This window comes from Chryseobacterium sp. MYb7, assembly GCF_002979455.1.
GTDB lineage: Bacteria > Bacteroidota > Bacteroidia > Flavobacteriales > Weeksellaceae > Chryseobacterium.
The window spans coordinates 1-115343 of the sequence record NZ_PCOU01000003.1 but is presented as its reverse complement, the minus strand read 5'-3'; the positions used below and the strand labels follow the sequence as shown (position 1 = coordinate 115343).

Below are 115343 nucleotides of genomic sequence, written 5' to 3'. Positions count from 1 at the left end.
AGACTCCTTTGATTTAATTACATTGGTAACGGAACTTGATGAGGCTTTTGCAATTTCAATAGATGGTACAGATATTTTACCAGAGAATTTCGAGTCTGTAGATGCTATAGAGACATTGCTTAAAAAGAACGGTGCACAATAATGAAAATTAATTTTTCAAATAAAAAAATTACAGGTATACTGAGTATCTTGCCTTCAAACGAAGTTATGTTTGAAGATGAGATGCAGAATTATAGCTTTTCTGAAGCCAAATCTTTAAAACTAAAAGCTGCAATGGGCTTTAAATCCAAAAGAGTTGTAGCTGAAGAATCTACTACAAGTTTTGATTTGGTAGCGGCAGGCTTAGATTATTTATTCGATAATCATTTATTAGATAAAAATTCTATTGATGCTTTACTTTTTGTAAGCCAAAGTCCAGAATTTATTATGCCGCCAACAAGTAATTTACTGCATGGTAAATATGAGCTGGATGAACGTGTATTCTGTCTGGATATCAATCAGGGGTGTGCTGGTTTTGTTGTAGGATTACAGCAAGCTTTTATGTTGCTTAATAATGAAGGCGTTAACAAAGTTGTTTTGTGTAATGCAGATGTTTTAAGTCCGAAAGTTTCAAAATTCGACAGGAATAGCAATCCATTAATTGGAGATGCTGCAGCAATCACAATTATTGAAAATACGGATGAAAATACGTCTATAGTTGGCGAAATAAGAATGGATGGAAGTGGGGCAATGGCACTTAATATTCCTGCTGGCGGTGCAAGAATGCCAATTACTGAAGAAACTGCCGAACTTTATGAAGATACTTTTGGGAATAAAAGAAGTAAGAATCATTTGGTAATGCAGGGAGATAATGTATTTAATTTTGTTCAGACAAGGGTTCCGGAACAAATAAAAAATATTGTGGAAAACTCTAATGATAGTGTAGAAGCTATTGATTATTTCTTATTTCATCAGCCTAACAGGTTTATGCTACAAAAATTAGCCGATAAAATTGGAGTAAGCAGAGAAAAGTTACCATCCAATGTAGTAGAAAATTTTGGAAACTCCAGTGGTGTAACTATTCCGGTGGTTACTACTTATAATTTAGGAGAACAATTAGAAAACTCAGAATTAAAAGTATGTTTTTCTGGTTTCGGAGTAGGACTTACATGGGGAACTATTATTATGAAATTGGGAAATTTAGACTTTTGCAAACTTATTTATAAATAAAAAATAAAATATATAATTATGGAAGATTTCTTAGAACAAATGACAGAAATAATGGAGGTGGATAGTGTAAATCCTTCTGATGAACTTACTTCTTTTGAAGCTTGGGATTCTTTAACTACACTATCAATTATTGCTTTGGCAGATGATGAGTATCAAGTTTCATTAACCAATGCAGAGATTGCAGATGCTAAAACAATTGAAGGCTTACATCAATTAATTCTAAGCAGACAAAATGCATAAAAATTTTTTAGACTTTTCTGAAAAATCAATCCTTATCACAGGAGCAGGTTCCGGAATTGGAAAAGCAACAGCTTTGTATTTATCTTCATTAAATGCAAAGCTTCTTTTATTGGATATCAATGAAGCTTCGTTGAAAGAAACTTTGAAAGACTGTAATGAGAAATGTGATTATCTTGCTATAGATTTATCAGACATTCATGGAATTAAAAATACTGTAGGTGATAAGATAAAATCTTTTGGTGCTTTGGACGGGATGGTACACATTGCCGGAATTCCTTATGTTTCACCATTAAAGACTTTAAATACAGATACTGTTGAGAAAGTGTTGAAAATAAATACAGTTGCTGCTCTAGAATTATCGAAAGTATTTACAAAGCATAAAAACTATAAATTGGAAAATCCATCTGTAGTCTTTATTTCATCAGTTTATGGATTAGTAGGCTCTGCTGCAAATGTAGCCTATGCAATGTCCAAATCAGCTTTGCACGGTATTACCAAGTCATTGGCAATAGAACTGGCACCAAAACATATTCGTGTGAATTGTGTAGCTCCCGGGTTTATCAAAACCGAGATGTTAGATAATGTTTCCGGGTCTTTTGATAATGAGTATAATGATAGATTAAACCAACTTCATCCTTTGGGATTGGGCGAGGCAGAAGATATTGCTTATGGAATTACCTATTTATTATCAGATATGAGCAAATGGGTAACCGGAAGTATTTTATCGGTAGATGGTGGTTTTACAGCACAATAATTTTATATGAAAGAAACACTTTTTTTAACAGGAGCTACAGCAGGAATTGGGGAGGCGTTAGCAATAACATTGTCCCAGCAATATGACATTATTCTCAGCGGAAGAAATACAGAGAAATTAGAAGCTTTAAAATCAAAATGTTCAACGGAAAATTCAGTATATATTTTGCCTTTGGATCTTTCTGATATTGATAATTTAGAGAAAAATATTTTGCATTTCCTTTCTGAGAATCAATTGGCAGTTCAGAAATTTGTACATTGTGCAGGTTTTATGAAAATGGTTCCACTAAAGTTGGTTAGTCAGGATTTGATGTTGGAAACTTTCAAAACCAATGTATTTTCAGCCAATATCATTATAAAGCTGCTGACAAATAAGAAAGCAAATAATTCAGCATTGAATAATGTAGTTTTAATTTCTAGCAATATTAGTAATCGTGGTGCAAAAGCAATGAGTACTTACGGCTCTTCTAAAGCAGCGTTGGATGGATTAATGAGAAGCTTAGCTGTTGAGTTAGCTCCTAAAGTTAGAATAAATTCTGTTTTACCAGGTGCTGTAATTACAGAAATGACAAAGTCAATTTTTGAAAATGAAGAAGTAAGTCAGCGTATGTCTGCACAATACCCTTTAGGGATTGGCTTACCAAATGATATTGCAGAAGCTGTTAGCTTTTTACTTTCAGAACAATCAAGATGGATTACGGGGCAGCAATTAACTGTTGATGGAGGAAGAAGTATTAATATTACAGGATAATGCTGACTATTCAATTATTTGAAAATTCACCTATTGATTCAATATCCTATATTTTAGCTAATCCTCAAAATCAAGAGGCTTTAATTATTGATCCTGGTACTGAAAATGACAAGAGAATTACAGATTATTTATATGATAATAATTTGGATTTAAAGTTTATTTTCCTCACTCATGAACATTTTGACCATATTTTAGGAGTGAACTTTTTAAGAGAAAATTTTCCAAATGTTAAGGTAATTTCATCTCATAAAACATCAGAAAGATTGCCAAATCCTAAAAAAAATCTGGCGATATTTCATAATCAAAACAAGTTAGTAGTAGATAAATCTGAGATTATTGTTGAGGAAGGTTACTTTAAAATGATTGATTATGAGTTTGAAATATATAATACACCTGGGCATACAGACTCCTCAATAAGTCTGAAAATTGGAGATTTCTTTTTTTCTGGAGATTTTCTTTTACAAGGGACAAGAATTGTTACCAATTTACCTACAGGTTCCAAAAAGACATATCAGCAAAGTATAGAAAAACATAAAAACATGCTTCAAGGGGTTACTATTTTTCCAGGACATGGTGAAAAGTATATTTTTGAAGATAATAAGACAATATGAAACCAATAATTTTTATAGGAAGTGGAGCTGTAGCTTCAGAAGTAATTTCTTATTTGGAAGATATCCAAAATCAAAATCCTTCTAATGCATTTGAAATCTATGGTTTTCTAAATGATAATGAAGATGATTTTAAGATAAAATCTGAAAAGTATGGTTTTGAAGGCCGCTTTTTAGGTCCAATTGCGAAGCATGAATTTTCAGAGCAATATTCTTATATTTTTGGATTTGCGAATCCTTCAGGTAAAGAAAGTATTGTAGAAAAATTAGATTTGGGAAAATTAGATTTCCCAACAATTATCCACCCGTCAGTTGTTATTTCAAAATCGGCTAAACTTGGAAAAGGAAATATAATATATCCAAATTCGGTTATTGGTCCCAATTGTAAAATAGGTGATTTTAATTTAGTTACTTCATATAGCTTTATTAGTCATGATTGCGAAATAGGTGACTATAATTTTTTATCTACTGCAGGCTTAGCAGGCAATGTAAAAATAGGGAACAAAAATTTTTTTGGAATTAGAAGTACAGTTATTCCTTCAATAACAATTGGTTCTGAGAATACCATTCAGGCAGGAATGGTTATTGATAAAAATGTTTCTGATAATGAAACTGTTTTTTACCGGTTTAAAGAAAAAGTAACTATCATAAGATCATAATAATATGTCAAATAAAATCTGGTTATCCTCACCGCATATGGGAGGTAACGAACAAAAATATATCAATGAAGCTTTTGATGAAAATTGGATCGCTCCATTAGGCCCGAACGTTAACGGTTTTGAAGAAGACTTAGAAAAATTCTTAAATAAAGACGTAAAGGTTGCTGCTTTATCAGCAGGAACAGCAGCTCTTCATCTTGCTTTAATTGAAGCTGGTGTTCAGCACGGAGATGAAGTAATTTGTCAGTCTATGACATTTTCAGCCTCTGCCAACCCAATAGCGTATTGCGGTGCCGATCCTGTTTTTGTAGACAGCGAAAATGATACATGGAACATGTGTCCTAAAGCCTTAAGAGAAGCTGTTGAAGACAGAATTCAAAAAGGGAAAAAGCCAAAAGCTATCATTGTTGTTCATTTATACGGAATGCCGGCAAAAATGGACGAAATTATGGCTGTTGCAAAAGAATTTGAAATAGATTTAATTGAAGATGCTGCAGAAGCTTTGGGATCCACTTATAAAGGACAGGCATGTGGAACATTCGGACGTTTCGGAGTGCTAAGCTTTAATGGAAATAAAATTATCACGACTTCAGGTGGTGGTGCATTAGTATGCCATACCAAAGAAGATAAAGATAAAATCGTTTTCTTATCCACTCAAGCAAGGGACAATGCTCCTCATTATCAGCATTCACATATTGGATTCAACTACAGAATGAGTAATATTGTGGCGGGAATAGGAAGAGGACAAATGGAAGTACTTAAAGACAGAGTTGCTGCCCGCAGAGCAATGCACGATTTTTATGTTGATCTTTTCAAAAATATTGAAGGTGTAACAGTATTTACAGAACCAAATAGTGATTTTTATTCAAATCATTGGCTGTCTGCAATAATTATTGATCCTGAAACTACAGGAAAGAACAGGGAAGATTTAAGACATGCATTTTTAGAAGATAATATCGAATCAAGACCACTATGGAAGCCAATGCATCTGCAGCCAGTTTTTGAGTCTGCTCCTTACTATGGAGGAAATATCTCAGAAAAACTTTTTGATAACGGATTATGTCTTCCATCAGGCTCTAATTTGTCCGATGATGACAGAGAAAGAATAACAAAAGTAATTCATACTTACTTTAAAGTTTAATAGCATTACATTGAATGAATCAGTATAAAAATTGGAAAATAATTTTTGATTTTATTTTAGCAGTAATAGTTATATTGCTGCTTTTGCCAATACTGATCATTTTGTTTATAATTGCAAGCCTGGATACATCTTCTAATGGTATTTTTCTCCAAACACGGATTGGGCAGTACGGAAAACCTTTTACCATTTTTAAGTTTAAAACAATTCATGAAAGAAAGAGAACATGCTCCAGAACAGGGCAGACTCTTAGGAAGCTTAAATTTGATGAACTTCCACAATTGTTTAATGTCTTGAAAGGAGAAATGAGTTTTGTGGGTCCCAGGCCTGATATTGAAGGATATTATGATAAACTTACAGGAGAAGATAGAAAAGTACTGGAGTTGAAACCAGGATTAACTTGTGAAGCAAGCATAAAATACAGAAATGAAGAAGAACTTCTGAAAAACCAGAAGGATCCCTTAGCATATAATGATGAAATACTTTTCCCAAATAAAGTAAAAATGAATCTTGATTATTTTGAAACAATGTCTTTCAAAAATGATATCATGATTCTGTTTAAAACAGTGAAAACCATATTGAAATAGAATTTATTACTATTATGAAAATTAAAGAAACCCCGCTTAAAGATTGTTATATCATAGAGCCTACCGTATTTGAAGATGACAGAGGCTACTTCTTTGAAAAATACAACGAAAAAAGATTCGAAGAACTTACAGGAATGAACGGGCACTTTGTACAGGATAATATTTCCAAATCTTCTTATGGAGTACTTAGAGGGCTGCACCTTCAGAAAGGCGAACATGCACAGGCAAAACTGGTATCTTGTCTTGAAGGCAGCGTATGGGATGTAGCGGTAGATCTTAGAGAAGATTCTCCTACATTCGGAAAGTGGTTCGGAATTGAGCTTACTGCAGAAAATAAACTTCAGCTATATGTACCAAGAGGTTTTGGACATGGATTTTCTGTACTGAGTACTAACGCTGTGTTTTCCTATAAATGTGACAACTTTTATAATAAAGAATCAGAAGGCAGTGTAAAATTCAATGATCCGGATCTTGGTATAGACTGGAAAGTTGATGAGAAAGATGCCATTCTTTCTGAAAAAGACGAGAATGCACCTTTGTTTAAAGAAAAAAACTTTTAAAGTATATCCCTGAAAACCACTTTTCTAAAGTGGTTTTTATTTTTTAATTCCTAACTCTTCAATATTTCGTATCTTTGCAGACTCAAAATCAAAAAGATGCGTACAAAATCTGTAGGGAAGAAGAAAATCAATGTAGTCACTCTTGGATGTTCCAAGAATGTATACGATTCTGAAGTATTAATGAGCCAGCTGAAAGCCAATGGCAAAGAAGTGGTTCACGAAGACCGTGGTGACATTGTAGTAATCAATACCTGCGGATTTATTGATAATGCTAAAGAAGAATCCATCAACACTATTCTGGATTATGTAGAGGCGAAAAATAGAGGTGAGGTTGAAAAAGTATTCGTTACAGGATGTTTATCAGAAAGATACAAGCCGGATTTGATAAAAGAAATTCCGGATGTTGACCAGTATTTCGGAACAAGAGATCTTCCGATGCTGCTAAAACATCTTGGAGCAGATTATAAACATGAATTGGTAGGTGAAAGACTGACAACTACTCCAAAGCATTATGCATACCTTAAAATTTCAGAAGGCTGTGACAGACCGTGTTCTTTCTGTGCGATCCCATTGATGAGAGGAGGGCACATTTCAACCCCTATCGAAAAATTAGTTTCTGAAGCTCAGAAACTGGCGAAAAAAGGAACAAAAGAATTAATTCTTATTGCACAGGATCTTACTTATTATGGTCTTGATCTTTATAAAAAAAGAGCATTAGGTGACCTCTTAAAAGAGTTGGTGAAAGTAGAAGGTGTAGAATGGATCCGTCTTCATTATGCTTTTCCAAGTGGTTTCCCGGAAGATGTTCTTGATATTATCCGTGAAGAACCTAAAGTTTGTAATTATATAGATATCCCGCTTCAGCATATCAATTCCGATTTGTTGAAATCAATGAAGAGAGGTACTACCCACGAAAAAACAGATGCTCTTTTAGGAAAATTCAGAGAAAAAGTTCCTGATATGGCAATCAGAACAACACTTATTGTTGGATATCCTGGTGAAACAGAAGAAAGATTCCAGGAGCTTAAAGACTGGGTAAGAGAACAGAAATTTGACAGACTAGGCTGCTTTACCTATTCTCACGAAGAGAATACTACAGCATATGTATTGGAAGATGATATTCCACAGGAAGTAAAAGAGGCTAGAGTAGAAGAAATTATGGAACTGCAGTCTCAAATTTCATGGGAAAAGAACCAGGAAAAAGTAGGGAAAATATTCAAATGTGTTTTTGATCGTAAAGAAGGGAATTATTTTATCGGAAGGACAGAATATGACTCACCTGATGTAGACAATACCGTGTTGGTTTCTGAAGATACTTATATTTCTATAGGTGAATTTGCAGAGGTTAAAATTACTTCAGCAGAAGAATTTGACTTATATGGAGAATTGGTATAGCTAATCCCTTATTAATCAGTTAAAAATAAGGTTTATAAAATTAATGTATTGATAAATTTTAACATAGAATTTTCTCTGCTTCTTATTCTTATTTATTTGATAATCAAATTGTTAGTGTTTTGTAAAATTAAGATTTTTTAATTTTCTTTTTTTATTTATATAAATTCAAAAATTATGTCTTAAATTTGCGCAATAAGCAATATTTTTAAATAATATGCTTTCAATGAGTTAATCATTAAAATGAAACTAAAACTTAATTGAAATAGTTATTTTATAGTTTTAGTTTCAATATAATATTCACAAGTTGGGATGCATTTTCCTTTTTTGGAAATATTGATGAAAAAAAATGTAATTAAAAATCTTTAAAAACTTATGAAAAAAATTTTATTAACAGCAATTATGCTTGTTGGCCTTTCGGCTTTTTCTAAGGCTCAGACTAATGCGGGAGTTGGGATAAACACAACCACACCTGCAGCAACTCTAGATGTAGTAGCAAATACTACTGACAACACTAAGCCTGATGCCTTGTTAGTCCCTCGTATGACAAGATCTCAGTTGTATGCAAAAGATGCGGCTTATGTTGCTGCTCAAAATGGTGCTTTAGCTTTTGTTACCGCTATTGATGGTACTGCTACAGCTAAAACTACTAATGTAACAGCTGTAGGATTTTACTATTATGATTCAGCATCTTCTACTTGGAAAACTTTAGGCGGAGGTGCTGTTGCAACTCCATTCAGATTAAACTTGGCTCAGGCAGCCTCTACAGCTTATGACTGGTCTAATTCTAATTTTGATTATTGGGAATTTACTACAGGAACCCTCTTAACTTTACCAACACCTGCAGCTTATAATGGAAGAACAATTCGTATCAGAAACCAAACTGGGGGTAACCTTACTTTTAGTGGAACTGATGGTATAGCTACTCCTAAAGGTATGTCAACTCTTACACCTATTTCTGCAGTTGAAATTTACAGTAATGGAACTACATGGTATATAATTGCAGGTAGAAACTAATAAAAACATAAATACAATGAAAAATAAATTTTTAAATATTTTTGGAGGGATTTTACTATTTGCTGGAATTTCTACCAATGCACAGATTTTGACAAATTCAAATGTTGTTACAGCCTTGACCGGTTCAAACTATTTTTTAGATGCAAGTAACTTTGAAGGTTTGGCTAATCAGAATTACGGACGAGGACTTGGGTTTCCTAGAACAAACCTGACAACATTCCAATTTGATACAGCACCTATGGATAATGATGTAACTTTATCTAATTTTGATGGAATGGTTGTATATAATACTACAGCAGGTAATACTCTTACTGGTCAGGGAGTTATAACTGCAGTTACTCCAGGTTTTTATTACTTCTCAAATCCGGGTAATCCAGGTAATATTACTAATGGAAAATGGGTTCCAATAGCAGGTGCTAATGCTGGTGTAAAAGAAAACATTCTTACTACAGAAACTGTAACGAACAGATTAATAAATAACGCTCAGATCTATGCTATTAAATCATCTTTTACAGTAAATGGATCAACAGCTCCTAATACTTATACTAATCCAGTAATTATTCCTTCTACTGGAAGCTTATATAGAATTACTATTTATCAGGCAGGAACAAATAATGTTTATGCAAACAGTGTTTATTCTTATGATAAAACTAATGGAAACTTCATTACAGGTTCTCCAAGTATGTCTGTAGTATATCCGAATGGTAACTATGACTATGTTGTAGAATATACTAAATAATACTCTATTTAAGTACAGATAATAAAACCAATGAGAAATCATTGGTTTTTACTTTTTAAAAAGACTTGTGTTCATTTAATTTTTTGGGTAGTACATCATCATAAATTTATTTTTTGAGCTATTAAAATCTAATATTAGGTCAATAGATAAATCAGCATTTAAATTTTAACAAAATAAAAGGTGTTAAAAATCAGTCTGTAAATCTTATTTTATGTGGTGAAACTTCTTCTGTAAGAAAGTTTATCCAGTATCCGGTTTTTAAGACTTTAAATATTGAAAATAAATTTTGTGGTTTTTATTTTAACTTTATGAATTTTGTAAATTGTTGATTTTCAATTGTTTTTATATTTTGTAAATTTAAATTATGCACGGGTTAGTTAATTATATTAACTTTTTGATGGTTTTTTTAACGCTTTTTAACAGTGTTATTTAAAAGCCCTATTCATAGGGGGTTGCAGACTTAGTTAACATTTTATTAATGTTTTATTAACTGTTTTTAACATATTGAATAGGGTTTTATAAAGATTCCTGATACATTTGCTCCGTCAAAACCAATAAAAGTTCAACATGATGAAAAGATTCATTCTCGTAATCATAATGATGATTTCAACCCTGGGTATTTATTCTTTTACGAGTAATGCCTTAGATGCGAAAAAAACAAGTTATGCATCGTACTACCACGATAAATTTAACGGTAGAAAAACTGCTAGCGGAGAAATCTTTGATAACTCAAAGTTTACAGCAGCAAACAGAACGCTTCCATTTGGAACAAACGTTAAGGTTACGAACCTTAAGAATGGTAAAGAGGTAATAGTGAGGATTAATGATAGAGGGCCTTTCCATTCATCAAGATCTTTAGACATGTCTAAAGCTGCGTTCGATGAGATCGGAGATATCAATCATGGTACAATTCCGGTCGAATATGAAATTGTCGATTAATTTTATGATTTAAATTAAAAAAAGCCAGCTGATTCAGCTGGCTTTTTGTATGCATCAATATCTTGGTGATTATACATTCAATTCCAATAAAGCAGGGCAATGGTCAGAATGCACAGCTTCCTTTAAAATAGCAGCCCTTGAGAGCTTATCCTTTAAGCTGTAAGAAGTGAAGTTATAATCCAGCCTCCATCCCTTGTTTCTCGCTCTGGAATTTTGTCTGTAGCTCCACCAGGTATAATTATCAGGATCACCATTGAAAAACCTGAAGCTGTCTATCAGTTCACATTCATTCATAAAATTGGTCATCCATTCTCTTTCCATAGGAAGAAATCCTGAAACATTCTTTAAGCCCTCCGGATTGTGGATATCGATTGCTTCATGGCAAATATTAAAGTCGCCGGATATAATAAGATTGGGAATTTCTTTCTTTAAATTTTTGATATACTCCAGAAAGTCATGACAGAACTGCATTTTGAAATCCAGTCTTTCAATATTGGAAGCGGAAGGAACATATACAGAAATAGCTGAAAATCCGTCAAAATCCGCACGAATGATTCTTCCTTCATTATCATAGCTTTCGATACCACAGCCATACTCTACATGATTAGGTTTGATTTTGGAGGCAATTCCGACTCCGCTATAGCCTTTTTTAACGGCTGAGTGCCAATAACTGTGATAACCTAATTTTTCAAGACTTTCGATGTCTATCTGATCGTTTCCGGCTTTACTCTCCTGAATACAGATGATATCCGGGTCAGCAGCCTTCAGCCAGCCGAGGAAATCTTTTGTGAAAGCAGCTCTGATTCCGTTGACATTATAAGTGATTAATTTCATAAACAAGAATAATTTTTTTCAAATGTAGGGAAATAAAAAAGCCGGTTTTGAATTTCAAAGCCGACTTTTTATATTTTTAGAAAGAGATTTTATTTTTTAAAAACCGTTTTACCGTCTTTTGTTAGTTCTATTTCCTCACCTTTTCCTCTCAATTCATAATGATCATTCTTATACCAGATCCCTGATGCAGGTTTTTGTCCCTGTAATTCAATGGTTTCTTTGTTGAATACTACTGTAGCTGTATTTTTAGTATTGTTGAAAGTCATGTCTAAAGTTTTTCCGCTTTTGTCTTTCGAAGTACTTTTTACAATTTCATCCTGAGTTCCAGCAACGGCTGCTGAATCAGATGGTTTTGATGCAATACTATCTGCAGTAGCAGAAGTTGAATCTGTTGTTTTCTTTTCTTTATTACATGAAGTTAAAAATAATGCGGCAGATGCTGCTGCAATAAAAATGTGTTTTTTCATAAATGTATATTATTAATGTGTGTGTCTTTTTGTATGCAAAATGAATGCCTTAAAGAAAAAAGCGGAAAAAATCATTCGATTTTTTCCGCTTTTAACCCAAAATTAAATAAACTATGAAAAAAACTACTTGGGTTCTAGAACGCTGATAGGAATAATACACTCTTCAAGTGAAATTCCTCCATGCTGGTATGTTTCTTTATAGTAATTAACAAAATGATTGTAATTCTTAGGATAAGCCAGGAATATATTATTTTTAGCAAAAATATATTTCGAACTTAAGTTTCCTTTGGGAAGGAAAAGTTTCTCCGGATTCGTAATCGCCCATACATCACTGTCATCATACGTTAAACTTTTACCTGTTTTGTATCTGATATTGGTGGATGTTTCTCTATCTCCAACCACTTTACTCGGCTTTTTAACATACACCGTTCCGTGGTCTGTAGTAATAACCAATTTATAACCGTTTTCTGCAGCTGTTTTGATGATCTTCAGTAAAGAAGAGTTTTCAAACCAGTTGTAGGTAAGAGAACGGAAAGTTTTATCATCACGGATCAACTGATCTACGATATGGTTATCTGTCTTCGCATGGGAAAGGATATCAATAAAGTTGTATACGATTACCAGTAGATCATTGTTTTTATGCTGGTTAAAATCATCGTAGATCTTTCTTTCAAAATCTGCGTTCAATACTTTAAGGTATTTCATAGACTTTGATCCGAGACCAATCCTTTTCATCTGATCTTCCAGGAAATCACGCTCAAATTCATTTTTGTTTCCTTCTTCATTATCATTAAACCATTTATCCGGGAAACGTTTCTCAATCTCAGACGGCATTAATCCTGCAAAGAAAGAGTTTCTTGCATATTGTGTAGCAGTAGGAAGGATACTGTAGTAGTAATCTTCCGAGACTTTATTATAATATTTTGTAAACAAAGGTTCAATCACTTTCCACTGGTCGTAACGAAGATTGTCTACCATTAATAAAAGAACTTTCTCTTTTTCCACTTCAGGCTTTACTTTTTCTTTGAAAAGCGTGTGGCTCATTAAAGGTTTGTCTGAGTCAATAAGCCAGTCTGCATAATTTTTCTCAATGAACTTAGCAAACTGAATATTGGCTTCTTCTTTCTGAGATTGCAAAAGATCAGCAAATTCATTATCTGCCACTTTATCAAATTTGATTTCCCAGCTAAGGATTTTTTTATAATATTCTGCCCATTCCTGATACGTTCTCAGGTAGGAAAGTTCCATAGAAAGGTTTCTGAACTCCTGTTGGTATTGTAAAATTGTTTTTTGTTCTACCAAGTTATCTTCCTGAAGATTTTTTTTGAGGGAAAGTAATATCTGATTAGGATTTACAGGCTTTAAGATATAATCGGCAATTTGAGACCCGATGGCCTCTTCCATAATATGCTCCTCTTCACTTTTAGTTACCATTACAATTTTTAAGGAGTTATCTTTTTCCTTAATCATGGGAATGGCTTCCAAACCGGAAATACCGGGCATATTTTCGTCAATTAACGTTAAAGCAAATTTCTCTGAATCCATAAGTTCCAAAGCCTCATTCACATTGTTAACAGGAGTTACCTGGTAACCCTTCTTTTCTAAGAATACGATATGAGGTTTAAGTAAATCTATTTCATCATCTATCCATAATATCTTTTCTGACATAATTTATTTTTTACATGGTTATTGTATCAAAATGTTGACCAATTCTTTTTAAAATCTCACAAATTAGAGAAATTAAAAGTTAAATATTAGTTAAATGAAAATACCGTTTGATATTTCGCATTTTTATTTCCTTAATCAGTGGTTTTTATATATTCCAAAGCTTTTTCCAGGACTTCATCTTTTCCGTTTTTAAACCCTTCTATGCTGGGTTTTACAAGGATATCCGGAATGATGCCTATTCTCTGCGTTTCTCTTCCGTCCGGGTAATAAGCTCCAAGACCTGTGAACCGCGTATCAAGATCAGCAATTTTAAACATAATAACATCTCCGTTGGCTCCTGAAGTATTGCTTCCGATAATTTTTGCTTTCGGATGCTGCTTGAACATCATTGTTGTTGTTTCTGCCTGGCTTTGGGTATTCTCATCTACTAGAACGATTACATTTCCTTTATAGTATTCGGGATTCTTTCTGCCGGTAACATTTTTTCTGCTGTAAAATTTGCCCGGGTAGCTGGTGTCAGGAAAAGTAAACAGATAATAGATCGAAGGCTCAGGAAGCAGGAGATAGCTTAAAGGAATAATGGTTTGTTTCGGATAATTCCTAAGATCGAAAATAATAGATTTTGCAGAATTCAAATCTCCATACATTTCGTCCAAATCTTCCTTTTCTATGATTCCCATATTGACATAACCGATTTTCTTTTCCTCATCTATAAATTTCCACTTTCGGGGAGCCTGAATTTTTTCATGAATAATATCTCTGATAAGATAAGTTCTGGTTTTTATTTCCAGATTTTGTCCATCTCTTTCAACCTTTAAAGAAATAGAATCATTGTTGCTAAAGAGAAGCTTATCCTTTATTTTGCTGACTTTACCCCATGAGTTGGATGCAGGTACATATTTTCCTAAGATATTAATCATTTGAGGAATCGTTTTTCCTTCAATATCATAAATGACATCTCCTGTATGTAAAGGACTGTTGTTTTTGGGGCGGGTGTCTTTTATTTTTGTAATCACTAATTTTCCTTCAGTGTAGGAATATTCTACAGGGACTTTACGTTTGCCATATTGGCTAAGCTGAATTTCTTTTGACGAAAGATATGCATGTGAGTCATCTGTTTTGGTGACCAGCTCAGCCAGTGCCAAGTGATAATTTTCATCATTATCAATCAAAAGAAACTTGGAGATCATTTCGGTAAGAACGTAATTCCAGTTTTGATCAGTTTCATATTTATAAGGAAAAAAATACTCTACATAATTCCAATATCTGAATAACTCCAGTAAGCTGATTGTTTTGGATGTGAATTTTGAACCGTATGATTTTTCATTTCTGAAATATATTTTTCTTCCGCCTTTTCCCAAATAATGATTATCCTCAAGATTTCGGTTATTTTCAATGTAATGGAGTTTCTGAGATACTTCATTAGAGAAAATTTGAGCATTGTCAATCCAGCTCAAATCAAAATTTTTAAGAAAATACATTTTATTATCCTTTACTGAACATTCTTTGCAGGGTGGAACTTCACCAAGGCTGCCAATCCATTCAGAATAGAAATTATTCAGTGATTGTTTATCATTAATATTTTCAAGTTCATCTATTTTGTGAAAAAGCTGCTTGTCCCAGTTCAGATTTCCTTTGGCTACATGAGGATGATAATATTTTAAAAATCCCCATACTCTGCAGAGAGATTCCAGTTTCTGGGTCTCGGTTATAATTTGTGCAGAAAAATGTAAACTTAAAAATAATAAAAGGAAAAGAGAGTACTTTCTCATTAAAAATTACTGTGTTTTCTCTCTCAAAGATAGTCTTAAAATACAATAGTGGCAAACGCTTTTTAAGGAATAAACCAAGAACAGAGACAGGTTTTCTTTTAACATGAAATTAACCAGTTCTCAATTTTAAAATGCCTAACTTTGTTCCTAATATTGACGTTTCAATGCAGAATAAGCTAAAAATTATCAACGATCCTGTTCACGGATTTATCAAAATTCCACACGAAATTTTATTTGATATCATTGAGCACCCTTACTTTCAGAGATTGAGGAGAATAGGGCAGACAGGACTTTTGAACCTGATCTTTCCGGGAGCTACTCATACAAGATTTCATCATGCATTGGGGGCTATGCACCTGATGTTTACTGCGTTGGAAACATTGAAGCAGAAAGGAGTGAAAATTTCTGAGGAAGAAGAAAAAGGAGCGATGCTGGCTATTCTGATGCATGATATTGGTCATGGTCCGTTTTCTCATGCATTGGAAAGTATGCTGATGGATGACTGGCACCATGAAAATCTTTCTTTATTATTGATGAATAAACTGAATGAAGAATTTGAAGGCCAGCTTTCAATGGCTATTGAAATGTTTCAGGGAAAATATCATAGAAAATTTTTCAATCAGCTGATCTCTTCACAGTTGGATGTTGATCGTCTGGATTATTTGAAAAGAGACAGCTTTTTTACAGGAGTATCTGAAGGAAATATTAATACACAGAGAATTATTTCCATGATGAATGTATGTGAAGAAGGGGAGCTGGTGATTGATGCAAAAGGAATTTATTCTATTGAAAATTTTCTGACCGCCAGGATGTTTATGTACTGGCAGGTGTATTATCATAAAACTTCAGCTTTGGCAGAATTTCTTTTAGTCAAAATCCTTGAAAGAGCAAAATATCTGATTTCCCAAGGCACAGCGCTTCCTGCAACCGATAATCTGAAATATTTTTTATACCGTGAAAAGAGCGGTGCTACAGACGAAGATGTAGAAAGATTCACCAAGCTTGATGATAATGATGTGATCCAGGCGATGAAAGAATGGCAGAATTCGGATGACTTTGTTCTTTCATATTGGTGTAAATGCGTAATTCAGAGAAATTTACCTAAAACAATTATTTCATCACATCCTTTTGGAAAGGAAATAATTGATGAAAAAGTAAAAATTAGTAATGAATTTTTCGGAATCAATAATGGAAAAGAACTGGTTCACGAAATAAAGCGAAAACTTTTGCCGTATCATGCGGAGAAACAACCAATTTATTTATTGCATAAAAATGGTAAGAGAACAAGGCTTCATGAGTCAGAAGATCAGCTTTTATCAGGGTTAATTGTAAATAAAACAACCCGCTATATCCTTATGTTTCCAAGAGATATCTCCGGACTAGACTCTTAAATAATATTAAAATTTACGATCTGAAACCAAAAAATGTTTGCAAATTCTAGAATTTCTTATCTTTGCAGAATATGGAATTTACAGCTTCGCAAATTGCAAGTTTTATTGACGGAAAAATAATAGGTGACGAGAATGCACTTATTACAGGGGTTTCACCAATTGAAAATGGTGAATCAGGACATCTTTCTTTTATAGCACAAGATAGATTTTCTCATTTTTTGGATACCTCAAACTGCTCTGTTATTATAGTTTCGGAACAACTTCTGGATAAAAATAGTTATAACCCTACCTTAATCGTTGTAAAAGATGCCTATCTTTCTTTTCAGATTCTGATGAATTTATATCAGGAAATGCAGGGAAGAAAAGAAGGTGTTGAGGATGGTTCATCCATCCACGATACAGCTGTCATAGGAGATAAAGCCTATATCGGAGCATTTACGTATGTTTCTGAGAAAGCCAAAATCGGGGAAGGGTCACAGATCTATCCACATGTATATATAGGCAAAGGAGTAAAAATTGGTAAAAACTGTAAAATAGACAGTGGTGCCAGAATTTATGACTACTGTATTATTGGGGATAATTGTGTGATTCATTCCAATACGGTAATTGGAGGTGACGGTTTTGGTTTCCAGCCAACAGCCGAAGGCTTCAAAAAAATACCACAGCTTGGAAATGTAATCATTGAAGACGATGTAGAAATTGGTTCAAACTGTAGTATCGACAGAGCTACAATTGGTTCTACCATTATAGGAAAAGGTACTAAAATTGATAACCTGATTCAGATTGCCCACAATGTGAAAATTGGTCAGAATAATGTAATTGCTGCACAAGCGGGGATTGCTGGTTCTACCACTATTGGTGACTGGAACCAGATTGGTGGTCAGGTAGGAGTTGTAGGACATATCAAAATAGGAAATCAGGTGAAAATTCAGGCCCAGAGTGGCGTGAATTCCAGCGTTAATGATAGAGAAACATTGTATGGTTCACCAGCAATCAGCTACAATGACTATTTGAGAAGCTATGTTCATTTCAGGAACTTGCCTGGAATCGTAAACAGAATAAATAATCTTGAGAATAACTCAAAAGATAATACTAATGAGTGATATGCAAAAAACACTTCAGCAAGAGGTTACTCTTTCTGGAATTGGTCTTCACACTGGTAAAGAAGTAAAACTTACCATTAAACCTGCTAAAGAAAATACAGGTTTTGTATTTGTAAGAACAGACTTGGAGGGACATCCTCAGGTAGAAGCAGATGTAAATTATGTTGTAGCAACAGAAAGAGGAACTACATTAGAAAAATTAGGGGTAAAAATTACTACTTGCGAACACCTTTTAGCAGCTCTTGTTGGTTGTGATATTGATAACGCAGTTTTAGAAATGGACGCCTCAGAACCTCCTATTCTGGACGGATCTTCAAAGTACTTTGTGGAAGCTATCGAAAGTGTTGGAGTAGCAGAACAGAGCGTAGCAAGAGAATATCTTGTCGTAAAAGAAGTTCTTACTTACAGTGATCCGGCTACTGGTTCAGAAATCACAATCATTCCTTCAGATACTTACGAAGTAACAACAATGGTAGATTTTGGGACTAAAGTTTTAGGAACTCAGAATGCTACTCTTAAAAATATTTCAGAATTTAAAGACGAAATCTCATCAGCTAGAACATTTAGCTTCCTGCATGAATTGGAAATGCTTTTAGATCATGGTTTGATCAAAGGTGGAGATATTTCCAATGCTATTGTATATGTAGATAAAGATCTTACTCCTGAAACTACAGAAAAATTAAAGAAAGCCTTTGGAAAAGATAATGTATCCATCAGACCAAACGGTATTCTAGATAATCTTAATTTAAATTATCCTAACGAAGCAGCAAGACACAAATTACTGGATGTAATCGGTGACCTTGCTTTGGCAGGAGTAAAAATAAAAGGTAAAGTTATAGCCAACAAACCGGGACACTATGTGAATACTCAGTTTGCGAAAAAACTTAACCGCCAGTGGAAATTGCAAAAAAAGAAAAACGTTCCGGATTTTGACCTGACAAAAGAACCAGTATTCGATATCAACGGAATTATGAAGCTTATGCCTCACAGACCTCCGTTCTTATTGATTGATAAAGTTCTTGAACTTTCAGACTCTCACGTAGTAGGTTTGAAAAATGTTACCATGAACGAACCATTCTTTGTGGGACACTTCCCGAAAGAACCTGTAATGCCTGGAGTACTTCAGGTAGAAGCATTGGCTCAGACAGGAGGTATTCTTGTACTGGCAAGCGTTCCGGATCCTGAAAACTACTCTACTTATTTCATCAAAATTGATAAAGTGAAATTCAAGAGAAAAGTAATTCCGGGAGACACACTAATATTCAAAATTGAATTGATAGAGCCTATCAGAAGAGGAATTGTTCATATGCAGGGGTATGGATATGTAGGAGATGCAGTAGCAGTAGAAGCAGAGCTTATGGCTCAAGTTGCAAAAAATAAAGTTGATTAAATGATTCATCAATTAGCAGCCGTAGATAAACGTGCGAAAATCAGCAAAAATGTAATCGTAGAACCTTTTACTACAATTGCAGGGGATGTAGAAATTGGAGAAGGAACCTGGATTGGTCCTAATGTAACCATCATGGATGGTGCAAGAATAGGGAAGAACTGCAGGATATTTCCCGGGACTGTAATCTCTGCAATTCCCCAGGATCTGAAGTTTGATGGTGAAGATACTCAGGTAATTATAGGTGACGAAACCACAATCAGAGAGTGTGTTACGGTAAACAGAGGGACAAAAGCCCTGGGATTTACTAAAATAGGTGCTCACTGCCTTATTATGGCCACTTCGCACATTGCCCATGACTGCGTTATCGGAGATCACGTTATCATTGTAAACGGTTGTGGTATTGCAGGACACGTGGAAATTGGAGATTATACCGTAATGGGAGGTTTATCAGCTGTACATCAATTTGGTAAAATCGGGAAACATGTGATGATTTCAGGAGGAACCTTGGTAAGAAAAGATATTCCGCCTTACGTAAAAGTAGCGAGAGAGCCCATGTCTTATGCAGGGATCAATTCTGTTGGTTTAAGAAGAAGAGGATTTACCAATGAGAAAATCTTTGAAATTCAGAAAATCTACAGAGCGATCTTTCAAATGAAGATGAACGTTTCTCAGGCTATTTCTCATATTGAAAAAGAAATGCTTCCAACGGCTGAAAGAGATGAAATCTTACAGTTTATTCAAAACTCACCAAGAGGTATTGTAAAAGGATACGGAACCGGAAAGGATAGGGAATAATTTTAATAACAAATACTATCAGACTATGAAAAGTTTAATTGTACTTACGGCACTTTCTGCAACATCTTTTTTGTTTGGACAGCAAACAGAAAAGTCTGAAACCGGGAAAAAGGAAAAACCTTTTACCATAGAAAGAAAAATTTCTGAAGTACCTAATGATAGTATTGCAAAGAATAACTTAAATAGTATTCTGAAACAGAAAAATACCGGAAGTTCAATTTTAGGAACAACCGATCAGTATAAATCTGATCTTCAGATGAATGTAAACAGATTGAATAATAATGTGAATACGTTCAATAATAATACATTTAACAGAATGATGCCGCAAGGGCAGGGAATACAGTTTAATAAAAGAAAATAAATATCTACAAAATTAATGGCAACAAGTAACGATATCAGAAAAGGTCTTTGCATCGAATATAGCAATGATATTTTTAAAGTAATCGAATTTCTTCACGTAAAACCAGGAAAAGGACCTGCTTTCGTAAGAACAAAATTAAAATCAGTGACCAACGGAAAAGTAATTGATAACACTTTCTCTGCAGGACACAAAATTGATGAAGTAAAAGTAATCACAAGAAAGTTCCAGTATCTTTATGATGATGAGAACGGATTCCACTTCATGAACAATGATGACTTCTCTCAATTATACATCAACAAAGAAATGATCGAAAACGCTCAGTTTATGAAAGCTGGTGAAGAAGTAACAATCATTTTGAAAGAAGCTGATGAAACTCCACTTTCTGCTGAACTTCCACAGTCAGTATATCTGGATGTGATCGAAGCTGATCCGGGTGTAAAAGGAAACACTGCAACAAACGCTCTTAAAAACGCAATCGTTGAAACAGGAGCAAGAGTTATGGTTCCTTTGTTCATCGAACCGGGAGACAGAATTAAAGTAAGCACTGAAGACGGTAGCTACTTAGAAAGAGTAAAAGAATAAATAAAATTTACATAAATTCGGTTTGCATCAGCAGTCCGAATTTTGTTTTATAAGAAAATCTATTGTTATGAGATTCCATTCTCCGCAAAAGCTTAAAACGATTGCAGATTTAATAGGTTCAGCATTTGTTGGGCCTGAAGACTTTGAAGTATTGGGAACTAATGAAATTCACATGGTAAAACCTGGGGATATCGTTTTTGTGAACCATCCTAAATATTATGACAAAGCCTTAAACTCTGCAGCGACTATTATTTTGATTGATAAAGAAGTTGATTGCCCGGAAGGCAAGGCACTTTTAGTTTCCGATGACCCTTTCAGAGACTTTAATAAAATCAATACTCATTTTACCAGAATATATAATTTCACAGAAGAACTTCACGATGTTGAAATAGGAGAAGGTACAAAGATTCACTCTTCAGCAGTGATTGGAAACAATGTGAAAATCGGAAAAAATACCCTTATCTTCCCTAATGTTGTCATTGGTGACCGTACAGAAATCGGAGATAATGTCATTATCCAGTCCAATACAGTTTTAGGAGGTGATGCGTTTTATTACAGAAAATTAAACGGAAATTTTGACCGTCTGATTTCGGTAGGAAATGTGATCATCGAAAACAATGTAGAGATAGGAAATGGCTGTACCATTGACAGAGGTGTTACAGACTCTACCATTATTGGAGAGGGCTCTGTTTTGGATAACCAGATTCAAATCGGACACGATACCGTTATCGGAAAAAAGTGTCTGATTGCCTCTCAGGTAGGAATTGCAGGATGTTGTATCATAGGAGATGAGGTGACATTATGGGGGCAGGTAGGAATTGCTTCCGGGAACAAAATTGAGTCAGGATCTGTGCTTTTAGGGAAAACCGGAGTGAACAGAGACCTTGAAAAAGGAACCTATATCGGAATGTTTGCAGAAGATTTTAAAACTTATCTTAAAAAAGAAGTAAAGCTGAGAAATCTCAAATAAACAATTCCAAAGGTTTTATCCAAAATCAAAGAAATTTAAGTAAATTTGTGAGCATTAATAAAATAATAAATAAATTAAAACAACAATAAAATGTCAATTTTAGTAAACAAAGATTCTAAAGTAATTGTACAAGGATTTACAGGGAACGAAGGAACTTTCCACGCTGGTCAGATGATTGAATACGGAACAAACGTAGTAGGTGGTGTTACTCCAGGAAAAGGAGGCAGCGAGCACTTAGGAAAACCGGTATTTAATACAGTTGCTGACGCTGTTGAAAAAGCAGGAGCAAATGTAAGTATCATTTTCGTACCACCGGCATTCGCAGCAGACGCTATCATGGAAGCTGCTGAAGCAGGAATCAAAGTGATTGTATGTATTACTGAAGGTATTCCTGTAGCTGATATGGTAAAAGTAAAATCTTACATCGCAGACAGAGACTGCAGATTAATCGGACCAAACTGCCCTGGAATTATTACTTCTGAAGAAGCTAAAATTGGTATTATGCCAGGTTTCGTTTTCAAAAAAGGTAAAGTAGGTATCGTTTCAAAATCAGGTACTCTTACTTACGAAGCTGCTGATCAGGTAGTAAGAGCAGGTTACGGTATCTCTACTGCTATTGGTATTGGTGGTGACCCAATTATCGGAACTACTACAAGAGAAGCATTAGAGCTATTTATCAACGATCCTGAAACTGAAGCGGTTGTAATGATCGGTGAAATTGGTGGAGGTCTTGAAGCTGAAGCTGCAAGATGGTATAAAGCAAGCGGATCTAATAAGCCGGTTGTAGGATTCATCGCTGGACAAACTGCTCCAAAAGGAAGAACTATGGGGCACGCAGGTGCTATCGTAGGTGGTGCTGAAGATACAGCTCAGGCAAAAATGGAAATCATGAGAGAAAACGGTATCAACGTTGTTGACTCTCCTGCTGATATCGGTGCTACTGTAGCAAAAATCCTAGGATAAAATATAAAACCAAAACATATGAAAAAACTTTTATTAGCCTCAGCACTTACTCTTTCTGCTTTATCTTTTGCACAAGTGCAATGGGGAAGTACAAGATTTGGTGTTACAGGCGGCCTAAACTACTCCAGAGTATCAAATGCCCATAACCCTTCGGGCCCAAGATATACTTTTCAAGCTGGAGCTTTGGCATTGATCCCCGTAGGGAAGACAAACCAATTCTTTATTCAACCGGAAGTTCTGTATTATGGTGCAGGAGAAACAGGGAAAGATAAAGATGCTAAAGGGGTAAGCGGTTACGATGCTGTATATGCAAATAACTACCTAAGTGTACCTCTGTATTTCAAAGGATATTTTTCAGAAGCTGAATCAGAATTCTTTGGATTATTAGGACCTAGATTTAACTTTTTACTAAACCAAAATGTTAAAGATGTTCCTGTAAGCAGACCTTACTATGATCCGAACGTTACTGATCCTAACCAGCCGGCAGGTGTAAACGGAAAAGCAAAAAGCTTTAACTGGGGATTAGGTTTAGGAATAGGATATAGCTACAAAAGACAACTTGAAGTTGCTATAAAATATGACTTAGGTCTTGGTGATACTTACCCAGGTCTTAAGAAAGAAACAAAAGGTACTGATAAGAAAAAATCAGAACAGGTATTGGCTCTTACCTTAAGCTACATATTCCAATAGAATATTATTTCAAAATAAAAAATCCCGGAAACGTTAGTTTCCGGGATTTTTTTGTTTATATGTTTTTATATTAAATTATCCTTTTATCCACTTCCAAAGCTCTTTCATGGTAGCTTTATTTCCATACATCAGAATACCTACACGATAGATCTTTCCCGCCAGGAAGATCATAAAAATAGTAGTTGCCAGTAACAATACAATAGATAATACAATCTGCCATATAGGAACTCCAAACGGAATTCTGGCAATCATTGCAACGGGTGATGTAAACGGAATGATCGACAGCCAGAAACCTAATGGTCCGTCCGGATTGTTCATTAATGTGAAACTTCCATACATCCCTAATGTTAATGGTAAAATTGCAAATAAAGTGAATTGCTGTGTTTCTGTTTCATTATCCACAGCAGAACCAATTGCGGCATAAATAGAACTGTAAAAAATATATCCTAAAAGGAAGTAAACGATGAATACAAAGATAATCAGTGGGAAATTCAGTTCCAGTAAACTATGAGAAATCTGGGTAGCAAGCTGTCCCATATCCAGTTTACCCGCAAGTTCCTCGCTTCCTCCCGGAATATTCTTCTGAAGAGGAGAGAAGCCTGTATTTAAAACCAATGCTCCTATTACAGACATCGTGATCCAGATCAGAAACTGTGTCAGGGCAACCATTGTTACTCCCAGAATCTTACCCATCATCAGTTCAAAAGGCTTTACAGAAGAAATGATGATCTCTACAACACGGTTGTTTTTTTCTTCAAGCACACTTCGCATTACCCTTACCCCATAAATAATGATAAACATAAAAGTAACATACATCAATACCATGCTCAGCCCGGATTTCACACCAAAAGCAAGATCAGAATCTTCTTTATTATTATCGGTAACATTGATGGTTTTTAATGTGAAGCCTTTGTCAAGATCATTCAGCTGGGTCTCCTGGATACCCAGTTGCTTGATTTTTTCTTTTTTAAGAATATCGCTGATGTCAGAAACGATTTTCTGCTTTGTATCAAATCCTATTTTACTGTTGATCACTAATCTTGTGTCCTTTTCAAGGGCATCAAAATTTTGATTTTTAAGCTCAGGAAGAATCAAAATACCATCCAGAGATTCATTTCCTTTTAAGTTGTTGATCTTAGATTTTTCATCTGCAGCAGAAACAAAAACGTAATTTAATTTATCATTAGACTTCAGCTGATTGGTAAACAATCCGCTTTTATCAACTACTTCTATGATGCTATGAGACTCATTCGCTTTAAACATCAATCCGATCACCGCTCCAAAAGCAATAATCATTACTGGTGCAAGCAGCGTCAATATAATGAAAGATTTTTTCTTAACCTGTGTAAGAAACTCTCTTTTGGTAATTAAAAAAATATTATTCATAAAATTAAGAATGGTTACTTACAGCGTTAATAAACACCTCATTCATACTAGGAATTCTTTCGTCGAATGACCTCACTTTACCTACCTGCACAAGATCAAGAAGAACATTATTCTGGCTTTCTTCATTTTTCAGGTCAAAAGAAACAAGGTTATTTTCATTGGATAAATTAAAAATATCATACTTGCTTTTGAAACTGTCAAACTGATCGTTGCTTACTTCAGAAAGGGTAACTCCAAAAATATTTTTTTTGAATTTTTCTCTTACGTCAAAAACCCTTCCGTCAATAATCTTTTTAGAATTGTTGATCAAAGCAACATAATCACACATTTCTTCCACACTTTCCATTCTATGGGTAGAAAGAATAATAGTTGTTCCGTTATTTTTAAGATCAATGATCTGATCTTTGATTAAATTAGCATTTACAGGGTCAAAACCTGAAAAAGGTTCATCAAGAATTAAAAGATGAGGTCTGTGAAGAACGGTAACTACAAACTGAATCTTCTGTGCCATTCCTTTAGACAGTTCGGAAAGCTTTTTCTTCCACCATTGATCAATGTGCAGCTTTTCAAACCATTTTTTAGCTTCATTCTGAGCATCACTTTTACTCATCCCTTTCAGTTCTCCAAAATATAGAATCTGGTCACCAACACTCATGTTTTTGTACAATCCTCTTTCTTCGGGCATATAACCAATGTCTTTGATGTGAGTGGGATTCAGTTTTTCTCCATTGATGAAGATATCTCCTGAGTCGGCCTGAGTAATTTGGTTGATGATACGGATAAAAGAAGTTTTTCCGGCTCCGTTGGGACCTAAAAGACCATAAATACTGCCTTTCGGGACATGGATGCTGAAATCATCCAGTGCGACCTTTTTACCGGCATTATAGGTCTTTTTAATATGTTCAGCTTTTAACATTAAAATTGTTCTTTTTACTATTAGTATTAAAAAGTCCCGAAAGTTACGGAAATATTAAAACAGAATTAATGTAAAAAGAAAAAATCCTGATGATTATCAGGATTTTAATTTATTGTTTTACGATTTGAGTAACTTTCTGCGTGTTGTCACTTAAAATATAGCGTATCATATATTTTCCGGGCTTTAATTTTTCAATATTAATCTCACCGGAATTCATGTTTACTGTATAACTGGCAACCTGCATACCCAAAATTGAATAAAAAGTTACACTCTTGATCTTTAAAGAAGGATCTTTTGCCTTAACGATAAGGAAATCCTTTGCAGGATTTGGATAGGCAAGCAACACCCCATCATCTGCCTTTTGAGTGATGGAACCCGGCTCTCTAAGCTGAGCTTTTAAATTGTTGGAAAATCCAACAAAAGTGCCTACAAATAGAAATAAAAGTAAAAGTTTTTTCATCAAATTTATAATTTCTCGAATATATATAACAAATATAATAAATTCTACAATTTCATACAATAGTTTTTTGTAGAACTTATATTAAATTTGTAGAAACTTATTCAAAAAGTATTCCAAAATGATACATTCAAGAAATAGAAGACTTAGAGTTAATGAATCTATCAGAAGTTTGGTAAGAGAAAATGTGCTTACAACTGATGATTTTGTAATGCCGATCTTCGTAATGGAGGGCGAAAACAAGCAGGAGGCAATCCCGTCTATGCCGGGAATTTTTAGGCGGAGTATAGATTTAACAGTGAAGGAATGTAAGGAATTATTTTCTTTGGGTGTAAAAGCTGTCAATTTGTACATGAAGGTGTCAGAACATCTGAAAGACAATACAGGAAAAGAAGCATGGAACAAAGACGGATTAATGCAGAACACCATCAAAGCCATCAAAGATGCCGTTCCGGGCATGATCGTAATGCCGGATGTAGCGTTGGATCCTTATTCAATTTACGGGCACGATGGAATCATTGAAAACGGAAAAGTTTTAAATGATGCTACCAATGACGCACTGGCAAGAATGTCAGTATCTCATGCAGAAGCAGGAGCAGATCTTGTAGCTCCAAGTGATATGATGGACGGAAGAGTGCAGATCATTCGTGAAGCATTGGAAGAAAGCGGTTTTACAGATGTAGGAATTGTAAGCTATGCTGCCAAATATGCAAGTTCTTTCTATGGACCTTTCAGAAGCGCTCTAGACAGTGCTCCGAAAGATGATATGGAAATTCCAAAAGATAAAAAGACTTATCAGATGGACTTCCATAATACCCGTGAAGCATTAAATGAAGTTTTCAAAGATATTCATGAAGGAGCAGATGTGATCATGATCAAACCAGGTCTTCCTTACCTGGATATCGTTTCCAAAGTACGTGAAGCTATTGATCTTCCGATTGCAGTTTATAACGTAAGTGGAGAATATGCCATGGTAAAAGCGGCTGCCCAAAACGGATGGCTTGATAATGACAAAACGATCATCGAGAGCTTAACATGTTTCAAAAGAGCAGGAGCAGATATGATCTTTACTTATTTTGCAAAGGAAGCGGCTATCTTGTTGAATAAATAAGACTTATAGAATCGTTGAACAGGATATAAACGTTAATGTTAAGTTAATAGTCTCCATCAGGAACTTTCACGTAGATAAAACTGCTATTTTTGAGTTAAACTAATTTCGAGAAACGAAATAATTAAAACATCAAAAAAATTATTTATGAGAAATCTTAAAAAAATTGAGAGAAATCAATTGAAAGAAATCAAAGGAGGAGAAGTGATTATTGATAATCCAAATTGTGGAACATGGTGCAAAGATATCTGGTATCCATGTGTTATGGAGCATTTAGCTTGTCCGGATTAAACGCATTCAATAAAGAAAAATAGATAGGCTGTTCCGATAAGAACAGCCTATTTTTTATTTTAAACGGATTGATAGCTGATGATTTTATAGCCACCCTTTTTTCCCGTATACATAAGTGTCATCAAATTGCTTGTCACTCATAAAGAGATATAAAATACCTTCAATAAAAGGAATAATAGAAGCCGCTCCTAAGGTAACAACATTCAGAACCAACTGAATGATTCCTTCTTTCGTATAGCCAAGATAAAATTTATTTAAAGCCAGCCATCCTACAAGAATTCCCAATATAGCAGCAGGGATTTTCTTCTCCGAACGGTAAGGTATATTGCTTTGCTGGTTTTGCGCATTTTCTGTTTTTGTATAACCGTAATTTTCCATTTCTTAGTATTTGTGATTGATATGTTTTATGATAAGTAGCTTAAAATGATGAAAAGTTACAAGAAGCAAATGATGAAAAGAGGAAAAGATTAATTTTTTTATGACAATTTTATGATTTTACCTTTTCTCTTTTTTACTTTTTCGGCTCTCTGCGAGTTTATATTTTTGATATATTTGCCCTATGATTTTACGAGGAGAAAACTTAATCAAGGAATACGGTCCTAAAAAAGTTGTAAAAGGCGTTTCTGTACAAGTTCAACAGGGAGAAATTGTTGGTTTGCTGGGTCCAAACGGAGCAGGAAAAACTACATCGTTTTATATGATTGTAGGGTTGGTTAAGCCTACTTCAGGAAAAATTTTTCTGGACAAACAGGAGATTACTACAGATGCTATGTACCGCAGAGCCCAAAAGGGAATCGGGTATCTTGCGCAGGAAGCTTCGGTTTTCAGAAAGCTGTCTGTGGAGGAAAACATCATGGGAGTATTACAGTTGACGAAACTTTCAAAGCGTGAACAGCAGATCAAATGTGATGAACTGATTGAAGAGTTTTCTTTACAGCATGTCCGTAAAAACAGAGGAGATCTTCTTTCCGGAGGAGAAAGACGTAGAACCGAAATTGCCCGTTGTCTTGCTACAAGCCCAAACTTTATCCTTCTGGATGAGCCTTTTGCCGGGGTAGACCCGATTGCAGTAGAAGATATCCAGAAAATTGTAAGAAGTCTTGTTGATAAGAACATTGGAATTCTGATTACCGACCACAACGTACAGCAAACTCTTGCCATTACCAATAAAACCTATATCATGTTCGAAGGAAAGATCCTGAAAGAAGGACTTCCCGAAGATTTAGCAAATGATCCGCAGGTAAGAGAAGCCTATCTGGGTGAAAACTTCGTTTATCAGAGTATTTTGGATAAACCTAAAAAGAAGAAATACGCTTATAACATCTGGGCAGGTAATTTTGATTCAAAAGTACAATTGCAGGGATTTGTGGATGAAAATTTCAAACAGTTTGATGATCTGAGACTGATGTACGGTTTTGAGGATATTGGCTTTGCCACATTAGCTAATTCTGAAATTGAACATATCTTTAATGATGTCGTAGATAAGAATGCCAACAACTCATTTGTTTTCCAGAAAAAGGAAATTAATTCTCAATACTCTCTGGAACAGGCAGAAGCTGAGTCTAAAGAAGCTAGCAGAAAAGAGCTGCACTACCTTACAACTTATCTATTTGAAGGATAGATGGATGATCTTTATAGATATGAAGATTTTCAAGTAGGAACCAAAGTTTTTTTGGATCATGAATACGGTATTATAGTGAATGTAAAGTTTCATGAAAATTCAACTGTAGTCCGTTGGGATACATCTCTTGAAAATGATTTTGAAGATTGGTCAGGAATGTGGGGGTCTTTTGTACAAATAGGAGGACATATAATTGATCCAAACTATCGATTCAAATACATCAATGACGATGGTACATTGAAAGACTTTTAAATAAATCCTACATGAACAGTTTAATAATAATTCGTACCTTTTTCTTTTGAAAGCGGTACGTTTTTCATTTTAAAATGATTTCTATCTATGGCAAAACCCTTTAACAGAACTGTTACCCTATTCGGCATCTATAAGCAGCTTGTTCCTTTTATCAGACCCTATCGTCCCATGATTTATGGTACCTTATTTCTTACTTTTCTGGGAGCTCTGGCAGCACAGGTCAACCCGATTGTTTTGAAATATACGGTGGATGAGGTGACCAAGCTTACTCATCTTCCGCATCCGATGTCAGAAGGAATTCATATTCTCATCATTATTTCTATTATTTTATTGGGAAAAGAACTTCTAAATATTTTTATCAACTTCGGGCAGAAATTTTATGGAGAAAAAATCAGGATTAATGTAAGTTCCGTATTGGCACAATCGGCGATTGATAAAATTCTGACCTATAGAGTTGCTTATTTCAACGATGAAAACCATGAGTCCGGGAAATTACAGATCAGGATAGACCGCGGAATAGAAAGTTTGACAAAGCTGGTTCAGAATTTCTTTATTGATATTCTGCCTCTTTTTTCCAATGCCATCATTGCGCTGATCATTATGTATATGCAGAATGTGTATGTAGGACTTGTTTCTACGATTATTGTTCCGATTTATTTTTATATCAGTTCGCTACAGGCAAAGAAACTGAACGGAGTTCGCCGCCAGCTTAGAAATCAAAGAGAAAAAAAGACATCCGGATTGTTGAACCTGATCAATTCCATTATGGTGATTAAAAGTTTTGTCCGGGAAAAATTTGAAGGAAAAAAACAATACGATCTTCAGATGGAGTTAATGGAAAGTCAGATGATCACAAGGAAAACCAACTTTATTTATGATGGATTAAAAACTTTTATAGAGCAGTTCGGAGTAGTTCTGATTATCCTTTTAACCGTTTATTTGGTGTTGGATCAGCAGATGACTATCGGGGCAATCATGCTTCATATTATGCTTTTTAACAACGTTTCTGCTCCCATTCGCCAGCTTCACAGGATTTATGATGACATGAACGATGCCATGATCTATGCTGAAGGTTATTTTGATATTCTGAATGCAGATAATGAAACAGAATCCAACGGTAATTTTGTAGAAAAAGAAATCAAAGGAACTTTTGAACTCAAAAATGTTGATTTTACCTATCCCAATGGTACAAAAGCATTGCATGATGTTTCCATGAAAATTGAAAACGGAAAAACGACCGCTTTGGTAGGATTAAGCGGAGCAGGAAAGTCAACGGTCATTAATCTTTTATGTAAATTCTATCTTCCGGATTCCGGGGAAATTCTTTTGGATGGAGTCAATCTTAATGAATTTGACAATACTTTTCTGAGAAGTGATCTGGGGCTGGTACTTCAGAGAAATCATATCTTTCAGGGAAGTATAGAAGATAATATCCGATACGGAGATATGAATGCCAGTTTTGAAGAAATTGAAGAAGCTGCAAAAAAAGCGTATCTGCATGAACAGATTATGGATCTCCCTGACAAATACCAGCATGATGCAACCCAGCTTTCCGGGGGACAGCAGCAGAGAATTGCGATTGCAAGATTGTTTCTTAAAAACCCTCCAATCATCTTTTTGGATGAACCAACAGCCAGCTTAGATGCTATTGCTACCGAACAGATTAAAAACTCTCTGGATGCTATAAAAGAAGGAAGAACAGTGATCATCATTTCTCACTCGCTGTCACAGATTCTTGATTCTGATATCATTTATGTCATGAAAAAAGGAAGAGTAGTTGAAAATGGAACCCATGATGAATTGTACAATAAAGAAGGAACCTATCGTGAGATTTTTGATGCTTCAGCCCGAAGTTTAAACCTCGATAAACTGGTGAATACATATAAAGAAAACTAAATAAAAAACTCAGCAACCATGCTGAGTTTTTACATTGTTGTGATAAAATTTAATGTACTTTTTCCGGAACCTGATAAGTTCCTACATCTGCTCCGAAAGCGATATTAATTCTGTTGTAACTGTTGATGGCAATTACAGCCATTGTTAAATCTACCATTTCAGTTTCAGAGAAGTAATGACTTACTTTCGTATAGATTTCATTACTCACTTCTTTACCATTCAGAGTCGTTAAAGTTTCAGCCCAAAGCAATCCAGCTTTTTCCTTATCCGTATAAAATGAGCATTCTCGCCAGGCGCTTACCAGAAAAATTCTCTGTTCTGTTTCTCCTTTTGCCATTAATTCTTTAGAATGCATATCGAGGCAGAAAGCACATCCGTTCATCTGTGAAACCCGGAAGTACATCAGTTCCAGAAATGAATTGTCCAGTGAGGAATTTTGTACCTGAAATCCCATAGTATGAAGTGCATTTACAGCCTTGTTCCCGATTGCAAATGCGTTGATTCTTTGTGACATAATATTTGTTTTTGTGATTAATTATGTGACAAATGTAGAAGGTAATTTCCCTGATTTTTTTTACAAATGATAAATTTTATAAGGAAAGATTTTAAATGCTGGATGATGGGAGCTGGATGATGGAAGTTACTATTAGGTAAATGATATATATTCAACCTTCAATAACTTCCCTCTTTCAGCCTCCAGCAAACATTCCCCTAAAGCTTCTGTGCTCTGATTCTGCTTAACGAAACCTGAGTAATACCAATATAATCTGCCATATCTCCAAGGCTGATACGCTGAATAAGATCTGGTCTCTGTTTCAGGAAATTATGATAGCGTTTTTTTCCATCGTCTTCCAGCATCTCACTGATTCTCCCCATCATATTCACCGGAGCTTTGGAATAAAGCTTACTGAAAAGTGTTTCTGCAGTATGGTATTTTTTGCATAATCTTTCAATGACGTCCCTGTTTATACGGAGAACTTCGGTAGGTTCCAGAGCAACGATCATATATTTTGAAGGTTGTCCGGTAAGAAAACCACTTAGTTCTGCAAAAAAAGCATTTTCAGCAAAAAAGGTCATGATAAAATCTTTATCGCCATTATCAAAGAATAGTTTTACCAATCCTTTTTCTATAAAATAAAAATATTTGCAGGTTTCATCAGCTTTTAACAGAAAATCTCCCTTTCTGTAAGTTTTGGATTCCAGGCTGGAAACAAGCCCGTCTATCACTGCCTGTTCTGGTTTTAAAATTTTTTCAATAAACTGAACAAAATGAGTATGAAGCATAAAGAAGAGACTGTTTGATGAAAAATAAAATTAATAAAAAAGCCGTTCCATTTCTCAAAAAAGAGTTTTAGCTTTGTTACATAATGAACGATCACTATCTAAAAAAACTCGATCGGGTAACTGCCATTCTTACCCAGTTACAGTCTAAGCCTATTGTGCGGGCACAGGATCTGGCTGAAAAGTTCGATGTAAGTATCAGAACCATTTATCGTGATGTGAAAACCCTGGAAAATGCGGGAATTCCTATTGTAGGGGAAGCAGGTAACGGCTATTCTTTAATGGACGGTTACAAACTTCCTCCCATTATGTTTACGAAAGAAGAGGTTTTAAGTTTTATTACTGCTGAAAAACTGATGCAAAAATTTTCTCACCAAAGTTTGGGTAGTCATTATCAGGAGGCCATGGAAAAGGTACGCTCGGTATTGCGGAATTCTGATAAAAATCTGATTCAGAATATTGAAAAGCAGATTGATGTTTTCAGTTTTCATACAGATTCCGGAGACTCCCTTAAAAATGTAATTCCTATTATTCTTGAAAGTATCGCAGAGAAAACCCAGCTCAATATAAGATATAAAACCGTAGACGGAAGGGTAGATAACAGAACTATCGAAACGGTTGGGATGTTTTTTGAATTTAATATTTGGTACATCATGGCATACTGTACATTGAGAAAAGATTTCAGACAGTTTCGAATCGATAGGATTTTAGAAATTTCAAAAACACAGAATCCTTTCTTACAGGAATACGGACAGGTAAATGATTACCGTAAAAAATCAAACGGAAATAAAGTTAAAGCCAAACTTCTGGTTGACAAAAAGATAATGAATCACCTGGTAAATTCTAAAAAATACTATGGACTGACAGAAGAAGTGGAAACCGAAAATGGAGTAGAGCTTACTTTCGAAACAGAATGGATCAATGACGGATTTCCCCGCTGGCTTATCACTTTTGCAGACTATGCCACTGTTCTGGAACCGGAAAGTCTTCGTACACGATTGAATGAACTGCTGGCGAAAATGATTGGAAGACATCAATAATAAACCCCAACAAGACAGCTGTTGAGGTTTAAAGACTTCATTGAGGCAAATAAATGAAATGGTTAATAAGCTAAGGGCAAAATTGCAAAAAAGCTAAATTTGTTTTGTCGCAAAAATGATATGAGTTGTTGAGTTTAAAGAAAAGTTATTATTTATAAATGACATCGTAATTATAATTCTTCTTATAGTTTCCGTCTTTTTGCAATTTTACCTTTTCGTTTTTTATTAAAATCTTTCCCAGAAGAAAGGAGGTTCAATTCCTAAAGCTCTCAGATAAACATATCCTTGTCCACGGTGGTGAACTTCGTTGTCTACAAAATAAAGAATGTTCTGATATACCGGGAATTCATACTCTCCAAACAGATTGAAAGTTTCCTGGAAACGCTCCTCAGAAATCAGGTTAAAATAATGGTTAATCACACTTGTTTCTTCATCCCACTTTTTTAAAAGTTCTTCTTTTGTTTTTGGATTGAATGCTTCTTCGTTATAAGCTTCCATAGTTCCTTCCACAATTCCCTTTAAAGCGGGTCCACCAATACCGATCAGTTCTACTGCAAGTTTAGCAAACGGTCTCATTCCGCCTACTGAAAATTCGAATAATTCTTTTTCAGGAAAAGATTCAATCACTCTTCTTGTAAGATTTCTGTGTCCCTGCCAGTCATTTAATAGCTGTTCAGAAGTCATGAATTGTTTAGTGGCTGTTGCTGTAGTTGTCATAATGTTATTTATTTTGTTTGTTGTTGATACAAAGGTAAGAGAGGATTATGACAACAGTTTGTCAGTAGGATTTTTGATTTTGAAAAAATATTTTTTTTATCTTCAAATATTGGCTCCACTTTTGCGTTAGAAGAGTAGTGTATTACTAAAAAAAATCGCAATTAATAGAATTATGAAGAAGTATATCTTGCCTGTTGTCACTGCTTTTTTAGTAGTATCATGCAATAAGATAGAGGAAAAAATTGACCAGACTGTTCAGAAAACAACAGAAACTGTGCAGCAGAAAGCACAGCAGGCTGTAGAAGAAACGGTAAAGAAAACAGTCAATGAATCTATAAATTCTCTAACCAATTCTGAGGATGTTAAATTGAATACCGTTTTCCCTGGTGCAGGAGCTTCTATTGTTTCTGAAGAAAAAGGGAAGAAAATTAAAATTCCCGGAAGATCTGAAGGGTATATTTTTAAATACAAAGCAGATATTGCGGTATTACTCCCGTTTCTGGAAGGCCAGCCAACTTCCGATGAAAATAAATCTGATAAAACTGCCCGTAAGATTGATGGGCAGAATATCATAGATAAAATAAGTTTTCTATCAAAATTCCTTCCTGATAATACCTTTGATGCCAGTATTCTGGAAGATATTAAATCCGATAAAAACATTCAGTATTATAAACTGAAAAGATTTCCCAACAGTAGTACAATTATCTACAACCCAAAAAATCAGACCATCATACAATACGTAGAGGTAAATAAATAATTTGGATATGGCCGGTTTCTCCCGGCCATTTTTTATTCCTATTCATTGCAAGTTATAAGCGAAGCAATCTCAACCCATTGAAAACTACTTATCAAAACGAATAAAGTCATGTTTATTTCTGATGTTAGCTAATTGATTTTTTTACACAAATGTGATGTTGTTGATTTATTTTTTTTCATGTTATTAATAAATTACCTTATGTTTTGTGGATTAATTTTTGTTTTTACGAAATGGTACAATTTTGGCAAATATGAAATTGAATTATTATTGTATATTTTGTTTTTGTATTTAATATTAATTTTTTCACTAGATTTATTGAATAATTAACAATTGAAATGAAGAATAATTTATTTAATGGAAAAATCTATGCATTAGTATTAAGCGGAGCTGGTGCAATGGGATATGCTCAGGACAGCATAAAACAAAATAAAATAGATGAAGTGGTGGTTACCACGGGTAGAACGAAGCCCAGAACCATCATTACCTCAGCAATTCCTATTGATAATATTTCGGCAGTACAATTAAAATCCACAGGCCAGGTAACTTTTGATAAAGCTCTAACCTATGCCGTTCCCTCTTTTAATTCATCACAGCAAACTGTTTCTGATGCAACGGCTCATTTTGATCCTGCAGATTTAAGAGGATTAGGGCCATCCAGAACATTAGTTTTGGTTAATGGTAAAAGAAAAAATCAAAGTGCTTTAATTTATGTAAATGATACACCGGGAAAAGGTGAGGTAGGTACGGATCTGAAAAGTATTCCATCTGCTGCCTTACAGAATGTAGAGGTGTTGAGAGATGGTGCATCTGCACAATACGGTTCTGATGCTATTGCAGGAGTGATCAATATTATTCTTAAAAACAGCGTTGGAAAAAGTACAGTCAATCTTTTTTCAGGAATTACTTCGAAAGGAGACGGCTTTAATATCGGAGCAGATTTTAATACAGGAATCCGGGTTGCTAAAAACGGAAGTCTGAATCTTACATTGGGATATTCTTCCCAAAATAAAACAAACCGCGCGGGTACAGTTACAAAAGATGAACTTTTTGGTGTAGATAATGCCTGGACGCAGGCTAACCCTGGTCTAGGGATGATCATAGGACAGCCGGAGACTAAAGTGGGCAATATGTTTGTCAATTTTGAGTTGCCAACAAGTGAAACAGGCAAATTTTATGCTTTTGGGGGTACAACTTACAGAAGTGGGACCAGTTTTGCTTTGTATAGAACTCCCTATTGGGTAACTTCAGATTTTGGTTTATTAACTCCACAAGGCCAACCTTACAATGGATTTCAACCGCAATTTAAAACAGATGTTTACGATTATAATTTAACCTCCGGGTGGAAAGGTATGTTTGGAAAATGGAATTTTGATGGGAGTGCAACCTTTGGCTCTAATGCCGTAGATTATGCTGTAGCAAATACCATTAATACATCTTTGGGAGTCAATTCACCAACCCGTTTTAGAGCAGGAGGTCATCAGTTTAGTAATATTATAGGAAACATAGACATCAACCGAAGTTTTGGTACGTTTGTGTTAGGAGCTGGTGTTGAAGTTCGTAATGAAAACTATAAAGCAAGAGCAGGAGAGGAAGCCTCTTATATAGGAACTGGTGCAGAATCATTTCCAGGGCTGCAGCCTCAAAATGAAGTCAATAAAAACCGTCAGAATATCGGAGCTTATTTGAATGCTGAATGGGATGTTACGAAAAACCTGCTAATTGGAGGAACGGTGAGATATGAAAACTTCAGTGATTTTGGAAATAATGTTTCATGGAAAGGAAATGCAAGATATAAATTGTTAGATGATAAATTGGTTTTCCGTGGATCTGTTTCTACAGGATTCCGTGCACCTTCATTACACCAGATTTATTATTCCAATGTTCAAACCAAAATTACAGGGAATACGGTAGCTAATCAGGGTACTTTTAATAATGACTCTCAAATTGTAAGATCAGATCTGGGCGTACCAAAATTAAATGCTGAGAAAGCTTTTAATATTACCGGAGGATTTGCGATAAAACCTTTTAAAAACCTGACGATCACAGCAGATTATTATAGAATAAAAATTAAAGACAGAGTACTTTTCTCAGGAGATATTGGGTACAAAACCGGAGCTCCGGGGAGTCCGGATCTAACAAACCCTGTGGAAGTAATATTAGACAATAACAAAATAACCTCCTTGAAGTTTTTCACCAATGCTGTAAATACAGTTACTCAAGGGGTAGATTTTGTAGCTAATTATAATACTTCTGCTATTGGCAAAGGAAGATTGGGAATTATTGCTGCTTTCAATTATAACGAAACAAAAATAGTAGATAATATTGCGGTTCCTCCTATTTTGGCTCAAAATGGTTACTCAGAAAACTTTTTTGACAGAAAAGAACAGTCCAGAATTATGACTGCAAGACCAAAAACAAAAACTATTCTTAGCCTTTCGTATGATATTTCAAAGTTTAATTTTAACTTTAATAATACTTATTTTGGTTCTGTTACATGGCAGCACGCCACTGATCCTGCCAAAGATCAGACATTCTCTGGTAAGGTAATTACAGATTTAGTTTTAACCTATAAAATCACAAAAGACCTTAAAGTTTCCGGAGTTGTAAATAATTTATTTAATATTTATCCGGATGTAATAGACAGCAAAGGAGATGTTGTAACAGATCTTGGAGGAAGGTTCAAATATCCTTGGGAAGTCAATCAGTTTGGATTTAACGGAACAACTTTTCAGCTGAATGTTAATTATACTTTTTAATCTATAAATAAAGGATTTGGAATTTGCTTTGTCATGCTTAACAAAGTGAAAGCAATTTCAAAAGATATAAAACCAACTTATGCAAACATTCCCTGACATTATTCTTAATGTCAGGGAATGTTTTTTCAAATAGAATAATAAGCTATTACTGCATTTTACTTTTTACATTGTACAAAAAAAGGTATTTTAGTAGTATGAAAATTTATACGAAAACAGGAGATAAAGGTCAGACTGCATTATATGGGGGAACAAGAGTTTCCAAAGCCAGTGCAAGAGTAGACAGTTATGGAAATATAGACGAGCTGAATTCATTCATCGGGATTGCAAAAAGTCATATCGAAGATGAAGAAGTATTGAGACAGCTGAAAAAAATACAGTTTGATTTATTTACGGTAGGTTCAGAAGCGGCTACACCTGTGGATAAGCTGATGCTGGCTAACGGAAAATCACGTCTTCCGATCATTATTTCAGAAACAGAAATTGAAGAGCTGGAACAATGGATGGATGCTTTTGAGGAGAAACTGGAACCGCTTCAGTATTTTATTCTGCCTGGTGGTGGAAAATCTGCGACTTTTTTACACGCGGCAAGAACCATCTGTAGAAGAGCAGAACGTTCATTGGTGTTTTTGAATGAATCAGAGGAAGTACGTCCTGAATTGATTAAATATTTAAACAGGCTTTCAGATTATCTTTTTGTATTGGCCAGATATATTTCAAAACTGAACAACGAACCGGAAGAATACTGGAACCCTAATGAGAGATAAAGCATTACTTTTCATCAACGGAGATGCTCCAAAATCATTACCTAATCCGAAAAATTATGGTTTAATTGCCTGTACAGACGGTGCTTTCCATTATTTAAAAAGAATGGGTTTTCCACTGGATAAGCTGGATTTTATTTCTGGTGATTTTGATTCACACTCCGGATCAGATGAAAATATGTATGAGGGAAAATTTATCCTTACGTTAGATCAGGAAAAAACAGATTTTCATAAAGCGTTGGAAATTATTCAGGAAAGAGGTTTTTCAGACATTGATGTTTTCGGAGGAAGCGGAGGTGAACAGGATCATTTTCTTGGAAATCTTACCGTTGCGTATGCATTCAAAGATCAGATGAAAATAAAATTTTATGATGAGTTTTCAGAATATTATTTTATTCCCAATCATTTTACCTTGAAAGGAATGAAAAATAAAATGATTTCTCTGTATCCGTTTCCATCAGTGAATAATATTACAACCAAAGGACTCAACTGGCCTTTGACTAACGAAATTCTAAGCATTACCTCCAGAATTGGAACCCGGAATTTTGCTGTTAAAGATGAAATTTCCATAGAATACGAATCAGGAGATCTTTTATTATTTGTAGGCATCAGAGCAATAGAGTACCCTGCAATTTATTAGAATGATTATTATCAATAGAAACGGGCTTCAGCCCGTTTAATAAAAATACACGAATCCATTGGCTTTAGCCAAAACTTATTAAAAACAATTGAATAAACTAATCAAAATATCAGTTTTCACTATTTCATTATGCTGTTTTTTCTCATGCAAAACACAGTATTTTGAAATACCCGAATATGGAAAAAATGAAACTGAAAAAGTGATTCAAATAAAGAAAGTAACGAATTTCCGCACTGTCGGAAATATCAAAAATGTAGATGGGAGAACCTTAAAAGAAGGGAAGTTGTACCGAAGTGCTCATCTTCATAAGTTTAAAAAGAAATCTTTTGACGAATTTGAAAAACAGGGGATCAAAGAAATTATTGATCTTAGAAATTCAAAAGAAATTGCTGAGAAACCTGATCAGCTGCCTTCAGAAATGGTTTATAAAAAATATTCAGCGTTTGAAGATGAAGGTGATCAGTTGGCTCAAGCCAGAAAACTGGTTCTTAAAGGCAAAGTAAATGCTTCCGATGCCGATAAAAGAATGATCGATTTCTACCGTGAATATGTTACAGAAAATCCGGAAATGATAAAAAGGATTGTTACAGAAATTCTGGAATCCAAAGATCCGATTCTCTATCACTGTACAGCCGGAAAAGACAGAACAGGAATTACAACAGCATTAATTCTTACAATTCTTAAATTTGATAAAGAAACTATTTACAACGAATATCTTCTATCCAATAACTACAGAAAAGACCTTGTTCAGAAGAGACTCCGTTTGGCCAATAACCTGCATTTCCTTTATCCAAAGATGGATTTGAAGGTGCTGGAAAAGCTGAGCTGGGTAGAAAAAAGATACCTGGATGCTGCTTTTGAGGAGATCAACAAAAAGTATGGGTCTGCAGATGCTTACATTCAGCAGGTATTAGGGATTTCAGACACCAAAAGAAGCGAGTATATTCAAAAGTTTACCTATTGATTATCAGAGGTAAATTTTTGTGAGATTTAATATTGAGTTTTAAATTAAAATTATAATAATTTTAACACCTAAAAATCAAACTTTTTTAGCAATTTTGCATTTCTTAATTCACTTGTTTAGAAATGAAAATAAAGTACTCGGAACTTATTGATCAGACATTGTATTTCCCTACAGAGGAATTTAATGTTTCTGAGAACAATTTGTTGTTTCACGATGTTCCATTGATGGACGTTGTAGAGCAATTTGGCACTCCGCTAAAGATTAGCTATCTGCCGAGAATTTCTCAAAATATTCAGAAAGCCAAAAGCTGGTTTAAAGAAGCTTTTGAAAAAATTGAATATAAAAAGAATTATACCTACTGCTACTGTACAAAATCCAGTCATTTCAATTTCGTATTGGAAGAAGCTTTGAAGAATGATATTTCGATAGAGACATCGTCAGCTTATGATATGGATATCGTAAAATCTCTTTATGAAAAAGAGAAGGTAGATAAAAGCATTGAGGTAATCTGTAATGGATTCAAAACTGATGATTATCTGACAAAGATTTCAGATATGATCAACAGTGGTTTTGAAAATATTACTCCGATTCTGGATAACTACAGAGAATTGGATAAACTTACAGAAAGCATAGATTCTACATTTAATATCGGAATCAGAATTGCATCAGAGGAAGAACCGAAGTTCGAATTCTATACCTCAAGATTAGGAATCGGATATAAAGATATTATTCCTTACTACAGCCAGAAGATCGCTGAACACCCGAATGCAAGATTGAAAATGCTTCACTTCTTCATTAATACCGGGATTAAAGATACTTCTTACTACTGGAATGAATTGTACAAATGTCTTCGTGTATATGCACGTTTGAAGAAAATTGCTCCTGAAGTAGATTCACTGAACATCGGAGGTGGTTTCCCAATCAAAACTTCTTTGAACTTTGATTATGACTATCAGTATATGGTGGAAGAGATTGTTTCTCAGATCAAAAAATTCTGTGAAGAAGAAGGAGTGGAAGAACCTAATATTTACACTGAGTTCGGAAGCTTTACCGTAGGAGAAAGTGGAGCGAATCTTTACAAAATCATTTCTCAGAAACGTCAGAACGACAGAGAAAAATGGAATATGATTGATTCTTCTTTCATGACCACTCTTCCTGATACGTGGGCTATTTCAAGACACTTTATCATGCTTCCGCTTAACCGTTGGGAAGATACTTATGAAAGAGTTTTCCTTGGAGGATTAACTTGCGATTCAGATGATTATTATAACTCGGAACAACATACCAACGCAATTTATTTGCCTGTTTTCAGTGATACCAAACCTTTGTATATCGGGTTTTTCCACACTGGAGCGTATCAGGAAACAATCGGAGGTTACGGTGGAGTACACCACTGCCTGATGCCTCAACCAAGACACGTCCTGATCCAGAAAGATGAAAACGGTGAATTGCAATATGAAATCTTCCGTGAAAAACAGGAACCAGAAGATATCCTTAAAATTCTTGGTTATAAATAAAAGTCATTGCGAGGAACGAATGTGACGAAGCAATCTAACCTTAATAATCTTAATCACTCAATGAATCTTAATGTTTTAAAATTTAACCATTAAGTTTTTGATTAAGAGTTAAGTCAAGTTAAGAATCTTCACTTCATTCAGATGATAAAAACAAATACAAAACAAAAGCTCTCAGATTTCTGAGAGCTTTTTTATTTAAAAATATGTTGAAATTTTATCCAGTTCCAATTCCTCATAATCAGAAACTACTGTATCTGCCAATGTATAATCCTGATTCTTGGAATGTGGGCTTCTGTACGCTGCACAAAAGATTTTTGCTCTGTGGGCTGCCAGAATTCCGTTGGTAGAATCTTCAATAACCATGCAATTTTCAACAGGTTCTCCTGCCATCTCTGCAGCCAGTAAAAAAACTTCAGGATGAGGTTTTGATTCTTTTAAATCTGCACCGCTGATCTTTCCACTGAAATATTTATCCAGTCCAAACTTTTCAAAAACCATATTAATCGTTACCATCGTAGCAGAAGAAGCGAGGATAAGCTTTATTCCGTTTTCGTGATAATGCTCAATCAGTTGTCTTACTCCCGGAATCAAATCAAATTCAGCATCATTATAAAAATAGTCTTTGAAATGAGACCTTTTGATTCCTGCGATGGCTTCATAAGTCTGATTCAAATTAAATTCTTTAATTAACGTCTCAGAAACTCTTTTGGTGGAAGCTCCGGTAAATGAGGTGTACAGGTCTTCGGAAACAGCAATTTCCAGTTCATCAAACGTTTTGAAATAAGCTTTTCTATGCAGTGGCTCTGTATCTACAATCACACCATCCATATCGAAAAGAACAGCTTTTAAAGGCATATAATGAGTTTTGTACAAAAATAGCTATTTGAGTTGAGAGTGGAAAGAGAAGAGGTAACAGATGATAGGTTTTAGGTAGCAGATAATACACGACAAGTGGTAAAGCTTAGTACTCATAAACTCTCCAACACTCTTACGCTCCAACTCGTAAACTCTTCGTATCTTTGTGGTCAATATTTCAATTTTAAAACATTAAAATTTTTAAATAAAGCATGAGAACATACGCAGGAATTCCCGAGGAAAACGCAACGTTAGAGAATTCGAAAGTAATGTTGGTAACCGTTCCTTACGATGGAACTTCAACATGGGGTAAAGGAGCTGATAAAGGCCCGGAATTATTCTTAAACGCTTCTGAAAACATGGAGCTTTATGATATTGAAACTCAAACAGAACCTTATCTACAGGGAGTTTACTTAGCTGGCGAAGTTTCTGAAAATTCTACTCCTGAAGCAATGACAGAAGCCGTTTATCAGAAAACAAAAGAACTTTTGAACAATGATGGTAAATTATTCACTCTTTTTGGTGGAGAACATTCTGTTTCTATCGGTTCTATCCGTGCAGTAGGAGAGAAATTTGAAAACCTTACCGTTCTTCAGTTTGATGCTCACACAGATTTACGTCCTGATTTCCACGGTTCTACTTCCAACCATGCGTGTGCAGTTTTTGAAGCTAATCAGAAGCATAACTTAGTACAGGTGGGAATCCGTTCTATGGATGTTGAAGAAGTTGAATACTTACCTGAAGGAAGAGTATTCTTTGCTCATGAAATCGCAAACAATGAAAACTGGATCAATGATGTATTGGAGAAAGTATCAGGAAATGTGTATATCACGATTGATTTAGATGCTTTTGATCCTTCTATTGCTCCTTCTACAGGAACGCCTGAGCCAGGTGGATTACAATGGTATCCAACGTTGGAATTATTAAGAAAAGTATTTGAAAAATGTAACGTAGTAGCATTTGATATTGTAGAATTAATGGATTCTCCAATGGCGAAGCCAACAGCTTTCTTATCTGCTAAGCTATATTACAAAATGCTAGCTTATTACGATATTTATAACAACAACTAATATTCCGCAAGAATCGGATTTTTTCTGCCGTATATTCTTTGGAAATTTGTGAGGTAAAATAATAGTACAATGTCCACACAAAGTCAGATAGATTATAACAGAATTGCTAAGGCGATAGAGTATATCCAGAGCAATTTCAGGCTTCAGCCAAGTTTGGAGGAAGTGGCAGAGAATATTCACTTGAGTCCAGCCCATTTTCAGAAAATCTTTACAGATTGGGCAGGAACAAGTCCGAAAAAGTTTTTACAGTTCATCAGCCTTGAACATGCTAAAAATTTATTAAAGGAAGAAAAAGCAAGTTTGTTTGATACTGCATACGAGACAGGATTTTCAAGCACTAGCAGGCTTCATGACCTTTTTGTAAAGATTGAAGGAATGTCTCCGGCAGAATATAAAAACGGCGGAAAAAGCCTCAATATTCATTACAGTTTTTCCGAAAGTCCTTTCGGGAATCTGTTAGTAGCTTCTACAGAAAAAGGAATCTGCTATATGGCTTTTGAAGACGATAAAGAAAAAGCATTCGGGGAACTGAAACAAAAGTTCCCTAATGCTTCTTTTATTGAGCAGCAAGACACGCTGCAAAAGAACGCCTTGTCCATATTCGATAAAGACTGGACAAAACTCAATACCATAAAATTACATTTAAAAGGAACCGATTTTCAATTGAAAGTATGGGAAAGCCTATTGACTATTCCGATGGGAAAACTGTCTACCTATGGCAGCCTGGCCGAAAAAATTGGAAATCCTAAAGCATCCAGAGCAGTCGGAACAGCTATTGGAAGTAATCCTGTGGCATTTCTTATTCCATGTCACCGTGTGATTCAGTCTACCGGACATTTGGGTGGCTACAGATGGGGAAGTGAAAGAAAACAGCTCATTGTGGGCTGGGAAGGGTCACATATTTACTCGTAATCTATTTTTACCGCAAAAGGCACAAAAGATTTTATAACAGATGATTTTAAAAATTATCTGCTAAAATTAAGTTTTGGCTTAAGCCAATGGATTATTGAAGCACTTTATTAAACAGGCTTCCTTCGTCTAAGCTCAGGATAATTATCCGTTTCTATTGATGTAAAAATTCGTGTTATTTGTGAAAAATATTGGTGTAATTTGTGTTTAAATATAAAAGCATTTAATTAAAAAACTATGATGAGTCTCTTCGAAGAAATATCCGATTATCCTCTCAATATCCTTCCACATGACGGAACCGTTCATTACTACGGAAAAGTTTTCTCCAAAGAAAAATCTGATTTTTATTATGATTATCTGCTCAACCAGATTCCTTGGGAGAATGATGAAGCAATAATCTTTGGGAAACTGATTTTAACCAAAAGAAAAGTAGCCTGGTTTGGAGAAAAAGCTTTTGAATATACCTATTCGAAAAGAACAAAGTATGCCAAATTCTGGACGCCTGAATTATTGGAACTGAAGAAGAAATGTGAAGAAGTCTCAGGGGAAACCTATAATTCTTGTCTATTGAATCTATATCACGATGGAAGCGAAGGAATGGCTTACCACAGTGATGGTGAAACAGATCTGAAGAAACACGGAGCTATTGCTTCTCTAACCTTTGGAGCGGAAAGAAAGTTTTTATTCAAACATAAAACAACCAAAGAAAAGGCAGAAGTATTCCTGGAAAACGGGAGCTTATTGATTATGAAAGGAACCACCCAGGACAACTGGCTCCATAGACTTCCTCCCACTACAAAAGTGAAAACTCCCAGAGTAAACCTTACCTTCAGAACCATTGAGGAATAAAGAAATCTAGAATATTAGGCCATTTATATAGTCTTTATTCCAATCATCTGTGAAAATCTGTGGGATCAGTGTGAGATGAATTTTCTTTAACCTAATCATCTCCATCAATAGAAGTGGGCTTTAGCCCACTTGAACAAAAGAACAAAATCATCTGGCTTTAGCCAAAACTTAAATAAAATAAACTTCAAGCTCTCAAAAACAAAAAGCTGTTCAAACGAACAGCTTTTTCAATTTATTTTAAAACTTCAGCTTCGATTGAGCTGTCATCATATACTTTAATAAATGCTTTGGTGTAATCCTCTTTGTTGGCAAAATTCGGATTATCCATAAACTTCTGTGGGTTGATCGCGAAAAGCGGGAACCACGTACTGCTGATCTGAATCTGGATTTTATGTCCTTTTTTGAAAGTATGAACCACATCCTGAAGTCTGAAATTAACAGCTGTTTTCTGGTTAGGAATCAAAGCTTCTCCTTTTTCTCTCGTATTTCTGAATCTTGCAGGCATGATCTCACTTCTTACCATCTGGTGGTAATTTCCATAGATAACACCATCTTTCTTTTCTGCAGGTTTGAAATCTTCAGGGTAAACGTCAATTAATTTTACGGCAAAATCGGCATCTGTAGAAGTGGAAGCAATATTCAGTTTGGCCATGATCTCTCCGGCAAACGTGATGTCATCAGTCAGTACATCTGTAGTGAAGGTTAACACATCAGGTCTTCCTACTGCAAATCTCTGGTCTTCCGACATATAGTTTTTGGGAGTAAAACCGTTGAAATCTTTTAAATGATCTGAGCTTAAAACAGGATTGTTAGGATCACTGTAATATTCAGAATAGCCTTGTCCTGATGATTTTTTTAAGGTTTTATCAGCCAGATAGAAATTCACTTTCTGAGCATTTTTAGGCGGATAAGATGCAAATTCTTTCCACTCTTTAGCCCCGGTGTCATACATCAAAGCTTCAGGAAGCCCTGCATCTTCTTTCGTGTTGCCTTTCAGATAATGGTTGAAGAATCTTGTTTCAATATTTTTCTGATAATACGTTGCAATGCTGTCACCAAAATAGGTTTCACTGTGGAAATGCTTTCCTTGTTCCTGAGACCAGCCGCCATGAGAGAATGGTCCCATTACAATGGTGTTTTTAGCCTTAGGACTTGTTTTTTCAATGGTTTTATAAATATTTAAAGGTCCTGAAAGATCTTCTGCATCAAACCATCCGCCAACAGTCATTACTGCATGATTGATATTCTTCAAATATGGAAGAAGACCTCTTTTATGCCAGAATTCATCATAGTTTGGATGATTCATAATTTCCGTCATGAAGAAATTATTCTTGTAATATTTTTCATATCCATCTTTCAGAGTGCCCATATCTCTGTAGAATTTCAAACCGTCTTCAGAAGTCTGCTTAATGAAAGAATCCATATACCACGCCTGTTTTTCAGGCTGTGTTTTCTGAACCCCGAAAACAGGAAATGTTCTGAAATAACCCAGCATGAATCTTCCGTTGTGAAGGAAATCATCATTCCAGAAATCAGAAATCGGTGCCTGAGGTGAAGATGCTACCAAAGCAGGGTGCTGTGACAACGTTCCTACTGCAGTATAGAATCCAGGGTAAGATGTACCGAACTGACCTGCTTTACCATTATTGTCCTTGATATTTTTCAAAAGCCATTCGATGGTATCATAGGTATCTGTACTTTCATCAACATCTTTTTTGGTTTTACGCTCTACCTGCGGAGTCATATTGGTAAATGTACCTTCACTCATATATCTTCCGCGCACATCCTGATACACGAAAATATACTTGTCTTTCATAAGATAGATGTTGGGACCTACCTTTGTTTTATATTCATTCTCTCCGTAAGGGGCGATGCTGTAACAGGTTCTCTGCATCAGGAACGGATATTTGTTTTTGTTGGATATATCTTTCGGGATATACACTGCTGTAAAAAGCTTCACTCCATCACGCATGGGAATATAAAATTCTTTCTTGGTGAAATTGTCTTTAACGAAAGTATCTTTCTGTTCCGTCTTCTGAGCCTTTCCAAGAATGAAAAAAAGGACACATAATATTGAAATATGGATTTTCATAAAAAAAAATTTACCGCTAATTTAAAAATAAAAACAGGTTTATGGATAAATCTTGTTTAAAAGGTTAGTGTTATTAGTATTTATTGGATGAGCATGATAATATTTTATGGGGAACCAACCCGTCAAAAATTCTTCGAATTTTCGCCACCCCTCCGAAGGAGGGGAATTTTTCGTCTTCAGTTGTAATGGCGTTCAGGATTGAAACACAGTTTATTCATAAAAATAGCCGGAAAGATCCGGCCATTATCAAAAATATATATATAAAAGTGTGGTGTTGCTTTATTGCGCTTTTTTGCCTGCAAATTTATTCAGTTTCATGCTGATGGAAAACATGATGTATCTTTTCAGGATCAGATCTTCACGGTCTTCAAAATAAGAATCTGTGATGGTTCTTCTTACGCTTTGATTTTGGTTTAATACATCATAGATTTTCACTTTTGCCGTAAACTGTTTTTTATAGAATGAATATCCAAGGCTGGTATTCCAGAAATAAAAATCCTTTTTAAAGCCCGGAGCAATATTGGAGTTGGTATTATACTCAAAATCATTTCCAAATACAAACCTGCCTTTAAACAGATAATTGGTGAGTTCAAGTTTTAATGACTGATTGGCTGTATTAACATTGGTTACACTATAATTGGTGTAATTGGAGAAGCTGTATCCAAGTCTGTAAGAAGGCCTGATAGTCATTTTATCCTTGATTTCATACGTCAGGTTAATACCCGGATTAAGAGTATATGAATTGCTGGTAAATGCCTGCCCATCAATAAAACCATTGTTGTAAGCATAATTCATGTTGAATCTCGGGCTGATGGTCAGTTTATTGTTTTTCCATTTCAGAACTTTGCTTAATCCTGCTCCGGTGTTGATGCTTTTATTTCCACTTACGTTATCGTAAGTGACGATTTGCTTTCCTGCATTATCATATTTTGTAAAATTGATGATATCATTGTTTCTGTAAGTAAAGCCAACATTGATGTAATAGCTGAGATCTTTTACTTTATTATAATTGCTGAAATACACAGAAAGGTTGTTTGACCATGTATTTTTCAAATCAGGATTTCCCTGATACGTGGCCAAAGGATTAGATTCATCCTTATACGGTGTAAGTTGTTCAGCAGTAGGGATAGTGAAGTTGGCGTAGTTGTAAATACTCAGGTTTTTTCCTTCACTAAGCTGATAGTAAAGATTTACATTATATTCTGGCAGGGCAAAGTTTTTCTGCAGATCATACTGCTGCCCATTAAAGATAGAATTTACTTTCATATCCGAAATATCAAGCTTTACAGAAGCCCAGAAATTCAACTTATTTTTGTTGATCTGATAGGTAAGTTCAGGCGAAATCTGATTGATTCTCTGCCTCATATTGTTGGATAAAAGCTGGTTGTATTTGGTATAATCACCTGTCGTATTATCAAAATCATTTACATTCCTTAGATCTCTGGCAGATCTTGTTTCATATTTTACTTCAAAACTGACGCTGGATGAATCGGAAATAGGTTCCGTATATCCGGCATTGAAATTAAACGTATTATTTTGATTTTTATTTTTAGCTAGCTGATCCCTGTTGTCAAAAGTAGTACCGCTTTCCTGATAGAAGGTGTTCTGGGACTGGTTCAGATTATCTCTTTTAGATTCTGAAATTGAGCTTGTTATATTAGCTGAAACTGAACGTCCTTTTTTCTTAAATTTTCTTGAAAAATATAGGTAGGGATTAAATGAATTGCTTTCCGAATCATTGCTTGAGTAAGAATTACTTTCATTCAGAAGGCTGCCATTTCTTAAAGAAGAAGATTTAGAGTTATTAAAGCTAAAGCTGCTGCTTTTAGAGAATCTTGGAGAAAGATAAATGCTTGTCATAGAATCCAGCTTTATTTTGACCGAAGTATCAACATTGTATTGTTTGGATTCATTTTCTCCATTGCTTTCAGAATTGGTCTGAAGCGTATAATCCGGTAGAAGGGTAGATCTTGAAACTTTGGATCTGGATTCTGTATTAGAATCGGTATGCATCAGACTGAAAGAGTCCAGGTCAGCATCTTTTCCCAGCTTATCACTATAGTTTAAACCAATTGTTGTAGACCTTTGGATTCCCTTTGTTCCGCCTCCCTGGCTGTAGTACGTCACATTCCCAACCGTTGAGACAGATCCTCCCTGCATCATCCAGGCATTTCGGCCGTTCCCCATGCTGTCAAAAACCTCATCCCGTGAGAACCCCTGTGAATTGATATTATTGGAAGAAGCCAAAAGACTAATTTTTGTATCCCTTTTAAAATAACTGGCTAATCCGCTTGTTTCATATCGTTTGTCTGAACCGTAGCCTACCGTAAGCCTTGTCAGTAATCCTTTATTTTTCTTTTCATCAATATTAAAGTTGATGGTCGTATTTTGGGATTTCGCTGCTTTTCCACTGAGCTCTTCCTCCTTTGTTTTGGTGGTGGTGAACTGAATATTCTTGATGATATCCGCTGGTAAATTCTGAAGGGCTATTTTTCCGTCTTTGTCAAAGAAAGGTTTTCCGTTGATCATAATCTGATCCACTTCTTTTCCGTTGACCGTAATTTTTCCATCATTATTGATCTCTACCCCAGGGATCTGCTTCAGAAGTTCCTCAATTTTACTGTCGGGACGTACTTTTATTGAAGCTGCGTTGAATTCAATAGTATCTTTTTTAATTTTTACTGGAGATGCTTTGATTTTTACCTCATCAATATTGTTGACGATATTCTGTTTCTCAAGCTGAATATCTCCTAACGATAAAGATTGATCAATTTTCTCAAATTTTTTAGAATAGGAAGATAATTTATCAGCATCAATTTTCAGGATGGAAGGTTCTTTCATATCATCAATCTTCAGTGAGAATTTCCCTTCCTTATTGGTTGCTGTATAATTGATAATGGATGAATCTTTTTGTTTCAAAAGATAAACGGTAGCATTTTCTATTGCTTTCTTTTCAGGACCCGATATTTTTCCGTCGATGTGTAATTTTTGTGCATGCAGTATAATGGCAGAGAATATCAAAGCCAATAGCAACATAGTTTTCTTCATTAGTTTTTTTTTCAGAGCCGTAAAAATATAAAAACATCCCAAGGTTGGGATGTTTCTATGCTTTTTTTGTGAAAATTTATTATTATTTAATAAAAATTATGCTCTTAAATATCTTGAGTAAGCATATCCTTCCTGACCGTCATCAGTTTTCACTTTCCACCAGTCATCAGAAGTTTGTTCAATTAAAGTTACAGAAGAACCTTTTGCAGCTTTACCTACAACAGCAGCTTCAGTAGAAGGCTCCTGTCTGATATTCAGGTTAGAATCTTCAGTAGCAACCGTTAAAGAAGCACCTGAAGTAAGACCTGCAACCTGTACATCGATATTGATATCTGAAGCAGAATAAGTAGAATCAATAGCTCCTAAAGCATTCCATACAGCATCTTTAGCCGCAGTATTGGAAGCACTTCCGGTAACATAAAGAATACCGTCCTGCTCCTGAACCTGAAGATTAGAGATTCCTGCAGACTGAGCCGCTGAAACTACGCTTGAATATTTATCTTGTAATTCGCTCATCTTAAATTATTTTACGATTAGGTTGTTGTTATACTTTCCGATTTTCAAAGCATCTACAGATTCTTTGATTTTTCTAGCCTGTAAACCAGAAACATTACCTGTAAGAGTAAGCTGTCCGTTTACAACTTCTACTTTTACAGAAGGGAAATCCTTCACCGCATCCTGAACTTTTTTCTGAACAGCAGGATCTACAGCAGAAGCCGTTTCAACAGGTGCTGCAGTTGGAGCAGCCGCTATTGTAGACATATCCATTACGTCTTTTACTCCGCTGATCGCTTTTAATTTTGCAATCATCGCATCTTTCGACTGCTGATCTGCAAAAGTTCCGCTTAAGTGAGCTACACCTTCTTTTACTTCTACGGAAGCATTGGGATTAGAGGTTACTACGGTTGTAGCCTGAGTCTGAAGATCGGCGTCAGAAACTTTCTTTTTACAAGAAATAGCACCGAAAGATACAGCTACAGCTAATGCAGCCATTGCAATAGTTTTTTTCATTTTGTATATTTATTTTAATGTTGTTATACACTCAAATGTAATAATAAAATTTGTACCAAAAGAATAAAAATTCAATAAATGTTTTTATTTTTTTTTACAAGATTTTCTAAATCAAGGTTTTAATTTTTAAATATTAAAAACTTAATACCCATAATGTGAAATTTATCAACATTTTTAAAATATACTACCAATTCTAAAACTATTATATTTGCGCAAATTGAAACTTATATATGAAAGGACAGAATAAACTTTTTATAGCAATTATCATTGCCCTGGTTGTGGGTGTAGGGATTGGAGGTGTTGTGCATGTGAGTTATCCGGAAAGTGCAGAACCTTTTTCCAAAAACATAAAACTGTTAGGGACAGTCTTTATCAGATTGGTACAGATGATTATTGCGCCTTTGGTTTTTACAACTTTGGTAGTAGGGATTGCCAAAATGAGTGATATTAAGATGATTGGAAGGGTAGGAACAAAAGCAATGCTTTGGTTTATTTCTGCTTCTCTGGTTTCTCTTTTTATCGGGTTAATCCTTGTGAACTGGCTTGAGCCGGGACATGTTACCAAATTACCGATTCAGGATGTTTCCTCTGCTGATGAGCTTCTTAAGAACAGTAAAAGCTTTTCTATGGAAGATTTCGTAAAGCATATGATTCCTAAAAGTTTATTTGAAGCCTTTGCGACGAATGAAGTATTGCAGATTGTTGTATTTGCCGTAATGTTTGGAGTTGCACTTGCTAATTTGGGCGAGGAATATGCAAAACCAGTAGTCAAGTTATTTGATATTATTGCTCATGCCATTCTTAAAATGGTAGGGTATATCATGTGGTTTGCACCACTTGGGGTACTGGGTGCTATTGCAGCAGTAGTGGCAACCAATGGTTTTGAAATCTTTAAAGTATATGCTATTTACTTAAGAGACTTCTTCTTTGCCATAGGTGTTCTTTGGCTGGTTCTTTTATTAGTAGGGTATTTCATTTTAGGAAACCGTCTTTTTGATTTATTAAAAAGAATTAAAGAGCCCTTACTGATTGCTTTCTCTACAACGAGTTCAGAAGCTGTATTCCCGAAACTGGTGGAAGAGCTTGAAAAATTCGGTTGTAACAGCAGAGTAGTATCTTTTATTTTACCTTTAGGATACTCGTTTAACCTGGATGGAAGTATGATGTATATGACATTTGCCTCAATCTTTATTGCACAGATCTACGGTATTGAAATGACTATCGGCCAGCAGATTACCATGCTTTTGGTATTAATGCTTACTTCAAAAGGAATTGCAGGGGTTCCGAGAGCTTCGCTTGTAATTATCGTAGCAACGTGTTCAATGTTCGGTATTCCTCCGGAAGGAATTGCTTTAATTTTACCAATTGACCATTTCTGCGATATGGGTAGAAGTATGACTAACGTACTTGGAAACACACTGGCAACTACAGCCGTATCAAAATGGGAGGGGCAGCTGACTGAACCCATAGACAAAATTTAAATATCAATGAGTTTACATAACTTAGAAAATCATAAAAGCCATATTGAAGAATATGGCTTTGCTGTTATCAATAAGGTTTTTTCGCAGGAAGAACTTGAAGATATCAACCTTGCTCTGCAAAATATAGATACCTCAAAAGAGAATTTCAGAAAGTCTGAAGATCTTTTTGCCATAAGACAATTTTTAAAAGAAGTTCCGGAAATCAAAGATCTGGTGTTTAATGACAATATTAGAAAAGTGATAAAGGAGATCTTCGGAGAGAAATATTTTGTGGTGAAAAGCATTTATTTTGATAAGCCTGAAACTTCCAATTGGTATGTAGCTTATCACCAGGATCTGACTATTTCTGTGGATAAAAAACTGGAGCTTGCTAATTTTGGTCCATGGACCACCAAACAAAATCAGTTTGCAGTACAGCCTCCACTGAATATTTTGGAAAATATCTATACCATCAGAATCCATCTGGATGATACTGATGAAAATAACGGAGCGCTGAAAGTAGTTCCCAAATCCCATGCAAAAGGCATTTACAGACCAGAAACAATAGACTGGACTATAGAAACAGAAGAAATTTGCAACGTAGAAAAAGGCGGAATTATGATCATGAAACCTTTAACGCTTCATGGTTCCAACCGAACCACCAACGGAAAGAAAAGAAGAGTAATCCACATAGAATTTTCTGATATAGAACTTCCGGAAGTCCTTCAATGGTCCGAAAGAATGAACTGATAAAAAACGGGCCCTTCGAATTTTCGAAGATGCGTTTTTTATTGTTGGAAGCTGGATGCTGGAGGAAGGAAGTTTTGAAAAGTCTAAAGATTAATCTATGTTTATTTTATTAGCTTTTCTTCAAGTCAACTTCAAGAACTAATCCGGCAAAAAAGAACCTCCATCTTCCTTCTCCCATCTTCCTTATTTCACAGCAATCTCATCAATAAAGATATAAGCGTCACCGCCTGCTCCCTGGTGCCATTCTGGTAGTTTTCCGAAGAAGTAAGCCTTTACTTTGATGTATCGGGCTTCGGTGGGAAGAATCTCTGTAGAAAAATCTTTGATCTGTACTTTCTCATCTTTAGGATCAATATCATTGTCAACGGTTTTCAGAAGGATAAAATCTTTTCCGTTCATAGAAGCGTAATATTCTACTTTTTTAGGCATGAGAATCCATGCTCTGCTGTCCTGAAGATAGGTAGAAGATAATGACTTAATATGTTGAGGTGATTTGAAATCAATAATGGCTTCAAAATTTTGTCCTTGATAACCCTGCCATTCGCCTTTTCTCCAGTTTACATCCCCTCTGATTCCGTCAATAAGAGCCAGTTTTCCGGTAGCACTGTATTGCGGAGTCACTTTTGACAGAATATTGATGTCCCAATAATTAGGTCTTCTGTTGAAATTAGCGGTGGTTACAGAACTTTTTTCTCCGTTTCTTTCAGCGTAAGCCATTATCTGAGTCGTTTTGATGATAGAGAACGGAGCTTTATAAGTAGAGAAAGTCTTTCTTTTATTGCTGTCGCTGTCATCCATTGTCATGTAATATACTTTATCATTTGGATTCAGTGGAGTGATCTCAACTTTGGTAGAAAAATCAAAGATTCTGTCTGCTGAAATTACAGGGGAAGCCGTTTGTTCTGCATATTTAAAATCTTTAACAGGTTTTACATTTTCGAAGCCTAGTTTTTTAAGTTCTGCTCTACCGGTATTTTTGGTAATGGTTCTTGTAGTTCCGTTTTCAAGATGAATTTTAATTTCATCAAAATAAGGCGTTGTTGTTTCCCATTCCGGTAATCCCGGAGTTACAGAATAAATTCCCATGGAGCTTAAAACATACCATGCGCTCATCTGGCCACAGTCTTCATTTCCGATTAGCCCGTCAGGCGTATTTTTATAGAAGTTATCAAGGATGTATTTGATTTTGGCATCTGTTTTTTCTGGCTTATCTACAAAATTGTACAGGTAAGCAATGTGATGACTTGGCTCATTTCCTTGTGCATACTGTCCCATCAATCCTGTGATATCCACTTGTTCCCTTCCTGTTGTTTTATCAGGAGCGGTAAAAATAGCATCAATGAACTGTTCAAATTTTTCTTTTCCGCCATGCGCTGCAATAAGCCCCGGAATATCCTGTTGTACAGAATAAGAATAATGCCATGAATTTCCTTCTGTATAATTGTTGTTAACTTCTCTTGGGTCAAAAGGTTCATACCAGTTTCCGTTTTTTCTTGGCTGCATAAAACCTGTTTTAGGATTGTAAAGATTTTTCCAGTTCTGAGAACGTTTCATGAAATACTGATAATCTTCTTTTTTGCCTAAAATTTTTGCCATTTGAGCAATACACCAGTCGTCATAGGCATATTCTACTGTTTTGGAAACACTTTCATGTTCGTCATCGATACTGATGTAATTATTCTGTTTATAAGCATTCAATCCGAAAATATACTGCATTGCCGAACCCTTAGCAGCCTGAAATGCCTTTTCATAATCAAATCCCTGAATGCCTTTAGCCATAGCATCCGCAATTACTGAAACGGAGTGGTAGCCAATCATACATTCTGTTTCATTGGAAGCCAGTTCCCATACCGGAAGTTTCCCTCCCTGTTCATATTGTTTGATGAAAGTATTGATAAAATCTCCGGTTCTTTTTCTGTCGATTAAAGTCATTAGCGGATGTGCACCTCTGAAAGTATCCCAAAGTGAGAAAACCGTATAATAATCAAAACCATTGGCATTATACAGTTTGTTATCTCTGCCTCTGTATTTTCCATCCACATCCATATTGATGTTCGGCTGGGTGAAAACATGGTAAAGAGCGGTATAAAAAACGGCTAATTTATTTTTATCATCAGATTTTACTTCAATTTTTGAAAGCTCTTTATCCCAATCGGTTTGTGCCTGTTTTCTTACGGTTTCAAAATCTTTTGCTTGCCCTTCTGCCAGCATATTTTTTCCAGCTCCTTCATATCCGGTAGGAGAAATAGAGACTTTTATATTGATCTTTTCTCCTTTTTTAACATTGGCTGAAAATGCCAGCGCAAGTTTCGTTCCGGTTAAAAGATGGGTTTCCTGTTTTCCGTTAACCTCTTTTTTTGAAATTTTCATAGGTTTTGAAAACTCAATTCTTGAGTAGATATATTGGTTGGTGGCCCACGCTTCACTTCGTCTGAATACCTCAATGGTTTTATCATCAATAATCTTCAATTCACCTTCCAGAAGCTTATCCCTATGGTTGAGGTCTAAGATGATATTGGCATTCCCTGCATTGTTGAAGGTGTATTCATGATAACCAACTCTTTTGGTGGTTGTCAGACGTACGTCAATATTATTCTTATCTAATTTGACTGCATAAAATCCGGCTGTTGCTTTTTCATTTTTATGAGAAAATTTTGACGAATAATCCTTACTGTTCAAACTTGGATTTCCCATGGTAGGCATCAGCATGATATCTCCATAATCCGAAACTCCTGTACCGTTCAGGTGGGTATGTGAAAAACCATAGATCACAGAATCCGAATAATGATATCCGCTGCATCCGTCCCAGCTTCCGTCAATTCTTGTGTCGGGGGAAAGCTGTACCATTCCGAAAGGAACGATAGCCCCGGGAAAAGTGTGTCCATGGCCTCCGGTCCCTATAAATGGATTAACATATTGGGAATAATTCTGTGCGGAAATAATCTGAGTAATAAATATAGAAAATGCAATAAGCCTTTTTTTCATGTTCTGATTTTATAAAAGCGAAGATATTGAAAAACAGTAAGACAGATGTAATAAAAGACGATTGCAGTTTGTCTTATTAAAAACGATATAATTCATGAAGAAGATATTAATTGCTGTGATCATGCTGTTGCCGGTAGTTGCATTTGCCCAAAGTATAACAGGGAAGATCACCCAAACCGGAAATGCTGTTCCTTATGTTGAGGTGGTTGCCGTAAAAGATCAGAAAAAGCAGACCGCCATTTCAGATGAAAAAGGAAATTATTCCCTGAAACTTTCAGAAAATGGAAACTATACCATTAAGCTTATACAGGATGGCTTAGAAATATCCAGTAAAGATATTATCATCAACGGAGAGGTGAAGCAGGATTTTTCTGTTGAAAAAAGAAAAGAAAAACAGATCGAAGGTGTTACGTTAACTGCCAGAAAAAAGCTGATTGAAAGAAAAGCAGACAGGCTGGTCTTCAATGTTTCCAATTCTGTGGCTTCTCAGGGAATGGATGGAGCAGATGCGCTTGCAACAACTCCTTTGGTAAAAGTAGATGATAACACCGGAGTTTCTATTGTAGGGAAAAGTGGAGTAGCAGTAATGATTAACGATAGAATTCTGAATTTATCAGATGCAGAGCTGGTTACTTACCTGAAAAGTCTCAGATCTGAAAATATTGAAAAAATTGAAGTTATTACTTCTCCTCCTGCCAAGTACGAAGCACAGGGAAACAGCGGATTGATCAATATTGTTTTAAAGAAAAATCAGAATCTTGCGTGGAGCGGAAGCTTAACTTCCAGTCTTCAGCAGCAGACGTATACCGGAAATTCCAACAGTGTAACGGTCAATTATCAGAATGAAAAGCTACGTACTTCACTAAAACTAAGACAGAATAAAAATGAAAAACATTCTTACGAAAACTATTGGATAGAAGGAGCCGACGGTCTTAAAAGTAATGATAACAGAAGGGATTTTGGAGACGGGCTGGGTGCCAATCTGAGTCTGGATTATCAGTTGGGTAAGAAATCTAATGTCGGGTTTATTTATGATGTCGGATTTGGTCACTCCAATATGGATATCACGAATACTTCAAACTATTTCCAGAATGGAAATTACACGAATACACTTCTTACTGATGCAGAACATAGAGCTACAAGCAGACAACATACTGCGAGTGCTTATTATGACCTGAAATTCGGGAAGCAGGACAACAAATTAAGCATTACAGGGAATTATTTTTCCAATACTCCGGACACTACTATTGATTTTACTACCACAGAAAATTCCGGTGATAGGTTTGTTGTAAAATCACCTTCTATGGTAGATTATAAAATTTATTCCGGACAGGCGGATCTTATGTTGCCTTATCAGTTTGCAAAGACAGAAACAGGAGTAAAGTTCACCAATTTTGATAATAACTCCAGCATATTTTATCAGAACTTAACGAACGGAGAATATATTACAGATCCTGTGAAAAGCAATGAATTTGAGTATAACGAAAAAAATTACGCGGCTTATATCAGTTTTGAAAAATCATTTAATGAGAAATGGTCGGCAAAGGCAGGTTTACGTTATGAATATTCTGTGGTGAACGGAAATTCTTTGACTTCCGGACAGCAGACCGAGAATTCATACGGGAAGTTTTTTCCTACAGCCTACGTTACTTATAAAATTAACGAAAATCATACTTTCAATCTGAATTATTCCAAAAGAATCAACAGACCAGGATTCCGTGCTATCAATCCGTATCGCTGGTACATCAACATCAATTCTTATTTTACCGGAAATCCTTTCCTGAAGCCGTCTATCAATCATAATTTTGAGCTTTCTTATGTTTATAAAGGAAAATTGTCGGCCTCAGCGTATTTTCAGAGAACAGTAGATGCATTTGGTCAGCTGGCTAATCTAAAAGGAGAAAACAGGGTGAGCACTTTTGAAAATTATTACAACCAGAATAGTATGGGAGTTTCTCTTAATTATTCGGATACTTTTTTCAAAAAATGGGAAGCCAATTACTCAGCTAATTATTCTTATATGAATACCAATGTTTTTGCTACCGATGCTCTTTCCAGAAAAGGAAACAGCTATGATTTCGATTTTCAGAATAATATATCACTCAACCAGAGTAAAACAGTACAGTTGATTTTGAACTACTGGTTCCGTCTGCCTTCCAATTCCGGAAATTCCTATATGAAGTTTGCCGGAAATCTTACCTCAGGTCTGAAGCTGAATCTTATGGAAAAGAGCCTTCAGCTAAACCTATTTGTTTCCGATATTTTGAAGCAGGGTAAAAGTCAGGGTGAAATCTATTATACCACAGGAACGCATTCTTATAATAATTATTACGATGCCCGAAGACTTACCGTATCTGCAACCTATACTTTCGGAAACAAAAAAGTAAAAGGAATGGATCGTAATGTAAAGTTTGAGGAAAAAAACAGAGCTAATTAAAATTAAACCTCTCCCTCAAAGAAATCATTGAGATATTTCTCTTTGTCTTTTTCTTCCCGTCCGGAGCCCAGATATTTTTTCCAGGATTGGGATTCATGATATACAATGCCCATTTCCCATACACAATAAGTCGGGAGGTGGGTTTTGTTTCTGTCCCATATTTCAAACTTGCCAGAACCATCATAATAGACACTTTCCCACAACTCATTGTCACTTCGCCAGGTGCAGACTAATAGAAGGTAGTTTTCCCCACATCGATGCATAATGACAAATCCGAGGTCATCAATATTCTGGAAGTTTTCCTCTGCATTTTCAATACATATTTGAGCCTTAAGAATATCCTGTGAAGAGATTTCTGCAGGATCTGAAGCTAAATCATACCATTTGAATTTTGTTTTTCCAACGGTGAAAAATCCTTTAGGTAATGCATATTTTGAAGGGTAGGTATTGGTTGTCATAATCGTTGTTTGTGATGATAAAAGTGTTAATAAATCTAATTATTTTATTTTAAATATATGATCATAAATATTTTTATTCATCAATAAAATACCACAAAAGTGTTATTTGAACCGAATTTCAAATTTCGTAAATTTGATAATAAACTAATAATTTCCTGTTCTGCATATTAAAGAAACTTTTTAATATAAAAAGCAGGGAAAACGAAGACAAACTCAATCAATAACACGATGGAAATACTGTTTTTTTACCTTCTGCTGCTCGTTGCAGCTGCATTTTTGATATTTTACTTTAAAGACAGTCTGTATTCTGCTAAAAAAGTGAAAATATTCAAAGATATTTATGAGAAATATCCCTATTACTTTATTCCTCAAAAACCTGTGAAATGGTTTGATTTTACCGGGTTGATGAATAGTTTCAGAATGGTTTCTCTTTCGGCGGATATTCTTTCCATTATTGATAAAAGAGAAATGCAGACCGCTTTGGGAAAAGATACAGGAAGGGAGCTGATAGAGAATAATTGTGATGAATCAGAAGAAGAATTCTGGTTTGACTTCATTGCAGATACAGGAGATGGTTTTGATGCTACTACCTCTGTTTTTTATCATTTAACAAGAGACAGCTATACCTATTCTTTTAGAAATGAATTTGACAGGGATGTGGAGAACGAGTCTGAAATTAAACTGAAAAGAGGATCTGTTCTGGTTGTAGGAGGAGATCTTGTATATCCTGTAGGTTCTGAAATCAATTACAGAGACCGTTTCAAAGGACCTTTAAGACTCGTAGCTCCGGATACAAGAGAATTGGGACCTATCCTCATTGCAACACCGGGAAACCATGACTGGTATGACGGGTTAAGTGCTTTTTTCAGGCTTATGTGCCAGAGAAGTAAAATCAGTGATTACAGAACGGTGCAGAACAGAAGCTATTTTGCCTATTCATTGAGGAAAAATGTACACTTAATGGGGATTGACAATCAGCTGCTGGGTGATATTGATATTCCTCAAATGACTTTTTTTACGGAATATGTAGAAAAAATATCGAAAGGAAATGATGTCAACCACATGATACTGCTCATTGCAGAACCCTACTGGTACAATTATGACATAAAAGACAGACATAAGAGAAGACAGCGCATGGACAGCCTGGAATACATCATCAGAACAATGAAAGAAGCTGTCAGAAAACTGGAGGACAGCAATATAAAATCAGAAATTATTTTTGATGTAGTGCTTACTGGAGATATTCATCACTATTCCCATTATAAATTGGATGAAAAAGTGAAAGGTTATGATAAAGAAATCAAGCATTATATTACTTCAGGCGGGGGAGGAGCTTTCGGTCATATTACCCATTTTTTGAAAGATGAAATTAAGCTTCCCATCTTACAAAATACAACCACTACAGAATTGAAATATGAACTGGACGGCAAATACCCGTCTAAAGAAAAATCCGGCAAGAAAACATTCTGGAATCTTATTTTCTTTATCATTAATTACGAATTCACAGTATTGCTGCTTTTCCTTTCATCAATCGTGGCCTGTATCTTTTGTTACTCAGATTCTCTCTTGAAATGGCTGGTATTATTACTGATTCCTATCGTATTTTGTTTTATCATCACCAAAGTCACCAGTACAGAATGTTCAGACGAAGAACAATGGAAGAGTAAAATGATGCGGATAGCTTTGTTCTTGTTGTCGTTTGGTATTCAATTATGGGTATTTGCAATATTACCTGAATATGATGAAATTACTTTTTTGCAGGATAGCCATTTGTTTTTTGTTGAGAACTTAAAAAACTTTTTTAAAGTTCCGGCCAGAAATGATTACATGATTGCGCAGGTTATTATTTCTGCACTTTTACAATCTATACTTTTCGGATGGTATATTCTTTTAGGGTACTACCTTTTCAAATTTTATATCACTGAAATCTCTTCAGGAAAAATAAATACAGGCAATAAAAACTTTCTGAAGTTTAAAATAACCGATAAAGAAATTGTCATCTATGTAGTGGCTATCCGGAAAACATACCAATGGATGAGTCTGTTAAAAAAGAAACAGGCTTTCCATTTACAGCGAGAGATGCTTAAGGAAGATCCGAAGAAATTTATCAAAGATAATTTTAAACTGGATCCGGACAAGAATGTAAAAATTATTGATAAAATAACAATTCCATTATAATTTCAGTTTCAAAACAACAATAACCTCAAAAATCAAACTCATGGAAACTCATTTAAAAAAAACAGCTCAAGATGATCATAGCGGAGTTCTGATCTCCTATTATCAATTGCGAATGTTTATCGGACTGCTAGGATTTCTCCTTTCATTTCTTCTTATTTTGACCACTTATTTTCTGAAGGATGAACATCCGTTCAAAGTAAGTATCAGCCATTATTACTACAGTTTCGGACATGTAATATTTGTTGGTACTTTATGTATTCTGGGTGGATTATTTGCTACCTACAGAGGGAAAGACAAATATGAAAACATGCTTTCCAATTTTGCCGGAGTAATGGCCGTTTTGGTAGCTGTATTTCCCACAAGATTTAAAGGGTATGGAGGAAATATTTACATCAATATCGATCAAGCAAACTATCAGAACTGGTTCACTTGGGTACACTATATCAGTGCGGGATTGCTTTTCCTTTCTTTTGCTGTGTTTTGTCTTTATTTCTTTCAAAAAAGTGATAAAAAACAGGATGGGGAAACTATTTCCGAAGAAGAAGCACTCAAGAAAGGTCGTAGAAATCTGTATTATAAAATCTGTGGATGGGGAATACTGATCAGTCTTGCCTGTATTGGGCTTATTGCTCTTTTAGGAGCCGATTCGGATTCTGATAATCAGTTCCTCATCTATTCTACCCTTATTTTTGAAACCACATCCCTGTTTTTCTTTTCTACCTCGTGGCTGTTAAAATCCAGTGAATTCTGGAACAAAAATATCCCGTTGGTAACCTATTTCAGATGATAATCTGTCGGTATATAAAGAGCTGAAGGTCTGTGTTTACAAAAGAATTTATCTATGATTGTGTTTACTTATTCTAAATAGGTGAAAAATGCGTAAATTTGTAAACAATTTATATTTATATGTTGACGAAAGAAAAGGTTCAGGATTTCCTTAAAGAAATAGAAGTAGACGACTTGGTGAGTAATTTTCAAATTATGGGTAATGATGTTTATATTGACATGACTGCTCATTCACCTGCAATGCACGAAAAGAAAAAACTGGAGGCTGCCATGAAACAGGCTTTTGCCAGTGAGTTTGGAGAAGACGTTCATTTAAAACTTAAGATCGTTTCTCCGGAGCCTAGTGAAATTCAGCAAAGTCAGATCAAAGGAAAACAAATTCCGGGAATTCAAAATATTATCGCTATTGCTTCCGGTAAAGGAGGAGTAGGAAAATCTACAGTGGCTGCAAATATGGCAGTAACATTGGCTAAAATGGGCTTTAAAGTTGGACTTTTAGATGCTGATATCTATGGACCATCTGTTCCTACCATGTTTGATACAGAAGGTGAAAAACCAATTTCTGTAGAAGTGAATGGGAAAAGCTTGATGAAACCCGTTGAAAATTATGGAGTAAAAATGCTTTCAATAGGATATTTCTCAGGAGCTAATCAGGCGGTAGTATGGAGAGGTCCTATGGCTTCAAAAGCATTAAACCAGATGATCAGAGATGCTGCATGGGGAGAATTGGATTTCTTATTAATAGATCTTCCTCCGGGAACGGGAGACATTCACTTGTCTATTATTCAGGAAGTGCCGGTAACAGGAGCAGTGATTGTAAGTACACCTCAGCATGTTGCATTGGCAGACGTAAGAAAAGGGATTGCAATGTTCCAGATGGAAAGTATCAATATTCCGGTTCTTGGATTAATCGAAAATATGGCGTATTTTACACCGGAAGAACTTCCTGACAATAAATATTATATCTTTGGAAACCAGGGAGCACAATATTTAGCTGAAGATCTTGGAATTCCTGTATTAGGAGAAATTCCGTTGATCCAAAGCATTAGAGAAGCAGGAGATGTAGGAAGACCGGCTGCGCTTCAGGAAGGATCTAAAATTGCAGAGATCTACACAGAAACTGCCAGAAAAATGGTAGAAAGCTTAGTGGAAAGAAACAAAAGTCTTCCTCCTACTGAAGCAGTGAAGATTTCAACAATGGCAGGATGCTCTCCAAAAGCAAAATAATAATAACTTTCAATAAAATTTGAAAAAAACCGAATCGAACTGAAAAATATGGAAACAAACATAACACACGAAGATACAGTAACAAGGGTAATGGAAGCTCTCGAAAGCATCAGACCATTTTTGAATAAAGATGGAGGTGATATTGAGCTTATTGATGTGAAAGATAATCAGGTGTTTGTGAAACTTTTGGGTAACTGTTCCGGTTGTTCACTGAATTTTTCAACCTTAAAATTAGGGGTTGAAAATACCATCAAACAACATGCACCGGAAATCGAAAAGGTAATCAACGTAGAGTAAAATTATATCTGAGATATTTTTAAAAAGACAGGCTTTTTTAAGGCCTGTCTTTTTTATATTAAACCTCACAGGTTTTCAAAACCTGTGAGATTTCTAATGATAAATTTAATTCAATAGAACCTTTATATTGTAATCTTCAAAGATCTCTACAATTTCTATAAACTTTGTTTTAAGTATTGCTTTACTCCTTTTATGATTGAGCCAATTGATTTCTGAGATGGATTTTACTCCAAAATCTCTACGCAGACAATCATACAAAGAATATATATTGCGTCCGAAGTATCCTGAGATCCCATGTATTTCCTCTCCCAGTGTACAGAAAAAACCATCTAAGCTGTGAAATTCATTTCCATCAATTTGAATGTTAATATTTTCTCTGATTATTTCAGGTTTACAAGAATGTAAAGCATACACAAGCCATCCTTGAAGTTCGTCTTTTCTAAAATTTTTCCAGATATTTTTTTCAATCATTTCATTATTGAGTTTCATATCCATGGCTTTTTGATACCCTTTAGGACTGGTCCATGCAAAACCAGTTAGAATGATATTATTTTTGGATTTGCTTATTTTTATACTACTGATAAAAGTACCCGATATGATGTTATTTTCCTGATCAAGGTTATAAATGAAACCATTGTTTTCATAAATTTTAGAGGCGTTTTCTATAGCAGAAATAAGACTGGGTACGTTATGAACATTCACCAGCCTTATTTTTTTATAAGCAATAGGATTAGCTCCTTCAATATTCTTTACCTGGTCTATGAAAGTGATAATTTCAGGATCATTTCCTGTATCTAATGCAAATCCAAACATGCAATTAGTCTTTTTTAAATATTTTTATTGTTTTACCACTTTATTTCCTACTCCCGTAATGGAAACATCAGGTTTTCCTGACTTTGTTCCGGAAGTTCGGTAGTAGACTACATTGTCGCCACCTTCCATGGAGATTTTGTCCACTTTGTCAACATAAACTTTATTACCTGTTCCGGAGACCTCAATCTTTTTTGCACTTCCTTTGACCGTTAATGTGTTATCACCACCTTCTACCTCAACTGTCCCTCCATTGAGAGCATAGTTGAGTGTATGGCCCACACCTTCTACATGTACCATCTTATTACCCTCTGTTTTTTCTACACCTTTTTGGGATTCTACTTTTCTGGATTGTGAGAATGCGGTTCCTGTTCCTAGTAAAAGGAGAATCAAAATTCCTCCTGTTTTCATATTTTTCATTGTGAATTGGGTTTTTGTTGAAGGTAAATATAGATATAAAATGATTTTTTCAAGAATTTTAAAAGTTAAATCATCTTAAATTTCTCCATAACAAAAAAGCCCCGGAAGATCCGAAGCCTTTTCAATCAACTAAATAGTATATTTTACTTTACAATAACTCTTTTGATCTGTCCTTCCGAGGTTTTTACAAGATAAACTCCTGTAGAAAGGGTAGAAGTGTTTATTGTTAAAGCATTCTTTTCTTTTCCGATTAACTTTCCGGACATATCATATAATTCGTAATCCTGTTTTCTGTTAAAGTAAAGGGTATTTCCTTTGTTGACAGGATTTGGGAATACATTGAAGGTTGCTTGCTCAGTTTTTATTTCACCTGTTCCAAGTGTTGCTGGCATTGCTACTTCATACATGGACAGAGTTCCGCTGATTTCATTGGCTACAATCACATAACCTTTATTCGTAGTTGTATTTTCAGGAGCGATGTAGATGATTCCTTCAGGACCATTATCACCTCCGTATGCTGAGGTAGAACGTGAATGTTTATAATCTGTGAAAGTAGGATTATTAGGATCTGTGATATTATAAACCATAACTCCTCCGGTTCTTTCTAGTGTGATGAAAGCATAAGTCTGCCCGTTTATCTTTCCTAGTGCTACACCTTCCGGTTCAGGACCTTTGGCACGGCTTCTGTTTTTAGCACCATTGGATTCATTATCTGCATTGAAAATTGATGGATGATTAGCGGCAATATACCGTTCAAACTGATCTCCACTGTCGTAGACAATCTGTTTAGTATCTGCATTGAAAATGGAGAAAGAACGGGCTCCTAAAGCGGCCATTTCTTCAAACTCTGCATCTCCGTCTGTATTTCCTGTAGCAGAAGAAACCCTGAATCTTCCAAGGTTATAGGAAGCCTTTAAAATATTGGAATTCGGGAACAATACAGGATCTAAAATATAATTGTTCGCTCCAACGGTAGTTCTTTCGCTGAATCCTGAAAGATCTTTTTCGTCACCTTCATTGGCTGTTACAATATAGTTGGTGTTTCCTACCTTATAATTTTGTACCGCATCCGGAACGTAATAGGCTTTCACTGGCCAGTTGGCAATTAAAACCTCACCATTATTGTCTGAAGCGTCAAATCCGTTACCAGGAAGGCTCATGTCTTTTTTGCCTAATCCCCAGACTCCTGTAACGGTTTTGGTAGCCAGATTAATCTCAGCAATGGCATTGTTTTCTTGAAGCGTTACCCATGCTTTCTGACTGTCAGTACTGATGGTTACATATTCAGGTTCCAGATCCTGAGAAAGGGTATTATTTGTTCTTACTTTTCTTAAGCCAGTAGCGGTTAATGCTGCTACCTGAGAATCAAAGCTATTGAAATTAAGAGTGGTTACATTAGTTTGGGTAAGGTTTCCGATACCTCCGGAAATATCAATGATACTGATGGTTCCTTCAGGATCTACCGTATAAGCATCATTAGGTTCTCCTTCATTGGCAGTAATCACTTTTGTTCCATCCGGTGAAAACGTTACCATGTCAGGTAGAGCTCCTACAGTTACCTGCTTCAGGAAGTTTCCATTGATATCAAAGAATACTACAGAACCGTTTTGCTGAGGATCGGTGTTAGGAGATGCGGCTGCAATGATTCCGTTTTTTACAGCAATACTTGTGATTCCTCCATAAAGAGCCATATTCACTGTTTTTATTACTGATGGTGTTGCAGGAGTACTGAAATCAATAATATCAAAAACATCCGTAATGGAGCTGATGGTGAATAAACGTTGTGTGGATGGATCATGAACTACAATTTCTGTAGAACTGTTATTGCTTCCTGAAGGATCAAAACTTAGGAGATAATTCAGCTGAATCTGATTGGAAGGAACCGGAGCCGGTTTATCATTATCTACAATATAAACAGTTGCAGAATTGTCTCCTGAAATAGTAGCTCCAACCGGATTTTCAAGGCTTACAACAAAATATTCTGACTGTTGTTCTGCCAAGGTGTCATCAATAATTGGAATATTAACCGTATAACTCGTTGTAGACGGAGTAATATTGATTGTTTGATTGGTTAAAGTAAAATCATTACTATCAGCTGTACTGAATGGCGCTGGTTTTACAACAAGATTTACCGTAGAGTTTGATGGATTGGTAATATTGATTTTAAATGCAAGATTTCCTGCATTTTCATTCACTTTGATGAAATTCTTTTCTAAAGAGATGGTTGTTCCGACAGTTGTAAAAGTGCTGGAAGCAACAGTAGTAACTCCATTATCACTGAAGTCTTCTACCGTATTAGGTTTAAGCGCTACATAATAAGTCTGTCCCAGCGCGAGGCCGGAAGTTGGGATTACAGTGATGGTATTGTTGCTGAAAGTTGTAGTGAAGGGAACTTGGGTACCTGCAGCATTTCCAAGACGGAAATCGATGAGGTTTTGTACATTAGAATCGTTGATCGCGGAATTATCGGTTAATCTTACATTTTCATTAAAAGATAAAGTAGGATTTACAGTAGTGGGAATGTTATTCGTATTATTAGCGGGAAGATAAGTGACTGAAGGTGGGGTAGTATCAACGCTTCCTATCGGGGCTGCGTCTACTGTAAAGTTATCAAAACGATTGTTTCCTCCTGTTCCGCCTCCCGTTGCAGAAAATTCTACCTTTAATTTAAAGTTAGGATTGTTATTGGCTGCCTGTATTGCCGAAAAATCCAGGGTCACCAGCTGTGGATCGGCATCCTGAGGACTCACAATCTGGAATGGTACAAAAGTAGTTCCGTTGGTAGAATAAGACCAGGTTTGAGTTCCTGCTCCCTGTGCAGACCTTCTTGTAGTGAACTTAGCAATAACATTGTTATATCCCGTTGTGGGAAGGTTAAACTGTAAAGCCCCACCAATCGGATTATTGAATCTTAAATGGGTTCCGGATGCATCACCATTTCTGGCATTTAAATTTTGAGAACTAAAATTCTGTCCGGTACCGCCTGCAAAGTCGATTATACTTGTTCCTCCTGCTACAGCTGCCAGAGAGCCGTTCACCAATGTAGATGAAGATGCAGTGATTGTAGCCGCAGAAGAGTTATCGTTAAAATTCCAGTAATGAATCAGTGTCTGCCCGAAAAGACCGCTCTGGAAAAAGAATGCAGCTATCACAGACCCTTTTAATAGGTAGTTGTTGATCATTTTTTACTTCAATTAGATAAATGCAAAAATGAACTTTATGTTTCGCAACTATTTTAATGGAATTTTAAGAAATGTTTAAAAAATAGGTTTATTTCCGATAAAAGATAAAATTATGCTTGAGTGAGAAACTTTAGAATGAAATTATTTCCCGGATTTTCCGGAAAAGTTTAAAATTGTTCCTGATTTATTTCCTTCTAAAGGATGCTTCTGCATATAAAAATATCCTGAAACAGCAGTCACAAGCAAGAGTACAAAAATTACCAGAACAATTCTTTTTAACATGTCTCTCATATCGCTAAATTTTTAATGTCTCTAATTTCTAAAGTAGATGTAGGGTATCCATTTTGTGTTACCTTCATCATTGCTCTACCCACTTCGTGTAAAGTTAATGATTTTGATTGAAAAAAAACAGGAAAAATCCAAATAATAGGTTTAAAAAACCATTTTACATTCAATTGACCTTCAACAGGTTTCATGAATCCGGGACGGAAATTATAAGCTCCTTTGAAATTCATTTTTTTCAGATCATTTTCTGTTTTGCCTTTTACGCGTGCCCACATCAGTTTTCCACTCTCTGTGCTGTCTGTGCTTGCTCCGGAAACATAGCTGAATACCATGTCCGGATTTTGGTTCAAAACAGCTTTCGCAAAGTGAATGGTTGTATCGTAAGTGATTTTGGTATAGTCTTCTTCATTCATCCCCACACTACTGATTCCTGCGCAGAAAAAACAGGCATCATAACCTTTCAGTTTTTCATCATGAAGGTTTATGGATAAAAAATCGGAGATAAGATATTCTTTTAGCTTGGGATGTGTTTTTCCGGAGGGTTTTCTGCTTATGCTCAGGATCTCGGAAACATTCGGATTTTCAAGACATTCCATTAAAACACCTTCGCCTACCATTCCTGTTGCTCCTGTAATGATTATTTTGATTGGGTTCATTGCTTTGCTATTGATATGGGTATGACGGATGAGGATGAGGTTTTACTTTAAATTTTTTTAATAAAAAGTAAAAGATAAAAGGTAAAAGGTAAAAGGTGTTGTCTTAAATATCTGGATCCAATAATTCAATAGGGGGTGGTCTTTAGCCCGCCTTAAAAAATGAGCCACCTTCCATTGGCTTTAGCTAAAATCTAATAAAAATTGTAAAAAACCATCTGAGAGCATATAGATTGCTTCGTCGCGTTGCTCCTCGCAATGACAAAATAAAAGCCAGCTCAAAAATGGCTGGCTTTCAATACTATTGTTTGCTGTTATTTTTTATGTTGCAGCTGACTGTAAATATTATGAATTAATCCGTCTGCTACTGAAATTTTTGGAACAAAGATTCTGCTGATATCAGACCATGACATTACATTGTTGAAGATACTCAGGGCATGTACTAACACGTCTGCACGGTCTTCTCTCAAGTTGTAATTCGTCATTCTTTCTTCCACGGAAAGTTCATTGAATTCTTTGTAAACCTTTTTCAAATGAGATAAAGACATTGGTTTCCCGTCTTTGGTTTTGCTCATAGAGAACACTTTGTTGATGTTTCCTCCTGATCCGATGGCAACAATCGGTTTTTTGCTGACAATATTGTCTTTGATTTCATCCTTCATTTCTTTCCAGTTTTCCATGGTAACCAGATTATTAAGAAGACGGATGGTTCCGATATTGAAAGATTTTTCGTAAACCATTTTACCGTTTTCGTAGAAGGTAAGTTCTGTAGAACCTCCACCTACGTCAATGTATAAATAGGCAAATTCTTTGTCAAGACCTTCTGCGACATGGTTTTCATAAATAAGAGTAGCTTCTTCATCACCGGAAATGATTTCAATATCAATTCCTGATGCATCTTTTACCAGATTGATGATTTCATTACCATTAGCTGCATCACGCATGGCACTTGTGGCACAGGCTCTGTAATGATCCACTTTGTATATTTTCATGAGGTCACTGAAGATTTTCATAGAATCAATAACCATTTTTTCTCTTTCCGGACCTATTTTCCCAATAGTGAAAACATCCATTCCCAGTCTCAGAGGAATTCTGAGAAGGTTCAGCTTGATGAATTCGGGTTTTCTGTTATTGATCTTTACTTCATTGATAAGAAGGCGGGCTGCATTACTCCCTATGTCTATCGCTGCTATCTTCATTTTTTAGTTGTTTTAGCTTTTAAATATTTATAGGTTTCTATTTGTGAACGACATTCTTTTTTATCATTTCTTATATATTCATTACCCAGTCTTTTATCCAGAATTCTGGCTTTTACATTATCCCTAAGCTGAATATCAAGAATATCTTTTAATTCTTTCTTAAGGTTTTTGTCAGTGATTTTAGCGGCTGCTTCAATCCTGTAATCCAGGTTTCTGGTCATCCAATCGGCGGAAGAAATATACATGTCTTCTGATCCTTTATTGTAGAAATACATTACTCTGGCATGTTCCAGATATTCATCTACAATACTTATGGCTTTTATTTTTTCTTTAAAATCCTTCTGGTTTACGGCACAATAGATTCCTCTTACGATTAATTTGATAACCACTCCGGCTTTGGCAGCATCATAAAGTTTTTCTATTAACAGTCTGTCGCTCATAGAGTTTACTTTTACGATGATTTCTGCCCTTCGTCCGGCTTTGGCTTCTTCAATTTCTTTATCAATATGGTGAACAATCTTTTCACGCATAAATTGAGGGCAAACTAATAAATTTTTACAAGTTTTCAAAATCGGAATGAAATCATCTTTCGGTTTTTTCAGTACATTGAATACTTTATTGATGTCTGCCATGATTCCACGGTCTGCAGTCAGCAACAAGTGGTCACCATATATTCTTGCCGTTTTTTCATTGAAATTCCCGGTACTTACAAATCCATACTGGATGGTTTTATTGTGTGCTCTTTTTTTGATGATACACAGCTTGGCATGTACTTTTTTGTTAGGAATCCCAACAAGAACATTGATTCCTTCCGGTTCCAGCATATCTTTCCATTCCAGGTTGGATTCTTCATCAAACCTTGCCTGAAGCTCCAGCATTACAGTCACTTCCTTACCATTTCTTGCAGCATAGATCAGGGCATTGATAATTTTTGAACTGCTTGCCAGACGATAAGCAGTAATTTGTATAGATTTTACATCGGGATCCATAGCAGCTTCACGCAGAAGGTCAATCACCGGATTATACTTGTGGTAAGGGAAGGTCAGAAGAACGTCTTCTTTTAAAATAACATCCGTCACCCTTTCTCCATGTTCAAATGCCTGATGGGTAAAAGAAGTTCTTTCCACAGGTCTTTCATACTTTTCAAACACATCGGGAAAATCCATGAAATGTTTGAAATTATGAATTTTTCCTCCGGGGATGATGCTGTCTTTCTTGGTCAGATTCAGTTTTCTGATAAGGAGTTCCAGCAGTGCTTTATCCATATCTTTATCAAAAACGAAACGGGTGGGTTTTCCTTTTCTTCTGTTTTTGAGTCCTTTTTCTATCTTTTCTGCGAAGTTGGTTTTGATGTCATTGTCAAGATCAAGCTCAGCATCTTTTGTTACTTTAAAAGCATTGGCAGAGAATTCATCATATCCGAAATAAGAAAATATATGCGGAAGATTAAAGGTAATCACATCCTCAAGTAACATCACATTTTTCTCTTCCGGATCTTCCGTTGGCAGTAATACAAATCTTCCTACAAAACGGGACGGAATTTCAATAATCGCATAATTGCTGGAATACTGCCAGTCTTTTTTTCTCATTGCAACACCCAGATACAGACTCTTGTCTCTAAGATAAGGCATTGGCGTATTTTCGTGAAGAAGAATCGGAATCACATTAGATTCTACCACTTCATCGAAATATTGGCGGACAAACTCCTTTTGTTTTACAGTCAGGTTTTTGGAGTTTTTAATAGAAACTTTATGATCAGCCATTTCAGTCTGGATTTTTTTCCAGGTTTTATCAAAATTCAGCTGTTGTCTCATCACAATTTCATTGATGCGCTGAAGAATTTTGGACGGCGGCTGGTAGAAAGATTCGGCAATCACTTTTTCCTTAAAATCCATGGCACGCTTTAATCCGGCAACACGCACTCTGAAAAATTCATCTAAATTGTTGGAGAAAATTCCGAGGAAACGTATTCTTAAATGTAAGGGAACTTTTTCATCCATGGCTTCCTGCAAAACTCTTTCATTAAAGGCCAGCCATGTGATATCTCGTGGATTAAAGTGTATTGACATTCTAAATGTGTATATTTTATCAAAAATAATAATTCGCCAAGATTCTTACTCTATTTCTTAGGTTAAACTTTGATTAATTTTTAAAGATTGGTGAATTAATTTGTTGTGTTGATAATAAATATATTGATAATCAGTCTGTTTTGCAAATTTTAATATTGAGAGAATCCTGATTTTATGGAGCAAATGATATTGAATGTATAGGAAAAGGTTATACTGTAAAATATTTCATGACAGAGAAGGATCAATGAATGTGTTTAAGTATCTGTTGATAATTCCAGGAGTCCTGATATGTGGCATTCTGCTAAAGTTAATATGAAAAAATTGCCATTTTAAATCATACAAAACCTCGATTTTATCAGGGTTTTTATTTTTATTGTGTCATTTTGTCATAATTCTTTGAATGGTACAGATATTGAGAAATTGAGAGTGTAAATTAAATTAAAAATAGAAAAAATATAAAATATTATGAGTAAAATAATTGGAATTGACTTAGGAACAACCAACTCTTGTGTTGCTGTAATGGAGGGTAAAGACCCTGTTGTTATTCCTAACGCAGAAGGTAAGAGAACTACTCCTTCTATCGTAGCTTTTACGGAAGACGGAGAGAGAAAAGTAGGTGATCCTGCAAAAAGACAGGCTGTAACGAATCCAACAAAAACTGTTTACTCTATCAAAAGATTTATTGGAACTCACTTTAAAGATGATGCTTCTGAAATCACAAGAGTACCTTATAAAGTGGTTGCCGGACCAAACGATACTGTAAAAGTAAAAATCGACGATAGAGAATATACACCACAGGAAATTTCTGCAATGACGCTTCAGAAAATGAAGAAAACTGCTGAAGATTATCTTGGACAGGAAGTAACAAGAGCGGTAATCACTGTTCCTGCATACTTCAACGATGCACAGAGACAAGCTACTAAAGAAGCCGGAGAAATTGCAGGTCTTAAAGTAGAAAGAATTATCAACGAACCTACTGCTGCAGCATTAGCTTACGGTCTTGATAAAAACCATAAAGATCAGAAAATCGCAGTATATGACCTTGGAGGTGGTACTTTCGATATCTCTATCCTTGATTTAGGAGATGGTGTATTCGAGGTATTGTCTACAAACGGTGATACTCACTTGGGAGGTGATGACTTTGATGATGTGATCATCAACTGGATGGCTGATGAGTTCAAAGCTGAAGAAGGGGTAGATTTAAAATCTGACGCAATTGCTCTTCAAAGATTGAAAGAAGCTGCTGAAAAAGCTAAGATTGAATTATCTTCTTCTCCTCAGACTGAGATCAACTTACCATATATCACAGCTACTGCTACTGGTCCTAAACACTTAGTGAAGAGTTTAACGAAAGCTAAATTCGAGCAATTATCTGCTGATCTTGTAAGAAGATCTATGGAGCCTGTTGCTAAAGCATTAAAAGATGCTGGTTTATCAACTTCTGATATTGACGAAGTAATCTTGGTAGGTGGTTCTACAAGAATCCCAATCATTCAGGAAGAAGTAGAAAAATTCTTCGGCAAAAAACCATCTAAAGGAGTTAACCCGGATGAGGTTGTAGCTATTGGTGCAGCTATTCAAGGAGGTGTATTGACAGGTGATGTAAAAGATGTATTACTACTTGACGTTACTCCACTTTCTTTAGGTATCGAAACAATGGGTTCTGTATTCACTAAATTAATTGAAGCGAACACTACGATCCCAACTAAAAAATCTGAAGTATTCTCTACAGCTTCTGACAACCAGCCAGCTGTAAGCATTAGAGTAGGACAAGGTGAAAGATCAATGTTCAACGATAACAAGGAAATCGGTAGATTCGATCTTCAGGATATTCCACCAGCACCAAGAGGAGTTCCTCAAATTGAAGTAACATTCGATATTGATGCTAACGGTATCCTAAGTGTATCTGCTAAAGATAAGGGAACTGGTAAAGAGCAGTCTATCAAAATTCAGGCTTCTTCAGGTCTTTCTGACGAAGAAATCGAAAGAATGAAGAAAGAAGCTCAGGAAAACTCTGCAGCGGATGCTAAGAGAAAAGAAGAAGTTGAAATCTTCAACAAAGCTGACGGATTGATCTTCCAGACTGAAAAACAATTGAAAGAATTCGGTGAAAAACTTTCTGCTGACAAAAAAGCAGCAATCGAAGCAGCTCACGCAGAATTAAAAACAGCTTTCGAAGCTAAAAATGTTGATGACGTAAAAGCTAAAACTGAAGCGTTAGATGCAGCATGGATGGCAGCTTCTGAAGAATTATATGCAGCTGGTCAACAGCCGGGTGCTGATGCAGGTGCTGGAGCTCAGAACGCTGGTGGAAACGCCGGAGCTGAAGATGTACAGGATGCAGACTTCGAAGAAGTAAAATAATTATTTGATTAATAATAATTAATAAAATATAGAAAACCCCATAAACAAATGTTTATGGGGTTTTTCATTTTTGATATTCTCTCTTATTTTATTTTGGTGTTTGTAATGAGCTATTGGTACCGACATAATGGTCAACTTTCAATAGAACAAGAGAATTACAAAATTAAATTGTATATGAAGGACACAAAAAAAGTGTACTGATTACATTTTTTGCATAGAAGAAAACGCGGAAAATAAATTAAGGTGTTAATTTTATTTAGTAATATCTCCGGTTGGCTGGTAATCTGGTACTCCTAACTGCCATAACGCAAACGCAAAAATATCTCCAATATTAGCATATCGCTGTATTGTTGGTATATCCCCTCCGTGGCCTCCAGCATAATCTATTTTCAACAAAATAGGATTATTGGAAGAATTATTCGCTAACAATTTGGCAACAAATTTTGCAGGGATCCAAGGTGCTACCCTGGGATCATTAATCCCTGATGTGATAAGAGTTGCAGGATATTTTATTCCTTTTTTAATGTGATGGTATGCATCCATTTCCAATAGCCCTTTAAAATCAGTAGAATTATTTAGATTACCATATTCTTGAGCCGCAGATTTCCCTACGCCTCCAAGCTCATTTCTCAAAGTATTTAGAACTCCTGATTCTATAATTACCGCACCAAAAAGGTCTGGCCTTTCGGTCATTGCTCTTCCCATTAATATTCCGCCTGCGCTTCCTCCTAGGATGGCTACTTTCTTTGGTGATGTATAATTTTTATTAATTAAGTATTCGGTACAGGCAATCAAGTCTTTCCATGAATTTGATTTTTTAGATTTTTGTCCATCAATATGCCATTGTTCTCCTTTTTCTCCACCACCTCTTACATGCGGAACAGCAACAATTCCCCCTTGGTTTGCCCACAATAGGTAACTGATAGAAAAGTATGGAAAATAGGATTCAGCATAAGCACCATACCCATTCATAAGAATTGGAATCTCTCCATTCCTTTTAATGTTTTTATTGTAAATTAAAGATAATGGAACCTCTACGTCATCGTAAGACTTTACCGTAATTTCCTCAACTACAATATCTTTGAATTCTGGATAATCAATGATCGGCGCAATATTTTCTGGGGTAAATTCACTCTTTTGAAGGTCATATTTAAATCTTTGCTCATCATTGGCCCAGCCTGAACAACTCATCCATATATCCGAAAAATCTTTTCCTTTCGCTTCCAGATATATATTTCCGGATACAAATGGGGTTTTTATATTGTGTTCTTTTCCATCTTTATACAAATATAATTTTGCTTCTACCCCGTTTTTTGTTCTTGTATAATATATTCCATCTTTCGTTACAGCATATCCTGTAATCACTTCATCTGCCATTTCAGGCACCAATATTTGCGGATTTTTGAAATTTGGATTCTTAGCGCTGGTCTTACAGAGTTTGTAATTCAAAGTATTATTATAGCCGGATAAAAAATAGATATCATCTCCAGCTAACCGCATAGATGGTATTTTATCTTCTTTAGTATACAAAGGTTTCCAGGTCTTTTTACCGTTTAATAAGTCTTCTTTCCTGATAATAAACGTTCTCCTAAAGTCTTCTGAATCTACCAGATTTCCTACATAATACTTGTCATCGGCATTAAATGCCATAATAGCCGGGTATGTATTTTCCTCTATATTTAGATTAGGATTATTAGATCTGGAAAATACATTATTTAACTTTTTTGGATTTTCACCGATTTTATATAAAATTGTTTGAACATTTTTTACATAATCTTTAGAGTTACTGTCAATGACAGGATAATAAACATAAAAAAATCCTGAATTATCCTGTAACCATTTAATACCCCCAATGCTGGACGGATTGGTGTTAGTCACAACTTCCGGATGAACATATTTATTTTCTACATCTATTACAATAACCTGAGAGATTTCTTTGCCATCTTCAGTTAATGAAACAGCCAATCTGCTTCCATCCCAGCTGGGACTTAATAGATTGACTAAAAATTGATGTTTAGATTTATTTGAGGAATCTTTAAAAGAGGATATGAAACTATCAGGATCATACAGTAACTGTTCCGTCCCATTAAAACCATTTCGATAGTAAACTTTTGCAGTTCTCTCTTCAGAACCTTTTTTCAAATAGAAATATTTATCATTATCAGTTATTTCTAAATCAGATACTGAATACCCCTGCCTTTTGTCAAATTCTAAACGTTTTTTAAGGTAATAATCTCTATTAGGGATTTTATTAATCAAAAAACTGGCGTAATCTGTCTGCGATTTCATCCATCGAGCAGTTGCAGAGTCCTTTAAATTTTCTAGATTTCTGTAATCATCAGTAATTTGGGTGCCAAAATAATGATCAATAGCAGGCACAGAAAGAGTTAAATTTGTTTTTTGTGCACCTAAGAATAGTAAAATTAGTTTTTATTATATTACTTGTGATCAATAAAATGGATATTTTTGTACCGCATACTTTAGTTTATGAAAAGCCTAAAATATTTTTTCTTTCTTTTATTAGCATACAATCAATATTATTCTCAAAATAAAGTTTTAATTGATACTTTGTCTCAATATAACTATTTAGAATTAGAAGAAAAATTCTACAATTACAAGGACAATAATAAAATTAAAGAGTCTAAAATCATTGCTGGATACTACTTGAAAAAGGCAAAGAAAGAAATGATCATCAATAATATTGCTGAAGGGTATGTATTCATGCAGTATAATCAGAACTTAGCTGCCTCCCTAAAATACATAGATAGTTTAGAATCCATTAGTCATAGACTGCATGATGATAGATATCCTGCCCGTATCTATCTGCTAAGAGGCAAACTGTATTTTGATTATGATAACGAAAAGTTAGCGTTGGATAATTTTGTAATCGCTTTAAGCCATGCGAAGGAAAAGAACAACAAACGACAGATTGCTATCGCTGATCTTCAAATTGCTTATCTCAATGGATATATAGGAAAACATAAAGAGACCGTAAAGGTTCTGGAATACTATTACGGACATCCTGAATTTTTAACTCCCCAGGATATTGAACACATCCAAATAAGTTTGGCAGATGCATATATTGACATTTATGAGTATGATAAAGCATTAAAATTAATAAAAGATGGATTAAATGATGCTACAAAAAATAAGGCAAAAATAAGATATAACAAGTATTTAATCTTGTTGGGCAGATATAATTTTGAAACTAAAAATTACCCCAATGCTATAGCAGATTTAGAAACCTGTAAGAAATATTTTTTAAAGAACAATCTTGATTTTGACGCTAATTATACTATGTTATACTTAGGAGAATCATATTTAAAATCAAATGAAAAAGATAAAGCTGCAGAGAATTTTATTAAAATTGATTCTATTATTCAAAAAACGAATAATACTTTTCCTGAACTTCGGGATGTTTACACTTATCTTGTAGATTATTTCAAAGAGAAAAAAGACAAGGAAAAACAGCTTTATTATATTGAAAGATTCCTGGCTGTTGATAAGATTCTTTATGCTCAGTTTAAATACATCTCGCGAGAATTGCCAAGAAAATATGATGCCCCAAAACTCTTAAAAGAAAAAGAAAATATTATTAACGATTTAGAAAAAAAGAAATATTTTTTGTTTTCCGGTTTAGGTATTTTACTGCTGGCGCTCATTGCTGTAGGTTTTTTCTTTTATAAATCTAAAAAATCAGAAAAGAAATATCGGAAAATAGCGCAGGACTTAATAAAATCTATTCATGAAAAGAAATCAGAAATAGAGGAAAAAGAAGAAAGAAAAGATTTTATTCCTTCTAAAATTGAGAAATCTGTCATTAGAAATATTTCAGAGAATACTGTACAAAAAATTCTGAAGGAATTAGAACGATTTGAGAACAACGAATTGTTTTTACAAAAAGGAATTACTTTAAGCAGCCTTGCAAAAGATTTTAAAACAAATTCTGCATACTTATCCGATGTGGTGAATACTTATAAAGAAAAGAACTTTGCTTCTTATCTCAATGATCTTCGAATAGACTATGCTTTGAAAAGATTAGTACAGGATAAAAAATTCCGTTCTTATAAGTTAATTGTTGTTGCCGAAGAATTAGGTTACAATAATAAGCAGGCTTTTGCTTCAGCTTTCCGAAAAAAAACAGGAACCATTTTGAGTACTTATATCAAAGAAATTGATCAATCTCAGGAATAACTCATCATTTTTATCTTTTAAAAGTTTCTTTTTTCTTGTAAATGACATTCATTTATTGATATCATGTGTTTTTATTTTTATTTAATTGAAAATCAATGTAATGGCTGATATTTTGTTAGCTGGTTTTAATGAATTATAGCCATTATAAGGTATAGATTTATATATCAAATCTATAAATTTATAAATCTATATTTAAGTTTTTTTGTTCCTGATTATAACGGTGTATGTTTGCAATCGAAACGAGTAAACATGACACAAGCAAAATTCTACACTATTCTTCTTCTCTTTTTAATTTTAGGATTTTTTCATGCACAATCTTTGAAGTTAAAAATTGTAGATTCAGAAAGCGGTAATCCGGTTCCACACGCAAGAATTATTTTATCAAACACGGTGTTATATAGCAATGATGACGGTTTCATTTTGTTACCTGAAAATTCAAACAATTTGGAAGTTTCAGCCTCAGGTTATCAAACGGAAAAATTGGGCAATTATAATTCAATTATAAAATTAAAACCATTATATAAAGATATTGAAGAGGTTAAAATAATAAATGTTGATATCAAGAAGATCTTTTCAGATGTTTTAAAAAATTATGAGAAACGATATTATGATCAGCACTCTCTGTATGATATAATTTACAGAAAAAAAATAATAGCGATGATAGTTTAAGCTTTCTTCTGATAATCAATGGTAAACTTTGTTTAACAAAAAATATACAATTATGAAAACAAGGATTGATTCAGGATAGACAGCGTTATTTTGTCGCTTTGCAGATATACATTTGCAATACAGTAAAGAATAAAAACAAAAAAATATATCCAACATGATAGAGATTTAATGATTTTATATATTTACGCTTGGAAAAAATACAAATTTTTAATTTTATACATAAAATGAAAAACAAATTTATTTCGAGGTTACTTTCCTTAGTAACCATTATGGTCTTGTTATGTTCTTGTAGGAACGAACTCTTAACAGAGCAAGAAACTCATAACAACAGTAGTCAATTCAGACCAACATCTAAAACAATTAGTTTAGAACAAAGTAAACATAAATTAGTTCTTAAAACTGAATTAAAAAAAGCACAAGAGAATCTAACAGAAATCAAAACTAATGCATTTGGCAAGTCTGTCGATTATGCAAACGGAGTCTCCATTGACACAGACAACGTAACTTACATTGAATATGGTTCAAATTCTCATACCTATACATTTAATCTAGTTAGAGAAAATGCTCCTGAAAATGCTCCCGTTGAAAATTTAGTATTATCTTCACTACCTGATGGAACCTATAAAGAACTTTTAGTAACTTACAATTTTACACTACAGGAAAAAAAGGATTTACTTGCAGGAAAAGCTGTGAAAACTAAAGGTAAAGGTACAGCGATGGAACTTGCAAAAGGAACCTATGGAGGGGGAGTTTTTAATAGTATGGGAACTGTAGAATCTTGTTCTTATCAAACGGTAGATATGTATTTCTCTTGTTATGCAGGAGAACATACTGCAGATAATGAAAGTGAATGGGGAAATTGCAACTGGAAAGATAAAGGAGGATATCCAGCTCTACACATTACTACAGTTGCACTAGTCTGTACAGCAACTACAGCCTTGGGAGATGATGGTACTGGAGGCGGTGGTATCACTTCAGGAGACGGTGGCAATACTGGAGGTGGCGTTAATACTGGAGGTGGTGTAGGAGGCGGAAATAATACAGGAACTCCTACGATTCCAACTCTTAGTAGATTCTTTTTTTACGTTAAAAAACTTCCAGTAGATTTGAAGGCTATTATTAATGATACTGCAAATGCTGATTTTTATGACGGTTTTAAAACTTACTATGATGCTAACTATGGAAGTGCGGAAGCTGAAGAATTTATTACATGGGCATTGCAATTCAAACAAAATAATCCAACCATTTCTTGGCGTCAATTTGAGAACTGGTTTTTAACCAAGTCCGAAGGAGCTGACGGAGAACCTATTGATAACCTTGATGATGTTCTTAATACTATACACTACCAAAATAAGCAAATGCCAACATATTCTCAGTTTGTTGGAGCTTTTCCAAAATTGGATTATCCAGGCTATGCAGGTTACTTCAAGCAAATGCCAGCTTCTCAAATTTACCCTATGGTGGGTGGTAATCTTGAATATTTATATAATAGTTCAGGTCAGGATACTGGTCCATATAGAAACGCATGTACAGTAAGATTTTCATTAGCTATGAACAGATTAGGATTTTATATACCTAATAATTCACTTAGCAGGCAGGGTGCACGTGAAAATGGACAACCAAGATATTATTATTTACAAGCAAAAACGGCAGGAGATTTTATGTCAAAAACATTTGGAAATCCAACTCATATATTAGAGGGTACAGATGCTAATAATCCTGATAAAGTGGCAAAGTTTTTGGAAGGTAAAACTGGAATATATGTTATTGTTAATAATAATTCAACTACTGCTGGATATACAGGACATGTTGATTTAATCCAAAATGGACATATACCTGGGGGTGCAAATGCTACTAATGTTCCTGGTGGAATTAAATCAATCAGAATTTGGGAATTTAAACCTTAAAGTTAATTTAAAAATAAAAAAAAATGAAAAAGATATTTTTTATTCTTATCATCCTGACTTCTTGTGGAGTGCAATCTCAAGAAAATTATTTAGAGGAAAAGAAAGAAGCAATTCAACTGATTAAAAAATTAGATTCTTTATATTTAAAAAAGGATGAAACACTAAATTCTTTATTTGCAAATAATATTCAGTGCAGTATTTGTGAGATTGAAAATGGATATGATAATCAATACATAATAGAAAACAAAAAATTTGTCCAAAATAATCTTCAAGAAGTAATCAAGTTACTAGATTATAAATTATTGAAAAATTCTTATTCAACTTTTACTAAACAAGGAACTAATTTTGTTTTATCATATTCAACAGTCAACCCTAATAAAAAAACAGAATTTGAAGGAGCATCTGCTATAGTTACATTAAAAAAAGAAAATGGAAATTTAAAAATATCTTCTATAGAAACTATTCCATAAGACTTAATTACAAATTTCTTTTAAGATAATATAAAAGTCTTTAACCTAAATAAAAAATGATTGGTTCTACCATATACTGGTAAAGCCAATCATTTTGATTTCAAGACACTTTCAGGCACTTATACTGACACAATAATTCAGACTTAAAGCTTGGCGAAATACCCCTGAGAATAGCTCAAGAACAGTTCCTGAGCCATAGATTCCAGAACAGGAAACCAGCTCTGTGTAGTACAAAATACGTCCACATTTACCCACTATCAAAAAATGATCTGCTTTATTAACAAGTGCAAATTATTGATAAATTTATAACATTATGGAACAAACGATTAGTGAATTTAGCTTTAGTTTATTTGCAATACAAATTTTGGCATTAATTTTCATAATATTGCTGGGTTATTTTGTATATAAAATTTACAAGAAAATAAAATAATTCTAGGATGAATATGTAATAAGATTACAGTATCATTGGGTAATAAGTTTAGTGAATTTAAGTTTGGTAAATAACTTGAATTAGCCACAACTGTTCTGATAATTTAATGATTGGTTCTACCACAATATCAACAAGGTAAAGCCAATCATTGTTATTTTGAGGCTTTTTATTATTATCACTTTATAAATAGTATCCTTATAACATTTTTTATTCTATCCAAAAATACCCCACAGAATAAGTTCTCGTCTTTCCTGTCACAATTACTCTTTCATTTTTGTTCTCATAATAGAGCTGTCCAGAAGATCTTAGATTGATTGAACGCTTTTTTTACCAGATTAGAAAACTGTTAGGCTATCAGTTATAACAAATGATCTGCGACTAAAAAAATAGACGCTGGTTTCGAACATTATTTAAACTTATACTAAATTTTTTAAGTAATATTTTTTGTAAAATTGTAATCTAATTATAAGAAGTAAATGAATTTGAAATTATCCTTTATTTTGGTTCTTTTTTTTGTAACCATCAGTGCACAATCAAAAAATGATTTAAATTCTGAAGAGAAAGAATATATTTCAAAGTTTATATATCCTATAAAAACTTTTAATCCGGAAGAAGAGGATAATAGTGATTTGCTCATCTTAAACAAACTCATTGGAAATTCTAAAATAGTAGGATTGGGAGAATCTACTCACGGTTCGAGTGAAGTGTATCAAATGAAATACAGAATAAGTGAATATTTGATCGCTCACAAAAATTTCAATGTTTTTTCGCTCGAAGCCAATATGCCTGAAAGTTTTTTAATGAATCCCTATATTCAGGAAGGAAAAGGAGATCCAAAGAATATTCTAAAAGGAATGTATTTTTGGCTGTGGCAAACAGAAGAAACTTTAGCTTTTGTTGAATGGTTAAAAAAATACAATGAAAATCATAATTCAAAAGTTTTTTTTGATGGTTTCGATATGCAATATGCTAAAGGAGCGATAGATCAAATAAGAAAAACATCTCAGGAAAATCAGTTGCCCGAGCAAGAGATTGATGATATGGAAACCGCTTTAAAGGAAAATAACAGAGGCTTCAGAACGTATTCTAAAAAAAGTCAGAAAATTTTATCAGAGCATCTGGTTTTAATAAAAGAAAAAAGTACATCAATAAAAAATCCAGATGAAAAATTGCGCTTCCTGCAAAATGTAGATATTATTAGACAATATATCCTGCAAAATTTTATCAGGAGAGACAAATTCATGGCTGAGAATGTTAAATGGTTAAAGGAAAACCATTTGAATTCTAAAGTAATGGTCTCTGCTCATAATTATCACATTGCAAAATTAAATTCAGACAGAATGGGCTATTGGATCAATGAAATGTATGGTCAGGATTTTGTGAATTTTGGATTTGCCTTTTATGAAGGTACTTATTCTGCAAGCATTGATGGGAAGCTTGGTACCTATAATTCAGAAAAAGCTGGTCCAAAAACATTAGAATATAAGCTCAACTCACTCAACATTCCAATTTTTATTCTGGATCTGAAAGCCATCAAAAAAGATGGCAACAAACTTGGCCATTGGATATTGGATGATATTCTATTTCGCAAAACAGGGTCTGGTACAGATAAAAGTGAATTTACAAAAACCAAGGTTGCTAACTCTTTTGATTATTTGATATTCATCAATAAGTCAACAAATTCAAAGCTTTTAAATGGCAAATCAAAATAATTACATTCCAGTAATTATAAATAGACAAATTTTACTATGGTTTTTTATTTTTAATTTTTTTACAATTAAAAAAATCAACATTTAAGTTGTGTTTGTATTGATGATTTTAAGCTATGTCTTTGCCAGATTGAAAAAATTTATTTGATATTGGAAAGATAAGAATAAGCTGTTTTTATTATTTTTTTTGATGATAAAGATTTGGCTTGTTTTATGCTATATTCACCAAGTTAATTAAAAAAAAATGACAATATGAAAAAGAAGTTATTCACCTTATTAGCTTTTGGATTATTTGCAATAGCTATTAATGCTCAGGAAACTGTAAAACAGGAAGCAAAAAATGTAGGTAATGCCATTCAAAGAGGAGCGAAAGCAACAGGAAAAGGAGTGAAAGATGGTGCAGAATGGGTTGGAGATAAAACTCGAAAAGGGGCAAATGCTACAAAAAAAGGTGTTAAAAACAGCACAAAATGGGTTGGAAAAACGGCTGCCAAAGGTGCAAAAAGTGTGAAGAATGTTGCTGTAAAAGGAACAGATGCAGTTTCAGATGGTTATAAAGATGTAAAAGCAGATTTAAAAAAATAATTTTTCTGAAGAATAAAAAAGAAACGACTCTGGTAATAGAGTCGTTTTTTTGTTGACATGATTTGGATGAAAAAATATCACACAGTTTAATTTTTAGGTAATTATACGCATCTTTACATCAAAGATGTAAATTTAAAACAAAACAACAAAGACCAACTATTAAATTAGTAGGTCTTTTTTTATTAACAATTTTAAATTTAACAATTATGAAAATTATAAAAATGAAAAACTGGAATTTTAAAAATGACTTATTTGAATCAAAATCAATAAGACATTATGTTTTTCCTTAAATACCTAACTCAGCAAATTGAGTTTGTATTTCATCCATGAAGTATTGATTATCAAAATACTTTAATTGTAAGTGATTAAGATTTGGATTATTCATCATTATAAACATTCTTGTATTTGCCATACATGTTTGTACTAATCCAGTTAATGTTTCTACTTCTGCTCTTAAAGTATTTTTATCAGCTTGTTCTAATGCAAATGTGGTTATCGTTTTACAAAATAAATGTTGTTGTTGGTCTATAGGAAGTAATAATTCAAATCTAATTTCAAGAATTAAATTTCCTTCTCTCTCAATTGGGTTTAGTAAAAAACCATAATGTTGATGTTCAAGATTTTGTTCAATAATGTCATTGTTTAGGCATGCTACAGCAACGATTTTAATATCTCTCATAGTTGAAATTTTTGTCCAAATATAGTGAAAAAGGTATAATTTTTGTATTTTTGTAGGAATATTTATCGAACAAGAAAGCGTTAAGCTATTTTAATCTGGGTTCTGAAATCTGACAGTTTCTACACTTTGCCCCTAAAGATTAAGGTAACTGATGCTCACTCCATATGGTGTGGGTTATATGTTGCTATTTAATCATTGGGGCAGGTTTTGTCAGAACCTCAGAACAGGATTGAGTAGTCTACAAAGCCCACACTTTCTATTTTAAACATCAAAATATTTCTACTTTGGGTTTTGAGTGGATTAGCAAATTCACTTATGAAAAAAATTATCTTTTCACTATGTATGTTGATTGGAACTTTTTGTTTTTCTCAAACAGTAACAAAGAAGTATAATTCATATTCTAACAGATATGATTATTTCGATTCTTCATCAAACCTTATAGGTTATGAAAAATACAACAGTTACTCTGGACGATGGGAGTATTATAGTTTAAAAAGCCCCCAACAATCAAGGCAACCTTATCAGTATAAAGATCCTGAACAATTAGATATTTCTAATTTAGGTAATGCTGCAACAACTTTACAGAATAGATATAACGATAATCGAAGAAAAGCTCAAACTGTAATAGATGATATTGTCTATCAAATAAAATCCATGAATATATCAGATTCCAGAAAATCTAAGATATTAAATGCTTTTAATGAGACTGTTAATATGAATATACGAAGAATTTCTAATGGTGAGATTAATTGGCTTTATGATGTATCTAATATTATTATAAAAAATACAACTGAATAGATTATGTTTAACACCAATATAAAATCAGTATTTGAATTAACTCAAACCTTTTCAACAGAACAGGATTGCATTGATTATTTGGAGATGTTGAAATGGAACAAACTTCCAGTAAGTCCTTTTGATGAAACTTCAAAAGTATATAAGTGTAAGAATAATCAATATAGATGCAAGAATACGGGCAAGTATTTTAATGTTAAGACGGGAACAATGTTTGAGAACTCAAAAATAAGCCTTCGTAAATGGTTTATGGCTATTTGGTTTGTTACTTCTCATAAGAAAGGGATTAGTTCTATACAACTAGGAAAAGATATTGGAGTGAGACAGGCAACAGCATGGTTCATGCTCCAAAGAATTAGAGCGTGTTTTGGTATTGAGAATAATAATGAGCTTGAAGGTATTGTAGAATGTGATGAAACTTTTATTGGTGGTAAAAATAAGAACCGTCACAAAGATAAGAAGGTTCCACACTCACAAGGTAGAAGTTATAAAGATAAAGTTCCTATAATGGGGATGCTTCAACGTGGAGAGAGTGAAATAATTGAAAGACCACATAAAGTCATTCCAAACAAAACTGTCAGAGAAAAAGTAATTCACAAAACAAGTAAAATGAATGCTTTTGTAATGAATGATACCAAAAGAAAAAGTATTCAACCATTTATATACAGTTTTGTAAAGGCAGATACAAATCTAATGACTGATGAATGGTGGGCTTATAAAGGATTGGACAAAGATTATAATCATAAATTCATTGACCATTCCAAAAAAGAGTATGTAAGTTTGCAAGATAATAACATACACACAAACAATATTGAAGGCAGTTGGAAAATCTTGAAAAATTCGATTTCAGGAATGTACAATCACGTTTCAAAAAAGCATCTTCAAAAATATGTTGATGAATTTGTGTATAGATTTAACTTGAGAAAGGTCTCAGACCAAGAAAAATTCAGATATTTGTTGTTAAATTCAAATGTCAGAACTAAGTATAAAGAATTATGTCATTAGGTGAAGTGCTTAAAGAAAAAAATGTGAGATACATTACAAAAGATGGTGTAGATTATTTTTATGTTGAAGATATAGAGAAAAATTATGAATACTTTATGTTTAATGGTGGAGAAATAATTTACATAAATAATATTCCTTTAATTGATGGCAAATATGTAGTTAAATTAACGGAATTTGATTTAAATATGAGAAAGGTTTTAAATTTCAAACCTAAGAAGAAAGATAAGGAGAACTAATTTAGTTCTCTTTTTTATTTACAAACCACAATAAACAAACTGTGAAATTATGATAGAAAAATTAAGTATTAAAAAGAATGTATGGTACTTATCAGGACGGTTTTTTGGCATTACACGGTTCCTGACTTTCCCATACACTTTATTTTTTAAAATGTTTAGCAATTATTGGGAGGGAGAGTTTTGCGAACGTCCTTCCAATGTTCCTAGACCTAGACCACAAATATAACAAAAAAGAGGGAGTTTAATTAATCCCTCTTTTATTTTTAACAAGCTAGTGTAAACTGGCGTATAATTACCAATTTTTATAACCAACCACCAAGAACCATTTATTATAAATCTTAAAAATGAGACAGTAAAATGGTTTGGACAATATTAATCAGAATAAAAGAAATAAAAAATGTTCCAGCTAGCACAAATTAATGGGGTCCGAAAGATAGGATCCAACATAAAAGATCCGGTAATCAATGAATTTGTAAACCATTTGGATTCAGTATACTAATTGGCAGAGGAAAACGATGGATTTATCTGGAGATTAAAAGGCTTTGTGGTGGATTAAAAATAACGAATATCCAACTGCGGACGAGGCAATGAAATGGTTAGAATATTTGCAGCAAAATGAATATCTTCCTATGTATTTACTTTTCAGTCGGTTTTTCAAAAGCCGTAATTATACCGTATGGAGATCTTCAGTTAAGTAATGGAAATGAAATTTTAGATGATCTTTACTTTTACAATGCAGTAATGTTCTTTATCTGATGTTTTTATTTTATAAACGTTTTGCAATGAGCTGGTTAATAAAGCTATATTTGCAGGGTTTAGTATTTATCATTAAATGAAAGACAGATATATTTCTTTTCTGGCAATGGCCGGAATAATATCTTTACTAAGTTATACCTCTAATGACCCTACGGGATATACCGTGGATGAGCTTCGTACGCTATACAGCAGCGGAGACCAGAGCAAATGGCCGGCTCCTCACTTATTTGATGAAGCTAAAGAAGGGTTTCAGGATATCGGTCCTTTATCCGCAATGAATTTTCCTGAAGACAATCCCTATTCCGAAGGTAAAATGGAACTGGGAAAAATGTTATTTTTTGATCCGAGACTTTCCAAAAACGGACAGATCTCCTGTGCCAATTGCCATAATCCCGAAATAGGATGGTCAGACGGAAGCAGAGTTTCCTTTGGCCATAACAAAAAGACGGGAACCAGAAATGCACCTACTCTGGTAAACATTGGATATGCCAAAACATTCTTCTGGGACGGCCGTTCAGCCACTTTAGAAGAGCAGGTAAAAGCACCTATAGAAAATCCGGTAGAAATGAATCTTCATATGTCAATGGCGACGAGAAATATCAGAAAAATTAAAGACTACAAACCTTTCTTTGTAAAAGCTTTCGGAAATGGAGAAGTAACGGAAGATAAAATTACAAAAGCTATTGCAACATTTGAACGTTCTCTGATCAGCCCGCCATCAAAGTTTGATAAATTTGTTTCCGGTGAAAAAGATGCTCTGAATGATTCTGAAATCAATGGTCTTCATTTATTCCGAACTAAAGCGAATTGCATCAACTGTCACAATACTCCTTATTTTTCCGATCAGAAGTTTCATAATTTGGGACTCACTTACTATGGGAAAAAATATGAAGATCTGGGAAGATATGTGGTTACCAAAAAAAATGAAGATGTGGGAAAATTCAAAACTCCTACACTGAGAGAAGTTTCGGAGAACAAACCTTACATGCATAACGGCCTTTTCCCTGAACTGGCCAACACTGTGATGATGTACAATGCCGGAATGGGCAAGGAAATACCAAAAGCAGAACAGATGAATGATCCTAAATTTCCCCGCAAATCAGGAATGATAGAAAAACTAAACCTTACAGATGATGAAGTTTTTGATATCGTAGCATTTTTGAAAACACTGGGCAGCTACAAATACAAAATGCGTCCACCAGAATTACCGAAATCATAATCGTCATAGTAGAACTCTTCCAATCGGAAGAGTTTTTTATGTAAAAAGTAATCATTTCATTTTTGTCAGATTCCATAGCTATTTATTGACTTTAATAAGTGTAAATATTTTACGAGAATCATTTATTAATATTGAAACAAATATTTAAGTATTAATATTTTATGAAAATTGATTTATGAATTATGAGGAGTGGTTTTAATTTGTATATTTGATTTTTATTTAGAATAAATAAAAATATAGTTTTAAAAATAATTAATGATTACAATTTTATCCATCTAATCCACATTTTCACTAAAAAACTATGGAACAACAAAACAAAAGAGTCCTTACTCTGGATTTAATAAAAGGTATAAGCGTCATCGGAATGATCATTATCCATACCTTATTGGTGTATGCCAATGTAAAATCGCAATATGAAACAGCCATCGGTAGTTTTATTGTTTTTCTCGGAAGGGGAACTTCCATTTTCCTGATCTGTATGGGAATCACCTTCATGACCTCCAATCATCAAAGTCTTAAAAGTGCCCTAAAGCGAGGCATTTTATTGGTATTTGCAGGACTATTTATGAACTTCATGAAGTTTATGATCCCTGTGATTTTTAATTTTGCTCCCGATAATTTTATGCAAAAATACGGCTGGCATGCTCCAATTGAGCAGCAGTATGTATATCTGGTACAGCTGGGAGATATTTTACAGCTGGCAGGGATGTCTTTATTGTTCGTAGGGTTTATCAGAGAATATGTGAAAAATAAATATGTCATGTTAGCAATAGGCTTATTCGTTGCATTGATCTCCAGAGAAGTAAGCGGAATTAATCTGGATTATCCTGCGATCAATTATGTTCTGGATCTTCTTTTCAATACAGATTATCCGGCCTATGTTTATTTCCCTGTTTTCCCATGGGTGGCTTTTATTATCATCGGAATGTTTTTCGGGAAATGGTTTCAGGAATTGAATTACGATACAAAACAGATATTTAGAAAGATGCTGTATGTGGGACTTTTGTTCATTGCGATAGGGGCACCATTGGTTTTTCTGTATGGTGACTATAATTATAACGGTTTTTACCATATGGGGCCTGGCGGGGTTATTTATTTTGCAGGCTGGACGTTGTTCTTTTTATGGCTGATTAATACTATTACGGCCAACGTCAAAGAAAATGGCTTTATGCGTGTTCTGAAATACTGCAGTAAAAATTTAACCTCAATGTACATGATCCAATGGATTCTGATCTCATGGGGAAAAGGTATTTTCGGATACAGACAACACGAAATTGGCTACGTAGCTGTACTTATTGTCCTTTATATTATTCTCACATTTTCAGTGCAGACTCTGGTGGATCTTATAAGAAAGAAAAAAACTTTAATTGATTTCAGTCCTATATCTGCGGATAAAACGGCTTTAAAATAACTCCAATCCTATTTTTTTTAAATTATGATAAACCACAGTAAGTTTTTACTGTGGTTTTTTTGTAATGGGTTTAAAGAATTTCCACTTCCTCAGGCACTATAAAAAGAATGGTACAACCTTGTTCAGATTTCACAGAATGCTTGAAATTTGGTGGAGTATACAAATAATCTCCTTTTTCAAGCTGGGCTCCTGCAATAGTAGCATCACCTTCCATGATAAACAATTCCTCTCCCGCAGGATGATTGTGATAAGGATAGCTGGCTCCCGGTTCAAACTTTAAAAGAATGCTGGTAGAACGATTTTTTTCAGGATCAAATTTCAGAGATTTTACAAAAATTCCTGCATAATGAATTCCTTTTTCAATTAAAGGCTGCCATTCTTTTTGTTCTGTTTTTACGATGTAATCGTGGATGTTGGTGTTCATGATATATAAAATTTAATTGTTATTAATGTAGGAGCTGGTCTAAACTCCATGTGTAGCGGGGAAAAGTACTCAGAAGAAAAGCTCCCGCACTGAATACAAAGACCGAATAATCCAGAGACTCTTTAATTCCGAAAGAAAAACTCATAGCGGTTGCAAAAAATAAGGTGAGAACAGAGGCGCACCATGCAGTCCTTTTTACCTGAAAACCCAAAAGAAGCATTACTCCTATAGACAATTCAGCAGCAGTAGATAAGACTGCAATAGAAGATGCCCACGATTGTGGTAAAAATGAATTGGTTTCAACAGTATAGCGGACAAAATTTTTCCAGCCGGAAGATCGTGTTCCCCAAAGATTCAGTCTGCTTGCCACAGCAGATAAAAATCCGAAGGCTAAAGCAATTCTTAATAAAAAAATGGCGGCATCCTGTTGAGTTTTCATACGTATAATTTTTAGGTCTTAATTACAGTACAAAGTTCAGCGAAAGCCACCGTCTAAAGAATAGACAATTTCGGAAAAAGCATATAATATTTAAGAGGGAAGAGGGGAGCTGGAGGATGGGAGTTAATAAGAGGCTGCTGATTTCTTCTTTCAGATTTCCTTTACAGCCTTTTGATAATCTTTAGGAGAACGTGACGTATGTTTTTTAAAGAAATTTGAAAAATAGAAAGGATCATTAAACCCAAGCTGATAAGCGATTTCCTTTACGGTAAGCTTTTCATAAAGTAAAAGTCTCTTGGCTTCAGAAATAGTAAGGCTGTAGATCACATTCTGAGCGGTTTTGTTGGTATGGAGCTTTGAGACCTCATTCAGTTTTGCTTCAGTGGTTCCAAGGATATCAGCAAAATGAGAGACCTGATAATTGTTTTTAAAATGATCCCTTACACTTTCAAGGAATCTTAGGAATAAAGCGTCCGGTTTCCAGATTTCATCACCATTGGCAATTTTACTGCGGTTGATTTCCACCAACAGCAGTTCAACCAGAGAATGTGTAGAAATCAGGTACTGGTAAGGCTGTTCCTGAATTTCTTTTTCTATGGTGTTCAATGTTTCGGAGAAAAATACAGGATTTTGTATCTTAATCATTTCATTCATTCCAAAATGACAAAAAAGCCCATTGTGAAAGATAAGCTCAATATCACTGTCGCTTTTACAGAAAAAATCCAATGTGAATTCCAATGCAGTAAGTTCTCCTTCCACCGATTTTAATTGATGAAACTGTCCTGAAGTAATGGTAACAACCTGACTGGTTTTCAGAATGAAAATATTTTCGTCAATCAGAATTTCAGCACTTCCATGATGACACCAGAATAAAGTATATCTGATGACTCTTCTTGGCTCAGGATGCCCTGACTGATTAGAGTATTTTTTTATTTCGATCATGGTGTGGAGCTGTTAGAGGTTTATATATTTTTTTTACAATATAAAAGGAGTACTTTATGATAAACTAAATTACAAAATGTTTAACTAAATTGATTAATCCATGAAGTTATATTGTTAGAGAAAATACCTAAATTCGTGTAGATTTAAAATAAAAATTCAGAATGAAATACTCTAAAATTATTGTTATTGTTACCCTTTTGTTGTTTCAGTTGGGAGCAGCGCAGGAAAAAGCAGATGTTGTATTAAATAAAGCTTTCACGGAAGCTAAAGCAGGTAAGAAAAATGTTTTGTTGGTATTCCATGCTTCATGGTGCAAATGGTGCAAGATGATGGAAAAGAATATGGATCTTCCTGAAACCAAACCCATTTTTGATAAAAGATTTGTAACAGCTTATCTGGACGTTCAGGAAAGAGGAGATAAGAAAAGCCTTGAAAATCCCGGCGGACAAGAGCTGATGAATAAATATAAAGGCGAAAATGCCGGACTTCCGTTCTGGCTGATCCTAAGCCCGAAAGGAGAAGTATTGGCAGATTCTTTTGATGCTAAAGGAGAAAACCTGGGATCTCCGGCAACACCGGAAGAGGTTACCTCTTTCATTGCCAAGCTGGAAAAAGCTTCAAAACTCAGTAATGAAGAATCACAGACTATACAAAAGATATTTGTGACGAAATAGGATAATACAAAAAATGAAAATCCCTCAAATGAATCTATTTGAGGGATTTTTTATATGTTGATCAGTCAACTACAACTTTTTATAATAATATTCAATATTACTCCATAAAACCTGATCTTCAGATTTTGTCATATCAGATGGAGTGATAAAAAGAATTCCAAACATATTGCTATATTGGGTAGTACCGAAAGATACACTCTGAACAACTGTTAATCCATTACCGTTACCTCTTGATTCACGTTTCATATACTGTAATGTTCTTTTCAAAGTAAAAGTGGATTTTTCTTTATTGAAATCACCAATGTAAGTTGGTTTATTCGTGTTATTATCATTGATTAATACAGAGTCATTGATGATTTTAACACTGTACGTTGCATCAGCTGAATTTCCGGCTATAAGTTGTATAGAGTTGTCTTTCAGATTAAGAATTATTTTCTTCCATGCCGGATCTTTATACAGGCTCCAGTAATTGCTTAAGATGGATTCCTGAGGATTGGACTTCTCGCCAAATGCTCCTCTGTAAAGAATAGTTTCATTTACAGTATAGCTTTTAAATTCAAATTGATACATTTCTTTATCAATCGGTCTCGGATCATCATGGGGATTGTCATTATTTTCACAGGAGATTAATGACAACGCCATCATCAAGGCATAAAAAGTGTATTTCATGGGTACATTTTTACAAAAGTAAGGGTTTCACAGATATTGGTGAAATAAAATAGAACGGAAGTTGTATTTAATGGAGTGAAAAGTGAAAAAAAATAAGGCGAAAGGGTAAAAAATTAAATTTACCATTTCGCCTTTATGCTTTAATTTATTTCCCAAAATAGATCTGATCCTGCTTCTGCTGCTCATTATAAATGATCTGGAAGCTGACAGGCATATATTGATAAAGGAGTTTCCAATGTTGGATTTTTGCGTGCTTTTTGAAGCTTTCGAAAGATCTTACGAACATGTTTTCAATCATGTCTCTTACATAAGAATTCCCATTTCTGTAAAGCCAGTCCATCAGCTTAATATGATGGGCTATAATACTGATTTTAGACTCCTGTAACAGGTTCTTTAAATAATTTACGGTTGCCTGCATAATTCCTGCAAAATTGTCCTGAACAGACAACTGTATGATTTCATTACGAAGTGGCGGATAGAAAAATTTTAAGTACTCAACAGCTAATTTTTGATTAATAGTTTGCATTTGTTCTTTCATCATAATTAATAATTTTTCAAACACTTATTAATGCAGCGAAATGTATACCAAAATTTATAAACATGCCGCAAAAATAAATACACCTACAATCACAGCGATGTGAGTGAGTAGTATCTCTGCATTGTGTCTGTTAGTCGTGGTTTTCCAGGTTTTCCAGTCTGAAATTCTTCTTATTTTATTTTTCATAATCTATTGATTGTGAGTTATTTTGATTTTTGTTTAATTTAAACACTTTGTAATAAAACGGCTTAATAATGTAACAAAACCTTTATATACCGTGGCTGTAAATTTGTCTCGAATATACTTTTTGCAGGTTGGTAGAAATATGGCTGAAAATCACTTTTCTGTATTCCTCACTGCAGAAAGCGGTACAATTGTCCAGAGAATAGATAAAAGTAGTCTCAATAGCATTCTTTAATACCGTATCTCCGTCAGTGTATATTTTGTCCATTTTCTGTAAACTTCTGAACAGCAGATTTCTGTCATTCTGGCGAATCATATTTTTTATACGTTCCGTAAAAGTCCGGATGATGCTGTATGAGTTTTGGATTTTAATTTCTTTTACTTCCTTTTCAAAGTCGGGAACCACGTCTGTGATTTCCTTTACGGCTTGCAGATAATTCATAATATTATATTTTAATTGTGATTGAGTTCCAGCAATTTGATGATGGCACCAAAGATGAAAATGGTTAAAAAAGCGAAAAAGAGCAGATGGTAAGGTTTCAGCCACTTTGGAGTTTCTGGTCCTTTGCTTTTTAACCTTCTGAGCTTGTCTATTCTGTTTAATGTTTTTAAGTCCATTTTTCTATGTTTTCAAATGATGATGCCAATGATATTCCGTTGAAAATGAAATTTATTTAATAAACTGAAATACAATTAATTGTGATTTTAATATCTTGTTTTTTAAACAAAAAAACATGTCAAAATGATAAGGTTTTTATCAAATTGAAAATAAAAGAGAAAATTATTGCTGTCCCTCTATTACAAAAGAGCGGCGGAGAATTCCCCTCCTTCAAAGATCAAATAATTTGGTTTTTGTCATTGACTATGTCGAATCTTCGATTTCTGATGAAGGAAGAATCTTATTGAAATTCAATTCTATGAGATTCTTCACTACATTTCATTTCATTCAGAATGACAGAGGATGGTCAAAAATAATGTAGTACAAAATGACATTTTTTAAGTTTCGCAGAAAGAATAAGAATGAATATCTTTGCAGTCCAAATATTCAGAAAAATGTTTTCAAAAATAATAGTACACAGAGTCGGAAATAAGATCAACGGGGATTCCCTGACGATTTCACAGGAGGAATTGAAACTGGAAGAAGGAATGGCAGAAATGCTTGAAGATTACTTTTTAGGTTCCTTTAAGTCGGAAGAAACGTTCCATTTTTACAGTGACACTTACCTGGTAAATAATCCGGTTTACAGTGCAGTATCAGAAATTTTTGATGATAAAGCTAAATTTATCTGGGAATCTGAGAACATTGCAAAACACCTTTTTGAAGCGGCTGAAAACCCAAGAGTTCAGAGTGGAGAACTTTTCATTGTTCTTTTTGAAGATGAAAGTGACCGCCCGGATAAAGTAGACAAAATCGGGATCTTTAAAACAGAGAAGAGAGAATCTTTCCTGAAAATTAATCCTTCCGAAGAAACTTTTGATATTGAAAAAGATCAGGGAATTGGCTTATCTAAAATTGATAAAGCTGCTTTGATTTACAACAACAATAAAGAAACCGGATATGTACTTTCTGTAGTTGACAACAACAAAAATGGAGATATGTATTACTGGTTCGAAGATTTTCTGAAAGTAAAACAGCGTGATGATGAATATTTCCACACGCAGGAAGCTTTGATGGTCTATAAAGATTATATCACAAAGCAACTTCCTCAGGAATTTGAAGTTTCCAAGGCAGATCAGGCAGACTTCCTGAATAAATCTATCAATTTCTTCAAAGAAAAAGAAGAATTTAAACTGGACGAATTTGCCAATGAAGTACTGGGAGACGAACATGTAATTGAAAGTTTTGTAAACTTTAAAACAGACTACGAACAGGACATGCAGGTAAATATCGCTGAAGAATTTCCCATCAGTGAAGCAGCGGTAAAAAAGACACAGAGACACTTTAAAAGTATTATTAAATTAGATAAAAACTTCCACATCTACATCCACGGAGACAGACAAAAACTGGAAATGGGTGAGGATGATAAAGGAAAATACTACAGACTGTATTTCGAGAAAGAGGTGTAAAAAGAAGTCGGCCATTCCATAATAATATCATAACTTTATCAGACCACACAAAATAACAGTTATGAAATTCATGATCATTTTCTGGGCCGTCTACATCCTTTTTTTCTGTATACCTTTTCCGATATTCATTTATATGATGACTTCGGAAGAAACAGCAGAACCGAGAAATTCATTAGCCGTGAGCTATGGATATCTCGGTTTTTCTTTTGTAGTATGGGGCTACATTCTTGTTTACTTTGTTCATAATCTTTTTATTAAAACATTTAAAGAAAGAAGCACCATTCAATCAATTTTGCAAAATGGTGTTCCAAGAGAGGCCAAAATTATTGACTACAAGCTTCTGAAATATGATACAAAGTCTAATATCAACATCATTGAGATTGTTCTTTCTTTTGCTAATCTGAGGAATGTCCAGATCGAACACAAGATGATGTTTCATGATATAAAGCCTCTGGAAAAAAGATTTGATACAGGAAATACCGTTACAGTTTTACTCAATCCCAATCCTTCAAAAAATCCTTATTTTATTCTGGCCGGTCAGCAGACCCAGTTTAACTCTTCGGGAATGATTCTGAGATTTATATTCATAGTGTTGATGATCGCTTATGTGATGGGGCTGTATTATTATTTCTATACCAAAGAATCTTATGATTTTGGGTGGAGGTTTCTCACCTTTATGCACCCGATTATTTTCAGCGGTGTGATGATTCTTATTTTCGTATTGATTTTCCAGTTTATTTTTGGAAAGTTTTTCAAGAATGAAAAAGAAGAACGCCTAATGTTTATGGGACGAAATGCTAAAGCCAATATCATCAGTGTAAGCCAGACTGGACTTACGGTAAATGATCAACCCCAAATCATGTTTCAGGTAAGTTTCAAAGATTTCAGAGGAACGGAACATATCACTGTTTACAAGAAAATTGTCAGCCTTTTGAATCTCTCTTCTGTACCGAAACAAGGAACCGTTGAAATTATATATGATGAAAATGATCCGAAGAAAATTATTATTCCTAAAGGTATTTAGAGTAGAAAAACTAAAATGAGAAAGGAAAAAAATGCTAAATTACTTTTGCCTTATTCATTATCTTTGCTTCCTTAGCCTAAATCATATGAAAACAACAATTGTCGATTTAACAAAACCGATTCAGTATAATGCAGGAGACCCATGGTTCATGCGGGTAAAAATCAAACATAAAGCCCATAGGAAATCACACTGGTTGATTAGGTTGGCATTGAGACTTCCATCAAGACTTTTCCCTAAAAACTGGACAGGCTGGGCAGATGATACCATTAAAAATATGGGACTTCATGCCACTACTCATATTGATGCTCCATGGCATTATGGGCCTGTTGTAGAAGGGAAACCCGCTAAAACGATAGATCAGATTCCGCTGGAGTGGTGCTATGGAGACGGAATTGTAATCGACTGTACTCATAAAGAAGATTTTGTTGCGATTACCGTAGATGATCTGAAAAAAGATTTGGATAAAAACGGAATCACGATAAAGGAAGGAAATATTGTACTGATCAGAACCGATCGTGATAAAATGATGGGAACCCCGGATTTTGTAGAAAAAGGAACAGGAATGAGCAAAGAAGCTACAGAATGGTTGATTGACCAAGGCGTAAAAGTAATGGGAATCGACCAATGGGGCTGGGATCTTCCTCTGAAATATATGGCTCAGAAAGCCAAAGAACTCAATGACCCCGAGTTCTTCTGGGAAGGCCACCGTGTAGGAATCGAAAAAGAATATTTACACATCGAACAGCTTACCAATCTTGGAGCGCTGCCTCCATCCGGATTTAAAATCTGTGTATTTCCCCTTAAAATTGTGGGTGGTTCTGCTGCTCCGGCGAGAGTGGTGGCGATGATGGATGCATAAAAAGAAAAAAATCACCTTTGGCAAAAAATAAAAAGGACGAATTTGAATATTCAAATTCGTCCTTTTACCTATTATTATCTTTGTTTTTTCAGACTAATTTTTCTTCCTGAAAAACAAAGCTCTGTTATACTCAAAATTCATTCTTGCTATATTCAGGACGGAAATTCCCTGAGGACATTCCACTTCACAGGCTTCCGTATTGGAGCAGTGCCCGAATAATTCCGTATCCATTTGGGCAATCATATCCAGCACCCTTTTGCTTCGTTCTTCTTTCCCCTGAGGAAGAAGTGCCATATGGGTAATCTTTGCAGAGGTAAACAAGGCTGCACTTCCGTTTTTACAGGTGGCAACACAAGCTCCACATCCAATACATGCGGCAGAATCAAAAGCTTCCTCAGCGGTTTGGTGAGTCACCGGAATAGAAGTCGCATCAGGTGCCTGACCTGTATTGACAGACACAAAACCTCCTGAAGATATAATTCTGTCAAAAGCAGAACGGTCTACTTTTAAATCTTTTTTCACCGGAAAAGCTTCGGAACGGAATGGTTCTATCAAAATGGTTTCTCCATCCTTAAAAGACCGTAAATGAAGTTGGCAGGTAGTTGTATTTTTCAAAGGACCATGGGCAATACCGTTAATCATCATCCCACATTGTCCGCAGATCCCTTCACGGCAGTCGTGATCAAATTCTACAGGTTCATCCCCTTCAATGATCAGTTTTTCGTTTAAGGTATCCAGCATTTCTAAGAAAGACATATGGGAATTCAATCCTTTTAGGTCATAACCGACCAGTTTTCCTTCACTTTTTCTGTCTTTCTGTCTCCATATCTTAAGATGTAAATCCATAATTTTTGTTTTTTATTTGTAACTTCTTACCGTTGGCTGAATCTCTTCAAAGATCAAAGGTTCCCTGATCAGCTCAGGTTCGGCATTTTCACCTGCCCATGCCCATGCCGATATAAATTGGTATTCAGCATCATTTCTCATGGCTTCTCCGTCCGGAGTCTGAAATTCTTCTCTGAAATGAGCTCCACAGGATTCGTTACGGGTTAAGGCATCATAGCACATTAGTTCTCCGATTTCAAAATAATCGGCTACACGACCTGCTTTTTCCAGTTCCGTATTCATTTTATCTCCCTGTCCGGAAACTCTTAAGTCTTTGTAGAATTCCTGTTTCAGTTTTCGGATTTCCTGAATAGCGTATTTCAGTCCTTCTTCATTTCTGGCCAGTCCGCAATAATCATACAGGAGTTTTCCTAATGTTTTGTGGAAATAATCAACGGTTTTAGTTCCTTTGATATTGATAAAATCGTTGATCTGTTTTTTAACTGCATTTTCAGCCTGTTCAAATTCAGGAGTATCCGGTGAAATTTTTCCGGTATGGATTTCATCCGCCAGATAATTGGCGATCGTGTAAGGAGCAATGAAATATCCGTCTACTGAGGCCTGTAGAAGCGAGTTAGCTCCTAGTCTGTTCGCTCCGTGATCTGCAAAATTAGCTTCACCTAAAGCAAATAATCCCGGAACAGTAGTCATCAGCTCATAATCTACCCAAAGCCCCCCCATTGAGAAGTGTGCAGAAGGGGAGATCATCATAGGCTCTTTATACGCATCGTATCCTGTTATTTTAAGATACATGTCAAATAAATTCCCATATTTTTCCTGAATCTTACCTTTTCCCTGTTCCTGTATCGCTTTTGAAAAATCAAGATAAACTGCATTTTTCAACGGTCCGATCCCGAAACCGGCATCAATTCTTTCTTTGGCGGCACGTGAAGAAATATCCCTTGGAGCAAGATTTCCGAATGCAGGATATCTTCTTTCCAGATAATAGTCCCTTTCATTTTCAGGAATATCATTAGGAGGTCTTTTTTCTCCTTCTTTTAACGGAACCCAGATTCGGCCGTCATTACGTAATGATTCAGACATTAAAGTCAGTTTCGACTGATAATCTCCGGATTGCGGAAGGGAAGTAGGGTGCACCTGAATCCAGCTTGGGGAAGCCATTAAAGCTCCTTTTTTATGAGCCCTCCAGATTGCAGAACCATTACATCCCATGGCAAGGGTGGACAGGTAATAGATTTTTCCGTAACCTCCCGTTGCCAATATTACAGCGTGTGCTGCATGTCTTTCAATGTCTCCTGTGTCTAAATTCCTTACGATAATTCCTCTGGCTTTTCCTTCAACGGTTACGAGATCCAGCATTTCGTGTCTTGAAAACAATTGTACAGAGCCTTTTCCAGCCTGTCTCATCAAAGCCTGATAAGCGCCCAGAAGAAGCTGCTGTCCCGTTTGTCCTCTTGCATAGAACGTACGGCTTACCTGAACTCCTCCGAAGGATCGGTTGTTCAGATAGCCACCATATTCACGTCCAAAAGGGACACCTTGCGCTACAGCCTGATCGATAAGGTTCAGAGAACATTCTGCCATTCGATATACATTGGCTTCACGGGCTCTGAAGTCTCCTCCTTTCAAGGTATCTACAAACATTCTGTAGACACTGTCGCCATCATTTTTATAGTTTTTTGCAGCATTCACACCTCCCTGCGCTGCCACAGAGTGGGCTCTTCTCGGGCTGTCCTGAAAACAGAATGATTTCACATTATATCCCATTTCTCCCAGAGAAGCTGCAATTGAACTTCCCGCTAATCCTGTTCCTACAACAATTACATCCAGCTTTTTACGGTTAGCAGGGTTTACGAGTCTTGCTTTCTTTTTATAATTTTCCCATTTATGTTCCAATGGGCCCTGTGGTATTTTTGAATCTAAAATCATGATCGTTCTGTTTATTGATAAGTAAAAAATACATAGATGGGCATCAATGCAAAACCTACACAGATAATGATTGAATAAGCAATCCCAACAGTCTTAAACCATTTTACAAACTTAGGATGATACAATCCCAGGGTTCTTACGGCACTGTGTATCCCATGAATAAGGTGATAACACAGAGCGATCATTGATAACACGTAAATGATAACATACCACCATTCTTTAAAGACATTGACGACCAGAATGTAGAGATCTTTATTTCCGTTTTCATCCAAAGGAGGAGTTCCGAATTTGTAGATATACCAGAAGTTCTGGAAATGGATCACCAGGAAAATAAGGATTAATGTTCCGAGGATTCCCATATTTCGGGAAGCCCATTTACTGGCTCTTCCACGTCTGTCGGTCTTATAATCTCCGCCAGACTTTCTGTTTTTTAACGTGATAATTAATCCGTCTACTGCATGCAGAATAATGCTGGCATACAAAACGTAGGAAACTATTTTGATAATGATATTTCCTGATAAAAAATGCGAATACGCATTAAATTGTAAGTGTGCCTGTTCCTGCGGAAGGAAAAGCTGAAGATTTCCAAGGAAATGAATCAACAGGAAGAATCCCAAAAAGAGTCCGGTAAGGCACATCAGCATTTTTCTTGACAATGTTGATAACATATTTTTGATTTTATGATTAATAATATCCTAAGACTTTCATCCACAATCCTCCTACAACCATGTAAATGATTAACAGAACGATTCCTATTTCAAGACCTCTTACCCACCAGGCTTTCAGATCTACATATCCACTTCCGAAGAATACAGGAGCCGGGCCGTGTCCGTAATGCGTAAGTACTCCATAAATGGAACCCATGAAGCCAAGCATCATCGCCAATAACATAGGTGGAATTCCTAAAGAAACCCCTACACCCAGCAATGCTGCATACATGGCAGCAACGTGAGCCGTAGCACTGGCAAAAATATAGTGACTGAAGAAATAAACCAGAATAATAACAGGGAAGGCTACCTGCCAGCTCAAGCCTCCAATTTGCACCTTAATAAGGTCACTGAACCAGCCAATGAATCCCAATTCATTTAAAGAACTTGCCATCATTACCAATACGGCGAACCAAACGATAGTATCCCATGCTCCTTTTTCACCTTTTACATCTTCCCAGGTTAATACTGAAGTTAACAGCAATAAGGTTAATCCGATAAATGCTGTCGTAGTGGCATCAATGGAAAGTGCTCCACCAAATATCCAAAGGGCTAGAAGAATAAAAAATGCCAGCAGCATCAGCCATTCGTTTCTGGAAATAGGGCCCATTTCTTTTAATTTCTGAGCGGCCATTTTTGGAGCATCACCTGTTTTTTTCAATTCAGGCGGATATAATTTGTACAATACCAAAGGAACGACAAAGAAGGCTACCGCACCGGGAACAAAACCTGCTGCAGCCCATGACATCCATGTAATATCAATACCAAGGTTAGCTGCAAATTTCTGACACATCGGGTTACTTGCAGTTCCGGTAAGGAACATTGAAGAAGCGATGAGGTTCATGTAGTAGCTGTTCAAGGTTAAGAATGATCCTAGTTTTCTATGAGTTTCCGGTTTTTCCGGAACGGAATCAAAACTTATGGCCATAGATTTCATGATCGGGTAAATAATTCCACCTCCTCTTGCGGTATTACTTGGAATAGCAGGTGCCAGACAAACATCGGCCAATCCTAATCCATAAGCCAATCCTAATGAGCTTTTTCCAAAAACTCTGATGAATAAAAAGGCAATACGGTTTCCCAATCCTGTTTTGATAAATCCTCTGGCAATAAAGAATGAAATCCCGATTAACCAGATTACTTTGTCTCCAAAACCGGAAAGGGCTTTAGTGATAGATTTTCCTGCGTCTCCCGGAGCAACGACCTGTGTAAGAGCTGTAAAACCAATGGCCATCATACACATGGTACCCATGGGAGCCGCTTTAAGAATGATTCCTAAAATGGTGGCTGCAAAGATGGCAAACAGATGCCAGGCATTCTCTGCAACACCTTTAGGGGCAGGAATGAACCATATGATCAACGCAACAACAAATGTGATTACTACGTTTTTGATATTAATTTCTTTCATGATACTAACTATTTAAGCGTTTAGAATCTACTTTGTACCTGTACAATGAATAGATTATTATTGTATTGTGATGTGTTTTCTACCTGATATTTGTAGCGGTCAAACTGTACACCCAGCTGAATTCTAGCTCCATAATTTTTCAGGAATTCCAATCCGAACATGGGGGTAATCGTTTGTCTTGGGTTGGAAGCCATTCTGAAATTAGTGTCAAGATATTCGTAACGGCAAGACAATTCGAAGGCACTTAGATTTTTATGATTGATCTCATATCTTAAATTCGGAAGGAAATAAGCACCGCGGATCAGGTATTGATCAGGATTATCAGGTCTTAATTCAGGAGCAATAGAATTGTAGAGAACGTGGTTGGTTGCCTGTTTAGCTTCCAGCTGCATGTCAAGACTCCATTTCGGATTAAATTCGATCAGTGAACTCAAATCTACTCCCAAAGCGTATACTTTTTTGCTGAAAACCTCTCCTGTACCTCCATTCAGACCTACATTAAAGTGATATTTTTTTGATAATCCAAAAACAAGACGGGTAGAATATTGTTTTCCGTTATCGTTGTCATTGATTTGATTCTTTCCGTTCCCATTAACTATAGAAACTGCATATTGAAAAGGTATTTCTCCCAACTGAAGCTGTCCTGTGGCAGACATCCCGATCTGGAAGCTTGTCCAGCCCAGTTTTCCGAATTCTGTGTATTGATTGGACCAGTCTAAAGATTTAATAATGTCAATTGGATAAGTCTCTTCAATACCAAACCAAGGTCTGAATTGTCCTACGGTAATCGCTAATTTAGGATTGAAGGTGTACTTCAGATAAGCATTTTCAAGAACTCTGCTTTTGGGATCATTTTTAAAATCAGCAAGGTTGGCCAAAACAACTACTTCCGTACGTTTGCTGATCTGTGCCCGAACCTGAACCCTCATGTATTTGAGCATGAAATTGTTATCAGTTCCGGAACCATCGGTATGATGAAGTCCGTTTACATCAACATCTTTACTCATCCCTACCAGATAACGCGCCTGAAAGAGGCCTTTGATCTGCAGCTGCGGATATTTTACATTGTCTTCTTCCTGTGGAGGAGGTGTGGTCTTCAGAGAATCCTGATTTTGCGCATAAGCAGATAACCCGCAGGCCAGCATGCATACGATCAGGCTTTTCTTTTTAGTCGAAAAAAAGGCCATATCTTTTTTGTTTTTTTATTGTGGAACTTTATTTACCCCATATTTCTTACTGTAAATGAACCTGATGACAGTTGTTTGAAATCATCATTTGGCATACTTAGATCCTTTCCTCTGCTGAAGACAGAATGTTTTACTTAGTGTAAGGATTTTTGTGGTGAAATATCTATTTTAATCCTAAGAATGTGAATGGGGCAGATTCTTTAAAATTCGCATTGGATTTACCGTTGTAGGTATTATTGTTACTCAAATCCAGTTTCATCACCTTTCCTTTAGGGCTCAAATCAAAATCTTTAAGGTCTACCCAAAAGGTGTTTGGAGTAAAAACCGTTTCAAAATAATACACCAGGTTTTTCTGATCCGAAACAGAGCGCCATCTTGTTGATGAAATATTCGGTTCCGTTGCAGAAGTGATTCCGTAAGGAACAGAGCAGTTTCTGATCACGCTGAAAACACTGGCTATTGCTGTGCGGGTATCTGCAGTCTGTGGAATTGCATTGATGTAATAAGAAGCTCTTACGAAACGGTCTGCAGCACGGTTGGTTCCCGGAAGCATGACAGTTCCCGGAATCCCTTTCCAGTAATTGTTAAGGGCCAGCTGTTCTTCAAAAACCGGAGAGTTGGTCATTACCGTATAAGAAGGATCATGATGAATAACCAGTTTTCCGTCAATATATTCAAATACTGCGTTGTCTCCTGAAGCATCAGAAATGGAAAGATGCACGGTTGTAAATCTTTCTGTTCCCGGAATATAATCACTTACAATAACAAACGGTTCTTTTCGTGAAAATTCTACCGCTTCTTTTACCGTAGCAAAATTATCAAGATAATATTGTGCCCATAATGAAATGGCAATTCCTTTTTTACTTCCTTTTCCATCAAATTTCGGGTATTGGGATTCTCCTAACCAAAGTAAGTTGGCAACCAATCCCTTCTCATTCATCCCATCTGCAGAAGCTATGTCCCATGAAGAGCTGATAAGACTCCCGTATTTGGCGGTCCACTTTACAGATTTAGAGCCTACCTGTCCGTTGCGGTCTATTCCTTTTGGTAGAACCCATAAGTTGGCGGGAATTTCATCACGCCAATCCATAGATCGTGCTGTGATAACGGTATTCTGGGGACCTTTGTAGACGACCCTTGTGCAGGCTTCTGATGGATTCCATAATCCTATAGAGAGGACCAGAGAAAATAAAATTAATGGGAACTTTTTCATAATAGTATTATTTGAATTTAAATTTTATATTGAATTTATTGTGAATAATTCAATGTATTTTGATCATATTCATTATTTGGTGATATAAATTTAACAAAATTTGTTTAAATAAAACAATTATTAAGGTTAATAATATGCAATCCATGCTATGAATCATGGTTAAAGATTGAACGGTTTGATTATTAGATTTTTTTTTGTATATTTTAGAGATATGGCATTAAAAAAGGTGAAAAATGAAGAATATTTTAATGTGCTTTTAATACTTTTTTTCCTTGAAAATCTCCGATGAATGCTTGAAAGTGTGAACTTTAAAATCAGATACCACAAAAGTGAAAATTGTTTAAAAAATCATTATATTTGATTAATAGACTGAAGAGATATATGAATTTTGTAGAATGTCATGAAGAACCTATCCATATTCCGGGTTCTATACAAAGTTTTGGTTACTTGATTGGCATTGATGCGGATTCCCGTACCATCACTTTTTTTAGCAGGAATATCTCGGATATATTTACAATCGAAAGTCCGGAAAAACTTTTCGACAGGAAGCTTACAGACTTTCCGGAAAGTTTTCAGAGTATTATCAATTCGGAAATATATACATCACTGGAAAGATTTACCAGACGTAAAAACGAAACCTATTTTGACAAGATTTTCATCGGCGAAAAAGAATATCACTTTTCTGTTTTCAGAAGTGAAGTCCATATCTTCCTGGAATTTGAAGAAGTACTGATCAATCCTGACAAACGGATTTCCAATAAATACGATAATTTTTATATCATTGACAATGAAAAAGAACTCTGGAATCATCTTCTGGAAACCTTGACGAAGGTAGTGAACTATGACCGCATGATGGTTTATAAATTCATGATGGACGGTTCCGGGAAAGTAATTGCGGAAAGGAAAAATGAAAACATGGAAAGCTTTCTTGGTCTTCATTATCCGGAATCTGATATTCCGAAACAGGCACGCGATCTTTATCTGAAGAAGAGAAAAAGAATTTTCAGCAATGTGTTTGCCGATACTGTTCCCATTTTAAGCAAAAGCCCTGAAAGTATTGACCTTACTTTTTCAGCATCAAGAGGAATGTCGCCTATTCATGGGCAGTATCTTAAAAATTCAGGAGCCGCTTCCAGCTTCAGTGTTTCCATTATTATAGATAATCATCTTTGGGGACTGGTTACCTGCCAGAATATAGAGCCAAAGCATATTGACCTTGAGGACAGGGTGCAGGCTGGAATTTTCACAACATTGGCAGCTAATGCCTATTCTTCTTTTAAATCCAAACGGGAGCTGAATTACCGCCTGGAACTTAATGAAAAAATTGCTGAACTAAAAACGAAATTTTTAAAACATAACCATCTGCTTGATTCTCTTATTGAAAGTAAAACAGAGATACAAAACTTACCGGAGGCAGATGGATTGGCCATTATTTCGGATGACAGCATTATCACATCCGGTAGTACGCCGGACATTGAAAGCATTGCAAAAATTATACAATGGGGATTGGGACATACCAATGACCGTATTTATGCAAGCAGAAGCTTCCTTAAAGACTACGGTGAAGAACTGAAGCTGTCTACAAATGCTGCAGGAGTGATTATCTATTTTATCGAAAGAGATAAAAACGAGATGCTGATCTGGTTCCGAAAGGAGTTTGATGAGCATATCGACTGGGCGGGAAATCCTGAAAAAAGAGTAGTTGTTTTTTCTCAAAACGGAGAAGAAAAGCAGATCATATCACCCAGAACTTCTTTCCAGATTTTTACAGAAAACATTAAAGGGTATTCCACAAGATGGAACTCCCGAAATATAAGTGCAGTGCATGCTGTACGGGATTTAATTTTAGAAACATCCCACAAAAACTATAATGCTATCAAAAGCCTGAATGATGAGCTTAAAAAAGTGAATGAAGAGCTTGACAGTTTTTCTTATACTATTTCTCATGATTTAGGAACTCCACTGACAGTAATGAAACTGAATGCCCAGATGCTTCTGGGAAATCTTGCCGGAGATACTGAAAAAAGCAAAACAAAGATTAATACGATTATCGAGGAGATTGATAGTATGGCTGAAATGATGCAGGATGTATTACAGCTCAGCCGTGCCAAGCACAGTGAAGTTCAGCTTGAAAGTCTGAAAACAGCTTCTACGATCTATAAAATTTCAGAAAATGCCAAGATGACGTACGGAAGCCCGACCAGTGAGGTTATTATTAAAGAATGTCCTGATGTTTTAGGAGATAAAACGATGCTTCACCAGGTATTTCTGAATATTATCAATAATGCCGTAAAATATTCTTCTCACAAAGAGAATCCAAAAGTGGAAATAGAAGGAACGGAAGATGGGGAGGTTATTATTTACAGAATTTCCGATAATGGTATTGGTATTCCAGAAGAGGAAAAGCATAAGATGTTTAAGATCTTCAACAGAATGGATAATGCCAAGAAATTTAAAGGAAACGGGATCGGATTGTCTATTGTGCACCGTATTATGAAAAGAATTGGTGGAAATGTGGATTTTGAAAGCAATGGAGAGGGTACTTCTTTTATTTTAACGTTCAAAAAGCCCTATATTTGAGAAACTTTTATAACGTTATTTATGGTATCAGAATATCTTAAACAGAATACAGCAGATTATCACGATGCGGCAGAGAAACTTTTTAATTCTGAAAAGATTTTTAATAAAACCTTCACCCTGGAGGATTATAAAAAAATTATCCATACCAATTATCTGATGCTTCTGCACAGTGAAGATAAAATCTTCAGCAGTCTTTCTGATAAGTATGCAGAAAAACTTCAGCTGGATGCGAGAAAAAAGCTTTCCCTTATCGAAAAAGATCTGAAAAGCCTTTCTCTGAATAATCAGGAAGCTTCTCATCCTCTTGAATTCAATAATGAACATGAAGCGCTTGGAGCGATGTATGTGATTGAAGGTTCTACGCTTGGAGGAAATGTTATTGCCAAGCAGCTATCTAAAACGGAAGGTTTTGATGAGGTTACCTTCAACTTTTTCGGATGTTACCAGGAAAATACAGGACCTATGTGGAAGAATTTCAAGGAAGTTCTGGATACAGAAGTTGCTGAAGAAAACTATAATGAAGTGCTTTCCGGCGCTAAAAAATTATATACGTTTTTACTGAATGTCAACTAATTTATTTTAATTCTAATTAAATTCCTGAAAAATTGCTCAATTTTTCAGGAATTGTTAAATTTGGGGAGTTTCAAATTTAAACTTAACTAACAAAAAATAATTTTTAAAAAGTAACAATATGAAAGTAACTGTAGTAGGTGCAGGCGCTGTAGGAGCAAGCTGTGCAGAATACATCGCAATGAAGAACTTCTGTTCAGAAGTAGTTTTGGTAGACATTAAAGAAGGGTTTGCTGAAGGGAAAGCAATGGATTTGATGCAGACAGCATCTCTTAACGGATTTGATACAAAAATTACGGGTACAACAGGAGATTACAGCAAAACTGCAGGTTCTCATGTAGCAGTAATCACTTCAGGGATTCCAAGAAAACCTGGAATGACAAGAGAAGAATTGATCGGTATCAATGCTGGTATCGTGAAAGAAGTTACTGAAAACTTAGTAAAACATTCTCCGGAAGTAATCATTATCGTGGTTTCTAACCCAATGGATACAATGGCTTATCTTGTTCACAAAACTTCAGGTCTTCCTAAGCACAAAATCATCGGAATGGGTGGTGCATTAGACTCTGCAAGATTCAAATACAGATTGGCTGAAGCTTTAGAAGCTCCAATTTCTGATGTAGACGGAATGGTAATCGCTGCTCACAGTGATACGGGTATGCTTCCATTATTAAGCAAAGCGACAAGAAACGGTGTTCCTGTAACTGAGTTCTTAAGTGATGACCAGCAAAAATATGTAATCGAAGAAACTAAAGTAGGAGGAGCTACTCTTACCAAATTATTAGGAACTTCTGCTTGGTATGCTCCAGGTGCAGCAGTTTCTGTAATGGTTCAGGCAATTGCATGTGACCAGAAGAAAATGATCCCTTGTTCTTTAATGCTTGAAGGAGAGTACGGACAAAACGATATCTGCTTAGGAGTTCCTGCTATCATTGGGGCAAACGGAGTAGAATCAATCGTAAATGTAACATTGACTGCTGAAGAGCAATTGAAATTCGCTGAAGCTGCCAATGCAGTAAGAGAGGTGAATGGAGATCTGAAATTTTAATAATTACCCGCTTTAAGCAGGAATTAAAATAGATAAAACCCCGGCTGTTTCAATTTGAAACAGCCGGGGTTGTTTTTTGGAGAATCTTTAACTTTAAATTAAACCATTAAGAAAAATCAAATGATTTTTTAAGTTTTGGGTAAAGTTTTCAATACCAAATCACTTCGTTGTATTCACAAAACTATTTACAGCATTCACAAATTCTTTATTTTTCTCATAATACAAAAGATGTCCGCCATCAATAACAACTACTTTCTGATTGGGAAACCGGAAAGTCTTATAATGTTGAGTTCCGACTGCTTTATCTTTTTTTCCTGTTATAACAAGTACAGGAACTTTGATATCTTTTGTAATAGGAGCATAATCGGTGTAATATTCCGGGAAATCTTTAGGTTTTGAAATAACAGCCATTCCGAAGTCGATAATGCGGGGATGGAGAGAATCAATTTTATCGGATTCTTTTATGGTTTCAATATCTTCGGTCAGGAATTTATATCCGATTCTTTTTTTTCTTAATGCACTGCTGATTTTTGAGAGTTCTGAAGAAAGACTGTCTTTAGGAACAGCTCTGTTTTTTGCTTGTAAGAGACTGTTTCCATATTCAATCTGTTCTTTTACAGATTCATCATTCAGAAAATGGAGCGTGACATTGGCAAGAATGAGTCCTTTAGTATACTGGGGATATTTTTTTGCATAACTAACAGCTATAATTCCGCCAAAAGAATGGGCCAGTAGGAAGATCTTTTTCAATTTAAGATGCTGTCTCAGTTCTTCAATATCCTGAATCATTTTGTCAAGGTGATAATTTTCAGAAGTGCCGGATTTGCCTGAGCCCCGCTGATCCATATAAATCATCTGCATATTTTTTTCCAGATTGTTTCCACCCATCAATTCAAAAGATGGATATCCCTGCCCAGGACCTCCGGGAATATAAAGGCAGGCTTCTCCTTTTCCGGAGACTTTATATTTGATCTTTACATGATCTGAGGTTTCATAAAAACTTTCAGATGTGTGATTCTGAGCTGAAACGACAGTCAGGGAAACGAAAAAAAAGAGTAGGAGAGCAATTGTTTTCATATTATTATAACAATTGTAAAAGGTTGTTTATTACTAGAATAACAAATTATTGCCCTATTAAAACTTATTCTTTTTTTGAGAACATATTCTCATTAGCTTCAGTTTCAATATATCCGATAATTTTATTCCAATCTTGGCTTAAGAAAAACATTCCGTAATATTCTTGTCCAAGTACAGTTATAAATCTTAGCTTATTCCCAGAATAATTTTTCAGATTGGAAACCAAAGTTTCCATCTGTTGTGATAATTCAAAGTTTCCATTTTTATGAGCACTATATTTTCTGATGGTGTATACGCCAATCATATTTTCTCTCTCAAAATTATTACTGTTGCTTATCTTAATTTTATATTCTGTGATATCATTAAGAAATTTTCTTTCTTTTTTAATTAAATTAAAAGCTTCTTCAATAGTTAACATGTGTATATTTTATTTCATAGATCCCGGAAGAATTCTAACTTCATACGGAATATTCTGTTTTCCCCAACTGCAGAGCTCGTGCATTACTTTTGTTAATTCCGATCCGCTGGGGGTAATATGATATTCAACTTTTAAAGGAATCTCATTGAAGATTTTCTTGGTGATCAGGTTTGATTTAACCAATTCATTAAGCACAGAAGATAATACATTGTCTGAAATTCCTGTCAATGTTTCCTTCAATTGGGAAAATCGGGAGACATCATGGGTAATCAATAATAAAACTTCTGCTACCCATCGTTTACCAATAATCTTCAGTACTTTATTCAGGGTACATCTGTCATCCAGATAATGTTCATTGATGGTATTGGTAGAACTCAGCTTCTTTTTACTCATACTCACTTATTCATTAGTAGCTCACAATGGGCAGTAGGTTACTCTCCGTGATTTTTTCAACATACATTTGTCTCATAAAATTACGGTTTTTGGTTTAACAATTTTAAAATAAGTAAGATGAAAGCATATCAGGTAAGCAAAGAGTACAGCATATCTTCTCTTGAGCTGGTGGAAAAACCCTATCCAAAGCTTTTACCGAATGAAGTATTAGTGAAAATGACAGCCAATTCTCTTAACTACAGAGATCTGATGGTGGTAACAGGTTATTCTTCGTGGAAACCTCCGGTAGGAAGGGTACCGGTTTCTGATGGAGTGGGCATCATTGTTGAGAAGGGGAGTGCAGTCACAAGCTTGTCAGTAAATGACCGTGTTGCCGGATTATTCTTACCCAAATGGATAGATGGAAAGCTGACTGATGAAAAGCTGGGAGGCTCTCTTGGTGGTGCCAAAACAAACGGACTGCTGCAGGAGTATGCTGTATTTGATCATAATGAAGTTATTAAAGTTCCTGATTTTTTAAGTGACGAAGAAGCTGCAACGTTACCCTGTGCGGGACTGACAGCCTGGCACGGCGTGATTGAAAAAGGAGATATTCAACCGGGGAGTATGGTTCTTATCCAGGGAACAGGCGGTGTTTCTCTGTTTTCTGCTCAATTTGCTTTGATGGCTGGTGCTGAAGTGATCTTATTATCAAGCAGTGATGAGAAACTGGCTTTGGGTAAAAAGATGGGAATTAATCACCTTATTAATTATCGTCAAATTCCTCAGTGGGAAAAAGATGTTATGAATATCACCAGTGGAAGAGGAGTGGATCATATTGTGGAAGTGGTAGGAGGTAGTCATATCAACAGATCCATGAATACAATTGCTATCGATGGTACCATCGCCGTTATTGGTCTGATGGGTGGATTAAGCGCTGAACTGGATACCGTGAAAATTATGTCCAGACAAATCAGACTGCAGGGAATAGAAGTGGGGTCTAAAGAAATGTTTACCCATATGAATGAAGCTTTGGCAGCACATCAGATACATCCGATCATTGATCATGTATATCCATTTGAAGATGCAAAATCTGCTTTCTCTCATCTGGAAAAGGGTGCAATAGGAAAAATTGTTATAAAGTATTAGGTTTTACTTCGAAAAGGACTTTTTTATATCAACAAAAAAATCACTGCTTTTACAGTGATTTTTTATTTTTATTTAGGAATATGAGTTGGGCTCATTTCAGCTTTTCAAAGTTCTGCAATCTTTTCAAACAGCTTAGGATAAGTTGTTACTAATCCTGTTTCATCAATTGAAATCTCAGCTTTAAAATCATTTTCTATATTTTCATAGAGATATTGATTAACAGCTGTCCGCGTATATTGCTGTTGGACAGGTCTGGTATGATGGTTTAAGACATCAATATAGATAACATCAATTTTCTGAGAACTGTTTTCTGAAAGTTTTAAATTGTTGATCGGTAAAGTGTTGGTAAATGGTGTCAGAGAAATATCTATGAATTTAAAATTATTAAATTCAGGATTTATAACATTATTAATTTTCCATTGATCCCGGATTCTTTTTCCAGTAAATGTTCTTTTGACTTTATTGATCTCTGATTCAATCAAAAACTCCTGAACGATCCACTCTTTATCAACATGTATACTGTAGTCCACAGCATACATGTTGTCTTTATAGCAGCCAATAATTCTTGATTCTGCAATATATTTTTCCTCTTTTTTATTTAGATTAAAATATTCAAGGGATTGGTAGTGAATTCCCCGCCAGATCAATGTTTTCATAATGATGTTCTTGATGTAGTATTATTCTGAGATGCAAGTTAATGAATGCTGGGAATGATTACAAAAAAAGAACACTGCTACCGCACAAATCCTTTCGTGTGATGAAAAAACTATAAACTAATATATTTAATTGGATTCTTAAAAACTTTTATTTTACATTTCTAATAATAACTCTTTGTGTATTTAGCCAGCCACAAGATAATCTGTATAGTACCACACGATACAATCGTGCGGGAGCGGGGATATTTTACCGGACATTTTTTAACCTTTACTTTACAGAATGTATTATCTTTGAATCTTCACAAATTGATTAAGAATGGACTACAAAATATATCAGGGAAGAAATGTAAAACGTTTTAGAGAAATGCTGGGAATAAAGCAGGAGGCATTGGCTCTTGATTTAGGCGATGACTGGAACCAAAAGAAGATTTCTTTACTTGAACAAAAAGAAACCATCGAAAACCAACTGCTGGAAAAAATATCCGAAGTACTGAAAATTCCTGTAGAAGCTTTTCAAAATTTTGATGAGGAACAGGCTGTGAATATTATTTCTAATACGTTTAATATTGAGAAAGATGCTTACATAGGTAATTCTAAACCTACATTCAATATCAATCCTATTGAAGAAATCAAAAAACTTCACGAAGAAAAAATTGCTCTTTACGAGCGAATGTTGAAAGAAAAGGATGAAATGATGGGCAGACTGGAAAAGTTGCTTGAAAAGTAAGAGATAAAAGATAAAAACCACTGCTGGAGCAGTGGTTTTGTTTTGTTTGTGGACACGAGCGAGACGCTCGCGCCAGCATGGGGGCGCTGATGTAAACAAAATAAAACAGGTAATCGTTTAGATTACCTGTTTTTTATTTTATTACTTGATCATTTTTAATATTGAACCTGTTTAAACTTTTTAGAGAAAGAGTTTCCAGAAAATTAGCAATTTAGAGTTGCAAAAAAAAGAACTAAAATC

General features: G+C 35.1%; 110 protein-coding genes and 1 pseudogene (1 of these 111 running past the window's edge). 66 read left to right on the top strand and 45 right to left on the bottom strand.

What is annotated here, in order from left to right; translation table 11 throughout:
- From CQ046_RS04000 to CQ046_RS03935, 14 genes are all read left to right on the top strand, one after another.
- Positions 1-142 carry the 3' portion of an acyl carrier protein gene (locus CQ046_RS04000; protein ID WP_105701031.1) on the top strand. 89 nt of this gene lie to the left of the window's left edge, so the window shows 142 of its 231 coding nt (coding positions 90-231); its start codon lies beyond the left edge, outside the window; the stop codon is at positions 140-142.
- Positions 143-207: 65 nt separating this feature from the next.
- Positions 208-1209: a 3-oxoacyl-ACP synthase III family protein gene (locus CQ046_RS03995; RefSeq protein WP_228406874.1), complete on the top strand. Its 1002-nt coding sequence runs from the start codon at positions 208-210 to the stop codon at positions 1207-1209.
- A gap of 18 nt (positions 1210-1227) precedes the next feature.
- Entirely contained in the window at positions 1228-1449 is a 222-nt protein-coding gene (locus CQ046_RS03990; RefSeq protein ID WP_105701029.1) for an acyl carrier protein, read from the top strand.
- Positions 1442-2203 (top strand): SDR family NAD(P)-dependent oxidoreductase, encoded by a 762-nt coding sequence (locus CQ046_RS03985; protein ID WP_105701028.1) that lies wholly within the window; start codon positions 1442-1444, stop codon positions 2201-2203. The genes CQ046_RS03990 and CQ046_RS03985 overlap by 8 nt, the downstream gene beginning before the upstream one ends.
- A 6-nt stretch (positions 2204-2209) precedes the next feature.
- Positions 2210-2953 (top strand): SDR family NAD(P)-dependent oxidoreductase, encoded by a 744-nt coding sequence (locus CQ046_RS03980; RefSeq protein ID WP_105701027.1) that lies wholly within the window; start codon positions 2210-2212, stop codon positions 2951-2953.
- Complete coding sequence (locus tag CQ046_RS03975; RefSeq protein WP_105701026.1) at positions 2953-3564, top strand: MBL fold metallo-hydrolase; 612 nt, start codon at positions 2953-2955, stop codon at positions 3562-3564. The genes CQ046_RS03980 and CQ046_RS03975 overlap by 1 nt, the downstream gene beginning before the upstream one ends.
- On the top strand, positions 3561-4220 hold the full coding sequence (locus tag CQ046_RS03970) for an acetyltransferase (protein WP_105701025.1): 660 nt from the start codon (positions 3561-3563) through the stop codon (positions 4218-4220). The genes CQ046_RS03975 and CQ046_RS03970 overlap by 4 nt, the downstream gene beginning before the upstream one ends.
- Before the next feature lie 4 nt (positions 4221-4224).
- Positions 4225-5361 (top strand): aminotransferase class I/II-fold pyridoxal phosphate-dependent enzyme, encoded by a 1137-nt coding sequence (locus tag CQ046_RS03965; RefSeq protein ID WP_105701024.1) that lies wholly within the window; start codon positions 4225-4227, stop codon positions 5359-5361.
- Positions 5362-5375: 14 nt separating this feature from the next.
- Entirely contained in the window at positions 5376-5945 is a 570-nt protein-coding gene (locus CQ046_RS03960) for a sugar transferase (RefSeq protein WP_105701023.1), read from the top strand.
- A gap of 14 nt (positions 5946-5959) precedes the next feature.
- A complete protein-coding gene (gene rfbC, locus CQ046_RS03955) occupies positions 5960-6505 on the top strand; it encodes a dTDP-4-dehydrorhamnose 3,5-epimerase (RefSeq protein ID WP_105701022.1) in 546 nt (181 codons plus the stop codon).
- Between the two features lie 96 nt (positions 6506-6601).
- Positions 6602-7900: a 30S ribosomal protein S12 methylthiotransferase RimO gene (gene rimO / locus CQ046_RS03950; protein ID WP_105701021.1), complete on the top strand. Its 1299-nt coding sequence runs from the start codon at positions 6602-6604 to the stop codon at positions 7898-7900.
- A 372-nt stretch (positions 7901-8272) separates the two neighbouring features.
- Positions 8273-8914: a hypothetical protein gene (locus CQ046_RS03945; RefSeq protein ID WP_105701020.1), complete on the top strand. Its 642-nt coding sequence runs from the start codon at positions 8273-8275 to the stop codon at positions 8912-8914.
- A 16-nt stretch (positions 8915-8930) separates the two neighbouring features.
- Positions 8931-9653, top strand: a complete 723-nt coding sequence (locus CQ046_RS03940) for a hypothetical protein (RefSeq protein WP_105701135.1) — start codon at positions 8931-8933, stop codon at positions 9651-9653.
- Positions 9654-10220: 567 nt separating this feature from the next.
- Positions 10221-10592 carry a septal ring lytic transglycosylase RlpA family protein gene (locus CQ046_RS03935; protein WP_105701019.1) on the top strand — a complete coding sequence of 124 codons (372 nt, stop codon included), beginning with the start codon at positions 10221-10223 and terminating at the stop codon, positions 10590-10592.
- A gap of 69 nt (positions 10593-10661) precedes the next feature.
- Here the strand turns inward: CQ046_RS03935 and CQ046_RS03930 are convergent, their stop codons facing one another.
- From CQ046_RS03930 to CQ046_RS03915, 4 genes are all read right to left on the bottom strand, one after another.
- On the bottom strand, positions 10662-11426 hold the full coding sequence (locus tag CQ046_RS03930) for an exodeoxyribonuclease III (RefSeq protein ID WP_105701018.1): 765 nt from the start codon (positions 11424-11426) through the stop codon (positions 10662-10664).
- A gap of 89 nt (positions 11427-11515) precedes the next feature.
- Positions 11516-11893, bottom strand: a complete 378-nt coding sequence (locus CQ046_RS03925; protein WP_105701017.1) for an MliC family protein — start codon at positions 11891-11893, stop codon at positions 11516-11518.
- Between the two features lie 123 nt (positions 11894-12016).
- On the bottom strand, positions 12017-13561 hold the full coding sequence (locus tag CQ046_RS03920) for a bifunctional response regulator/alkaline phosphatase family protein (RefSeq protein WP_105701016.1): 1545 nt from the start codon (positions 13559-13561) through the stop codon (positions 12017-12019).
- 131 nt (positions 13562-13692) lie between these two features.
- Positions 13693-15333 carry a S41 family peptidase gene (locus CQ046_RS03915; protein WP_105701015.1) on the bottom strand — a complete coding sequence of 547 codons (1641 nt, stop codon included), beginning with the start codon at positions 15331-15333 and terminating at the stop codon, positions 13693-13695.
- Positions 15334-15497: 164 nt separating this feature from the next.
- Here CQ046_RS03915 and CQ046_RS03910 point away from each other — a divergent pair, with 164 nt between their 5' ends.
- From CQ046_RS03910 to CQ046_RS03870, 9 genes are all read left to right on the top strand, one after another.
- Complete coding sequence (locus CQ046_RS03910; protein ID WP_105701134.1) at positions 15498-16724, top strand: HD domain-containing protein; 1227 nt, start codon at positions 15498-15500, stop codon at positions 16722-16724.
- A 71-nt stretch (positions 16725-16795) separates the two neighbouring features.
- On the top strand, positions 16796-17827 hold the full coding sequence (gene lpxD / locus CQ046_RS03905) for a UDP-3-O-(3-hydroxymyristoyl)glucosamine N-acyltransferase (protein WP_105701014.1): 1032 nt from the start codon (positions 16796-16798) through the stop codon (positions 17825-17827).
- Positions 17820-19217, top strand: coding sequence for a bifunctional UDP-3-O-[3-hydroxymyristoyl] N-acetylglucosamine deacetylase/3-hydroxyacyl-ACP dehydratase (locus tag CQ046_RS03900; RefSeq protein WP_089689994.1), 1398 nt, complete (start codon positions 17820-17822; stop codon positions 19215-19217). Before lpxD ends, CQ046_RS03900 begins: the two co-directional genes overlap by 8 nt.
- Positions 19218-20012, top strand: coding sequence for an acyl-ACP--UDP-N-acetylglucosamine O-acyltransferase (gene lpxA / locus CQ046_RS03895; protein WP_105701013.1), 795 nt, complete (start codon positions 19218-19220; stop codon positions 20010-20012).
- Positions 20013-20037: 25 nt separating this feature from the next.
- Entirely contained in the window at positions 20038-20373 is a 336-nt protein-coding gene (locus CQ046_RS03890) for a hypothetical protein (protein WP_228406873.1), read from the top strand.
- A gap of 15 nt (positions 20374-20388) precedes the next feature.
- Entirely contained in the window at positions 20389-20955 is a 567-nt protein-coding gene (gene efp / locus CQ046_RS03885) for an elongation factor P (protein WP_105701012.1), read from the top strand.
- A 67-nt stretch (positions 20956-21022) separates the two neighbouring features.
- A complete protein-coding gene (locus CQ046_RS03880) occupies positions 21023-21925 on the top strand; it encodes an LpxD N-terminal domain-containing protein (RefSeq protein ID WP_076596573.1) in 903 nt (300 codons plus the stop codon).
- Between the two features lie 90 nt (positions 21926-22015).
- Positions 22016-22888 carry a succinate--CoA ligase subunit alpha gene (gene sucD, locus CQ046_RS03875; RefSeq protein ID WP_047378735.1) on the top strand — a complete coding sequence of 291 codons (873 nt, stop codon included), beginning with the start codon at positions 22016-22018 and terminating at the stop codon, positions 22886-22888.
- Between the two features lie 18 nt (positions 22889-22906).
- Complete coding sequence (locus CQ046_RS03870) at positions 22907-23578, top strand: porin family protein (protein ID WP_105701011.1); 672 nt, start codon at positions 22907-22909, stop codon at positions 23576-23578.
- 75 nt (positions 23579-23653) lie between these two features.
- On the opposite strand, the gene CQ046_RS03865 is transcribed toward CQ046_RS03870, so the two are convergent.
- The 3 genes from CQ046_RS03865 to CQ046_RS03855 all read right to left on the bottom strand — a co-directional run bounded on the left by CQ046_RS03865 (position 23654) and on the right by CQ046_RS03855 (position 26340).
- Positions 23654-24964, bottom strand: coding sequence for an ABC transporter permease (locus tag CQ046_RS03865; protein WP_105701010.1), 1311 nt, complete (start codon positions 24962-24964; stop codon positions 23654-23656).
- Between the two features lie 4 nt (positions 24965-24968).
- Complete coding sequence (locus tag CQ046_RS03860) at positions 24969-25880, bottom strand: ABC transporter ATP-binding protein (RefSeq protein WP_105701009.1); 912 nt, start codon at positions 25878-25880, stop codon at positions 24969-24971.
- Between the two features lie 109 nt (positions 25881-25989).
- Complete coding sequence (locus CQ046_RS03855) at positions 25990-26340, bottom strand: T9SS type A sorting domain-containing protein (protein ID WP_105701008.1); 351 nt, start codon at positions 26338-26340, stop codon at positions 25990-25992.
- Between the two features lie 118 nt (positions 26341-26458).
- Here CQ046_RS03855 and hemB point away from each other — a divergent pair, with 118 nt between their 5' ends.
- Both hemB and CQ046_RS23505 read left to right on the top strand, forming a co-directional pair.
- The gene (gene hemB / locus CQ046_RS03850; protein WP_105701007.1) at positions 26459-27448 is read left to right on the top strand and encodes a porphobilinogen synthase; all 990 of its coding nucleotides are present in this window, start codon (positions 26459-26461) and stop codon (positions 27446-27448) included.
- Positions 27449-27592: 144 nt separating this feature from the next.
- Positions 27593-27736, top strand: a complete 144-nt coding sequence (locus CQ046_RS23505) for a bacteriocin-like protein (RefSeq protein WP_165790457.1) — start codon at positions 27593-27595, stop codon at positions 27734-27736.
- 84 nt (positions 27737-27820) lie between these two features.
- On the opposite strand, the gene CQ046_RS03845 is transcribed toward CQ046_RS23505, so the two are convergent.
- Positions 27821-28114 carry a TM2 domain-containing protein gene (locus tag CQ046_RS03845; protein WP_105701006.1) on the bottom strand — a complete coding sequence of 98 codons (294 nt, stop codon included), beginning with the start codon at positions 28112-28114 and terminating at the stop codon, positions 27821-27823.
- 181 nt (positions 28115-28295) lie between these two features.
- On the opposite strand from CQ046_RS03845, the pseudogene lptB reads away from it, so the two are divergent.
- The 3 genes and pseudogenes from lptB to CQ046_RS03830 form a co-directional block, all read left to right on the top strand.
- A pseudogene (lptB, locus tag CQ046_RS03840) lies at positions 28296-29021 on the top strand (LPS export ABC transporter ATP-binding protein); the annotation flags it as partial.
- A gap of 336 nt (positions 29022-29357) precedes the next feature.
- Positions 29358-29609 carry a hypothetical protein gene (locus tag CQ046_RS03835; RefSeq protein ID WP_105701004.1) on the top strand — a complete coding sequence of 84 codons (252 nt, stop codon included), beginning with the start codon at positions 29358-29360 and terminating at the stop codon, positions 29607-29609.
- A 168-nt stretch (positions 29610-29777) separates the two neighbouring features.
- On the top strand, positions 29778-31505 hold the full coding sequence (locus CQ046_RS03830; RefSeq protein WP_105701132.1) for an ABC transporter ATP-binding protein: 1728 nt from the start codon (positions 29778-29780) through the stop codon (positions 31503-31505).
- 49 nt (positions 31506-31554) lie between these two features.
- Here the strand turns inward: CQ046_RS03830 and CQ046_RS03825 are convergent, their stop codons facing one another.
- Together CQ046_RS03825 and CQ046_RS03820 are read right to left on the bottom strand one after the other, a co-directional pair.
- Positions 31555-32019, bottom strand: coding sequence for a carboxymuconolactone decarboxylase family protein (locus CQ046_RS03825; RefSeq protein ID WP_105701003.1), 465 nt, complete (start codon positions 32017-32019; stop codon positions 31555-31557).
- Positions 32020-32216: 197 nt separating this feature from the next.
- On the bottom strand, positions 32217-32789 hold the full coding sequence (locus tag CQ046_RS03820) for a Crp/Fnr family transcriptional regulator (RefSeq protein ID WP_105701002.1): 573 nt from the start codon (positions 32787-32789) through the stop codon (positions 32217-32219).
- 83 nt (positions 32790-32872) lie between these two features.
- Between CQ046_RS03820 and CQ046_RS03815 the strand changes: the two genes are divergently transcribed.
- Positions 32873-33826, top strand: coding sequence for a helix-turn-helix transcriptional regulator (locus CQ046_RS03815; protein WP_105701001.1), 954 nt, complete (start codon positions 32873-32875; stop codon positions 33824-33826).
- Positions 33827-34051: 225 nt separating this feature from the next.
- On the opposite strand, the gene CQ046_RS03810 is transcribed toward CQ046_RS03815, so the two are convergent.
- Positions 34052-34543 (bottom strand): DinB family protein, encoded by a 492-nt coding sequence (locus tag CQ046_RS03810; RefSeq protein WP_105701000.1) that lies wholly within the window; start codon positions 34541-34543, stop codon positions 34052-34054.
- 172 nt (positions 34544-34715) lie between these two features.
- Between CQ046_RS03810 and CQ046_RS03805 the strand changes: the two genes are divergently transcribed.
- The 6 genes from CQ046_RS03805 (at position 34716) to CQ046_RS03780 (ending at position 41938) form a co-directional block, all read left to right on the top strand.
- Positions 34716-35300 carry a hypothetical protein gene (locus tag CQ046_RS03805; protein ID WP_105700999.1) on the top strand — a complete coding sequence of 195 codons (585 nt, stop codon included), beginning with the start codon at positions 34716-34718 and terminating at the stop codon, positions 35298-35300.
- A gap of 335 nt (positions 35301-35635) precedes the next feature.
- Positions 35636-38056 (top strand): TonB-dependent receptor plug domain-containing protein, encoded by a 2421-nt coding sequence (locus tag CQ046_RS03800; protein WP_105700998.1) that lies wholly within the window; start codon positions 35636-35638, stop codon positions 38054-38056.
- A 194-nt stretch (positions 38057-38250) separates the two neighbouring features.
- On the top strand, positions 38251-38820 hold the full coding sequence (locus CQ046_RS03795) for a cob(I)yrinic acid a,c-diamide adenosyltransferase (protein ID WP_105700997.1): 570 nt from the start codon (positions 38251-38253) through the stop codon (positions 38818-38820).
- Entirely contained in the window at positions 38810-39457 is a 648-nt protein-coding gene (locus tag CQ046_RS03790; protein ID WP_105700996.1) for a thiamine diphosphokinase, read from the top strand. The genes CQ046_RS03795 and CQ046_RS03790 overlap by 11 nt, the downstream gene beginning before the upstream one ends.
- 88 nt (positions 39458-39545) lie before the next feature.
- Positions 39546-40421 (top strand): tyrosine-protein phosphatase, encoded by an 876-nt coding sequence (locus tag CQ046_RS03785; RefSeq protein ID WP_105700995.1) that lies wholly within the window; start codon positions 39546-39548, stop codon positions 40419-40421.
- A gap of 122 nt (positions 40422-40543) precedes the next feature.
- Positions 40544-41938 carry an arginine decarboxylase gene (locus CQ046_RS03780; protein WP_105700994.1) on the top strand — a complete coding sequence of 465 codons (1395 nt, stop codon included), beginning with the start codon at positions 40544-40546 and terminating at the stop codon, positions 41936-41938.
- Between the two features lie 195 nt (positions 41939-42133).
- On the opposite strand, the gene CQ046_RS03775 is transcribed toward CQ046_RS03780, so the two are convergent.
- Positions 42134-42793 carry an HAD family hydrolase gene (locus tag CQ046_RS03775; RefSeq protein WP_105700993.1) on the bottom strand — a complete coding sequence of 220 codons (660 nt, stop codon included), beginning with the start codon at positions 42791-42793 and terminating at the stop codon, positions 42134-42136.
- A gap of 212 nt (positions 42794-43005) precedes the next feature.
- Between CQ046_RS03775 and speB the strand changes: the two genes are divergently transcribed.
- From speB to CQ046_RS03760, 3 genes are all read left to right on the top strand, one after another.
- A complete protein-coding gene (speB, locus tag CQ046_RS03770; protein ID WP_105700992.1) occupies positions 43006-43863 on the top strand; it encodes an agmatinase in 858 nt (285 codons plus the stop codon).
- A 69-nt stretch (positions 43864-43932) separates the two neighbouring features.
- Positions 43933-44775, top strand: a complete 843-nt coding sequence (locus CQ046_RS03765) for a bifunctional helix-turn-helix domain-containing protein/methylated-DNA--[protein]-cysteine S-methyltransferase (protein WP_105700991.1) — start codon at positions 43933-43935, stop codon at positions 44773-44775.
- Positions 44776-45012: 237 nt separating this feature from the next.
- Positions 45013-45621 carry an alpha-ketoglutarate-dependent dioxygenase AlkB family protein gene (locus CQ046_RS03760; RefSeq protein ID WP_105700990.1) on the top strand — a complete coding sequence of 203 codons (609 nt, stop codon included), beginning with the start codon at positions 45013-45015 and terminating at the stop codon, positions 45619-45621.
- Between the two features lie 232 nt (positions 45622-45853).
- Here CQ046_RS03760 and CQ046_RS03755 read toward each other — a convergent pair whose 3' ends face one another.
- From CQ046_RS03755 to CQ046_RS03740, 4 genes are all read right to left on the bottom strand, one after another.
- Positions 45854-47713: a CocE/NonD family hydrolase gene (locus CQ046_RS03755; RefSeq protein ID WP_105700989.1), complete on the bottom strand. Its 1860-nt coding sequence runs from the start codon at positions 47711-47713 to the stop codon at positions 45854-45856.
- Positions 47714-47992: 279 nt separating this feature from the next.
- Positions 47993-50761 (bottom strand): outer membrane beta-barrel protein, encoded by a 2769-nt coding sequence (locus CQ046_RS03750; RefSeq protein ID WP_105701131.1) that lies wholly within the window; start codon positions 50759-50761, stop codon positions 47993-47995.
- Between the two features lie 96 nt (positions 50762-50857).
- A complete protein-coding gene (locus tag CQ046_RS03745; RefSeq protein WP_105700988.1) occupies positions 50858-51277 on the bottom strand; it encodes an SH3 domain-containing protein in 420 nt (139 codons plus the stop codon).
- Positions 51278-51283: 6 nt separating this feature from the next.
- The gene (locus CQ046_RS03740) at positions 51284-51772 is read right to left on the bottom strand and encodes a BON domain-containing protein (protein ID WP_105700987.1); all 489 of its coding nucleotides are present in this window, start codon (positions 51770-51772) and stop codon (positions 51284-51286) included.
- Between the two features lie 230 nt (positions 51773-52002).
- Here CQ046_RS03740 and CQ046_RS03735 point away from each other — a divergent pair, with 230 nt between their 5' ends.
- On the top strand, positions 52003-53253 hold the full coding sequence (locus tag CQ046_RS03735) for a dicarboxylate/amino acid:cation symporter (RefSeq protein WP_105700986.1): 1251 nt from the start codon (positions 52003-52005) through the stop codon (positions 53251-53253).
- Between the two features lie 6 nt (positions 53254-53259).
- Entirely contained in the window at positions 53260-53982 is a 723-nt protein-coding gene (locus tag CQ046_RS03730; RefSeq protein WP_105700985.1) for a phytanoyl-CoA dioxygenase family protein, read from the top strand.
- A 183-nt stretch (positions 53983-54165) separates the two neighbouring features.
- Here the strand turns inward: CQ046_RS03730 and CQ046_RS03725 are convergent, their stop codons facing one another.
- A complete protein-coding gene (locus CQ046_RS03725; protein WP_105700984.1) occupies positions 54166-56967 on the bottom strand; it encodes a GH92 family glycosyl hydrolase in 2802 nt (933 codons plus the stop codon).
- A gap of 94 nt (positions 56968-57061) precedes the next feature.
- Here CQ046_RS03725 and CQ046_RS03720 point away from each other — a divergent pair, with 94 nt between their 5' ends.
- Positions 57062-59404: an outer membrane beta-barrel family protein gene (locus CQ046_RS03720; RefSeq protein WP_105700983.1), complete on the top strand. Its 2343-nt coding sequence runs from the start codon at positions 57062-57064 to the stop codon at positions 59402-59404.
- 2 nt (positions 59405-59406) lie between these two features.
- On the opposite strand, the gene CQ046_RS03715 is transcribed toward CQ046_RS03720, so the two are convergent.
- Complete coding sequence (locus tag CQ046_RS03715) at positions 59407-59862, bottom strand: hypothetical protein (protein WP_105700982.1); 456 nt, start codon at positions 59860-59862, stop codon at positions 59407-59409.
- Positions 59863-60090: 228 nt separating this feature from the next.
- Between CQ046_RS03715 and CQ046_RS03710 the strand changes: the two genes are divergently transcribed.
- From CQ046_RS03710 to CQ046_RS03695, 4 genes are all read left to right on the top strand, one after another.
- A complete protein-coding gene (locus CQ046_RS03710) occupies positions 60091-62040 on the top strand; it encodes a hypothetical protein (protein ID WP_105700981.1) in 1950 nt (649 codons plus the stop codon).
- A 40-nt stretch (positions 62041-62080) separates the two neighbouring features.
- Positions 62081-62827, top strand: coding sequence for a hypothetical protein (locus tag CQ046_RS03705; RefSeq protein ID WP_105700980.1), 747 nt, complete (start codon positions 62081-62083; stop codon positions 62825-62827).
- Positions 62828-62946: 119 nt separating this feature from the next.
- Entirely contained in the window at positions 62947-64053 is a 1107-nt protein-coding gene (locus tag CQ046_RS03700; protein ID WP_105700979.1) for an Mrp/NBP35 family ATP-binding protein, read from the top strand.
- A gap of 48 nt (positions 64054-64101) precedes the next feature.
- Positions 64102-64350: a NifU family protein gene (locus CQ046_RS03695; RefSeq protein ID WP_002977212.1), complete on the top strand. Its 249-nt coding sequence runs from the start codon at positions 64102-64104 to the stop codon at positions 64348-64350.
- A gap of 105 nt (positions 64351-64455) precedes the next feature.
- Here the strand turns inward: CQ046_RS03695 and CQ046_RS03690 are convergent, their stop codons facing one another.
- The 7 genes from CQ046_RS03690 to ppk1 all read right to left on the bottom strand — a co-directional run bounded on the left by CQ046_RS03690 (position 64456) and on the right by ppk1 (position 72968).
- Positions 64456-65163 carry a barstar family protein gene (locus CQ046_RS03690; protein WP_105700978.1) on the bottom strand — a complete coding sequence of 236 codons (708 nt, stop codon included), beginning with the start codon at positions 65161-65163 and terminating at the stop codon, positions 64456-64458.
- A 24-nt stretch (positions 65164-65187) separates the two neighbouring features.
- Positions 65188-65580 carry a DUF3060 domain-containing protein gene (locus tag CQ046_RS03685; RefSeq protein WP_105700977.1) on the bottom strand — a complete coding sequence of 131 codons (393 nt, stop codon included), beginning with the start codon at positions 65578-65580 and terminating at the stop codon, positions 65188-65190.
- Positions 65581-65723: 143 nt separating this feature from the next.
- On the bottom strand, positions 65724-68762 hold the full coding sequence (locus CQ046_RS03680) for a choice-of-anchor I family protein (protein WP_105700976.1): 3039 nt from the start codon (positions 68760-68762) through the stop codon (positions 65724-65726).
- A 141-nt stretch (positions 68763-68903) separates the two neighbouring features.
- A complete protein-coding gene (locus CQ046_RS23500; RefSeq protein ID WP_156106575.1) occupies positions 68904-69053 on the bottom strand; it encodes a hypothetical protein in 150 nt (49 codons plus the stop codon).
- Positions 69050-69703 carry an NAD-dependent epimerase/dehydratase family protein gene (locus CQ046_RS03675; protein ID WP_105700975.1) on the bottom strand — a complete coding sequence of 218 codons (654 nt, stop codon included), beginning with the start codon at positions 69701-69703 and terminating at the stop codon, positions 69050-69052. Before CQ046_RS03675 ends, CQ046_RS23500 begins: the two co-directional genes overlap by 4 nt.
- Before the next feature lie 311 nt (positions 69704-70014).
- Positions 70015-70899, bottom strand: coding sequence for an exopolyphosphatase (locus CQ046_RS03670; RefSeq protein ID WP_105700974.1), 885 nt, complete (start codon positions 70897-70899; stop codon positions 70015-70017).
- A complete protein-coding gene (gene ppk1, locus CQ046_RS03665; RefSeq protein WP_105700973.1) occupies positions 70896-72968 on the bottom strand; it encodes a polyphosphate kinase 1 in 2073 nt (690 codons plus the stop codon). Before ppk1 ends, CQ046_RS03670 begins: the two co-directional genes overlap by 4 nt.
- A gap of 465 nt (positions 72969-73433) precedes the next feature.
- Here ppk1 and dnaK point away from each other — a divergent pair, with 465 nt between their 5' ends.
- Complete coding sequence (gene dnaK, locus CQ046_RS03660) at positions 73434-75332, top strand: molecular chaperone DnaK (RefSeq protein WP_047420886.1); 1899 nt, start codon at positions 73434-73436, stop codon at positions 75330-75332.
- A gap of 252 nt (positions 75333-75584) precedes the next feature.
- Here the strand turns inward: dnaK and CQ046_RS03655 are convergent, their stop codons facing one another.
- Positions 75585-77756, bottom strand: a complete 2172-nt coding sequence (locus CQ046_RS03655; protein ID WP_105700972.1) for a prolyl oligopeptidase family serine peptidase — start codon at positions 77754-77756, stop codon at positions 75585-75587.
- 63 nt (positions 77757-77819) lie between these two features.
- On the opposite strand from CQ046_RS03655, the gene CQ046_RS03650 reads away from it, so the two are divergent.
- From CQ046_RS03650 to CQ046_RS03625, 6 genes are all read left to right on the top strand, one after another.
- The gene (locus CQ046_RS03650) at positions 77820-79526 is read left to right on the top strand and encodes a helix-turn-helix domain-containing protein (protein WP_105700971.1); all 1707 of its coding nucleotides are present in this window, start codon (positions 77820-77822) and stop codon (positions 79524-79526) included.
- A gap of 249 nt (positions 79527-79775) precedes the next feature.
- Entirely contained in the window at positions 79776-80195 is a 420-nt protein-coding gene (locus tag CQ046_RS03645; protein WP_105700970.1) for a carboxypeptidase-like regulatory domain-containing protein, read from the top strand.
- Positions 80196-80419: 224 nt separating this feature from the next.
- On the top strand, positions 80420-82102 hold the full coding sequence (locus CQ046_RS03640; protein ID WP_105700969.1) for a T6SS effector amidase Tae4 family protein: 1683 nt from the start codon (positions 80420-80422) through the stop codon (positions 82100-82102).
- A 23-nt stretch (positions 82103-82125) separates the two neighbouring features.
- Positions 82126-82572 (top strand): hypothetical protein, encoded by a 447-nt coding sequence (locus CQ046_RS03635; protein ID WP_105700968.1) that lies wholly within the window; start codon positions 82126-82128, stop codon positions 82570-82572.
- Between the two features lie 906 nt (positions 82573-83478).
- The gene (locus tag CQ046_RS03630; RefSeq protein ID WP_105700967.1) at positions 83479-84714 is read left to right on the top strand and encodes an erythromycin esterase family protein; all 1236 of its coding nucleotides are present in this window, start codon (positions 83479-83481) and stop codon (positions 84712-84714) included.
- A 249-nt stretch (positions 84715-84963) separates the two neighbouring features.
- Positions 84964-85296, top strand: coding sequence for a hypothetical protein (locus tag CQ046_RS03625; RefSeq protein ID WP_105700966.1), 333 nt, complete (start codon positions 84964-84966; stop codon positions 85294-85296).
- A gap of 286 nt (positions 85297-85582) precedes the next feature.
- On the opposite strand, the gene CQ046_RS03620 is transcribed toward CQ046_RS03625, so the two are convergent.
- Entirely contained in the window at positions 85583-85975 is a 393-nt protein-coding gene (locus tag CQ046_RS03620; protein ID WP_105700965.1) for a hypothetical protein, read from the bottom strand.
- A 315-nt stretch (positions 85976-86290) separates the two neighbouring features.
- Between CQ046_RS03620 and CQ046_RS03615 the strand changes: the two genes are divergently transcribed.
- The 5 genes from CQ046_RS03615 to CQ046_RS03590 all read left to right on the top strand — a co-directional run bounded on the left by CQ046_RS03615 (position 86291) and on the right by CQ046_RS03590 (position 91397).
- Positions 86291-86773: a hypothetical protein gene (locus CQ046_RS03615; protein ID WP_105700964.1), complete on the top strand. Its 483-nt coding sequence runs from the start codon at positions 86291-86293 to the stop codon at positions 86771-86773.
- Between the two features lie 3 nt (positions 86774-86776).
- Positions 86777-87775, top strand: a complete 999-nt coding sequence (locus tag CQ046_RS03610) for an IS1595 family transposase (protein ID WP_105700963.1) — start codon at positions 86777-86779, stop codon at positions 87773-87775.
- On the top strand, positions 87766-88011 hold the full coding sequence (locus CQ046_RS03605) for a hypothetical protein (protein ID WP_105700962.1): 246 nt from the start codon (positions 87766-87768) through the stop codon (positions 88009-88011). The genes CQ046_RS03610 and CQ046_RS03605 overlap by 10 nt, the downstream gene beginning before the upstream one ends.
- 832 nt (positions 88012-88843) lie before the next feature.
- Positions 88844-89986 (top strand): cytochrome-c peroxidase, encoded by a 1143-nt coding sequence (locus tag CQ046_RS03595; RefSeq protein WP_105700961.1) that lies wholly within the window; start codon positions 88844-88846, stop codon positions 89984-89986.
- Between the two features lie 301 nt (positions 89987-90287).
- Positions 90288-91397: a heparan-alpha-glucosaminide N-acetyltransferase domain-containing protein gene (locus tag CQ046_RS03590; RefSeq protein ID WP_105700960.1), complete on the top strand. Its 1110-nt coding sequence runs from the start codon at positions 90288-90290 to the stop codon at positions 91395-91397.
- 70 nt (positions 91398-91467) lie between these two features.
- On the opposite strand, the gene CQ046_RS03585 is transcribed toward CQ046_RS03590, so the two are convergent.
- From CQ046_RS03585 to CQ046_RS03575, 3 genes are all read right to left on the bottom strand, one after another.
- Positions 91468-91821 carry a cupin domain-containing protein gene (locus tag CQ046_RS03585; RefSeq protein ID WP_105700959.1) on the bottom strand — a complete coding sequence of 118 codons (354 nt, stop codon included), beginning with the start codon at positions 91819-91821 and terminating at the stop codon, positions 91468-91470.
- Between the two features lie 22 nt (positions 91822-91843).
- Entirely contained in the window at positions 91844-92260 is a 417-nt protein-coding gene (locus CQ046_RS03580; RefSeq protein WP_105700958.1) for a DoxX family membrane protein, read from the bottom strand.
- A gap of 150 nt (positions 92261-92410) precedes the next feature.
- Entirely contained in the window at positions 92411-93202 is a 792-nt protein-coding gene (locus CQ046_RS03575; RefSeq protein WP_105700957.1) for a helix-turn-helix domain-containing protein, read from the bottom strand.
- Positions 93203-93363: 161 nt separating this feature from the next.
- Between CQ046_RS03575 and CQ046_RS03570 the strand changes: the two genes are divergently transcribed.
- Positions 93364-93876, top strand: a complete 513-nt coding sequence (locus CQ046_RS03570) for a thioredoxin family protein (RefSeq protein ID WP_105700956.1) — start codon at positions 93364-93366, stop codon at positions 93874-93876.
- A 69-nt stretch (positions 93877-93945) separates the two neighbouring features.
- On the opposite strand, the gene CQ046_RS03565 is transcribed toward CQ046_RS03570, so the two are convergent.
- From CQ046_RS03565 to CQ046_RS03550, 5 genes are all read right to left on the bottom strand, one after another.
- Complete coding sequence (locus tag CQ046_RS03565; RefSeq protein WP_105700955.1) at positions 93946-94545, bottom strand: hypothetical protein; 600 nt, start codon at positions 94543-94545, stop codon at positions 93946-93948.
- A gap of 145 nt (positions 94546-94690) precedes the next feature.
- Entirely contained in the window at positions 94691-95086 is a 396-nt protein-coding gene (locus CQ046_RS03560; RefSeq protein ID WP_105700954.1) for a hypothetical protein, read from the bottom strand.
- A gap of 51 nt (positions 95087-95137) precedes the next feature.
- Positions 95138-95269 carry a hypothetical protein gene (locus tag CQ046_RS23965; RefSeq protein WP_262486817.1) on the bottom strand — a complete coding sequence of 44 codons (132 nt, stop codon included), beginning with the start codon at positions 95267-95269 and terminating at the stop codon, positions 95138-95140.
- A gap of 82 nt (positions 95270-95351) precedes the next feature.
- Entirely contained in the window at positions 95352-95708 is a 357-nt protein-coding gene (locus tag CQ046_RS03555; RefSeq protein WP_105700953.1) for a hypothetical protein, read from the bottom strand.
- 11 nt (positions 95709-95719) lie between these two features.
- Complete coding sequence (locus CQ046_RS03550; protein WP_228406872.1) at positions 95720-95884, bottom strand: hypothetical protein; 165 nt, start codon at positions 95882-95884, stop codon at positions 95720-95722.
- Positions 95885-96319: 435 nt separating this feature from the next.
- Here CQ046_RS03550 and CQ046_RS03545 point away from each other — a divergent pair, with 435 nt between their 5' ends.
- The 3 genes from CQ046_RS03545 to CQ046_RS03535 all read left to right on the top strand — a co-directional run bounded on the left by CQ046_RS03545 (position 96320) and on the right by CQ046_RS03535 (position 99216).
- Positions 96320-97333 carry a nucleoid-associated protein gene (locus CQ046_RS03545; protein WP_105700952.1) on the top strand — a complete coding sequence of 338 codons (1014 nt, stop codon included), beginning with the start codon at positions 96320-96322 and terminating at the stop codon, positions 97331-97333.
- 61 nt (positions 97334-97394) lie between these two features.
- On the top strand, positions 97395-98357 hold the full coding sequence (locus tag CQ046_RS03540; protein WP_105700951.1) for a hypothetical protein: 963 nt from the start codon (positions 97395-97397) through the stop codon (positions 98355-98357).
- A gap of 85 nt (positions 98358-98442) precedes the next feature.
- The gene (locus CQ046_RS03535) at positions 98443-99216 is read left to right on the top strand and encodes a cyclase family protein (protein ID WP_105700950.1); all 774 of its coding nucleotides are present in this window, start codon (positions 98443-98445) and stop codon (positions 99214-99216) included.
- Between the two features lie 93 nt (positions 99217-99309).
- Here CQ046_RS03535 and CQ046_RS03530 read toward each other — a convergent pair whose 3' ends face one another.
- The 6 genes from CQ046_RS03530 to CQ046_RS03505 form a co-directional block, all read right to left on the bottom strand.
- Complete coding sequence (locus CQ046_RS03530) at positions 99310-100062, bottom strand: succinate dehydrogenase/fumarate reductase iron-sulfur subunit (protein ID WP_105700949.1); 753 nt, start codon at positions 100060-100062, stop codon at positions 99310-99312.
- Between the two features lie 12 nt (positions 100063-100074).
- Positions 100075-101991: a fumarate reductase/succinate dehydrogenase flavoprotein subunit gene (locus tag CQ046_RS03525; protein ID WP_105700948.1), complete on the bottom strand. Its 1917-nt coding sequence runs from the start codon at positions 101989-101991 to the stop codon at positions 100075-100077.
- 11 nt (positions 101992-102002) lie between these two features.
- Positions 102003-102659 (bottom strand): succinate dehydrogenase cytochrome b subunit, encoded by a 657-nt coding sequence (locus CQ046_RS03520; RefSeq protein ID WP_105700947.1) that lies wholly within the window; start codon positions 102657-102659, stop codon positions 102003-102005.
- A 16-nt stretch (positions 102660-102675) separates the two neighbouring features.
- Positions 102676-104106 (bottom strand): anion permease, encoded by a 1431-nt coding sequence (locus CQ046_RS03515; protein ID WP_105700946.1) that lies wholly within the window; start codon positions 104104-104106, stop codon positions 102676-102678.
- 20 nt (positions 104107-104126) lie between these two features.
- Positions 104127-105293, bottom strand: a complete 1167-nt coding sequence (locus CQ046_RS03510) for a porin (protein WP_105700945.1) — start codon at positions 105291-105293, stop codon at positions 104127-104129.
- A gap of 163 nt (positions 105294-105456) precedes the next feature.
- On the bottom strand, positions 105457-106506 hold the full coding sequence (locus CQ046_RS03505; protein WP_105700944.1) for a linear amide C-N hydrolase: 1050 nt from the start codon (positions 106504-106506) through the stop codon (positions 105457-105459).
- Between the two features lie 381 nt (positions 106507-106887).
- On the opposite strand from CQ046_RS03505, the gene CQ046_RS03500 reads away from it, so the two are divergent.
- The 3 genes from CQ046_RS03500 (at position 106888) to CQ046_RS03490 (ending at position 110704) form a co-directional block, all read left to right on the top strand.
- Positions 106888-109086, top strand: coding sequence for an ATP-binding protein (locus CQ046_RS03500; RefSeq protein ID WP_105700943.1), 2199 nt, complete (start codon positions 106888-106890; stop codon positions 109084-109086).
- 21 nt (positions 109087-109107) lie between these two features.
- Positions 109108-109659 carry a biliverdin-producing heme oxygenase gene (locus tag CQ046_RS03495; RefSeq protein WP_105700942.1) on the top strand — a complete coding sequence of 184 codons (552 nt, stop codon included), beginning with the start codon at positions 109108-109110 and terminating at the stop codon, positions 109657-109659.
- Between the two features lie 118 nt (positions 109660-109777).
- Positions 109778-110704 (top strand): malate dehydrogenase, encoded by a 927-nt coding sequence (locus CQ046_RS03490; RefSeq protein WP_105700941.1) that lies wholly within the window; start codon positions 109778-109780, stop codon positions 110702-110704.
- 159 nt (positions 110705-110863) lie between these two features.
- Here the strand turns inward: CQ046_RS03490 and CQ046_RS03485 are convergent, their stop codons facing one another.
- The 3 genes from CQ046_RS03485 to CQ046_RS03475 all read right to left on the bottom strand — a co-directional run bounded on the left by CQ046_RS03485 (position 110864) and on the right by CQ046_RS03475 (position 112592).
- Entirely contained in the window at positions 110864-111781 is a 918-nt protein-coding gene (locus CQ046_RS03485; RefSeq protein WP_105700940.1) for an alpha/beta fold hydrolase, read from the bottom strand.
- A gap of 64 nt (positions 111782-111845) precedes the next feature.
- Positions 111846-112199: an enoyl-CoA hydratase gene (locus CQ046_RS03480; protein WP_105700939.1), complete on the bottom strand. Its 354-nt coding sequence runs from the start codon at positions 112197-112199 to the stop codon at positions 111846-111848.
- A gap of 9 nt (positions 112200-112208) precedes the next feature.
- The gene (locus tag CQ046_RS03475; RefSeq protein WP_105700938.1) at positions 112209-112592 is read right to left on the bottom strand and encodes a winged helix-turn-helix transcriptional regulator; all 384 of its coding nucleotides are present in this window, start codon (positions 112590-112592) and stop codon (positions 112209-112211) included.
- A 117-nt stretch (positions 112593-112709) separates the two neighbouring features.
- On the opposite strand from CQ046_RS03475, the gene CQ046_RS03470 reads away from it, so the two are divergent.
- Positions 112710-113720, top strand: a complete 1011-nt coding sequence (locus CQ046_RS03470) for a zinc-dependent alcohol dehydrogenase family protein (protein ID WP_105700937.1) — start codon at positions 112710-112712, stop codon at positions 113718-113720.
- 104 nt (positions 113721-113824) lie between these two features.
- On the opposite strand, the gene CQ046_RS03465 is transcribed toward CQ046_RS03470, so the two are convergent.
- On the bottom strand, positions 113825-114376 hold the full coding sequence (locus CQ046_RS03465) for a putative glycolipid-binding domain-containing protein (protein WP_105700936.1): 552 nt from the start codon (positions 114374-114376) through the stop codon (positions 113825-113827).
- Between the two features lie 316 nt (positions 114377-114692).
- On the opposite strand from CQ046_RS03465, the gene CQ046_RS03460 reads away from it, so the two are divergent.
- Positions 114693-115103 (top strand): helix-turn-helix domain-containing protein, encoded by a 411-nt coding sequence (locus tag CQ046_RS03460; protein ID WP_105700935.1) that lies wholly within the window; start codon positions 114693-114695, stop codon positions 115101-115103.
- The last annotated feature ends 240 nt before the right edge of the window (positions 115104-115343 follow it).

Bases quoted from the DNA above. Each gene is read 5' to 3' on its own strand.
- CQ046_RS03995 (WP_228406874.1), top strand. From the start codon at position 208: ATGTTTGAAGATGAGATGCAGAATTATAGCTTTTCTGAAGCCAAATCT.
- CQ046_RS03990 (WP_105701029.1), top strand. From the start codon at position 1,228: ATGGAAGATTTCTTAGAACAAATGACAGAAATAATGGAGGTGGATAGT.
- CQ046_RS03985 (WP_105701028.1), top strand. From the start codon at position 1,442: ATGCATAAAAATTTTTTAGACTTTTCTGAAAAATCAATCCTTATCACA.
- CQ046_RS03980 (WP_105701027.1), top strand. From the start codon at position 2,210: ATGAAAGAAACACTTTTTTTAACAGGAGCTACAGCAGGAATTGGGGAG.
- CQ046_RS03975 (WP_105701026.1), top strand. From the start codon at position 2,953: ATGCTGACTATTCAATTATTTGAAAATTCACCTATTGATTCAATATCC.
- CQ046_RS03970 (WP_105701025.1), top strand. From the start codon at position 3,561: ATGAAACCAATAATTTTTATAGGAAGTGGAGCTGTAGCTTCAGAAGTA.
- CQ046_RS03965 (WP_105701024.1), top strand. From the start codon at position 4,225: ATGTCAAATAAAATCTGGTTATCCTCACCGCATATGGGAGGTAACGAA.
- CQ046_RS03960 (WP_105701023.1), top strand. From the start codon at position 5,376: ATGAATCAGTATAAAAATTGGAAAATAATTTTTGATTTTATTTTAGCA.
- rfbC (WP_105701022.1), top strand. From the start codon at position 5,960: ATGAAAATTAAAGAAACCCCGCTTAAAGATTGTTATATCATAGAGCCT.
- rimO (WP_105701021.1), top strand. From the start codon at position 6,602: ATGCGTACAAAATCTGTAGGGAAGAAGAAAATCAATGTAGTCACTCTT.
- CQ046_RS03945 (WP_105701020.1), top strand. From the start codon at position 8,273: ATGAAAAAAATTTTATTAACAGCAATTATGCTTGTTGGCCTTTCGGCT.
- CQ046_RS03940 (WP_105701135.1), top strand. From the start codon at position 8,931: ATGAAAAATAAATTTTTAAATATTTTTGGAGGGATTTTACTATTTGCT.
- CQ046_RS03935 (WP_105701019.1), top strand. From the start codon at position 10,221: ATGATGAAAAGATTCATTCTCGTAATCATAATGATGATTTCAACCCTG.
- CQ046_RS03930 (WP_105701018.1), bottom strand. From the start codon at position 11,426: ATGAAATTAATCACTTATAATGTCAACGGAATCAGAGCTGCTTTCACA.
- CQ046_RS03925 (WP_105701017.1), bottom strand. From the start codon at position 11,893: ATGAAAAAACACATTTTTATTGCAGCAGCATCTGCCGCATTATTTTTA.
- CQ046_RS03920 (WP_105701016.1), bottom strand. From the start codon at position 13,561: ATGTCAGAAAAGATATTATGGATAGATGATGAAATAGATTTACTTAAA.
- CQ046_RS03915 (WP_105701015.1), bottom strand. From the start codon at position 15,333: ATGAGAAAGTACTCTCTTTTCCTTTTATTATTTTTAAGTTTACATTTT.
- CQ046_RS03910 (WP_105701134.1), top strand. From the start codon at position 15,498: ATGCAGAATAAGCTAAAAATTATCAACGATCCTGTTCACGGATTTATC.
- lpxD (WP_105701014.1), top strand. From the start codon at position 16,796: ATGGAATTTACAGCTTCGCAAATTGCAAGTTTTATTGACGGAAAAATA.
- CQ046_RS03900 (WP_089689994.1), top strand. From the start codon at position 17,820: ATGAGTGATATGCAAAAAACACTTCAGCAAGAGGTTACTCTTTCTGGA.
- lpxA (WP_105701013.1), top strand. From the start codon at position 19,218: ATGATTCATCAATTAGCAGCCGTAGATAAACGTGCGAAAATCAGCAAA.
- CQ046_RS03890 (WP_228406873.1), top strand. From the start codon at position 20,038: ATGAAAAGTTTAATTGTACTTACGGCACTTTCTGCAACATCTTTTTTG.
- efp (WP_105701012.1), top strand. From the start codon at position 20,389: ATGGCAACAAGTAACGATATCAGAAAAGGTCTTTGCATCGAATATAGC.
- CQ046_RS03880 (WP_076596573.1), top strand. From the start codon at position 21,023: ATGAGATTCCATTCTCCGCAAAAGCTTAAAACGATTGCAGATTTAATA.
- sucD (WP_047378735.1), top strand. From the start codon at position 22,016: ATGTCAATTTTAGTAAACAAAGATTCTAAAGTAATTGTACAAGGATTT.
- CQ046_RS03870 (WP_105701011.1), top strand. From the start codon at position 22,907: ATGAAAAAACTTTTATTAGCCTCAGCACTTACTCTTTCTGCTTTATCT.
- CQ046_RS03865 (WP_105701010.1), bottom strand. From the start codon at position 24,964: ATGAATAATATTTTTTTAATTACCAAAAGAGAGTTTCTTACACAGGTT.
- CQ046_RS03860 (WP_105701009.1), bottom strand. From the start codon at position 25,880: ATGTTAAAAGCTGAACATATTAAAAAGACCTATAATGCCGGTAAAAAG.
- CQ046_RS03855 (WP_105701008.1), bottom strand. From the start codon at position 26,340: ATGAAAAAACTTTTACTTTTATTTCTATTTGTAGGCACTTTTGTTGGA.
- hemB (WP_105701007.1), top strand. From the start codon at position 26,459: ATGATACATTCAAGAAATAGAAGACTTAGAGTTAATGAATCTATCAGA.
- CQ046_RS23505 (WP_165790457.1), top strand. From the start codon at position 27,593: ATGAGAAATCTTAAAAAAATTGAGAGAAATCAATTGAAAGAAATCAAA.
- CQ046_RS03845 (WP_105701006.1), bottom strand. From the start codon at position 28,114: ATGGAAAATTACGGTTATACAAAAACAGAAAATGCGCAAAACCAGCAA.
- CQ046_RS03835 (WP_105701004.1), top strand. From the start codon at position 29,358: ATGGATGATCTTTATAGATATGAAGATTTTCAAGTAGGAACCAAAGTT.
- CQ046_RS03830 (WP_105701132.1), top strand. From the start codon at position 29,778: ATGATTTATGGTACCTTATTTCTTACTTTTCTGGGAGCTCTGGCAGCA.
- CQ046_RS03825 (WP_105701003.1), bottom strand. From the start codon at position 32,019: ATGTCACAAAGAATCAACGCATTTGCAATCGGGAACAAGGCTGTAAAT.
- CQ046_RS03820 (WP_105701002.1), bottom strand. From the start codon at position 32,789: ATGCTTCATACTCATTTTGTTCAGTTTATTGAAAAAATTTTAAAACCA.
- CQ046_RS03815 (WP_105701001.1), top strand. From the start codon at position 32,873: ATGAACGATCACTATCTAAAAAAACTCGATCGGGTAACTGCCATTCTT.
- CQ046_RS03810 (WP_105701000.1), bottom strand. From the start codon at position 34,543: ATGACAACTACAGCAACAGCCACTAAACAATTCATGACTTCTGAACAG.
- CQ046_RS03805 (WP_105700999.1), top strand. From the start codon at position 34,716: ATGAAGAAGTATATCTTGCCTGTTGTCACTGCTTTTTTAGTAGTATCA.
- CQ046_RS03800 (WP_105700998.1), top strand. From the start codon at position 35,636: ATGAAGAATAATTTATTTAATGGAAAAATCTATGCATTAGTATTAAGC.
- CQ046_RS03795 (WP_105700997.1), top strand. From the start codon at position 38,251: ATGAAAATTTATACGAAAACAGGAGATAAAGGTCAGACTGCATTATAT.
- CQ046_RS03790 (WP_105700996.1), top strand. From the start codon at position 38,810: ATGAGAGATAAAGCATTACTTTTCATCAACGGAGATGCTCCAAAATCA.
- CQ046_RS03780 (WP_105700994.1), top strand. From the start codon at position 40,544: ATGAAAATAAAGTACTCGGAACTTATTGATCAGACATTGTATTTCCCT.
- CQ046_RS03775 (WP_105700993.1), bottom strand. From the start codon at position 42,793: ATGCCTTTAAAAGCTGTTCTTTTCGATATGGATGGTGTGATTGTAGAT.
- speB (WP_105700992.1), top strand. From the start codon at position 43,006: ATGAGAACATACGCAGGAATTCCCGAGGAAAACGCAACGTTAGAGAAT.
- CQ046_RS03765 (WP_105700991.1), top strand. From the start codon at position 43,933: ATGTCCACACAAAGTCAGATAGATTATAACAGAATTGCTAAGGCGATA.
- CQ046_RS03760 (WP_105700990.1), top strand. From the start codon at position 45,013: ATGAGTCTCTTCGAAGAAATATCCGATTATCCTCTCAATATCCTTCCA.
- CQ046_RS03755 (WP_105700989.1), bottom strand. From the start codon at position 47,713: ATGAAAATCCATATTTCAATATTATGTGTCCTTTTTTTCATTCTTGGA.
- CQ046_RS03750 (WP_105701131.1), bottom strand. From the start codon at position 50,761: ATGAAGAAAACTATGTTGCTATTGGCTTTGATATTCTCTGCCATTATA.
- CQ046_RS03745 (WP_105700988.1), bottom strand. From the start codon at position 51,277: ATGAGCGAATTACAAGATAAATATTCAAGCGTAGTTTCAGCGGCTCAG.
- CQ046_RS03740 (WP_105700987.1), bottom strand. From the start codon at position 51,772: ATGAAAAAAACTATTGCAATGGCTGCATTAGCTGTAGCTGTATCTTTC.
- CQ046_RS03735 (WP_105700986.1), top strand. From the start codon at position 52,003: ATGAAAGGACAGAATAAACTTTTTATAGCAATTATCATTGCCCTGGTT.
- CQ046_RS03730 (WP_105700985.1), top strand. From the start codon at position 53,260: ATGAGTTTACATAACTTAGAAAATCATAAAAGCCATATTGAAGAATAT.
- CQ046_RS03725 (WP_105700984.1), bottom strand. From the start codon at position 56,967: ATGAAAAAAAGGCTTATTGCATTTTCTATATTTATTACTCAGATTATT.
- CQ046_RS03720 (WP_105700983.1), top strand. From the start codon at position 57,062: ATGAAGAAGATATTAATTGCTGTGATCATGCTGTTGCCGGTAGTTGCA.
- CQ046_RS03715 (WP_105700982.1), bottom strand. From the start codon at position 59,862: ATGACAACCAATACCTACCCTTCAAAATATGCATTACCTAAAGGATTT.
- CQ046_RS03710 (WP_105700981.1), top strand. From the start codon at position 60,091: ATGGAAATACTGTTTTTTTACCTTCTGCTGCTCGTTGCAGCTGCATTT.
- CQ046_RS03705 (WP_105700980.1), top strand. From the start codon at position 62,081: ATGGAAACTCATTTAAAAAAAACAGCTCAAGATGATCATAGCGGAGTT.
- CQ046_RS03700 (WP_105700979.1), top strand. From the start codon at position 62,947: ATGTTGACGAAAGAAAAGGTTCAGGATTTCCTTAAAGAAATAGAAGTA.
- CQ046_RS03695 (WP_002977212.1), top strand. From the start codon at position 64,102: ATGGAAACAAACATAACACACGAAGATACAGTAACAAGGGTAATGGAA.
- CQ046_RS03690 (WP_105700978.1), bottom strand. From the start codon at position 65,163: ATGTTTGGATTTGCATTAGATACAGGAAATGATCCTGAAATTATCACT.
- CQ046_RS03685 (WP_105700977.1), bottom strand. From the start codon at position 65,580: ATGAAAAATATGAAAACAGGAGGAATTTTGATTCTCCTTTTACTAGGA.
- CQ046_RS03680 (WP_105700976.1), bottom strand. From the start codon at position 68,762: ATGATCAACAACTACCTATTAAAAGGGTCTGTGATAGCTGCATTCTTT.
- CQ046_RS23500 (WP_156106575.1), bottom strand. From the start codon at position 69,053: ATGAGAGACATGTTAAAAAGAATTGTTCTGGTAATTTTTGTACTCTTG.
- CQ046_RS03675 (WP_105700975.1), bottom strand. From the start codon at position 69,703: ATGAACCCAATCAAAATAATCATTACAGGAGCAACAGGAATGGTAGGC.
- CQ046_RS03670 (WP_105700974.1), bottom strand. From the start codon at position 70,899: ATGAAGATAGCAGCGATAGACATAGGGAGTAATGCAGCCCGCCTTCTT.
- ppk1 (WP_105700973.1), bottom strand. From the start codon at position 72,968: ATGTCAATACACTTTAATCCACGAGATATCACATGGCTGGCCTTTAAT.
- dnaK (WP_047420886.1), top strand. From the start codon at position 73,434: ATGAGTAAAATAATTGGAATTGACTTAGGAACAACCAACTCTTGTGTT.
- CQ046_RS03650 (WP_105700971.1), top strand. From the start codon at position 77,820: ATGAAAAGCCTAAAATATTTTTTCTTTCTTTTATTAGCATACAATCAA.
- CQ046_RS03645 (WP_105700970.1), top strand. From the start codon at position 79,776: ATGACACAAGCAAAATTCTACACTATTCTTCTTCTCTTTTTAATTTTA.
- CQ046_RS03640 (WP_105700969.1), top strand. From the start codon at position 80,420: ATGAAAAACAAATTTATTTCGAGGTTACTTTCCTTAGTAACCATTATG.
- CQ046_RS03635 (WP_105700968.1), top strand. From the start codon at position 82,126: ATGAAAAAGATATTTTTTATTCTTATCATCCTGACTTCTTGTGGAGTG.
- CQ046_RS03630 (WP_105700967.1), top strand. From the start codon at position 83,479: ATGAATTTGAAATTATCCTTTATTTTGGTTCTTTTTTTTGTAACCATC.
- CQ046_RS03625 (WP_105700966.1), top strand. From the start codon at position 84,964: ATGAAAAAGAAGTTATTCACCTTATTAGCTTTTGGATTATTTGCAATA.
- CQ046_RS03620 (WP_105700965.1), bottom strand. From the start codon at position 85,975: ATGAGAGATATTAAAATCGTTGCTGTAGCATGCCTAAACAATGACATT.
- CQ046_RS03615 (WP_105700964.1), top strand. From the start codon at position 86,291: ATGAAAAAAATTATCTTTTCACTATGTATGTTGATTGGAACTTTTTGT.
- CQ046_RS03610 (WP_105700963.1), top strand. From the start codon at position 86,777: ATGTTTAACACCAATATAAAATCAGTATTTGAATTAACTCAAACCTTT.
- CQ046_RS03605 (WP_105700962.1), top strand. From the start codon at position 87,766: ATGTCATTAGGTGAAGTGCTTAAAGAAAAAAATGTGAGATACATTACA.
- CQ046_RS03595 (WP_105700961.1), top strand. From the start codon at position 88,844: ATGAAAGACAGATATATTTCTTTTCTGGCAATGGCCGGAATAATATCT.
- CQ046_RS03590 (WP_105700960.1), top strand. From the start codon at position 90,288: ATGGAACAACAAAACAAAAGAGTCCTTACTCTGGATTTAATAAAAGGT.
- CQ046_RS03585 (WP_105700959.1), bottom strand. From the start codon at position 91,821: ATGAACACCAACATCCACGATTACATCGTAAAAACAGAACAAAAAGAA.
- CQ046_RS03580 (WP_105700958.1), bottom strand. From the start codon at position 92,260: ATGAAAACTCAACAGGATGCCGCCATTTTTTTATTAAGAATTGCTTTA.
- CQ046_RS03575 (WP_105700957.1), bottom strand. From the start codon at position 93,202: ATGATCGAAATAAAAAAATACTCTAATCAGTCAGGGCATCCTGAGCCA.
- CQ046_RS03570 (WP_105700956.1), top strand. From the start codon at position 93,364: ATGAAATACTCTAAAATTATTGTTATTGTTACCCTTTTGTTGTTTCAG.
- CQ046_RS03565 (WP_105700955.1), bottom strand. From the start codon at position 94,545: ATGAAATACACTTTTTATGCCTTGATGATGGCGTTGTCATTAATCTCC.
- CQ046_RS03560 (WP_105700954.1), bottom strand. From the start codon at position 95,086: ATGATGAAAGAACAAATGCAAACTATTAATCAAAAATTAGCTGTTGAG.
- CQ046_RS23965 (WP_262486817.1), bottom strand. From the start codon at position 95,269: ATGAAAAATAAAATAAGAAGAATTTCAGACTGGAAAACCTGGAAAACC.
- CQ046_RS03555 (WP_105700953.1), bottom strand. From the start codon at position 95,708: ATGAATTATCTGCAAGCCGTAAAGGAAATCACAGACGTGGTTCCCGAC.
- CQ046_RS03550 (WP_228406872.1), bottom strand. From the start codon at position 95,884: ATGGACTTAAAAACATTAAACAGAATAGACAAGCTCAGAAGGTTAAAA.
- CQ046_RS03545 (WP_105700952.1), top strand. From the start codon at position 96,320: ATGTTTTCAAAAATAATAGTACACAGAGTCGGAAATAAGATCAACGGG.
- CQ046_RS03540 (WP_105700951.1), top strand. From the start codon at position 97,395: ATGAAATTCATGATCATTTTCTGGGCCGTCTACATCCTTTTTTTCTGT.
- CQ046_RS03535 (WP_105700950.1), top strand. From the start codon at position 98,443: ATGAAAACAACAATTGTCGATTTAACAAAACCGATTCAGTATAATGCA.
- CQ046_RS03530 (WP_105700949.1), bottom strand. From the start codon at position 100,062: ATGGATTTACATCTTAAGATATGGAGACAGAAAGACAGAAAAAGTGAA.
- CQ046_RS03525 (WP_105700948.1), bottom strand. From the start codon at position 101,991: ATGATTTTAGATTCAAAAATACCACAGGGCCCATTGGAACATAAATGG.
- CQ046_RS03520 (WP_105700947.1), bottom strand. From the start codon at position 102,659: ATGTTATCAACATTGTCAAGAAAAATGCTGATGTGCCTTACCGGACTC.
- CQ046_RS03515 (WP_105700946.1), bottom strand. From the start codon at position 104,106: ATGAAAGAAATTAATATCAAAAACGTAGTAATCACATTTGTTGTTGCG.
- CQ046_RS03510 (WP_105700945.1), bottom strand. From the start codon at position 105,293: ATGGCCTTTTTTTCGACTAAAAAGAAAAGCCTGATCGTATGCATGCTG.
- CQ046_RS03505 (WP_105700944.1), bottom strand. From the start codon at position 106,506: ATGAAAAAGTTCCCATTAATTTTATTTTCTCTGGTCCTCTCTATAGGA.
- CQ046_RS03500 (WP_105700943.1), top strand. From the start codon at position 106,888: ATGAATTTTGTAGAATGTCATGAAGAACCTATCCATATTCCGGGTTCT.
- CQ046_RS03495 (WP_105700942.1), top strand. From the start codon at position 109,108: ATGGTATCAGAATATCTTAAACAGAATACAGCAGATTATCACGATGCG.
- CQ046_RS03490 (WP_105700941.1), top strand. From the start codon at position 109,778: ATGAAAGTAACTGTAGTAGGTGCAGGCGCTGTAGGAGCAAGCTGTGCA.
- CQ046_RS03485 (WP_105700940.1), bottom strand. From the start codon at position 111,781: ATGAAAACAATTGCTCTCCTACTCTTTTTTTTCGTTTCCCTGACTGTC.
- CQ046_RS03480 (WP_105700939.1), bottom strand. From the start codon at position 112,199: ATGTTAACTATTGAAGAAGCTTTTAATTTAATTAAAAAAGAAAGAAAA.
- CQ046_RS03475 (WP_105700938.1), bottom strand. From the start codon at position 112,592: ATGAGTAAAAAGAAGCTGAGTTCTACCAATACCATCAATGAACATTAT.
- CQ046_RS03470 (WP_105700937.1), top strand. From the start codon at position 112,710: ATGAAAGCATATCAGGTAAGCAAAGAGTACAGCATATCTTCTCTTGAG.
- CQ046_RS03465 (WP_105700936.1), bottom strand. From the start codon at position 114,376: ATGAAAACATTGATCTGGCGGGGAATTCACTACCAATCCCTTGAATAT.
- CQ046_RS03460 (WP_105700935.1), top strand. From the start codon at position 114,693: ATGGACTACAAAATATATCAGGGAAGAAATGTAAAACGTTTTAGAGAA.